This window comes from Nonomuraea pusilla (assembly GCF_900109355.1).
Lineage (GTDB): Bacteria > Actinomycetota > Actinomycetes > Streptosporangiales > Streptosporangiaceae > Nonomuraea > Nonomuraea pusilla.
In genome coordinates, this window is record NZ_FOBF01000009.1 from 1 (window position 1) to 113,782 (window position 113,782).

Below are 113,782 nucleotides of genomic sequence, written 5' to 3' on the forward strand. Positions count from 1 at the left end.
CCACGCGCCACCGGCGGCAGATACCGCGACTTGAGCTCCTCCGACGCCGACAGCAGCAACGGCACCGTACCCAGCTTGTTCACCGCCGGGATCAGCGAGGACGACGCGCAGGCCCGCGCCACCTCCTCGATCACGATGACCGCCGCGAGCGCGTCGGCCCCCGCGCCGCCGTACTGCTCCGGGACATGGACAGCATGCAGGTCGGCCGCGACCAGCGCCTTGTACACGTCCCACGGGAACTCGCCCGTCTCGTCGGCCTCCGCGGCACGCGGAGCGATCTTGTCGTCGGCCAGGGCCCGGACCGTCTCCCTGAGCATGTCGTGCTCTTCGGCGGGCGCGTACAGAGGAAAGCTCATACGCCGATACTAGGACGTCCGAGCATCTTGTTACCAGCCGGTACGGTTTGCGACCAGGAGGAGGTGGCACGAAGGGGATAGCTGCGGGCCGGTAGCATGCCTGGCGATCGAAAGGAGCTCACTCGTGCCATATCGCCTCACGGTGATCGGGACCGGATACCTGGGCATCACCCATGCGGCTTGCATGGCGGATCTCGGATTCGACGTCCTGGGCCTTGACATCGACGCCGACAAGATCCGCCGCCTCAACGCCGGGGAGCTCCCGATCCACGAGCCCGGCCTGGAACCTGTGCTCCGCCGCGGCCTCGAATCCGGCAAGCTCCGCTTCACCACCTCCTACGAGGAGGTCGCGGCGTTCGGCGACGTGCACTTCGTCTGCGTCGGCACCCCGCAGAAGCGCGGCGAGTACGCCGCGGACGTGTCGTACATGGACGGCGCCATCGAGGCGCTCGGGCCGCTGCTCGACCGGGCCTGCCTCGTCGTCGGCAAGTCCACCGTGCCCGTGGGCACCGCCGAGCGCCTCGCCGACAAGCTCGCCAGGCTCGCCCCCGCCGGAGCCGAGGCCGAGCTCGCCTGGAACCCCGAGTTCCTGCGCGAGGGCTTCGCCGTGGAGGACACGCTCAAGCCCGACAGGATCGTCCTCGGCGTACGCACCGAGCGCGCGGAGAAGGTGCTGCGCGAGGTGTACGAACCCCTCGGCGACGTCCCCTTCGTCGTCACCGACTACGCCACCGCCGAGCTGGTCAAGACCGCGGCGAACGCCTTCCTCGCCACGAAGATCTCGTTCATCAACGCCATGGCGGAGGTGTGCGAGGCCGCGCACGCCGACGTCAAGCAGCTGTCCGAGGCCCTCTCGTACGACGACAGGATCGGCGGGCGGTTCCTCAACGCCGGCCTCGGCTTCGGCGGCGGCTGCCTGCCGAAGGACATCAGGGCGTTCATGGCGCGGGCCGGCGAGCTGGGCGCGGACCAGGCGCTGACGTTCCTGCGCGAGGTCGACGCCATCAACATGCGCCGCAGGGCCCGCATGGTGGACCTGGCCAGGGAGCTGGCGGGCGGCTCGTTCCACGGCTGCACGGTGGGTGTGCTGGGGGCCGCGTTCAAGCCGAACTCGGACGACATCCGCGACTCCCCCGCCCTGGACGTCGCCGTGACGATCGGCCACCAGGGCGGACAGGTCACCGTCTACGACCCGATCGCGCTCGGCAACGCCCGTAAGGCTCACCCCGAGCTGAACTACGGCGAATCAGCCGTCGAGGCCGTGCGGGGCGCGCACGTCGTGCTGCTGCTGACGGAGTGGCAGGAGTTCGTGGCGCTCGACCCCGAGGAGCTGGGCGCGGTGGTCGCCACCCGGCGCATCGTGGACGGCCGCAACGCCCTCGACGCCGAGGCGTGGCGCTCGGCGGGCTGGCACTACCGGGCCCTCGGCCGCCCCTGACGCGCCCCGGCGCCGTCCTCCACCCGAACCCTCCGCGCGAAGCAGGCAGGACGGAAGGCCGCCCCGGCTCCGCAGCCGGGGCGGCCTTCCGTCCTGCCTGTTGGAGCCCGGTGAGCACACCTGGGCAGGCCACCGCCGGGCCCGCGCCGGCGTCTCCCGCCCGTGTTCGGTGTTCCTGCCGGGCCGCCGGTCAGATCCGCGCCGTCTCGCCGCGCAGCTGCGCAGCCTCGGCGCGCAGCCGCTCACCCTTCGCGTACGCCTGCTCCTTCAGCTCCGCCTGGAACTCCTGCATCTGGAAGCGCAGCCGCTCGTCCGAGGTCGCGAGGATGCGCACGGCCAGCAGGCCCGCGTTCCTGGCCCCGCCGATCGCGACCGTCGCCACCGGCACCCCGGCCGGCATCTGGACGATCGACAGCAGGGAGTCCATGCCGTCGAGGTACTTCAGCGGCACCGGCACGCCGATCACCGGCAGCGGCGTCACGGACGCCAGCATGCCGGGCAGGTGCGCCGCGCCGCCCGCCCCCGCGATGATCACCTTGATGCCGCGTTCGGCGGCCCGCCGCCCGTAGTCGATCATCTCGGTGGGCATGCGGTGCGCGGAGACGACGTCCGCCTCGAACGGCACGCCGAACTCGGCGACGGCCTCGGCGGCGGCCTTCATCACGGGCCAGTCGGAGTCGCTGCCCATGACGATGCCGACGGCGCCCACGCCGGTGCCCGTGGCGTCGGCGGTGGTGTTGGAGCCGGTGCTCACGTGTACTCCCCGGTGGTCAGGTAGACGGCGGCGTGGCGGGCGCGGGCGCGGACGGTCTCCAGGTCGGCGCCCAGCGCCGTGACGTGGCCGATCTTCCGGCCCGGTCGCACCTGCTTGCCGTAGAAGTGGAGCCTGATGCCGGGGTCGTGCGCCATGACGTGCTCGTACCGGCTGAACAGGTCGGGGTCGTCGCCGCCCAGCAGGTTGGCCATGACGACCACCGGCGCGGTCATCGACGGCGAGCCCAGCGGCAGGTCGAGCACCGCCCGCAGGTGCTGCTCGAACTGGGAGGTGGTGGCGCCCTCGATCGTCCAGTGGCCGCTGTTGTGCGGGCGCATGGCCAGTTCGTTCACGACGAGGCCGTCGGCCGTCTGGAACATCTCCACCGCGAGCAGCCCCGTGACGCCCAGCTCGTTCGCGATCTGCAGGGCGACGCGCTGCGCCTCGGCGGCCTGCTCGGGGTCGAGCCCGGGTGCGGGTGCGAGCACCTCGACGCAGATGCCGTCGCGCTGGACGGTCTCGACGACCGGGTAGCTGACGCCCTGCCCGTGCGGCGACCTGGCGACCAGCACCGCGAGCTCGCGCTCGAACGGCACGAACGCCTCTGCCATCAGCGGGGCCCCGGACGCGAACGCCTCGGCGGCCTCCTCCTGGGTGCGGCACACCCACACGCCGCGGCCGTCGTAGCCGCCGCGGACCGCCTTCAGCACCACGGGCCAGCCGTGCTCGGCGGCGAACGCCGCCACGTCCTCGGCGGACGACACGCGCCGCCAGGCGGGGCAGGGCGCGCCGATCGCGGTCAGGCGCTCGCGCATGACCGCCTTGTCCTGGGCGTGGACCAGCGCCTCGGCGCCGGGGTGAACGGCGTGGCCCTCGGCGGTCAGCGCGGCGATGTGCTCGGTGGGCACGTGCTCGTGGTCGAAGGTGATCGCGTCGCATCCCTTGGCGAACGACCGCAGGTCGGCGAGGTCGCGGTAGTCGCCGATGCGGGTGTCGACGATCACCCGGGCGGCGCTCTCGTCGGGGGCGTTGGCCAGCACCCGCAGCTCGACGCCGAGCGCGATGGCGGGCTGCTGCGACATCCTGGCGAGCTGACCGGCACCGACGATGCCGACGACCGGCCCGATGGGGCTGTAGGAACTCACGTGAGGTGAGCTTACCGGGACGGATCGACTTCCCTGCCAGGTCACCCGCCCAATGCCGCCCCCTGGACGGGGCTGGGGTGGGCCGGGCGGCCGTTCCGGGTCGCCTCGCAGGCCACGACCGCCCGGCGGCTCCTCCACGCGCACGCCGTCCCGTTCTCCACGGTGACGGCGGGCGGTTCGTCAGCGGGCTCCTCCGCGCGCACGCGTGCCGCCCGGCTCCCGCCGGCCGGAGGTTTGTGCGCGTTCGCACCGCAGCGTAGTGCCCGCCATCCCCACATGCCGGTCATAAGCCGATATTTCTGGAAGTGTTCTTTGCGCGGCTTGTCCGCTGCTCTGACACCGACCCGCGACCCCGACCGGTACGCTGAGAAGGTCACCACCCGCGCAGGGAAAGGACCTAACAGAGACGTGAAGGTCGTCAGGCGCCTCTACCAGCGGTTCCGCTCCCTGCTGCACGAGCTCACCAAGTTCGGCACCATCGGCGCCGCCGCCTTCCTCCTCGACACGGGCCTGTACAACGCCTTCCTGCTCGGGATCGGCTGGGGCCCGATGACGTCGAAGGTCATCGCCACCACGCTCTCGGCCACGTTCGCCTACCTCGGCAACAGGTACTGGACGTTCAGGCACCGCGAGCAGAGCGGCCTCGGGCGCGAGTACTTCCTGTTCTTCCTGCTCAACGGCATCGCCCTGCTGTTCGGCGTGCTGGTGATCGGTTTCACCGCCCGGACGCTCAACCTGACGGACGGCCTGAGCCTCAACATCGCCAACTTCGTCGGCGTCGGGCTCGGCACCCTCTTCCGCTACTGGTCGTACAAGAAGTGGGTGTTCCTGGAGGCCACCACGCCCATCCCGGCCGAGCTGCCCGAGATCGGCATCAGGCAGGACCGCTGACCACGCGGTTCCTGCTGTCGTCCTCGGCCGGACGCAGGAAGATCGCGAACGTGGCGGGGCGCCGGCGCACCAGCTCCAGCCGTCCGCCGTCCGCGGCGGCCAGCGCGCGGGCCAGCGTCAGCCCGAGGCCGGTGCCGCCGCCTCCGCTGACGTTCCTCTCGAAGATCCTCGGGGCGATCTCGTCGTCGATGCCGGGGCCCTCGTCCGACACCTCGATCACCACGTAGTTGTCGCCGCTGGTGGTGGTCACGGTGACGGCTCCGCCGCCGTGCCGCAGGGAGTTCTCCAGCAGCGAGGCCACGACCTGGCCGAAGCCGCCGGTGGTGGTCATCGCCTTCAGCCCGCGCGCCCCGTCGAGCAGCAGCAGGCGCCCGGCGTCGCGGAACACCGGCTCCCACTCGGTGATCTGCTGGGCGAGCACCTCGTCGATCGACACCGGCTCGGCCTGGGCGTGCCGCTGGCGGCGCGCCGCGGCCAGCAGTTCGTCGATGACCGCGGTGAGCCGTTCGGCCTGGACGATGGCCGCCTCGCCCTCCTCACGCACGACGGCCTCGTCGTCGGCGGAGGCGACGATCTCCTCCAGCCTCATGGTGAGGCCGGTCAGGGGGGTTCTGAGCTGGTGTGACGCGTCCGTGGCGAACTCGCGCTCGCGGGCCAGCAGGTCGGAGATGCGGGTGGCGCTGCGGTCGAGGACCTGGGCCACCCGATCGAGCTCGGGGATGCCGTACCGGTGTTTGCTGGGCCTGGCATCGCCTGAGCCCAGCCGGTCGGCGATCTTGGCCAGGTCCTGCAAGGGCAGCGTCAACCGGCGCGACTGCACCACCGCCAGGCTGACGGCGACCGCCAGGGCCGCGACGGCGAGGGCCACGATCAGCAGGAGGCGTGCGCGCACGTCCCGCTCGACCTGGTCGCGGTCGCGGCTGATCCGGACGTAGACGCCGGTGTTGGTCTGGGCGTCCTCGGTCATGAGGTGACCGGACGACGGCGCCGTGCCGACGACGGTCACCCGGAGCGGCGTGCCCCGTTCCCAGATCTGGATGTACCGGCCGGGATACTTCTGCTCCAACTGCTGGGGGTCGAGCGGCGTCTCCTGGACGCGGGCGTACTCGACCTCCCCGACGAGACGTCTCGCCTCCGCTCCGAGTTCCTGGGCCGCCTCGTCCACGATCAGGCGGCTGACCACGACTCCGAGGGGAACCCCCAGCAGCAGGACAGCGATGACCGCCACGACCAGGGTGGAGGTGAGCAGGCGACGGCGCATGCCTACTCGCGTTCGAAGCGGAAGCCGACTCCCCGGACGGTCGTGATGTAACGCGGCTTGGCGGCGTCGTCGCCCAGCTTCCGCCTCAGCCACGAAATGTGCATGTCGAGCGTCTTGGTCGAACCCCACCAGTTGGTGTCCCAGACTTCGCGCATGATCTGCTCGCGTGTGACCACCTTGCCGGCGTCGCGGACCAGCACGCGGAGCAGGTCGAATTCCTTGGTCGTCAGATGCAGCTCCTTGTCCCCCATCCAGGCGCGACGGGAGTCGGCGTCGATGCGGACGCCCTGCACCACGGGCGTCTCCGAGGTGCCTCGACGCAGCAGCGCCCGCACTCTGGCCAGCAGTTCGGCCAGGCGGAACGGCTTGGTGACGTAGTCGTCGGCCCCTGCGTCGAGACCCACGACGGTGTCGACCTCGTCGACGCGGGCGGTGAGTATGAGAACCGGGGTGCCGTGCCCTTCGGCGCGGATCCGGCGAGCGACCTCGAGACCGTCCATCTCTGGAAGTCCGAGGTCGAGAACTATGAGATCGATGCCGCCCGACAGGGCCCTCTCCAGGGCCTGCGGGCCGTCGGGTGACACTTCGACCTGGTAGCCCTCACGGCGCAGCGCACGCGCGAGAGGCTCCGAGATCGAGGTGTCATCCTCGGCGAGAAGTACGCAGGTCATGAAGCGATCGTAGGACCTTAAGCGATCGTTTCCCGGGCACAGCGCGCGGTTTGACTCGTCGTTGACCTATCCATTGACCTGGGCAAACGCGGCTAAATATCAGTTAGTCAGGATTAAATTACCGCGATTCGCGAGACGAAACCATTGAGGGTTCGTTTCCTGCTTCGGGTGTGCCTGGAGAAAGGAATTCCCGGCGGAGGAGCAGCGGGCGCGCGCCCCCGGACGGAGCCCCGGAGCGGACGGCGGTGAGAGCTGTGGGAGCCCGCGGAGCCTCACGCGGGTCTTGGGACGGACGACCGTGACAGCAGCGTACGCCCGCCCCGAGTGGCAGGCCAGAGCAGGTGCGTAAAGATATGGGGCGGGGACGACGGGCCCAGGGTGGTGGCCGCGCGGCGGCGTGGCGGGCCCGGCGGGGGGACCGGGCCGCGCGAGCTCAGGAGTCCGGCGACGACGGCCTGGCGTAGCGGGCCAGGTAGAGCTGGATGCCCAGGCTGCCGATCAGGCCGAGCTCGGTCTCCAGGTAGTCGATGTGCTCCTCCTCGTCCTCGAGGATCTCCTCGAAGATGCGCGCCGAGGTGATGTCGCCCTTCTCGCGCATGAGGTCGATCGCCGGACGCAGGCGCTGGACGACCGCGAGCTCAACCTCCAGGTCGGCGTGGAGCTGCTCCTCGACGGTCTGGCCGATGTGCAGGGTGCCGAGCCGCTGGTAGTTGGGCAGGCCCTCCAGGAAGAGGATGCGGTCGGTCAGCCGTTCGGCGTGCCGCATCTCCTCGAACGACTCCGCGCGAGTGTGCTCGGCGAGCCTGGTGTAGCCCCAGTTCTCCTGCATCTTGGAGTGCAGGAAGTACTGGTTGATCGCCGTGAGCTCCGCTGTGAGCTGCTCGTTCAGCAACTCGATGATCTGTTTGTCCCCCTGCATGAACGCGCCCCCGTCGCTATGCGGTCGTCAGTTCCTCCGACCTTTTCAGAATCGCACAGATCTTCCGGACACAAGAGGCACAGTCCCCACCGGCACCAGTGGTGTCGCGGATCTGCTTGGCGCTCCGGGCTCCCGCGGCGATGCAGTCGTGGACCTCGTTCTCGGTCACGGCATGACAAATGCAGACATACATCCCACAGGGCCTCTCGACGGGACAATTAGGTAAGGCACACCTAAGATAACCCACCCTGGCCAGGGTGCCTACGTTAGGTGTGCCACACCGACCTGCCCTTTCGCGCCCTCGCGGCGCCCGGCTCAGTGCCCCCGGGCGATCCACTCCTCCAGATGCGGCGCCTCTGCCCCGATGGACGTGGAGTCGCCGTGCCCCGTGTGCACCACCGTCTCGGCGGGCAGCGTCAGCAGCCGCTCCCTGATCGACGTGATGATGGTGTCGAACGAGGAGTACGAGCGGCCCGTCGCCCCGGGCCCGCCCCTGAACAGCGTGTCGCCGCTGAACACCACGCAAAGGTCGGGCGCGTACAGGCAGACCGCGCCCGGCGAGTGGCCCGGCGTGTGCAGCACCTCCAGCGCCGTGCCGCCCACCATGATCTTCTCGCCGTCGGCCAGCGGCTCGTACGCGGCGCCCGAGCCGTACACCTGCTCCCACAGCACCTGGTCGTCGGGGTGCAGCCGGATCGGCGCGCCGGTCAGGCGGGCGAGCTCCGCCGCGGCGTTGATGTGGTCGTTGTGCGCGTGCGTGCAGACGATCGCCTTGACGGCGCGCCCGCCCACCCGCCTGGCGACGGCTCCGGCGTCGTGCGCCGCGTCGATGACGACGACCTCGCGCGCGTCGCCCACCAGCCAGACGTTGTTGTCGACCTCCCAGGTGCCGCCGTCGAGGGAGAACGTGCCCGAGGTGATGACCCTGTCGATCACAGGACCACCACCGATCGCAGCACCTCTCCCCGGTGCATCTTCGCGAACGCGTCCTCGACCTGGTCGAGCCCGATGGTCTCGGTGACGAACCGGTCGAGCGGCAGCCGGTTCTGCAGGAACAGGTCGATGAGCATCGGGAAGTCGCGGCTCGGCAGGCAGTCGCCGTACCAGGACGACTTCAGCGCGCCGCCGCGGCCGAACACGTCGAGCAGCGGCAGGTCGAGCCGCATCTCGGGGGTCGGCACGCCGACCAGGACCACGGTGCCGGCCAGGTCGCGCGCGTAGAAGGCCTGCTTGTACGTCTCGGGCCTGCCCACCGCCTCGATGACCACGTCCGCGCCGAAGCCGCCGGTCAGGTCGCGGATCGCCTCCACCGGGTCGTTCTCGCGGGAGTTGACCGTGTGGGTGGCGCCGAAGCCGCGCGCCCACTCCAGCTTGCGGTCGTCGACGTCCACCGCGATGACCTTGGCCGCCCCGGCCAGCGACGCGCCGAGGATCGCGGCGTCGCCGACGCCGCCGCAGCCGATGACGGCCACGCTGTCGCCGCGCGTCACGCCTCCGGTGTTGACGGCCGCGCCGAGGCCCGCCATCACGCCGCAGCCGAGCAGCCCCGCGACCTCGGCGGGGGCCTCGGCCGAGACCTTGGTGCACTGCCCGGCCGCGACCAGGGTCTTGCCCAGGAACGCGCCGATGCCGAGCGCGGGCGACAGCTCGGTGCCGTCGGCGAGGGTCATCCGCTGCCGGGCGTTGTGGGTGTTGAAGCAGTACCAGGGCCGGCCGCGCAGGCAGGCGCGGCACTGGTGGCAGACCGCGCGCCAGTTGAGGATCACGAAGTCGCCCGGGGCGACCTCCGTGACGCCCTCGCCGACGGCCTCGACGACGCCCGCCGCCTCGTGGCCGAGGAGGAACGGGAACTCGTCGCTGATGCCGCCCTCCCGGTAGTGCAGGTCGGTGTGACAGACGCCGCAGGCCTGGACGGAGACCACCGCCTCGCCGGGCCCCGGGTCGGGCACGATGACCGTCTCCACCGACACTTCCTGGCCTTTACCTCGGGCGATGACGCCCTGCACTTCGTACGGCATGCGGCCATCCTGCGTCAGGCCGGTGATCTCCGCAAGACATGCGGCTGCACCACGCCGAGCCCTCTCGCGGGCCTGCGCCTGATCGTCCTCACCTCGATGCCGGGCTCGCCTTCGAGCCCTTCGGCCAGGGCGGCGTCGGCGACGGCCGTGCCGGGCCTGGCGATGGCGGTGAGCCTGGCGGCCAGGTTGACGGTGGTGCCGAAGACGTCCCCCATGATGGGCAGCACGGCGCCGTACGCGAGGCCGACGCGCAGCTCTCCCGCGTCGAGGAGGTCGAGCGCGATGCGAGCGGCCTGCACGGGCGTGGGCGCGGTGAACAGCACCTCGTCGCCGAGGGTCTTGACCAGCCTGGCGCCGTGGGCGGCGACGATGTCAGAGGCGCGCGACTCGAAGCCCTCGACGAGGTCGGCGAGCTCGTGCTCGTCCAGCTCGCGGGCGCGCCGCGTGAACGAGACGAGGTCGGCGAAGCCCACGGCGAGGGTCACGCGGGTGTGGGCGGGCTCCTCGCCGCCCTCGGCGGAGGCCGGCAGGGCCAGCAGCCGGGCGCCCGCGGCGGCGAGCTGGGCACGCCAGACGTGGACGAGGACGTGCTGCAGGTCGGGCAGCAGCCCCTCTGCGGCGTCGAACAGCGCGGTGAGGTCGGTGCCGGCCGGCTCGGGCGGCAGCACCGCCCCGATGAGGATCTCGGCCTGCCACTGGGCGAGCCTGGCCGTGGTCTGGCCGAGCGCCCTGGCCAGGCGGATCACGCCCGCCTCGTCGAGGACGCCGCCGTCGAGCATGGCGCGGACGCGGCGCAGCGCGTCGACGTCGGCGTCGGTGAACGCCACGGCGTCGTCGGCGAGCTGGGCGAAGCCGAGCGCGCGCCAGATGCGCCTGGCCAGTTCCTGTGACACCCCGGCCTCGGCGGCGACCTGCTCACGGGTGTGGCGGGGCGGCATGCCGGCCAGCAGGCGCTCGAACTCCTCGGCCGCGGGCCCGCCGCTCGGTGCTGGAGCGTTCACCCCAGCAGGCTATCTGCCGTCGATGTCGCCGTCGGAGGCGTCCTCCACCAGCCTGAACAGGTCGGTGCGCACGTCCTGGATCCTCGGGATGTCGCGCAGGACGATCTGGCCCCTGTCGCCCGCCGACTCGACGGTCAGCGTGCCGCAGGCGAACAGCCGCTCGCCGAACGTCTGGTCGGAGCTCACGGTGTTGACCTTGGCCATCGGGATCTCGTCGGTGGACTTGTTGAGCACCCCGGTGCTGATCGTGAACCGGTGGGTGGTGAGGGTGTACCCGGTGTTGCGCCACCGCAGGTACGGGACGAACGACCAGATCGTCAGCAGGGCGAGCGCGACGGCCGCGGCGGCGATCCTGGCGTAGGAGGCGTACTCCCAGCCGCCGGGGACGAGGTAGATCGCCACGCCGGCCGCGGCGACGATGAGCACCAGCGCGAGTGTCGGGCCGATCAGGCGCTTCCAGTGGGGACGGAAGGACCTGATGACCCGCTCACCCTGCGTCAGATGGTGGTCGGGAAGGGTCATGCGCCCATCGTGCCACCGTCGCCCGCGCCGGGGCTACGCCGCGGGACGGACGTGCACCACGTCGCCCGCGCTGAGCGTGTAGCGCTCGCCGCCCGACTCCACCTGCAGGTGCCCGCCCGGGTCGATGCCGGTGGCCAGGCCGGTCAGCGCCTGGTCGCCGGGCAGCTCCACCCGCACCGGGCGGCCGACCGTGGCGCTGGAGGCCAGGTACGCGGCGCGCAGCCCGCAGGCGTCGGCGTCGCCGCCCGCCGCCGCCCACTCGCGGTAGTGGGTCTCGACCTCCCTGAGCACGGCGCGCAGGAGAGGGTCCCTGTCGAGGCACGCGGCCTGCTCGACGGCGAGCGACGTGGCGGTGGGGACGGGCAACTCGGCGGGCGTGAGCGACACGTTGAGCCCCATGCCGATCACCACGGCGTCGTCGGCGCGCTCGGCCAGGATGCCGGCGATCTTGCGCTCGCCCACCAGGAGGTCGTTGGGCCACTTGAGCCGTACGTCCACCTCGGCCAGGCGGCGTACGGCGCTGGCGGCGGCGACGCCGTACAGGAGGGACAGCCACCCCTGGGCTGCCACCGGGACGGACGGCCTGAGCAGGATCGAGAACGTCAGGCCCGAGCGGGGCGGCGCCGACCAGGTGCGGCCCAGCCGGCCGCGGCCCGCCTCCTGCGACTCGGCGACCAGCACCGTGCCCTCGGGGGCGCCCTCGCGGGCGGCGCGCGCCAGGTCGGCGTTCGTGGAGCCGGTGCTCTGCACCACGGTGACGCCCGTCCACAGGGAGCCTGGGCGCACCAGGGCGCGGTTGAGCGCGGCCGCGGACAGCGGCGGCCGGTCGAGGTCGGAGTAGCGCGAGTCGGGCATCCTCCCATCTTGCCCAACCCGAGCTGTTCCCATGACCTGGGACTTGGGGAAGATGGAAGGGTGAAAAGACGTCTGGACCCCCGCAACTGGGCTTCGTTGCGCCCCTTCGGCCTCGGGTTGCGCAAGCCGAACAATTACCTGGAGCTGTGGAAGGCCTTCCGCTCGGTCAAGGGGAACAGGCGCTACGCCTGGCGCATCCTGAACGAGGGCACCTGCGACGGCTGCGCGCTCGGCACCCGCGGCATGCGCGACTGGACCATGCCGGAGATCCACCTGTGCAACATCAGGCTCCGGCTGCTGCCGCTGAACACGATGGGCCCGCTCGACGTCTCGCTGCTGCGTGACGTGTCGGGGCTGGCCGGCAGGAAGAGCGCCGAGCTGCGGTCGCTGGGGCGGCTGCCGTACCCGATGCTGCGGCGGGCGGGCGAGCCGGGCTTCAGGCGGGTGAGCTGGGACGAGGCGCTGCGCGTGGCCGCGGACGGGCTGCGCGACCGGCGGTTCGGCGTGTACCTGACCAGCAGGGGCGTGCCGAACGAGAACTACTACGCGGCGCAGAAGGCGGTGCGCGCGCTCGGCACGAACAACGTGGACAACGCCGCCCGCATCTGCCACTCGCCCTCGACGGTGGCGCTCAAGGAGACCATCGGCGCGGCGGCCACCACCTGCTCCTACACCGACTGGATCGGCTCCGACCTGATCGTCTTCATCGGGTCGAACCCGTCGAACAACCAGCCGGTGGCGATGAAGTACCTCTACCACGCCAAGAAGGCCGGGACCCGGATCGCGATGGTCAACGCGTACCGGGAGCCGGGCATGGACCGGTACTGGGTGCCGTCCAACGCGGAGTCCGCGGTGTTCGGCACGAAGATCACCGACGAGTTCTTCGGCGTGAACGTGGGCGGCGACATCGGCTTCCTCAACGGCGTGCTCAAGCACCTCGTCGAGAACGACTGGGTGGACAAGGCGTTCGTCGAGGAGCGCACCACCGGCTTCGACGAGGTCAGGCGCGCGGTGTCGGACCAGTCGTGGGAGGAGCTGGAGGCGCTGTCGGGGGCGTCCCGCCAGGACATGTTCCGCCTGGCCAGGCTGCTCGGCGAGGCCAGGTCGGCGGTGCTGGTGTGGTCGATGGGCATCACCCAGCACGCGTACGGCGAGGACAACGTCCGGGCGATCGTGAACCTGGCGCTGGCGCGCGGGTTCGTGGGGCGCGACAAGTGCGGGCTGATGCCGATCCGCGGCCACAGCGGCGTGCAGGGCGGCGCCGAGATGGGCGCGTACGCGACGGGCCTGCCGGGCGGCCTGCCGGTCACGGAGGAGAACGCGGCGCGGTTCGCCGAGCTGTGGGGGTTCGAGGTGCCGGCGACGCCGGGCCTCACCGCGACCGACATGATCGACGCGGCCCACGCCGGCGAGCTGGACGCCCTGGTGTCGTCCGGCGGGAACTTCCTGGAGGTGCTGCCCGACCCCGGCTACTGCCGTGAGGCGCTGGAGCGGCTGCGCCTGCGCGTCCACGTCGACATCGTGCTGTCGTCGCAGATGCTCGTGCCGTCGGAGGGCGACGTCCTGCTGCTGCCCGCGCAGACCCGCTACGAGATGGTGGGCGGCGTCACCGAGACCTCCACCGAGCGGCGCGTGATCTTCTCGCCGGAGGTGGAGGGGCCGCGCGTCGGCGAGGCGTGGCCCGAGTGGAAGATCTTCACCGAGCTGGCCGCGCGGACCCGGCCGGAGATCGCCGGCAGGGTGCGGTTCGCGGGGACGCCGCAGATCCGGGAGGAGATCGAGCGGGCGGTGCCGTTCTACGCGGGCATCGCGGGGCTGTCGCGGTTCGGCGACAACGTGCAGTACGGCGGCCGGCACCTCTGCCCCGGCGGGCGCTTCCAGACGCCCGACGGGCTCGGCAGGTTCTCGGTGGTGGAGCCGCCCGCGCTGGAGCGGCCCGACGGCGCGTTCATGGTGGCCACGCGGCGCGGCAAGCAGTTCAACAGCATGGTGCACGAGCGGCTCGACGCGTTCAACGGCGCCGCCAGGGAGGCGGTGCTGATGAGCCCGTACGACGCGGACCGGCTGGGCCTGCGTGACGGCGCGCCGGTCGAGCTGCGCTCGGGAGAGCGCTCCTACCGCGGCAGGGTGCTGCGGGCGCCGCTGGTGCCGGGCAACCTGCAGATCCACTGGCCGGAGGGCAACGTGCTGCTCGACGAGGCGCGGCGCTCGCCGCAGGCGCGCATCCCCGACTACAACGCGCTCGTCACGGTGCGCCCGCTATGACGGTCAGGCCGGGCCCGAGCACGCGCGTCCGGGTGAGGCGGCTGTCGGGACACTCCGCCCGGGACCGGCGCGACGACCTGGCCACGGAGGAGCCGCTGGAGATCCGCCTGGCCGCGCCCGACGGCTCGCGCAGGACCGTCGCGATCACCATGCGGACGCCGGGCCACGACTTCGAGCTGGCCGCGGGCTTCCTGCACGGCGAGGGGCTGGCGGCCGGTGACGGCATCGCGGCCATCGCGTACTGCACGGACGCCGACCTGCCGCCGGAGGCGCGCTACAACACGGTCACCGTGCACCTGAACGGCCCGATCCCCGAGCTGCCCGCGCTGGACCGGCACTTCGTCACCTCCAGCGCGTGCGGGGTGTGCGGCTCGGCGGGCCTGGACGCGCTGCGCCACCGCTGCGCGCCGGTGCCGGGCGGCACGCTGAAGCTCACCCCCGAGGTCCTGTACGCGCTCCCGGAGGCGCTGAGGGAGGCGCAGGGCGTGTTCGGCAAGACCGGGGGCCTGCACGCGGCGGGCCTGTTCACGGCCGACGGCACGCCGCTCGCGGTGCGCGAGGACGTCGGCCGGCACAACGCGGTGGACAAGCTCGTCGGCTGGGCGGCGCTGAACCGGCGGCTGCCGCTGGCCGAGCACGTCCTCATGGTCAGCGGCAGGGCCAGCTACGAGATCATGCAGAAGGCGCTGGCGGCGGGCGTTCCTGCGGTGTGCGCGGTGTCGGCGCCGTCGTCGCTGGCGGTGGATCTGGCCAGGTCGTTCGGGATGACGCTGGTGGGCTTCCTTCGGGGCGAGCGGTGCAACGTGTACGCGGGCGAGGAGCGCATCCTCATTATGGAATAAAGCATTCCGTTCTGATACTCTTGGAACAGAACGAGCCGTTCCGGCTTGCTGTTCGAGAGGACTCCCCCATGACCATCCGCCCCTTCCGCATCGAGATCCCGCAGGCCGACCTCGACGACCTCAGGGCCCGCCTGGCGATGACCCGCTTCGCCGGCGAGATCCCCGGCGCGGACCAGGGCGTGCCGGTCTCGCGCGTCAGGCGCCTGGTCGCCGCCTGGCGCGACGCCTTCGACTGGCGCGCCCAGGAGGCCAGGCTCAACGCCTACCCGCAGTTCACCACCGAGATCGACGGGCAGACCATCCACTTCGTGCACGTCCGCTCCGAGAACGAGGACGCCCTGCCGCTCGTCCTCACCCACGGCTGGCCCGGCACGTTCGTCGAGTACCTGAACGCGATCGAGCCGCTCTCGCGCCACTTCCACCTGGTCGTCCCGTCGCTGCCCGGCTTCGGCTTCTCCGGGCCGACCCACGAACTCGGCTGGGACAACCTCCGCATCGCCAGGGCGTGGGCCGAGCTCATGGCGAGGCTCGGCTACGAGCGCTACGGCGCCGTCGGCAACGACGCCGGCTCGATGATCTCGCCCGAGATCGGCAGGACCGACCCCGAGCACGTCGTCGGCGTGCACGTCACCCAGCTCTACTCCTTCCCGAGCGGCGACCCCGCCGAGTTCGAGGGGCTCACCGAGGAGGAGCAGGCCGCGCTGGCCGTGCTCGACTGGTTCTGGAAGGAGAAGGGCGCCTTCAACGTGCTGCACTCCCAGCAGCCGCAGACGCTCGCGCACGCCATCACCGACTCCCCCGCCGGGCTGCTCGGCTGGCTCGTCCAGCTCTTCGACGAGGACCTCGACGACGAGTTCGTGCTGACCAACGCCTCGATCCACTGGTTCACCGGCACCGCCGCCTCCGCGCTGCGGCTGTACTGGGAGAACGCCCGCGCCGAGCAGCCGAAGGAGCCCACCACCGCGCCGACCGCGCTGGCGATGGCCGAGGGCGACTTCGCCAGCATCCGGCGCTTCGCCGCACGCGACCACGCCGGCATCGTCTCCTGGCGGACGCTCCCGGCCCCGGCGCACGGCCACTACACCGCGCACACCGCGACCGGGGCGCTCACCTCCGACATCCGCGACTTCTTCGCCGGCCTGCGCTGATCACCGGCGGATGGCCGATCAGCCCGTGTTCTGCAGGCCCGCCGCGACGCCGTTGACCGACAGGAGCAGGAGCGTGGACAGCCGCTCGCGCTCCCGCTCCGACAGGTCCTCGGTCCGCAGCGAGCGCAGGGCGCGCAGCTGCAGGTGCGACAGCGCGTCCACGTACGGGTCGCGCAGCTGCACGGCCCGCGAGAGCACCTTGCGGTTCTCCAGGAGCCTGGAGTGCCCGGTCACCTGGAGCACCAGGTTCCGCGTCCTGTCGTACTCCTCCAGCACCTGCTGGGCGAAGTCGTCCCTGCCGCCGAGCGCCAGGTAGCGCTTGGCGATCGAGCGGTCGGTCTTGGCCAGCGACATCTCGGCGTTGTCGAGCATCGCGTTGAACAGCGGCCACTCGGCGTACGCGGCCCGCAGCTCGTCCAGCGACGACACCGCCGCCAGGCCCGTGCCGAGTCCGTACCAGCCGGGCAGGTTCACCCGGGTCTGCGCCCAGGCGAACACCCACGGGATCGCGCGCAGGTCGTCGAGCGAGCGCGGCGCGCCCAGGCCGCGCCTGGCCGGACGGGAGCCCAGCCGCAGCGACCCGATCTCCTCCAGCGGGCTGACCAGCGCGAACCACTCGGCGAACCCCGGCGCCTCCGTCAGCGCCCGGTACGCGCGCTCCGACGCCGACGCCACCTGCCTCGCCAGGTCGCGGAAGCGCTCCGCCGCGGCGGCCGTGCGCTCGCCCACCGTGGGCGACGAGGCCAGCAGCACCGCGTTGGTCACCTGCTCGATGTGGCGGCGGGCGATGGCCGTGTGACCGTACCGGGCGAAGATGACCTCGCCCTGCTCGGTCACCTTGAAGCGGCCCGCGACCGAGCCGGGCGCCTGCGCGAGCACCGCGCGGTTGGCGGGGCCGCCGCCCCGGCCCAGCGCGCCGCCCCGGCCGTGGAACAGCCGCAGGCGCACCCGGTGCTCGGCCGCCCACGCGGTCAGCGCCTCCTGGGCCTCGTACAGGCGGAGCGTGGCGGCGGCCGGGCCCAGCTCCTTCGCGGAGTCGGAGTAGCCGAGCATGACCTCCATGCGCCGGCCGGTGGCCTCCAGCCGCTCGCGCACCTGCGGGATCTCCAGCATGCCCGTGAGCACGCGCGGCGCGTTCTCCAGGTCCTGGCCCGACTCGAACAGCGGCACCACGTCCAGCACCGGCGCCCGGCCGCCGAGCGCGTGCCGGGCCAGCTCGTACACGGCGGCGACGTCGTCGGCCGAACGGGTGAAGGACACGACGTAGCGGGAGCAGGCGGCGGCGCCGAACCGCTCCTGGATCCAGGAGATCACCCGGATCGTGGCCAGCACCTCCTCCGTGCGCTCCGACAGCTCGCCGCCCGCCCGGCACTCCTCCAGCGCCGCCGCGTGCACCTGCGAGTGCTGGCGCACCTCCAGCTCCGCCAGGTGGAAGCCGAACGTCTCCACCTGCCAGACGAGGTGCTGCAGCTCGCCGTACGCCTGCCGCGGCGCGTGCGCGGCCAGGGACTCCTGCGTCAGGCGCAGGTCGGCGAGCAGCTCCTCGGGCGAGCGGTACGCGAGGTCGAGGTCGCGCCTGGCGGTCGCCGCGATGCGGTTGGCCACGAACAGCAGCCACTGGCGGTGCGGCTCCCTGGGCGAGCGGGTGGCCAGCTCGGAGACCACCTCGGGGTGCGCGTCGATGGCGACGGCCAGCGCCGTGCCCAGCTCCGGCGAGGCCGGGGCGAACTGGGCCGAGGCGGTCAGCGTGCGGGCGATGCGGGTGCAGGCCGCTTCCAGCGCGCTCAGGACGTGCTCCGACTGGATCTGGACGGCCTCGCGGGTGACGCGGGCGGTGACGTTCGGGTTGCCGTCGCGGTCGCCGCCGATCCAGCTTCCGTACCGGATGAAGGGCCTGGCGAGCGGCGGGCGGGTACCGGTGCCCGCGGCGAGGGCGGCGTCGAGCGAGCGGTAGATCTGCGGCACCATGCGGAACAGGGTCTCGTCGAAGGCCGCCATGGCGGTGCGCACCTCGTCGAGCGGGTCGAGCTTGGTCGAGCGGAGCTGGGCGGTGCGCCACAGCAGGTCGATCTCCTCCAGCAGGCGCCGCCTGCTCTCGGCGCGCTCCGAGGCGCCGCGGCCCGGCGCGTTGTACTCGGTGAGCTGGCCGCTGACGCGCTGGATGGCGGTGACCACGGCCCGCCTGCGCGCCTCCGTGGGGTGCGCGGTGAGCACGGGGTGCAGCTCCAGGCCCCGCAGCAGCTCCTCGACGCGTTCGCGGCCCAGCTCCTGCACGGCGTGCGCCAGCGACTCCCGCTGCACCCTGCCCTCGGTGTCGCGCTCGCGCAGCGTGCGGATGCGGTAGTGCTCCTCAGCCAGGTTGGCCAGGTGGAAGTAGCACGTGAAGGCACGCGCCACCTCGACGGCCCGCTCGATCTCCCAGCCGGCGACCATCTCGGTGATGACGTCGGCGGAGACCTCCCCCCTGCGGGCGGCGATGACGGCCTTGCGCAGCCGTTCGACGTCGGCGAGGAGGTCGTCCCCGCCCTGCTCGGCGATGACTTCGCCGAGCAGCTTGCCGAGCAGCCGCACATCGTGGCGCAGCTCGGGCGGCATCTCGGTGACAGCGGCGCTGCGGTGCTCAAGCCCCTGGTCAATCATGTTTCGAAGGGTAGCGAGTCGCTCAGAACGACCGTAGACCGGTCTCACCAAATGGACTAGACCACTGGTCACGCGGCCTTCGAGACGGCCGCCACCAGCTCGGGCAGGCGCGGGAAACCGATCTTCGCGGCGAGGCGCGTGCCGGCGATCTCGACCGCGAGCCCGTACACGGGGGCGAGGACGCACACCCAGACGAGACCAAGCACGATCGGCAGCACGAACGGCAGCGACAGCAGCACGACGGTGAGCATCGCGCCGAGCGACGACGCCAGCGCCTGCCCGCCCTGCCCGGGTGCGGCGCTGTTGAAGGCGTTCACGCGCTCGGGCACCGTGTACGGCATCAGGACACTGGTCACCGCGCCCACGCCGAGCCCGATGCCGAGCGCGCCGAGCCCCGCGAGCAGCGCCGGCACGATCATCGCCGGGCTGCGGGCGTACAGCCCGCCGCCGACGGCGACGACGGCCAGCAGCGGCCCGGCCAGCAGCAGGTTGGCCAGGTGCCGCCCGGCCAGGTCCACCCGCAGGTCGCGTTCCGCGCCGAACGCCACCGCGTTCATCCACAGCGACCGGCCATCGATGCCGAACGCGTTGCCCGACTGCAGGGCGATCATCAGCGCCGCCACGGAGGTCAGGACGATCGGCAGCCACGGCCCCGCGCCGTCCGGCGAGCCGTTGGTCAGCGAGAACACCAGCACGACCGTGACCACGACGGCCGAGAACCAGCCGACGCGGAACTTGGGCTCGCGCCTGATGTACTTCAGCTCCTTGGTCACCACCGCCGCGAGCGGCCCGTCGGGCAGGAGACGGTCGACCAGCCCGCCGCCCTTGCGCACCGAGGCGGCCTGGGTGGAGGCGTCGGGCGTGACGAGCGCCCGGCTCAGCGCCTTGATCCACAGCCAGCCCAGCGCCGCGACGACGAGCGCGAGCACCGCAAGCTCGGCCAGTCCTGTCAGGCCGCCGTCGGCGATGGCGTGCGCGGCCAGGCCAGGCGGCGTCCACCTGAGCGCGCCGGACAGGCCGCGCAGCATCGCGAGCGGGTCGCCGAGGCCGCGGTTGACGAGGAGGTTCGGCAGCTGCGCGAGCACCACGACGAACAGCGCTGCCACGGCGAGCACGTCCCTGCCGCGCCTGCTGCGCAGCGCGCTGGACAGCGAGGTGGTGATCAGCCTGGACGCGACCAGGCAGAGCGCGAACTGCAGCAGCACGGCGGGCACCCCGAGCAGCACCCCGCCGACGCTCCTGGCCAGGCCGACCAGCGCGCCGGACGTGACGATCAGCATGGCGACCGGCCAGACGCCGGTGGCCGACGCCGTGAACATGCCGACCGCCAGCTCGCGGGTGCGCAGCGGGAACAGCGACAGCCGCGCCGGGTCGAGCGTGTCGTCCAGGCCGAACGCCAGCAGCGGCACGATCATCCAGCTCACCAGGAACGACGCGAACGCCACGATCGTGATGTCGGCGGCGACGTCGGGCGGCGCCAGCCTGATCAGGCTCATCAGCGCGAACCCCAGCACCGCCAGGCCCGAGGCGACCAGCAGCGTGAAGACGAACCCCAGCTTGCGCTGGAGGTCGCCGCGCAGGTTGCCGCCGAGGAGCCGGATCTTGAGCTGGGCGAAGAGGAGCGCCGTCTTCACCGGCCCTCCTGCGGCCTCGCGCCGAGCCAGCTCAGGCCCGCCTGGTTGTGGTGGCCGCCGCCGACGAGGTCGAGGAACGCCTGGTTGAGGCTGCGGCCCGCGCGCACCTCGTCGATGGGGCCCTGCGCGACGATGGCGCCGCCGCTCATCACCGACACCCAGTCGCACAGGCGCTCGACCAGCTCCATGACGTGGCTGGAGAAGATCACCGTGGAGCCGGAGGCGGTGAACCCGCGCAGGACGTCGGTGAGGGTGTTCGCGCTGACCGGGTCGACGCCCTCGAACGGCTCGTCCAGGAAGAGGACGGACGGGTTGTGCAGCAGCGCGGCGGCGAGGCCGATCTTCTTGCGCATGCCGGTGGAGTAGTCGACGACGAGCTTGTCCGCGGAGCCGGTGAGATCCATCACGTCGAGCAGCTCGGCCGCCCGCTGCTCGACGTCGGCCTTGGGGATGCCGCGCAGCCGGCCGTTGTAGAGGAGGAGTTCGCGGCCCGACAGCCGCTCGAACAGCCGCAGGCCTTCGGGCAGGACGCCGATGCGGGCCTTGACCTGGACCGGGTCGCGCCACACGTCGAAGCCGTCGATCTCCGCGCGTCCGCCGTCGGGGCGCAGCAGCGCCGTGATCATGCTGAGGGTGGTGGTCTTGCCCGCCCCGTTGGGGCCCACGAGTCCGGCGAAACTGCCCGCGGGGACCACGAGGTCCACTCCCGCGACCGCTGTCTGCCTTCCGTACTGCTTGTACAGGCCGTGGGTACGAACCGCGTCCGTCATGGAACCACTCTATGAGGAGGGATTACCCTTGCGCGCATGACGACAGCCGCGGAGCCCATGCCAGAGATGCCGGACATCCACACCACCGCTGGGAAGATCGCCGATCTGGAGCGGCGGCTGGAGGAGGCCGTCCACGCCGGGTCCGCGGCGGCGGTGGAGAAGCAGCACGCCAAAGGCAAGATGACCGCCAGGGAGCGGGTGCTCGCACTGCTGGACGAGGGCTCCTTCGTCGAGTTCGACGAGTTCGCCAGGCACCGTTCGACGATGTTCGGGCTGGAGAGGAGGCGGCCCTACGGCGACGGCGTCATCACCGGGCACGGCACGATCGACGGCCGGCAGGTGTGCGTGTTCTCGCAGGACGTCACGGTCTTCGGCGGCTCGCTCGGCGAGGTGTACGGCGAGAAGATCGTCAAGGTGCTCGACATGGCGCTCAAGACCGGGTGCCCGATCATCGGCATCAACGAGGGCGGCGGCGCCCGCATCCAGGAGGGCGTGGTCGCGCTCGGCCTGTACGCCGAGATCTTCAAGCGCAACGTCCACGCCTCGGGCGTGATCCCGCAGATCTCGCTGATCATGGGTGCGGCGGCGGGCGGGCACGTCTACTCGCCCGCCCTGACCGACTTCGTCGTCATGGTCGACCAGACCTCGCACATGTTCATCACCGGACCCGACGTGATCAAGACCGTCACCGGCGAGGAGGTCACGTTCGAGGAGCTGGGCGGGGCCCACGCGCACGCCACGAAGTCAGGCGTGGCCCACTACCAGGCGGCCGACGAGAGCGACGCGCTCGACTACGTCAGGGCGCTGCTGTCGTACCTGCCGTCCAACAACCTCGACGAGGCCCCCTCCTTCGAGGCCGCCGCCGACCTGGAGCCCGACCCCGACCTCGACACGCTGATCCCCGACTCGGCGAACCAGCCGTACGACATGCACCGGGTGATCGAGCACGTCCTCGACGACGGGGAGTTCCTGGAGGTGCATGCGCTGTTCGCGCCCAACGTCGTCGTGGGCTTCGGCCGGGTGGACGGGCAGCCGGTGGGCGTCGTGGCCAACCAGCCCATGCATTTCGCCGGATGCCTGGATATCGACGCGTCGGAGAAGGCCGCCCGCTTTATTCGAACATGTGATGCCTTCAATATCCCGATCCTGACTTTTGTCGATGTACCGGGATTCCTCCCGGGGACCGACCAGGAATGGAACGGCATCATCCGCCGTGGGGCGAAGCTGCTCTACGCGTACGCCGAGGCCACGGTGCCCCTCATCACGGTGATCACCCGCAAGGCGTACGGCGGCGCGTACGACGTCATGGGCTCCAAGCACCTCGGGGCCGACATCAACCTGGCCTGGCCCACCGCCCAGATCGCGGTCATGGGCGCGCAGGGCGCCGTCAACATCCTCTACCGGCGCGAGCTGGCCGCCTCCGACGCCCCGGACGCCGAGCGCGCCCGGCTCGTCACCGAGTACGAGGACACCCTCGCCAACCCGTACATCGCGGCCGAGCGCGGCTACGTCGACGCCGTGATCCGCCCGTCCGAGACCAGGCCGCAGGTCGTCAGGGCACTGCGGGCCCTCAGGAACAAGCGCGCCTCGCTGCCGCCCAAGAAGCATGGGAACATCCCGCTATGAGCGCTCATCTGCGGATCGTCCGCGGCGACGCCACGCCCGAGGAGATCGCCGCCCTCGTGGCCGTGCTCGCCGCGCGACACGCCGAACCGGAACCCCTTCCGCCACGCCGACGCCAAACATGGCGAAACCCCGCCAGAGCGATGCGTAAGCCCGTCGCGCCAGGGAAGTCGGCTTGGCGGACGAGCGCACTGCCCTAGATAGATCCCGGGAAACGGGTGTCAAGTTCCCCGGGAGTTGGGACTATCTAGAGAAAGTAGGCGTATATAGTCAGCCGATCAACTAACACCGCGGCCTGGAGGACGACATGGCCATCCCAGACCTCATGCCGCATCCTGTGGCAGCGAAGTACGCCGTCCTAGTGGATGTCGGTTATCTGTACGCTGCCGCAGGCGAAGTGCTGCTCGGCGCGAAGGAACGCAAGGAATATCGGGTGGCCGCGGATGAGCTCATCCAGAGTCTACAGAAACATGCAGAGGAACGTATTTCCGGCGAACTCCTGCGGATCTATTGGTATGACGCCGCCCGTGACCGTGTGCCGACCGTCGACCAGCGGGTGATCGCCCAGCTTCCTTGGGTCAAGGTCCGTCTTGGCAACCTCAACGCCCGCGGCCAGCAGAAGGGCGTCGACGCGCAGATCAGGAGCGACCTGGAGGCGCTGGCCAGGCACCACGCCGTCACCGACACCATCCTGCTGGCCGGCGACGAGGACATGGTGCCCGCCGTGGAGGCCGCCCAGGCGTACGGCGTGCGCATCCACCTGTGGGGCGTCGAACCGCCGTACGGCACCAACCAGGCCGAGCGCCTGGTGTGGGAGTCCGACACCGTGGAAGTGATCTCCGCTGATTTCCTGAGGCCGTTTTTCAGCCGCGCTCCCCAGCCCGTCCCGGTCACGCCGCCCGCCGCCGCGCCCTCGCCCGCGCAGGTCTTCGCCGGACGCACGCCCGTCAAGCCGCACGCCAAGCCCGGCCAGGTCGCCAAGCTCGGTCCGAGCCGCCCCCGCGTCGAGGACGTCGGCGAGCACGTCGCCCAGAAGTGGATCCTCACCCGCGGCCGCGACAACATCCGCGACCTGCTGCCGGGGCCGATCCTGCCGACCGTGATCGACACCGAGCTGCTCATCGAGGCGGAGAAGGAGCTGGGCCACTCGCTCAGGCCGTTCCCCGAGGCCAGGGTGTGGCTGCGCGACGGGTTCTGGGCCCGCGTGTACCGCGAGTTCGACCTGGGGGTCGGGGTCTCGTCCAAGTAGGCGGGCGTCCAGGTCCGATTCCCGCCAGCCGTGCCCTGCGGCGTGCGCGTACTGTCGAAGGCATGTCACCCCTTCAGCTCGACTTCGACGCCTGCTACCGGGCGGTCTCCGCGCGGGACCCCCGGTTCGACGGGCGCTTCTACACCGCGGTGACGACGACACGCATCTACTGCCGCCCGATCTGCCCGGCCCGTACGCCGTCCTCCAGGAACGTACGGTTCTACCGGCACGCCGCCACGGCAGAGGCGGCCGGGTTCCGCCCCTGCAAACGCTGCCGTCCCGAGCTCTCCCCCGGCGACCCCGGCTGGGACCTGCGCGGCGACCTCGTCGGCCGGGCGCTGCGCCTGATCGACGACGGCGCGGCCGACGAGCAGGGCGTCGCCGGACTGGCCAGGCGGCTGCACATCACCGAACGCCACCTGCACCGGCTGTTCGTGGCCGAACTGGGCGTCGGGCCGCTCGCCGTGGCCAGGACGAAACGCCTGCTGCTCGCCAAGCAGCTCCTCACCGAGACCGCGCTGCCCGTGACGGAGGTGGCGTTCGCGGCGGGGTTCGGCAGCGTCAGGCAGTTCAACGCGACCATGCGCGAGACGTACGGGTTCACGCCGAGCGAGCTGCGCGCCACGGCCGGAGGTCCGCGGGCGCGCACGTCGCCCGACGCGGGGTCCGTGACGCTGCGGCTGCGCCTGCACCGGCGGGAGCCGTACGACGCCGAGGGCGTCTTCGCCTTCCTCGCCGCCCGCGCCGTCCCCGGCCTCGAACAGGCCGACACGACGTCCTACAGCAGGTCGGTCCAGGGCGGGACGATCACGCTCACCCCGCGCCCCGGCCACATCGCCCTGGACGTCGCCGTGGAGGACACCCGGCAGCTCGCCCGCGTCGTCGCCCGCTGCCGCCGCCTCCTCGACCTCGACGCCGACCCCGAGGCCATCTCCGACGTCCTCGGGCACACGTCGCTCGAACCGCTCGTACGGGCCCGGCCGGGGCTGCGGGTGCCGGGCGCGTTCGACGGGTTCGAGCTGGCCGTACGCGCCGTCGTCGGCCAGCAGATCTCCGTCGCGGGCGCGCGCACGCTCCTCGGCAGGATCGTCGCCAGGGCCGCCGCGCCCGGCGGGCTGTTCCCCACCCCGGAACGGCTCCTCGACACCGACCTCGGCGGACTCGGCCTGACCAACCGCAGGATCGCCACGCTCAAGGACCTCGCCGCCCACCTCGCCGACGGCCGCCTCGACCTCGACGGCGGCCAGGACCCGGCGGAGGCCGTGGCGGCCCTGCTCGACGTCCGCGGCATCGGCCCGTGGACCGCCGGCTACATCGCGCTGCGCGCGCTGCGCGACCCCGACGCCTGGCCCGCGGGCGACCTCGTGCTCAGGAAGCGCATGGCCTGCCTGGGCATCCCCGAACACCACACCGAGCGGTGGCGCCCCTGGCGGGCGTACGCCGCCCTGCACCTCTGGAGCTCTTCATGATCATCGCACAGGTCCTGCCGACCCCGGTCGGCCCGCTGTCCCTGCTGTCGCGCGAAGGCGTGCTGGTGGCCGCCGGATTCACCGGCGACGTCACCGGCATGTTCGCCAGGCTCACGCCGTCCCTCCAGGCGGAGGGCCTGGAGACGACCGACGACCTCGGGCCCGCCGCCGACGCCGTCCGCGCGTACCTCGGCGGCGACCTGGAGGCGCTCGACGCCGTCCCGGTCGAGCAGCCGGGCACGCCCACGCGCAAGCGCCTGCACCAGGCACTCCGCGAGGTCAAGCCGGGGACGACCATCTCGTACGGCGAACTGGCCGAGCGCGCCGGGCTCCCCAGGACGGCGGCCCGCGCGGCCGGCTCCGCCTGCGCCCAGAACCTGATCGCCCCCTTCGTCCCCTGCCACCGCATCCTTCCGGCGGGCGGCGGCTACGGCGGCTACCTCTACGGCGTCCCCGTCAAGGAATGGCTCCTGTCCCACGAATCTGGACAAGCCAGGTGGTGAGCTCCCGCAGGGCCGCTTCCCGGGCGCGACCAGATCGGCGGGAAGGCGCTGATCGCGAGGGCGAGCGGGGCGAGAGGCATAGAATACTCCTCGGACGACGTTAGTAAGCGAGAGCATTATTTGCACGCGCTAACCAACTGTCGATTCACCGACGTCGAGGAAGGTGTCACATGCCCATCGCCGATGACGCCGTCGAGGCGCGCGCCCAGGGCTGGCGCACACTCGCCGCACTGCACGCGAAGATCGAGGACAGGCTGGAGAAGGCGCTCCAGAAGGAGTTCGAGCTGAGCGTGAGCGAGTACACCGTCCTCGACGCCCTCGCCCGCCAGGACGGCTGGCACATGCGCATGCAGCAGCTCTCCCGCGCCGTGGTGCTCAGCCAGAGCGCCACCACCCGCCTGGTCACCCGCCTGGAGAACCGCGGGCTGCTCAGGCGGTACCTGTGCGAGGACGACAGGCGCGGCATCTACTCCGAAGTCACCCAGGCCGGACGTGAGCTGCTCGACCGCGCGGGCCCCACGCACGACGCGGTGCTTCAGGAGGTGCTGGCCGAGGCGGCGAAGCAGCCCGAACTGGCCCCGCTCGCCGCCGTCATCGCCTGAGCGCCCCGCCTCGGCGCACGCCTACGGCTTGACGTTGCTCTGGATCTCGCCCACCTGCACGTCCCGGGTGGTCTGGACGCGTACGGGAGCGAGCTGCGCCTGCGCCGCCTGGCCCGCGATCTCGACCGGCCACTCCGAGGTCACCGTGAGCCGGTAGGAGGTGCGCGGCTGGTCCAGCGACGCGCGCAGGTAACGCACGCCGCAGGTGAACTGCCCGCCCTTGACGTACGGCTTGCCGGAGGCGCCGCAGCCGTCCTGGCGCACCTCGGCCCGGTCGGAGCCGGCGCCGGGGTCGATCGTGATGCCCTTGAGCGTGGCGACGACGGTCACGCTCATCACGCCGGGGATCGTCGCCGTGACCGAGCGCCGCGGCCGGCCCACGCCCTCCAGCCAGACCCAGGTGGGCAGGTTCACGAAGCTCTTGTCCTCGGGATTGAGCTTGACCGTCGGCTCGGGCACGGTCAGCGCGGCCCTCGCGATCTCGGCCAGCCGCTGGACGGTGATGCCGGACGGCGGCGTGGTGTTCGGCGGCACGAACACGAACAGCTCCAGCCCGCCCCAGCAGGCCGGGCCCTGCGGGTCGCCCGCGTCGTAGGCCGGCACCCACCAGAGCCCGGGCTGCCCGACCTTGTCCTTGAACTGCTGGATGTACTCGAGGAAGCCCCTCTCGTCCGCGATGATCCTGGACGCGTTGCCCCTCGGGTCGCTCTTGAGCTTGAACATGTCCTCGGCGTTGAGGAACGGCTCGTACCAGCAGGGGCTCTTGATGCGGTAGCCGTCCCCGCGGCCGCCCTTCACGTCGCCGGAGAGCTTGATCTGCGAGAAGGTCAGGCGCACCGAGGTGGTCCTGCCCTTCTGCGAGGCGTCCACCTGCGTGCCGCCGCCGCCAGGGTCGTTCTGGAGGAGCAGCAGCCCGGCGGCCAACACGGACAGGAGCGGCCTGATCATCTGCAGCCTCCTTCGCCTGGGACGAACGCCCTGATCCGCCAGCCGCCCTCGGCGTCGCGGTGCGCGACCACGCTCAGCGGGTACGGCGTGCGGGTCCACGCGGGCTGCCGCGGCACCGGCTTCCCCGTGCGCGTGTCGGTCAGGCGCAGGCGTGACTCGTCCACGCACGCGCTGACCTGCGCACCGTTGCCCTGGCGGGACACGACGCGCAGGTCGTACAGCCGGCCCGTGCCGCGCAGCGACCGCTCCTGGTCGGCGAACTCGGTCACCCACGCCGTCGCCTTCAGCGCCGCGTCCAGCTCCAGGCCCTCGTTGTAGCGGGGCTGCCCCTCGACGACCGCCCGGCGCGTGCCGACGTAGTAGTCGGCGATCACCTTGAGCAGCGGGTCGGGGGCGTCGGGCCAGTCGATGCGCACCCGCAGGCCGTCGGCCACGTCGAGCGTCTGCGTGCCGGACGCCGGGGCGCTCGTCGGCGTCGCGGGCGACGTGTGCGGCGACGTCGCGCTCGCGGACGGCTCGGACGGCTCGGACGGCTCGGACCGGGAGCCGCTGGTGACGGGGGCGTCGGCCGCCTCCCTCGGTGTGAACGGTTTGTCCTGCTGGGCGCAGCCCGCGCCCAGCAGGACCGCCGCCAACGCCACGGCGAAGGCCCGCCCGCGAACGCCCGGCACCGGGCGCCGCCCAGGACCGGTCTCAGGACGCGGCGTCCTTTCCCGCGTGATCCCTCTCATGCCACCTCCCTGGCGGGGACTCCCCCCGCTCATGCCGACGACTGCCGCACCACGTGGATGCGCCACGTCGGCAGCAGCTCCTCGATCAGCGCCTCCGTCTCGGGCGCCATGCCGCCGCCGTACGGGTGCGAGGCCGCCCGGCGGGTCAACGCCTCGACCACGGCGCGCAGGCGGACCACGTCGCCGGTGGCGTGCGTCGCCCGCAACAGGTCGCGCCAGAGCCCCTCGTCGTCGGTGGCGAGCAGCAGCGCCGCCCGCACCGCCGCCACCGCCGCGTCGGGCTCCCCCTCCGCCAGCCTGATCTCGCACAGCCGGTGCGCCGTGTCGGCCACCTCGGCGGCCACGTCGTACTCAAGGGCCTCGGCCGCCAGCCAGGCGTAGCGGCCGGGCGGACGGCCGCTCAGCAGAGGGCCGCGCACCAGGGACAGCGCCCGCTCCAGCAGGACCGCCGCCGACGGGCCGGTGTGCGAGCGGCGCACCATCTCGCGGAACAGCATCCAGTCCGTACGCACCCGCGGCCCGAGCACGAGCCTGCCCGCCTCGTCGACGCGCAGGTGCTCGGGGCCGAGCCAGTCGGCGACCCTGCCGATGGTGGCGTCCCTGACCATGTCCTGGACGCCGCGCGGCCACAGCACCCCGCCCAGCACCACCGGGTGGACGCCTCCTGGATGCGTGGCCAGGTAGACGAGCAGCTCGGTGGCGAGCGCCATGCGCCCCTCCTCCAGCGGGGGCAGCCCGGCGATCTCGACGGGCCCGAGGATCCTGATCTCGACCGCGGGACGCTGGAGGGCCGTCAGCGGCTCGGGCGCGGTGACCGGCTCGCCGTCGAGCCGGTCGGCGGTGCGGAACAGGTCGACCAGCGCCCGGTAGTGGCGGCGCGGCAGGAGCTGCGCCTTCACCTCGAAGCCCAGCTCGGGGATCCTGGCGAGGCCGTCCTCGGTGATCTCCAGGGTCCAGGTGGCGTGGGGGACGTCGCCCGCCACCACGTACCCGGCGGTGTCGCGGCGGGCCAGCAGGGCCAGCCGCCTGGCCTCCTCCTGCGTGGGGGCGACGGCCGACAGCAGGTAGTGGGCGACCCGCGGGCTGCCGGAGACGCGCCCCGTCAGCACCTCGCCGCGTGGCGCGGCGCCCGCCTCCAGCTCGGGCAGCACCTCGGCCAGGCCGCCGACCGCCCTGATCCGCTCGGGCGCGATCGCGGTCAGCTCGTCGCCGAAGCCGACGAGGGTGACGCGCATGCGGTCGGACCAGCGGTTCGTCGCCAGCTCGACGGCGATGGCGGCGAGCGCCGCGGTGGTCCGCGGACCGCGTACGTTGATCAGGCCCTGCGCCGCCTCCAGGTCGACGAGCACCCTGCCGCTCGCGTCGGTGCCGATCGAGACCAGCCCCGGGTACGGCGCGCCGCCCGGCTGGTCCTCCAGCAGGCGGGCCTCGTGCGCGGGCAGCCGCCAGACCTGGCCGCCGTCCTGCGCGGTCCAGGGCGCGGGCGGGTCGGCGTCGGGCGGGTGGATCCACAGGTCGAGCGTGCGCGGCGACAGGTGGGCCGCGTAGACGGTGGGCGGCACCCGGCGCCTGGCGGCCAGCTCGGCCCCGAGCAGCCGGAGCCCGACGTCGAGCACGCGCGCGCCCGGCGCGTCGGCGCCCAGCCTGAGCGCCGCCTCGGCGCGGGCGGCGTCATCGGCCGGGGCCGCCAGCCTGCGCCCGAACACCCGCCGCCACAGCTGCTCGCGCCGCCTCCTCGCCAGGACCACGAGCAGCCCGGCCGCCGCCAGCGACGCCCCCGCCAGGTAGTCGGCCAGGTCGAACGTGGCGCCCTGCTCCTGCCCTGCCTGCCGCGACGCCGTGTCGCGCCGCTCGGTGCGCTGCTCGGTGCGCTGCTCCGGCATCCGGTGCTTGGCCTCGCGCTTCTGCGTGACGCTCTGCTCGGCGTTGCGCGCGACCGTGGCGTCGCCGCCGACGTGGGCGCGCCCCGGGTGCTCGCGCAGCGTCTGCCTGCGCGGCTGGTCCACCGGCACGACGTGGACGTTCTTCGCGTCGTCCGGCATGTCGAGCACCCAGCCCGGCCTGATCAGGTCGGCCATGCGCAGACGGCTGCCGTCGGGCTGCTCCTTGGCCTGGTTCAGGCGGTAGATCTCGGGGTAGCGCCGCCCGTCGCCCAGGCACTTCTCGGCGATCTCCCACAGGCTCTCGTGGTGGCGCCCGTGCGGCGGCTGCACCACGTACACCTTCTTCGTCCTGGGCGCCTCCTGGACGTGCTCGACGATCGGCGCGGCGTACGCGACGGTCGTGACGGCGGGCGTGGCGGGCGCGGGCGCCAGCCGGGCGATCGGCGCGACCATCGCCCCCGCCGTGAACAGCAGCAGCGCGGCCGAGACGAGCTTGTTGGCCAGCGCCTGGGTGCCGCCCGACAGCGGCACGCGCGCCGGCATGCCGACCCTGCGCACGCCCGCGTACACCTCGACGACCACGCACACGAGCAGCTGGAACCAGGCCAGCCACACCAGCAGGACGAGCACCGCGAGGATCGTGCTCGGCCCGACCTGGCTGGTCAGCACGCCGAGGTCGAGCAGTTCGGGCGAGACGGGCGGCCCGACGAAGGTCAGCAGCGCGTACGGCACGCCGCCCACGAGCGCCACCAGCGCGACCAGCGCCGCGAGCCCGGCGACGACGTCGCCGGGCGTGCGCCCGGGGCGCGCCCGCGAGGGCGTGCGCCGCCCGTGAGCGCGCGCCTGCTCGCGCGGAGGCTGTCGCGGGGGCATCGTCTCTCCCTTCTGCCGTCCAGCGTCATGCCTGCGACCGCCGCCCATCCACCGAGCAGACGGAATCGGTCTACCTGCCCTCGGGCGCGGCCGTGGCCTCGCCCCGCATCTCCGAACCGGGGAAGCCGAAGGCGCCCAGGAAGAACGCCGTCCACCGCACCGACACCTCGACCGTCACCTGCGTCGCCTCGACCTGGCAGCGGCCGAGCGCCACGCCGTCGCCGCCCTGCGCGGCCACGATCTCCCCCGCCCTGGCGCAGACCTGGTCCTCGCCGAGCAGCCGCACCTCGCCACCGGCCCGCAGGCTCTCGACGTCGACCTGGTCGGCCCCGGCCCGCGCCGCCTGCTCGGCCACGTCGGCGGCCCGCAGCCGGGCGTTGATCGCCGCGCCGCCGTCGACGAGCAGCCCGGCCAGCAGGAACACGACCACGGAGAACAGCACGGTGAACACCGACATCGAGCCCCGCTCGCGGGCCCTCACTCGACCCTCCTGAGCTGCTCGATCGGCACGACGGCCGTGCCCGTCATCCGCCTGGAGCCGCCGAGGCCGAGCACGGCGAGGTCGAGCTCGCAGGTCACCTCGGCCCGTACCTGCCCGCCCTGCTCCCAGCGGGAGCCGTCCAGGGAGACGGCGGGCGCGCGGCACTCACCCGTGAGCGCCGCGCGGACGCTCTCCTCGGCCGCCGCCGTGGCCGCGTCGAAGGTGCGCTGCACCGACGCCGCCCGCGCGGCGTCCCTCGCCGCGCCGTTGACCTCGCCCTGCGCCTCGACCAGCACTCCGGCCGCGGCCAGGAACATGATGAACAGGAGGAAGACGGGCGCGAGCATGACGGTCTCCACGGCCATCGAGCCCCGCTCGCCACGGCTTCCAGCCACGCGCGGCCGCGCTCCGGCTCCGGTCGTCCGCGGTCGTCGCCGCCGCTCTGGTTCCGTCATCCGCAGTCGCCGCCGCCGCTCTGGTTCCGTCATCCGCAGTCGTCGCCGCCGTCGTCGGGACGGAAGCACTCGACCGGCCCCCCGGACGTCGCCGTGATCGTGAACGACAGGTCGGGCAGCAGCGGGATGACCTGCACGGCGCTGCCCGTGACCGTCACCCAGCGCTGGTCGGGATCCCGCTCCGACGTCGTGGCCCGCGCCCCCGACAGCAGCCGCGGGCCGATCGCGTGGACGACGTCCTCGGCCTTCGCCCGCGCCGCGCCCTCCCAGTCGCCCGAGTCGAACGGCGCGGCGCGCGCCACCCTGGCGCCCTCCCTGGCCGCCGCCTCCGCCACCTGGCGCCCGTGGAACCAGAGCGCGACCTGCACGATGAGCAGCACGACCGCGAGGACGACCGGCATGAGCAGCGCCAGCTCGACCACCGTCGCGCCGCGCTCGCGCCCGGCCGGCCGCGGGCGTGCGCGTCCCGCCCGCCCGCGCGCCGTCACTGGTCGCCGCCACCGCCGCCGGTGCCCGTGCCGGTGCCGAAGCTGCCCTCGATGTCGCCCTGCTTCTGCTCGACCAGCGTCTTGATCAACGTGGCCAGGCCCAGGGCGACCCCGGCGATGATGGCGGTGATGATCACCCACTCGACGGCGGACGCGCCCCGGGTGGGGGCGGTACGCGCCCGGTGGATGCGTACGCCCAGGTACGCGGTGAGGTAAACGATCCACGGATGGTTCATCAGGCCCCCAACATCTTCATAGCGGCGGGAAAACTGAGAAAGATCACGAAACCGGCGCAGAGCAGGAGCTGGGCCACGAGCATCGACTGCGAGCGCTCGCCCGCCCGTCCCTCGATCTCGGCCAGCTCCCTGCGGCGCAGGGTGGCGGCCCGCGCGGTCAGCGACGAGCGCACCTTGGCGCCGTCGTCGGCGACCAGCCCGAGCGCGGCCGACAGGTCACGCAGCTCGTCGACGTTGATCTCCTCGCCGAGCCGGCCGAGCGCCTGCCAGGGGGTGATGCCGACGATCCGCGCGCCGCTGAGCGCGTCGCGGATGCGGCCCATCGCCCAGTTGGGGTGCTCGCCGCTGACCGAGACGGCCATCATCAGCGCCTCGGGCACGCCGCGCCCGCCCGCCAGGTTCATCGACACGAGGTCGAGGAACGCGCCGACGACATGGCGGAAGTCACGCCGCCTGGCGGCCGCGTCGCGGCGTACCTGGAGGTCGGGCAGGAGGAAGAACAGCAGCGCCGCGAGCACGGCCGACCAGAACGGCACCGTCAGCGAGGCGCCCCACCCCATGAGCACCAGCCAGCCCAACAGCAGGGGGAAGGCGAGCAGGCCGCTCGCGGCCAGCAGCACCTTGCCCGCCAGGAACGCCTCGAACGACCGGCCGAGCAGGGCCAGGTCCGACTTGATCGAGCGGGCCTCCCAGCCACGGGCCGCGTACAGGCGGGCCAGGCGCTCCCCCAGCAGGCGGCGGAACCTCCCGACCTCCTCCTCGGGCAGGAACAGGCTGACGCTGGGCGCGCCCGCGTCCTCGCGGACCGCGTCGAGCGCGAGCAGCCGCGCCACCAGCCCGGGACGGGCCGGGAACAGCGCCCGCAGCAGCAGGAACAGGCCGAGACCAGCGAAGGCGCCCGCCAGCGCGGTCTCCACCATGCCGTCACCCATGTCCACCTCCCATGAGCAGGCGCGTGGGCTTGTCGAACCTGGCCAGCCGCCGCATCCAGGCGAACCCGGCGCCGAACAGCCCCGCCACCACGACCAGCACCGCCTGGCCGAGCAGCGAGGTGTACTCGGCGACGTACGACGGGTTGAACAGCACGAGCAGCCCCGCGAACACCAGCGCGGTGACCACCACGATCTGGACGCTGCGCCTGGTCGAGCGGCGTTCCGCCTCGACCCTGCGGCGCATGTCGAGCTCCTCGCGGGCCGAGACCGCGAGCGCGCCCAGCACGTCCCGCAGGCCGGGACCGCGCAGCCGCGAGTTGAGCATCAGCGCGGCGACGACCAGGTCGGCGGAGGGGTCGTCGAGCTCGTCGGCGAACAGGGCGAGCGCCTCGGGCAGCGCCATCCTGGTGTGCAGCCGGTCGACCATGGCGCGCAGGTGCGGCCTGAGCGTGGGCGCCGCGGCCCTGATCGAGGCGGGGATGGCCTGTTCGAGACCGGCCGCCCCCGCGATGGTGTCGCGCAGCGACTCGGTCCAGGCGGCCAGGCCCTCCAGCCTGCGCATCGCCGCCCGCTCCTCGGCCGCGCCGCCGGACAGGCCGCGCCAGGCGAACACCAGCAGCACCGTGCCCGCGGCGACCACCGGCCAGCGCGTGACCAGCAGGACCAGGCCCGCCAGCACCGCCGCGACGGCGGTGCGGGTCGTGAGCATCTTGACGAGCGGGCGCTTCGGCTGGGGCGGGCGGGGCCGCATGCCGTACAGGGCGATGAGGAACAGGAACGCGCCGCCGCCGATCGCGGCGCCCGCGAGCAGCGCGAGCGGGTCGAAACCGGCCATCGTCACCAGCCTCCCGGGGTGTAGCCGTGGGCCATCAGCTCGTCCAGGCAGGAGACGGGCGCGTGCGGCACCGCGGGGCCGTCGGGCCCCGGGACGAAGACCTCGCTGGACAGCACCCGCCCGTCGCAGCCGTTGACCTCGCGCACGCTGGAGACGAACCTGCGCAGCCTGCCGCCGCGGTGGTAGTCGTTGCGCTTCTCGACGAAGACCACGAAGTCGATGGCGCCCGCGATGAGCATGTGCGTGGCGTCGATCGGCAGCCGCTCGCTCGCCTGCAGCGCGTACGTGGCGATGCGGTTGAAGACCTCCATGCTGGAGTTGGCGTGGATCGTCGAGAGCGAGCCGTCGTTGCCCTGCGTCATCGCGTTCAGCATGGTGACGATCTCGTCGCCGAGCACCTCGCCGACGATGACGCGGCTCGGGTTCATGCGCAGCGAGCGGCGTACCAGCTCGGCCATGGTGATCTCGCCCTGCCCCTCGGAGTTGGGCAGGCGCTGCTCGAAGGCCACCACGTTCGGATGCAGCTCGGGGAACTGGTCGAGGCCCAGCTCCAGGGCGCGTTCGACGGTGATGAGCCGCTCGTTCGGCGGGATCTCGTTGGCCAGGGCGCGCAGCAGCGTCGTCTTGCCGGCGTTCGTGGAGCCGGCGATCATGATGTTCTTGCGGGCCGCGACGGCGGCCGTGAGGAACCTGCCCAGCTCGGGCGTGAGCGTGCCGTTGCCCGCGAGGTCCGACAGGAACACCTTGCCCAGCCGGGCGCGGCGGATGGACACGGCCGGCCTGACCGTGACGTCCATGACCGCGCTGAGCCTGGAACCGTCGGGCAGCCGCAGGTCGAGCTGCGGGTTCGCGGTGTCGAACGGCCTGCTCGACAGCCCCGAGTAGGCGGCGAGGATCTGGATCAGCTCGACGAGCTCGTCGTCGGAGTCGGCGACGGGCTCGTGCATGAGCTCCTGGCCGTCGGCGTAGCCGACGAACACCCGGTCGCAGCCGTTGATGTCGATGTTCTCGACCTCGGTGTCGTCGAGCAGCGGCTGGAGCCTGCCCACGCCGAACAGCGCCGCGTGGATGCCCGCCGCCAGCGCCTCCTCCTCCTCGACGGTGGGCGGGGTGCGGCCGAGCCCGATCTCGCTGCGCGCGTGCTCCTCCAGCACCTGCGCGATCAGCGCCCTGGCGAACTGGCGCTCGTCCTCGCCGGTCATCGGAGGCAGGCCGCCCGCCTGGTCGAGCCGGCGCTGGTGGGCCAGCCGGTCGCCGACCTCCTGGCGGAACCGCTTGACGAGGGCGTGGTCGATCATCGGTGGCTCACCAGCCTCGCCGCGAGGTCGCGCGCCGTGCGGACGAGGAGGGAGCGGTCGAGCCTGCCACCCCACTGGCCGCGCAGCAGCTCGGCGCCCTTGGGGTCGTGGGCCAGGCCGTGGACGAACTCGACGCTCCCGCCGACGATGCTGCGCACGTCCTCGATGGACGATCGGTAGCTGCGCCAGTCGGCGATGACGACGACGCCGTTCGCCTTGCTGATGGCGAGGCGCTCGCGCAGGTGGGCGACGTGGTCGAGGCTGGCCCTGGTGAGCAGGACGACCTGCTCGGCCTCGGCGATGAGGTCGCCGAGCTGCGGATGGGCGCCCAGCCTGCCGCAGTCGGCGATCACGTCGCCGTCGGGCAGCGCGGCGAGCGTGCGGCCGAGCGGGCCCCACAGCCAGGTGAGCCCGGCGGCCTGCTCGCCGTGGGTGAGCCCGAGGAGGACGTCCAGCCCGCCGATGATCTTCTGCGTGTGCTGGTGGAGCTGGGCGGGTTCCAGGCCGCGGCGGGCGGTGGCCCCCAGCGTGATGAGTCCCCTGGCCGGGTTCAGCACGCCGCCGTCGGCGGCGGGCAGCCGGTAGGCGAGGTCGCCGCCCGCGGGGTCGCACTCGGCGAGCAGCACCGGGCGCGGCCAGACGGCGGCCAGGGCCGTGGCGGCGGTGGTGACGCCGGGCGCCCCCTTGTCGGCGGCCAGCACGATGAGCGCCACGGTCAGCGTCCCCCCGGCAGCTCGGCCACCGCGATCTCACCGCTGGAGGCGAACGCCACGATCTCCGGCGACGCGGACGAATCCACGATGACGGTGATCTGGGCGGAAGTACCGGTTCTGCCGGACTGGTTCACGCTGAAGACGAGGGCGCTCTCCGCGAGGACGCGGCTTTCACCCTGAGCCGACCTGTTGGGGACGTGAATGAGCTGGACGCGGTCGCCTTCCTTCACGCCCGCGGGGATCTGGCCGGGTTTCAGGGAGAGCCCCACGGTGGCCTTTCCCGCACCCAGCTCGGAGCTCGTCCTGACGCCCATCTGGCTGGTGAGCAGCGTGCCGGGCAAGATGGTGACCGCCGCGAAGCTGTCGAGCACCTCGGCCCTGTGCGACCAGCCGACGTAGTCGACGCCCGTGTCGGCGGCGACCTTCACTTCCTCTATCGACTTCTCCGTGAAGCGCTGGCCCGCGCCGACCTGCTGGCTGACGCGGATGGCGGACACCCGGTCGCCGCTGCGCAGCACCAGCAGCGTCGTGGCCAGCGCGCCGCCGAGGACGAGCAGCACGGCGAGCGCCGCGAGGGCCGGCTTGCGCTCTCGGGGTGGGACGGGGAGCTTGCGCGAGGCAGGGCCGGACAACCCCGCCGCGTTGACGGCAGGCTTTTCACTGGTCCTCATGGGTGGGGGGCTCCCGATGTGAATTGTGGAATTCACGCCATTATGTAAGCCGCTTGCTGATGGCGGGGGCGGAATGCGAGGAACCATGCTCGTTTCGCAGGTGGCGCCGTGTCAACCGCGATTCATCGATGCCTGTTGTTTCTACCAAGTTGACTAATACCGATTTTTCATGACCTGGGAGAGATTGAGGTGGCGGCGGGCGCGGGGTGCTGGGGGTGCTGGGGGGTGCTGCGCTGCGACGGGTGGACTTGACTTAATACCATCAGTCCCTTTATTCACAGCTTTTTCAGCGCTTCACATAAACGCAGGTGGCAGGGTCGCGGAGTTATCCACAGATCGCGATTGTCATGCCCGTGCCGTCAACCGGCGGGCCTAACCTCGCTGCGGGCGTTACCTTGGCGCCCGGAGTCGAGCGAGGAGACGGCACATGCGCATCATGCTCACCGTCCTCGGCGAGCAGGGCGGCCGAGACGTCGTGATCGACGGCGCCGACGACGCCACCGTGGCCGCCGTCAGCGCGGCGGTCAGCGACCAGGGCCCGCTGGCCGACGTCGTCAGCCTGCCGCGCACCAGGGCGCCGTACGCGCCGGTCGGCGCCGGCAGTGAGCCGCGGGTGCCGAGGCCGCGCCGCCCCGAGCGGGCCGCCCCCGAGCCCGAGCCGCCCACCCTGTGGCGCGACGGCCGTCCGCTCGACCCGCGCGCCCGCGTGCTGTCCGTCCTGCGCGACGGCGACAAGGTGGCGCTCGACCCCCGGCACGCCCTCGCCACGCTCGTCGCGGAGCCCGGTGGCGTGGCCGAGATCAGGGTCGTGGGCGGCCCCGCCGCGGGCGCCGTGCACAGGCTCGCGCTCGGGGCGCACGTCATCGGCTCCGACCCGGCCTGCGCCGTCTGCGTGGCCGACCCCGCGCTCGCCGCCGAGGCCGTGCTCGTCCGCGTCACGCCCGAGGCCGTCACCGTCGAGCCCGCGCCGCGCAGGCGTCCGGGGCAGGCGCCGCCGCCCAAGCTCAAGGGCCGGTGGGCGGGCGAGGTGGCCGAGCTGAGCGCCCGCACCGCCGAGCGCGAGGCGGCCGAGCTGGCCGCCGAGAGCGGCGACGTGCCCGAGCTCGGCGGCGGCCCGCTCGCCGAGCCCGCGGAATGGCCCGGCGAGACGCTGCTGACCTGCGGCTCCTCGGTCTTCGTGCTGAGCCGGGTCGAACCGGGCGACGCCCACCTGACGCCGCGCCCCGAGGGCGGCCTCGCCTACAACCGGCCGCCCAGGCTGCGCCGTCCAGAGCCGCGGCGCGCGTTCGTCAGGCCGAAGGAGCCCAGCAGGAACGAGGGGCTGCGGCTGCAGCTGCTCGCCGCGTTCCTGCCCGCCGTGCTCGGCCTGACGCTCGCCCTGGCGCTCCAGCAGTGGTACTACCTGCTCGTCGCCCTGATGACGCCGATCATCATGATCGGCCAGTGGTGGAGCGACCGCCGCCACGGCAAGAAGCAGCACAGGAAGGCGATGAAGGAGTACACCGAGCGGCTGCGGGCGTACGAGGAGGAGGTCGAGGCGGCCAGGGCGGCCGACGAGGCCGTGCGCAGGGACGACGCGCCCGACCCCGCGCAGGTCCTGCTCACCGCCACCGGCCCCAGGCGGCGGCTGTGGGAGCGGCGCGTCCACGACCCCGACGCGCTGCGGCTCCGCGTCGGGCTCGCCGACCTGCCCGCCGACCTGGAGCTGTCCGAGGAGCAGGGCGAGCGGCTGCCCCCGCCCGTGTGCCGCGCGGTGCCGGTGGCGCTGCCCATGCGCAGGCTGGGCGTCGCCGGCGTCACCGGCCCCCGCACGGCGGCGATCGGGCTGGCGAGCTGGCTCGTCGCCCAGGCCGCAGCCCTGCACAGCCCGCGCGACCTGGCGATCGTCGTGGTGTCCGCGCACCCCGACGCCGAACGCCGCTGGGGATGGGCCCGCTGGCTGCCGCACTGCGCCCCCCGGGCGGGCGAGGAGTGCGTGGCGCTCGTCGGCGCCGACCCCGAGTCGGCCGCGCGCCGCGTCTCCGAGCTGGCCTCCCTCATCGACGAACGGCAGAACGCCCAGGCCCCCGAGCTGGGCAAGACCCCCACGGGCTGGGACGACCTGGGCGGCCGCGACCGGCCCGCCTTCTCGTACGACACCAGGCCCTACGACGTGCTCGTGGTCCTCGACGGCGCGCAGGTGCTGCGCGGCCTGCCCAGCATGCCGCAGGTGCTGCGGCAGGGGCCGCCCCACGGCGTGTTCACCCTGGCCGTCGACGACGACCAGCGCCTGCTGCCCGAAGAGTGCCAGACGGTGGCCGAGTGCGGCGACGACAACCTCGTCCGGCTGCGCGGCGGCGGCCTCGACGTCCTCGGCCCCGTCCTCGCCGACCTGGTGTCGCCCGCCTGGTGCGACAGGGTCGCCAGGGCCCTCGCACCCATCCGCGACGTCAGCAGGGACGACCCCGCCGGCAACCTGCCGGGCGCCGTCCGGCTGCTCGACCTGCTCGGCATGCCCGCGCCCGACGGCAAGGAGCTGGCCGCGCGCTGGGGCGACCACGGCAGCACCCGCGCCGTCATCGGCGTCGGCCCCGACGGGCCGTTCTCCGTCGACCTGCGGCTCGACGGGCCCCACGGCCTGATCGCGGGCACCACCGGCGCGGGCAAGTCCGAGCTGCTGCAGACCCTCATCTCCGCGCTCGCCGTCGCCAACCGGCCCGACCAGCTCACGTTCGTGCTCATCGACTACAAGGGCGGCGCGGCCTTCAAGGAGTGCGTACGCCTGCCGCACACCGTCGGCATGGTCACCGACCTCGACGGCCACCTCACGCAGCGGGCGCTCGACTCGCTCGCGGCGGAGATCCGGCGCAGGGAACGCCTGCTGGCGGCCGCCGGGGCGAAGGACATCGACGACTACACCGGGCCCGCGCTGCCGCGGCTCGTCCTGATCATCGACGAGTTCGCGGCGCTCGTGGCCGAACTGCCCGACTTCGTCGCCGGGCTCGTCGACATCGCCAGGCGCGGACGGTCGCTGGGCATCCACCTGATCCTGGCGACGCAGCGTCCCGCGGGGGTGGTGACCGCCGACATCCAGGCCAACACGTCGCTGCGCATCGCGCTCAGGGTGACCGAACCGGCCGAGTCCGCCGACGTCATCGACACGCCCGAGGCCGCCCACATCTCCAAGTCCACTCCGGGCCGCTGCTACGTCCGCTCAGGGGTGGGCACGGCCACAGCCGTGCAGACGGCCCGCGTAGGCGGCCGCGCCCCCCTGCCCCGACTCGCAGGCTCCCCACCACCCGCTACGGGCACCGGGCTCGGGGGTGACCTGCTGGCCGGCCTCGGCAGCCCGCTCGGGGCCGGGGCGCAGTCCGCCCCGAGCCGCCCGCTCGCGGGCTCTCCGCCGTCCCGTCCCGGCGCGCCGCCCGGCGGTGGCGCGGGGCCTGGAGGGCGGGGCGGGGGAAGCGTGCGTGCCGTCGAGGTGAAGTGGCGCGCTCTCGGCAGGCCGCTGCCCAAGGCGCCCGAGCCCGAGGAGGCGTCCGGGGTCACCGACCTCAGCCTGCTCGCCGACGCCCTCATCGAGGCGGCCCGCGTCGCCGGGGTGCCCGATCAGCCCAGACCCTGGCTGGAGCCCCTTCCCACCCACCTCGTGCTCGACCTCCCCTCCGCTCCCGGCCACCTGCCGGAGGAGGTCCCGCCGCTGCCGTTCGGCACGACCGACCGGCCGTGGGCGCAGGACCGCCGCCCCCTCACGCTCGACCTGGCGCACGGCGGCCACCTCCTCATCGCGGGCGCCGCCCGCAGCGGCCGGTCCACCGCCCTGCGCACCCTCGCCGGCTCCATCGCCGCGTACGCGTCGCCGGGCGACGTCCACGTCCACGCCGTCGACTGCGGCTCCGGGGCGCTCCTGCCGCTGGTCGCCATGCCGCACTGCGGCGCGGTCGTCACCCGCGACCAGCTCGACCGGGTCGAACGCCTCCTCACCCGGCTGCGTGCCGAGGTGGCCCGCCGCCAGCAGCTCCTGGCCGAGGCGGGGCACGCCTCGCTGGCCGAGTACCGCCAGGCCGGCCACCGCCTCCCCTGGCTGGTGCTGATGCTCGACCGGTGGGAGGGGTTCGTCGCCGCGTTCGAGAGCTACGACTACGGCCGCCTCATCGAGTCGCTGCTCCACCTCCTGCAGGAGGGGCCCGCGGTGGGGTTGCGGGCGGTGGTCACCAGCGACAGGTCGGGGCTGCTCGGGCAGGTGTCCACCGTGTTCGACGACCGCCTGCTGCTCCGCCTCACCGACCAGAGCGACTTCGCGCTCGCCGGCTTCCCCCTCAAGGGGCTGCCCACGTCCATGCCGCCGGGGCGGGCGCTGTCGATGGGCGAGCACGGCATCGTCGAGCACCAGATCGCCCTGCTCTCCTCCGACCCCTCCGGCCCGGCCCAGGTGGCCGCCCTCCAGTCCCTGGCCCGCACCGCCACCATGCCGGGGCCGTACGAGGAGGGGCACGAAGCGGTTCCGGCCGGGCAGGGGGCGTGGCGGTGGGCAGGCGAGCCGCCGCTGCGGGTCGACACCCTCCCCATGCGCATCACCGCCTCCCAGGCCATGGCGCTCGCTCCCGGGTTCCTGCCGCCGTCGCCGCTCTGGGCGCTGGTCGGGGTGGGCGGCGACGCGCTGTCCCCGCTCGGGCTCGACCTGCTGGCCCACGGTCCTGGCGCCGTCATCGCGGGTCCCGCGCGTTCGGGGCGCTCGTCCGTCCTGCTGACGGCCGCCCACTCGCTGCTCGCGCGCGGCACGCCGGTCATCGCGGTGGCCCCGCGGCGCAGCCCCCTGCGCGACCTGGCCGGCGCGGTGGCCGTCCTCGACGGCAACGCCACCGACCTGGCCGACCTGGTGGCGAGCCACCGGCAGTACGTCGTACTCGTGGACGACGCCGAACTCGTCAACCCGGACAGCCCGCTGGGCACGGCGCTGGAAGAGGTGCTCCGGTCCGGGAGAGACGGCGATCACGGCCTGCTGATCGCCGGCTCCACGGGTGACCTGGCGGTGGCGTACCGGGGGTTCGTGGCGGAGGCGCGCAAGTCGCGTACGGGCGTGCTGCTGGCGGTGCAGGGCCAGACGGACGGCGACCTCTTCACGATCCGGCTTCCCCGAGGGGCATCCGGCGGCCCCCCGGGCCGCGGCCTCCTGGTCACCACCGGCACCGTCACCCCCATCCAGTCGGCCCTCCCCGACCCCACCTGACCCCGCCCCAGGAACAACCCGAGGGGAGGAAGAAGAAGCCACGAGCGAGCCGACCACCCCGATGCGTCCGCCACACGGCCCCGCCACAAGCCCTTCCGCCGACGCAGAGGGCAGACCAGCAACGCAGCCGGACTGCCGCCGGGTAAGGAGCTAGGCCACCAGCCGAACCACCACCTGGCAGACACCCCAGGCAACCAGCCGAACCACCGCCGGGCAGGCACCCGGTCCACCAGCCGAACCACCGCCTGGTGAGGAGCAGGGCCACTGGGAAACACCTGGTCGGGGGCCACACCTTGCCGTGGTTCCACCGCCCGGTAGGCGCGAGGGCATCCAGCCTTCCACCGCCCGGTAGGCGCGAGGGCATCCAGCCTTCCACCGCCCCTGAGGAGATGGGGCACCTGGCGGATCCGGTGTCCGGCCGCGTCTTAGCGCTCCTGACAGAAGCGTCCGAACGGAGCGACAGCCAGTTTCAGGTTCATGCGGCGGATACGAAAGTGAAGGTGTCGCGGAAGCTGACGCCCGGGTGGGCACACCGCACCGCCACCAGCACCGGCTCGGGATGGGTGTCGTGGTCGTTCCATAGATGGAAGCAGATGAGCGGGTCCTGCGGCCGCTCACTGGCGTAGCCCAGTGTCTTGGGGTAGCGGGGGTTGGTGCCGCCGAACAGGATGGACGGCGCACCGAAGCGCTCGCGCAGTCGGCTCCAAGAGGAGCCGGTGCGACAGGTGGAGGCGATGCCGTTGCGCAGCTCGTCGTAGACATCAGCAGGCATGCGGTGGTCCAGCTGCAGCCAGGTGCGGCTGCAGGCCAGCGCCGCACAGACCGAGGCCATGGCGTCCTCGGTACCGTAGCCGAAGAGCGAGGCCAGGGCACCGGTCACGCCGGCGGCGTTGAATCCGCCGCGTTCGCGCAGGTCGTCCAGGTCTTCGACCCAAGCCTGCTTGGTACCGCAGGCCACGGCCACCGCGTCCAGGTAGAGGCGGACGGCGATCTCGCCGCCGTACATGCCCGGGCGCCGCAGAGCGGAGTTCGCCTGGTCAACCAGGTAGGCGCGTACGGTCTCCAGCGTGGGCTCGCTCACGCTCACAGCGCTCAGCCTTGGTTCTCGTCGGCGGGGAGGGTGAAGAGGCGGATGTAGAGGGGGCGGGCGTCGGGTGGGGCTTCGTCCTGAGGGTGGCTGTATCTGAGCAGCAGCGCGATGTACGCCTCGTAGAACTCGTCCAGTTCCGCCTTGGTCATCCGGGCGAGGCCGCGGGAGCCTTTGGCCCAGCCGGGGTCGGCGCGGTAGGCGGCGGGGAAGCGGTCGAGCAGGGCGCGGTCCTCCTCCAGGCCGATCCGCTGGAACTCCTCCAGCACCGCGCGGTCGTCGGGGGCGAGCTGGTCCGGCGTGGGGGAACGCAGGTCTCTGGGGAACCGGGCGCGGCGCCACCAGCGTTCGCGGCCGGTGGAGCGTTCGGGGATCTCCTCGATGAAGCCGTGCTTCTCCAGTTGCCGCAGGTGGTAGCTGGTGGTGCCGGTCTTGGCGCCGAGCAGCTCCGCGAGGGTGGTGGAGGTGGCGGCGCCGTGGACGCCCAGGTGGGTCAGCATGCGGCGGCGCATGGGGTGGGCGAGGGCCTTGAGCCGCTCGGGGTCGTGGAAGGAGGTCTGCTCGTCGTCCCTCATGGGGAGCAGGCTAGTCCTTCAGACGGATGTTTGCCGAGAAACCTTTGCCGAGATTTCTCTGCAGACTATCGTCGGCGATATGAGGATGATCAGTGTTACCAGCACGGTGCTGCTCGCCGGGCTCGTCGCTCCCCTGTCGGCGCTGGGTACGAGCGCGGCGACCGCCTCCGCCGGCGCTCCCCCGCGCCTGGTGGTTCAGGACCCGGCAGACGCCCGGCATGGCGCTTCACCGCCCGTCCTGGCCCCGGACGCCACGGATGACCGGCGTGGGGCTTCCCCACCCCTCCTAGCCCTGGACGCCACGGATGACCGGCGTGGGGCTTCCCCACCCCTCCTGGCCCCGGACGCCACGGATGTCCGGCGTGGGGCTTCCCCACCTCTCCTGGCCCCGGACGCCACGGATGTCCCTCGTGGGGCTTCTCCATCCCTCCTGGCCCAGGACGTCGTGGGCGTTCGGCATGGGGGTTCCGCGCGGCTCCGGGAGGCGGGGGTGCCTCTGCCTGCCGGGCTGCGGGAAGTGGGCGTGAGCTTCAGGGGGGCCGGTGGGCTGGCGTTGCAGGGGAGCGTGATCTCGGCGGCCGACGCGCCGCCGGGGCGGCCTGGGGTAGTGCTGGTGCACGGCGCCGGGACGGGGACGCCTCGGGAGAAGCTGCTCGGCGAGGCGGTGGAGTTCGCGCGGCAGGGCCTGTCGGCGCTGATCTACGACAAGCGCAGCGAGGGGTATTCGCGGTACTCGCGGTCGTACGTCCAGCTGGCGGACGACGCGGCCGGGGCCGTCGAGGTGCTGCGCAGGCAGCCAGGGGTGGACCCGGCGAAGGTGGGCGTGTGGGGGCTCAGCGAGGGCGGCTGGGTGGCGCCGCTCGCGGCCACCCGTTCGGACGGCGTGGCGTTCGTCGTCGTGGTGGGCGGCAACGCGCTGCAGCCGCTGCGGCAGCAGACGTGGGCGGTCGCCGCCGGCCTGCGCAAGGCCGGTGTCGGCGGGTCGCTGGTGGAGCGGGCGGAGCCGACGATGTACCGGGTGATCGCCGACGGCGGGCTGTTCCCCGAGCCGTACTACGACGCGGAGGCGACGCTGGCGAAGGTGCGGCAGCCGGTGCTCGCGATCTGGGGGGTGCACGACCTGCTGACCCCGCCCGTGGAGACCCCGCCGATCTTCGCGAGGGCGCTGGAGAGCGGCGGCAACCGCCGGTACACGTTCAGGTTCTTCGACGGCGACCACGCGGCGCACCGGACGCCGGACGGCGGTGTCACCCGGCTGCCGGAGCTGGCGTCCGGCTACCCGGAGCTGGTGGGCTCCTGGGTGCGGGACGCGACCGCGGGGCGGGCCCCGGTGGCGCGGGTGTCGGGCCCCGATCCGGTGCAGGCGGACGATTCGGTGGGGGTGCCGCCGACGGCCTGGTGGGAGTCGGCGCCGGTCCAGGCGATCGTGCTGGTGCTGCTGGTGGCGGGGTTCCTGAGCTGTCCGGCGGTCGCGGTGGCGCGGAGGCTTCGGCGTCGGCGCCCAGGGGCGGGCGCGCGTGTCGGGGGGGCTGCCGTGGTCAGTGGGGCCGGTCTGGTCGTGACGGTCGGCGGGCTGGCGTATGCGTTCACCGTGTTCATGCAAGGGGGCAAGCTGGCCTCTCCCGGGCCGATGCTGGGCGATCGGCCGGTGCTGTGGCTGCTGCTGCAGGTGCTCGCCGTGGTGACGGCCGTCGCGACGGTGCTGACGGCGCTGGCCCGCCGCCGCGTCACCGACCGGGGCGCGCGCCTGCGGGCGGCGGTGCTGGTCGCGACCGGTGCGCTGTTCGTGCCCTGGGCGTTCTACTGGGGTCTGCTGATGCCGTAGGGGGTTTCTGACATCCGTCGCCCGACTGAGGTCCAGGGACCGGCGGCGTGTGGGGTTTGCTGTTGCCGTAGGGGTTCCTGACATTTGGTGGTTCTATGCTGATCCCTCCAGGTTCGGGAGAGGTGAGATGCAGACCCGGAAGGACCTCTACCAGGCGCACCGGCTCATGCAGCAGCGTCTCGGGATGGCGTTGCTGCAGGCGGAGCCGGACGTCCCGGAGTCCCCGATGCGGCGGCACAACGTCGCGATGTTCTCCGGCATCCTCATCGGCGTGCTGATCACGGCGGCGTTCGGCGTCTGGGGCCTGGTGCGTCCGGGCGGGGCGACGAAGCTGGCCGACCCCGGCCAGGTCCTGGTCGAGGAGGAGACGGGCGCGACGTACGTCTACAGCCAGGAGCAGGGGCGGCTGCTGCCGGTGGCGAACTACGTGTCGGCGCGGCTGCTGCTGGACGCCTCGGACGTGAAGGTCCGCAACGTGTCGGCGGCGTCGCTGGCGGAGCTGCCGCGCGGGCCGCTGGTCGGCATCGCGGGCGCGCCCGACTCGCTGCCTGCGCGGGAGAGGCTGGTCAAGGGCCCCTGGTCGGTGTGCGTCACGGAGGCTCCCGGCCCCGCGGGGACCCCGGTCCCGTACGTGACGCTGGTGGCGGGGAGCGACGTCGGCGGGACGCCGCTCGGCGGACAGGCGCTGGTGGTGGCCGACGACCAGCAGTCGTGGGTGGTGTGGAACGACCGGCGGATGAGGGCCGGCACGACGGCCCTGCGGGCGATGAACGCGCGGCCGAGGAAGGTGCCGTCCACCTGGATCAACGCGATCCCGCCGGGCCCTGACCTGGCGGCGCCGAAGATCCGGGGGCTGGGCGCCAGGACACGCGGGCCCGACGGGCGCGCGGCGGCGGTGGGCCAGGTCTTCACGGTGCCTGGCGTGGGCGGCGCCCCGGCCCGCTGGTACGTGCTGCTCTCCGACGGGCTCGCCCCGGTCAACCTCACGCAGGCGACGCTGCTGCTGGAGGACCCGGCCACGAAGCGCGCGTACGGCAAGCGCCGGGCCGTGCCGATCGAGATCGACGCGGCGACGGCGAACGCCAGGCCGTCGGCGGTGACACTCACGGTCGGCGGCATGCCGACGAGCCTGCCGAGGGCGGCCGGTTCGTCCGGCCCGCTCTGCTCGGTGTACGGGGGCACGCAGAACGGCTCGGCCGCGGCGCGGGTCACGGTGGGCAGCACGATGCAGATCCCGGTGCCGGCGACCCGCGGCGACCAGGAGCATTTCGACCAGGTGCTGCTGCCGCCGGGCTCGGCGGTGCTGGGCGGGCTGCTGCCGGGCGACGGCCAGAAGGAGTTCGTGCAGACCTACTTTCTGCTGACGGACCAGGGCAGGAAGTACCCGCTGCTGTCGGGCCAGCAGATCAACACGCTGGGGTACGGCGCGGAGGACGTGGCGCCGATGCCGGACAATCTCGTCCACCTGCTGCCCGAGGGGCCGACGCTGGACCCGGCGGCGGCGCGGGCGCCGGTGCAGATGACCGGCAGATGACATCGGGCTTCCCTGGAGCGGAACTTCCCGTAAAGGATAAAGTGATCCTTTGACTCGGGAGGGATGCCTGTGGGTAATGGCACCAGTGAGGGCTACGAGGTCCTGCCCCTGGACCTGCGCCGCGCGATGGGCGAGTGCGCCGACCAGGCGCCGTACGTGGCCGCCGCCATCAGGGGGTTCGCTCCCGCGGAGCTGACGGTCGGCGACTTCGGCCTGGCCCCGGGCGCCTCGGACATCGGCGAGGCGTACGTGAAGGGCACCGCCGAGATGGACCACCGCGACCGCCGCTTCCACTCGATGAACCAGTACCTGAACGACCTGCACACGGCGCTGCTGGTGATCGGCGAGAAGCTGGACGGCTCCGGGGCCGCCTACGTCAAGGCCGAAGACGACTCCACGCTGAGGGGGACCCGGTGAGCGAGGCGGTGACGCACCAGCCGACGATGAACCCGCTCGGCTGGAACTGGAACCCCGGCACCTGGGGCTGGGGCTTCGACCTCGGCAACGTGCTCAACCCGATGCCGCTGCTCCACACGATCCAGGCGATGTACCGCGCGATCCCGTCGCTGTTCGGCAGCGACGAGACCGAGGGCAGACTGCGGAGCGCCGCCGAGGCGCACCTGCGGCTGGAGCGCGACCTGGACCGCATCTACGACGCGCTCGACGCGCAGGGCCAGGGCCACACCGACGGCTACCTGAACAAGGTGGTCAAGGAGTGGAAGGGCTCGGCGGGCGACGAGTTCCGCCGGGTGTGGCGCACGATCGTGGACCAGGAGACGCGTTACGCGGCCAAGAAGAGCTGCAAGGGCGTCGCCGAGGTGCTGACGGCGGTGGCCGACTCGGCGCACATGACGAAGAAGGCCTTGTTCGAGCTGCTGCGCACGGCCCTGATCTGGGTGGGCATCTTCTTCGCGCTGCGCGCCTTCGCCTTCGTGTGGACGACGTACGTGGCGCAGATGATGGCGTACGTGAAGGCGACGCGGATCGTCGCGATGGCCGTGCAGCTGATCGCCAAGGTCCAGTCGCTGTTCAAGATGTTCGCCGGCATCATGCGGGCGCTGCCGCTGATCGGCAAGCTGCGGGTGCCGGCCGGGCTGGCGAGCATGGCGACCCGGCTCGCCGGGGCGCTCAGGACGGGCCTGGCCAAGTCGTTCGACCCGGCGGTGTGGGAGAGCTACTTCGCGAAGAAGACGTTCGGCGCGTACGCGAAGACGTCGGCGTACACGTTCGGCGGGGTGCTGGCGACGCACGGCCTGGCGCAGGGCATGAAGGGCGAGAGCATCTTCAACTTCGACCCCGCGTCGATCTCGCAGGCGGCCCGCATCACGACGGCGGCGACGTTCATCGGCACGCACGCCCCGGTCGGCGGCCCCTTCACGAAGGGCCTCTTCCAGGGCGGCGGGGCGGCGACGTGGGCGGCGAGCCTCACCAAGTCGGGCGCGGCGGTCGGCGAGGGCGGCATGTCGTTCGCGGCGTTCGTGGCCACCCGCAACTGGGCGAACAAGTTCTGGGCGAAGCCCGCGTGGATGGGCGCCGACCTGCACAAGCAGCTGTGGGGGCTGCCGTTCACGTCGGTGTTCCGCGTCTGGCGGCCCCTGCACACCACCGACCAGGACATGGAGCTGCCGTCCTGGCAGCGCCCCCAGCCTGGCCAGGCCGGCTAGGTGTAGGCGCCGCCCGTTCCCGGCGTGATCCCACCCATGTCGAACGGGTTGTTCTTCTGCTTGAGCGTCCCGAGGCCCGACTTGTCCTGCGGCGACACGTACGTGATGTCGGCCACCGCGAAGTCGGGCTTCGGCCGCTTCTGCTCCATCATCTGAGCCATCATGGCCCAGAGGCCGTTGACGGTCGCCACGATCATCGCCAGGCCGGCGACGACCTTGAGCTGCTTGGTCAGCAGGTTCTGCAGGATCTTGGCCACGCCGGTGAGCACGGCGAGGATCGCCGCCTTCTTCCCGAACTCGAAAGCGCCGAGGAAGGTGGCGCGGTTGAAGATGGCGATGCCCATCATGAGGGGCGCCAGCGCGCTGATGAACAGCGAGATGACGTGGGAGGCGGTGGCGGTCTGGACGAGGCCGTGGCTCACGCCGCCGTGGTAGTTCTTCGCCTTGAGCATTTCCTGGGCCAGGTCGTCGATGGACGAGCTGAAGACGGCCCAGGCGCTGTCGGCGTCCCCCTTCCACCAGCCCTTCTCCCTGGCGGTGTCCCGCAGCTTCAGCACCTGCTCGCGCACGCCGTCGAAGTCGACGCCCTCTCCCCCCGGCTCGAGCCACTGCCTGGCGGCCCCCTGGATGCCCCCGGGGTTGGTGACGAGGATGCCGACCATGACGGCGATGTTCCTGGCGATGGGGAACTCGTAGAGCATCACCGCGGCGGCGGTGATGGTGGAGGCGGCCGTCAGGTTGCGCCAGCGGTCGCTTTCGTAGTCGAGGAAGAGCACCACGCCGCGATCCTTCCTATTCGCCGAGCACCGCGGGGGTGATGTCGATGTCGCTGTCGAGCCAGTCGCTCTCGTCGCCGGACACGATGCTCTTCTTGTCGCGTTCGCGTTCCTGCTCGCCCGCGCCCGCGCCGCCCATCATCGGCGCGTACGGCATGCCTCCGAACCCGCCGGCCCCGTTCTGGCCGCGCAGGCCGGCCGCCTGTCCCGCGGGGTAGCCGGACGCGGGGCCGCCGCCCGGGGTGAGGCCGGTGGAGGGGCTCGCGCCGGGCGGGATCGAGGTGGCGGCGTCGGGCACGGTGATCTTCGGCGGGTCCACCGACGACAGCTTGGTCTTGGACGGGTCGTAGGAGGACGCGTTCGGGTCGGGGATCCCGTTGAGCTTGTCGGCGATGGACGGCGTCTGCGGCAGGTCGGTCTTCGGCAGATCCGTCTTCGGGAGGTCAGTGGACGGCAGGTCCGTCTTGGGCAGGTCGGTCTTGGGGAGGTCGGTCTTCGGCAGGTCCGTGGACGGCAGGTCGGTCTTCGGCAGATCCGTCTGCGGCAGGTCAGTGGACGGCAGGTCCGTCTTGGGCAGGTCCGTCTTGGGGAGGTCGGTCTTCGGCAGGTCCGTGGACGGCAGGTCGGTCTTGGGGCCGCCCATCGGGGGCAGCCCGCCGCCGCCTCCTCCCGGGAAGTCCCCCGGCTTCAGCCCGCCGCCGCCCCCGCCCCCGCCCATGGTGGCCTGGATCACGCCGTCGTTGTCCTTGTCGGCGTCGGTGTAGTTCTTGTCGAGCTTGGCGAGGGCGGTCTGGTAGTCCTCCAGCACGGTCCTGGCCGTCTCCAGGGCCTTGCCGGCGCTCTCCTTGGCCTGGGCGTGGACGTACGCGAGGCTGAGCCCGATCACCCCGAACCCGGGGAACTCGATGTCGATGCCCTTGGTGTTGGCCGCCATCGTGCCGAAGTTCGGCGCGTGCTCACCGAGCTGGACGCCCAGGTCCTTGATCTTGCCGTGGGCGAACTCGATGCTCCTCGTCTGCCCGAGGCCGCCGGCCTGGTACTGCTGCAGGCCGGCGAGGGCGTCCTGACCGCCGCTCATCGCACTCTCCAACCCAAAACGGGGTTATGTCCCAACCTGCCTACGGTATCCACAAATATCAACTTTTCGGGTGAACTCTTCGCGAACGATCTAGACGTGTCAAGGATCCCGGTGGCAGCCTTGCTCCCATGCGGATCAAGACCCTGATTGCGGGGATATGCGGGCTGTCCGTAATCCCCCTCGCCGGGGCGGGCGTGGCCAGTGCCGCGACGCGTTCGGCCGGCCCCACCTTCCAGCTCCCGTTCCCGTGCGGGGAGACCTGGGTAGGCAGCAGCAAGAGCTACGCGCACACGGGCAACGAGATCGACTTCAACGGCAGCGCGAACGACGGCAACGCCGACATCGGCAGGACCGTCGTGGCGTCGGCCGCGGGCACCGTCGTCATGTCCGAGTACCGGACCGCGGACGGCTACGGCAACGTGGTCAAGATCCGCCACTCCGACGGCAGCGTGACCCTCTACGCCCACCTGAACTCCCGTACGGTGTCGAAGGGCGCGAACGTCGCGCAGGGTCAGAAGATCGGCACTGTGGGCAAGTCCTCGGCGAAGTACAACATCATCGCCCACCTGCACTACGAGCAGCGCTCGTCCTCCGGGTCGATCCTCCCCGCGACGTTCAACGGCGCCAGGTACCAGTACCCGAACCAGACCCTGACCTCGAAGAACTGCGGCGGCGGCAGCGCGCCGTCGAACGGCGGCGGCACGAGCTCGGGCAGCTCGTCCAACCCGTACTCGGCCGAGCAGGTCTGCGGCGCCGGCTTCAAGGCGATCGACTCCGCGCCGCTCGGCTCCCAGGGCAAGGTGGTGCTGCTCTACTCGACGTCCACCGGCGAGAACTGCGTCGTGACGCTGCGCAACAGCGCGTCCGGCAAGGCCGCGATGCGCGCGTACCTGGAGGTCAAGGGCCAGGCCAGGAAGACCGACGCGGGCAGCTTCCAGTACTACGCGGGCCCCGTGCGCGCCAAGGCGCCGCGCACCTGCGTGAAGTGGGGCGGCGCCATCGGCTCCGCCGTCTACGACAGCCCGTTCGAGCACTGCGACTGAGCTCAGGCGATCGTGTGGGGGGTGGTGTCCTCGGGCCCGCCCCACACGTCGTCGTCCTCGTACAGCTGGGTGTCGTACTCCGACTCCGAGCTCTGGCCGGAGGGGACGCCGCCCCCGCCGAGCGGGACGACCGGGAAGCCCGTGCCGCCCGCCGCCCTGACCGCGCCCGCCGCCCCTGCCGGGCCGCCCCCCGCCGACGACGGACCGCCGCCGGGGTTCGTGACCGTCGCCGTCGCGCCGTTCGGGCCGCTGCCCGGGTAGCCGGCGTTCGGCACCGTCCCGGGCGGTGAGTGGTCGTAGCCCGCCAGCGTCGTGCGCCCTCCGTCGCCCGGGTACTGCCCGGTAGGTGCCGCCCCGGCGAACGCCGAGGGGTCCTGGGTCCCGTACGAGCCGGTCCCGCCGTCGCCCGGCGTGCCGCTGCCCGAGCCGTACGAGCCGTCGCCCGGGAACCTGCCGTCCGGCTGACGGCCGTCGGGATACTGGCCGGACGGGTTCTGGCCCGAGGGGTACTGCCCCGACGGGTACGCGCCGCCCGCCCCGGGCCCCGTCAGGTCCGGCCCGGAGCCGGGCCCGTACCCCGTCGGATAGGTGAAGTCCTGGTCACCGCCCCCGCCCGGCCCGCCCGACGGGAACTGCACGCCGGGCGGAGTCGGCATCCTCGTCGTGAACGTCGGAGGGTCGGGGATCGTCGGGTCGGGCAGCGCCTGCCTGATGTCGTCGGGCAGCTTCCCGTACGCCTCGACGATCTTCTCGTTGACCCGCTTCAGGTGCTCCACGGCACGCTTGTCGCCCCGGTAGAGCCGGTAGAAGGGGACCTGGCCGGCCCAGTCGATGTCCTGGTCGGAGCGCGAGTCCCGGCCGTGCGACTCCACCACGTTCGCCTGCGCCCAGGCGAGTGTGTCGGCGTACTCCTCCAGCGGCCTGCCCACCGCGCCCAGCTTGCCGCCGAGCTCCCTGGCGCTCGCGTACAGCGCGCGCAGCTGCTTCTGCGTCTCCACCGCGGGCGCGCCCTTGAAGTGCTTGTTCAGCTCCGCCGCCTTGCCCCGCAGATCCTGCGCGAACGACTCCAGCAGCCGCTCGGCCGCCTGGTAGTAGCGCGCCGTCAGCCGGACGGAGGCTGGATCGGTGCCGTCGATCCACTTCTTCACCTGGCCCAGGGTGTCCTGCACCATGCTGCCCCAGAACGAGACGCTGGGCGTGGAGGTGTCGAGACTGTTCAGGTACTTGAGCTTCGTGGTTGAGATCTGGGGTTCCGGCATGGTGAGTCTCCGTTCAGACCGTACGCCCGGAGGCGACGTCCTCGTTGGCGGAGTCGGCGTCCTTCGAGGTCTTCGTCATGTCGAACACGGCGTCGACCGCCGCCTGCGCCTGGCTGACCAGGCTCGCGTACAGGCCGCCCGACGACCCCGTCTCGCCGATCAGCACGCCGTACGCGCTGCTCACGCTCATGGCGAACTGCAGCGCGGTGATCCACTGGCCGAGCTGCGCCTCGCTGAGCGCGCCGTAGCGCTGCAGGTCCGGCAGGGTGCCCGCGCCCTCGGGCAGGATCGGGACGTTCGGCGGCGAGTGGTCGTCCGGCGCGCGGAGCTCGTCCGTCACCGGCACGCCGCTGGTGACCGTCAGCTTCTTCACCAGCTCGCTGATCTCGTCCGCGACGCGCTTCATCTCGGTGCGGTCGGCGTAGCTGCCGCCGTCGCCTGCGGCGTCGTCCTCCTCGCCCAGGCCGGGCCAGTCGGAGGTGATGTCGTCCTGGAGTGCCATGCGCCTTCCTAGCCGCTGATGACCGGTTTCCCAGCCGATGACTGGTTTCTTAGCCGATGACGGGCTTCCTAGCCGGTGATGACCGGCGAGGTGGCGTCCTCGGGCGAGTGCCACATGTCGGGCTCTCCCCTCAGCAGGGAGGAGCCCTCCTGCCCCTGCTCCTGCTCACCGGCCGCGCCGCCCATCGGCATGAACGGCGTCCCCACGCCGCCCGCGCCTGACCTGGACACCGCCGCCGCCGCGGGCGCGCCCGCCGGGCCGAGCGACCCAGAGCCGCCGATGACGGCGGGCGTCCCGCCGGGCGCGGCGACGTAGCCGGGATGGCCCGGCTGGGACGGGTGACCCGGGTACCCCGTCGTCGGGGCGGGCTGGCCGGTGCTCGGCACCGGAGCCGTGGGGGCCGGGGTGGGGGCGCCCGCCGACTCGGTGCCGCGCGGGTCCGTCCCCTGCGTCTGCGTCTGGCGGTCGCCGCCGTCCGCAGCGCCGCCGTCGATGACCGGCGGCGCCGTGCCGTCCGAACCCGAACCGCCCGGCCGCGAACCGCCCTGGCCCGGATCCTGGCCTCCCGCCTGGCCCGGGTCCTGGCCGCCCGCCTGGCCCGCGCCGCCGTCGCTCCCCGTCCCGCCCGGCGGCGTGTCGCCGCCGCCCTGGGCCGGGCCGTCGTGACCGTCCTGGCCGCCGCCGGAACCTCCGGAGCCGCCCGAGCCCTGCGCCGAGCCGGTGCCGCCCGAACCGCCTGAACCGCCTGAACCGCCGGAACCCGCCGAACCGGAACCCCCGCCCTGCCAGTACGAGCCGTCCTCGTACGGCGGCGGGGTCATCGGCGGCAGCTTGCGCTTCCTGCCGGACGACCCGGGCAGGTTCAGCTCGGGCAGGTCGATGGTGACCGACTCCGGCACCACGTTCTCGTACAGGTAGAGGATCTGGTTGTTCAGCCGTTTCAGCGCGTACCTGGCACGCTGGTCGTCCACCTCCGACGCCTGCGGCATCAGGCCCGACGACGGCTCCTCCGGGCCGATCGTCGGCGGCGTCGTCGGCTCGTCCGAACCGCTGCCGCTCGGGCCCGGGCTCGGGGAGGGCGTGGCCGTCGAGCCGCCGCTTGCCTGGAGGTGCTCCAGCGCGTCCGGCAGGTAGTCGCGCCCGTACAGGACGAGCGCGTCACCCATCTTGTCCATCGTGTCGGCCAGCTGCAGGCCGGTGGCGTGGAGCCGTTCCAGCGCGCGCTGCGTCCTGGCCGAGCTGGTGGACTTCCAGGCGTGCGAGAGATCCCTGGCGAGGCCCGGCAGCGCCTCCGTGGCGCTCCTGATGACCGACGCGACGCCCTTGAAGGACATCCCGCGGTCATGCACCTCCAGCGCGGAGGTGGCCTTCAGCCACCCCTCGATCTGCTCCTTCGATGCGGTGACGGCGCCGTTCTCCGGCTTGTGCTGGGAGTCCCTGATGGGGACCGTCCGCTCTGCCACAGCACCCCTCTCCCCGGTCTAGACGGGGTTCGTCCTCTCGTACTCGTCGGCGCTGGTGCGGATCGCCTCGATCACGTCCTCGAAGCGCTCGACGAACTCCGTGTACAGCTCGCCCAGCAGCCTGCCCCGGTCGTCGGGGCCGGTGCCGACGCTGCGCGTCAGCGCCGCCGCCTCCGGCCAGCGGCCGATGTGCTCCTCACTCAGGGAGAAGTACCTGGTGAGCGTCTCCACCGTCCCGGTGATGCCGTTCCTGTTGCCGCCCGGCCCCTGCATGGTGCTGAGCTGGACCAGCAGCTTCTCGGCCACCGTCCGCATGTCCGACACGTCGTAGTAGAGGTCGGCGTCGCTGTCGTCCAGGCCGGGCCACGCCGGCCGCCTGTCGTCGTCGTCCCGGCTCATGGTCCTCCGTTACGGGCTCGGCCACCGGACCCGGTGGCCGAGGGGAAGCGCGAAGGGCCCGATCAGCGCGCGTCCATCCAGATGGCGGTGTTGCGGCGCTCGGCCGCCCGGTAGTTCTCGTTGGCGATCTGGATCGCCTTCTGCAGCTCGTCGAGCTGGCCGCGCATCTTCGCGGCAGCCTCGTCCCAGTCCTTCTGATGCTTGCGGAAGAACCCCTCGGCACCCTCCGGACCCTCCCAGCGGCCCCGAAGATCCTGCTCCAGTTGGGTCATCAGGTCGGAGGTGGCCTTCTCGAAGAGGCCCATGATCTTTACGAGGTCGGCCTGGGCGAGCTCCATGTGCCCGAAGTTGACCTTGGTGAAGTCGAGCTCTGCGGACATCTGCGCGACACTCCTCTACCTGATGTCGACGTTGATGAGGGATTCGACGCGACCAACGGCGTCCTGGACGTCCTGGTCGGCGGCGCTGTAGGTGATCGCGTTGATGCCCATGCGCTCCGCGATGCCCTCCAGGTCCTGGCGCACCGAGCGCATGGACTGGTCCCAGACGGTCATCGCGCGCTGGAACTTGCTGGCGGCCGGGCCCAGCCAGCCGGTGTGGAGCAGACCGTTCGCGGTGGACTCAACCGCCTCGCGTAGACCCTCGACGTACTGGGCCGTGTCCACCACATGTCCCGAGGCCGCCTTGATCTGAGTGGGGTTGGCCCCAAAGAAATCGGTCACTTGTCACCTCCGTGACTCGACGCCTGCTTTTCGGTCGTCCGTCCATGTAAGCACCATGGGTCTCCTCAATAACAGGCGCCCCTATGGCCAGGATGTAACAACTTTCCGACGTAACGGCAAATTTGCTGGTCAAGGGCTCAAGGCCCGGTGAGACCAGCGATGTCGCAGCAGTGACGGATGTTACCCCTGCACCGGAACATAACACTTTCTCCTGTTCTATACGTGCTTGATCCCCTGGGACTAGTGTGAACGTCGGTGCACGGCCAGGAAGGAGCAGCGGGGTTGGCCACGCGCGGAGACATCGATCGCCTGCTCAACTGGGGTGCCGCCGACGAGCCCGCTGCTCCGGCGGCCGCCGGGCCTGGGCCCGGGATCCGGATTTCCGGTCCTGACTCGGGACGGGATGGAGGCGTCCACGTCGCCCTGCCACCCACCGGCGCCTCAGCCCCTCCGATCGGCTCCATCCCGGACGGGACGCCCACGCAAGGAGCGCCCCCCGCGGGGGAGACGCCCTCCGCTGGGGAGGCGCCCTCCGGCGGGGAGACGCCCTCCGTTGGGGAGGGCGCGGTGCTGCAGGGCGACACGATCCGGCACTCCGGCACCCACCCGGACGACACCGGCACCCCCACCACCCCGAACCCAAACGAAACGGGCTCCAACGGGACAGGCCCGGACGGCACTGCGTCAGACGACGCTGGGCCGGACGGCGGTGGGCCGGACGGCGCTGCGTCGGACGGTGGCGATTCCGGCGAGCCGGGCCAGATCGATGGGCAGCAGCCAGCGGCCGACTCCCCCGCCTCGGCCGACTCGGCCGAGGCGATCCCCGACCAGGCGGGCCCCGCGGACGGCCAGGACGGCGTGGACACAGGTACCGCCCTGAACACCCAGCCCGCCGCCGACCCGACGGAGGACACCCAGCCGTCAACCAACGAGCCAACGGACAACCAGCAGACAGACGGCCAACCGACAGACAGCCAACCCTCCGACGGCCAGTCCTCGAACGGTCAGCAGCCCGACCCGGCCACTCCCGGAACAGACCAGCCCTCGGCCGACCATCCCTCGGCCGACCAACCCTCCGGGGACCAGCCCTCCGAAGACCAGCCCCCAGGTGAGGAGCCCACCGCCCCGGCTGACCCCGGCGGCTCGGATCCCGGCGCCCCCGACCCGGGCTCCTCAGGCGACGGCACCGGCACCGGCAACCCGAGTGACGGCGACCCCTCGCAGGGCACCCCCTCAGAAGACGGCTCCGGCACCGGCACCGATCCAGGCACAGGAACTCCCGGCGGAGACGGCTCAAGCACCGGGGGCGCTCCCTCTGGGGAAGGCTCAGGCACAGGGGGCTCTCCTTCCGGAGACAACTCAGGCACAGGGGGCGCTTCTTCGGGAGACGGCACGGGCACAGGAAACGGGACAGGCACGGGAGACGGCTCGGGCACGGACGACAGCGGCCCTGGCACTGGCACTGGAGACGGCTCCAGCGCGGGTAATGGCGCTGGCAACGGTGACGGCTCCGGGACCGGCGGCGGTCCAGGCACCGGCGATGGTTCCGGAGCCGGCGGCGGTCCAGCCACCGGCGACGGTTCCGGAGCCGGCGATGGCTCTGGTGCCGGCGAGGGCGGCCAGCCCGGGGTTGAGGTGCCTGCCGGAGGTGGCCCCTCGGGTGGCGGGGGCTCCGGTGGTGGGGTCTCTGGTGGCGGCCCTGGTGGCGGCCCTGGTGGGGCGGCCGGGGATGGCGCTGGTGGGGGTGCCGGGTCCGGGGGTGGGTCCTCCAGGGGGCGGCAGGGTTCCGGTGGTGGGGCCGGGGATGGGAAGGGCAGGGAGGTCCGGCCCGGTGGTATCGAGGACATCGCCAGGATCGTCTCCGAGAACGCCCTCCCCGCCCTGGAGCGCGCTTTCCACAAGACCAGCGGCAACCGGGCGAACCTGCTCGTCTTCGGCGTCGTCGGCATGCCGGTGAGCACCGCCCAGGAGCAGGCCCGCTCGGACGCCGCAGGCTACCTGGTGGAGGGCGTCAGCCTGCTGGGACGCTGGGACGTCGGCCTGCGCAGTTCCTCGGGCAACTGGCGACGGGCGGAGCAGGTCAACGCGGGGGAGGAACGGTGAAACTGGGCCTGTCGGCGTACATGGGCGCGGTGGCGGCGTCGACGGCGGCGGCGTACCTGATCCAGGGGCCGGCCGCCTGGGCGGTGCCGGTGACGATCGGCGCGATGGCGTGCGACCCGGAGGGCATCGACAAGGTGGCGAAGGCGTGGCTGGACTCCGCGTCGGACCTGCGGGACGCGCACGCGGACCTCGGTCGCGCCGCGAAGGGCGCCCCGCCGGAGACGTGGGACGCCGAGGACGGGAAGGCGTTCGAGACGCACGCGACGGCGTTCCAGGCGACGGTGTTGAAGTCGTGCGAGATCAACCAGGGCGCGGGCCAGGGGCTGACGCAGATACGCACGCTGGGTCAGGCGGGCGCGCTGCTGGCGGCGACGACGAGCACGGCGCTGCTGACGACCGGCTGGGCGGTGGCCGCGTCGCAGGGCGCGTTGCTGGGCAGTCTCCCGGTGCGGGTGGCGGCGATGCGCTTCGCCGCGACGATCAACAGGGTGCTGGCGGGGTCGATGCGCAGGCAGATCCTGGTGACGGCGGCGCTGGCGGGCATCCTGACCGCGTCGGCGGCGTGGACCGCGGGCAGGCGTCAGGAGCTGCTGACCATGGTGCGCGACCCGGCGGGCGGCCGCCCGGACTTCCGGCCGGTGGCGAAGCTCAGCACGGAGCAGGCCTGACCGGGCCCGCCGGGGTGACGCGCGGCCTCCGACGCCTTGGGCCCGGCCGGGCCTGCGACGTCTCTGGCCTGGCGGCGGTCAGAGGTCGAGGCGGCGGCGGATGCGGTCGAGCTCGCCCATCACGTCCTCGAAGGTGCGCTCGTAGGTCGCCTCGGCCTGCCTGACCTGGGACAGCGCGCCTTCCGGGTCGTTGAGGAAGCGCATGGGGTTGTGCTCCTCGCCGTAGATCTCGCTCATCAGCTCGTTGACGCCGCGCTGGAGGTCCGCGGTGGCGGCCTCGATGGTCGCCTTGATCTTCTCGGCCAGCTCGGCGGCGCCGAGCCGCATCGCCTTCGGGTGCAGGTCGAGGGTCCGCAGGCCTTCCTGGGCGTATTCGACGGTGACGAGGCCGTCGGGGTCCTCGGCGCGGCCGACGACTTTGGCCATCTCCTGCTGGAGCTGCTCGGCCTTGGCGAACTGCTCGTCGGTGCCGCGCAAGAGCTTGTCGATATCGATGTTGGCGAAGTCCCCGAACTCCGTCATTCGCCCCAACCCCTTCTTATGCCGACATGTGACAAGCGAGTCAACCGCACCCTTACCAGACGCGCAATCCCGCTACGGCTGGGCCATCTGGACGTCGGGTTCGACCCACTGGAAGTTCTGGTGTCCGGGGGGCAGCGCGCCCTTGGCGGGCGGCTCGTTGTACGACGGGAAGCCCTTGAGGTCGATGGTAGCCTGGCTGAAGTCGATGGCGGCGTCCCCGCTCGGCATGACGTAGCCGAACTGGTGGTCCTTCTTCAGCAGCGTGGACAGGACGTCCATGGCCTCCTTGAGCATGGAGGCCAGCATGCCGGTGAAGACCGCCACCGTGCCGATGGCCAGGGAACCGACCAGCTTCTCCAGGATCATCCCGGTGACCCACACACCGGGCACGGGCACGGCCTTCATCCGCATCGCCGCGATCAGCAGGGTGGTCGCCGTGGCCGCCGTCGTGGCCATCTGCACCCAGTAGCTGCGGTACCCGGCGGCGATCTCGTCGATCACGCCGCCGATCTCGCTCAGCGTGTTGCGCAGCACGCCGATCTCCCGGTGGAAGACCGCGATGACCCGCTCCAGCTCCTGCTGGTCGAGCGCGATCCAGCCGCTGCGGGACGTGGCGATGATCTGCGGCAGGAGCTGCTTGACGCCGTCGTCGAGCCGGGCGGCCATGCCGAACTTCCAGTTGCTCGCGGCCTGCGCCATGCCGGGCTCGTTCGCGATGGCGGTGCCGGCGATGACCGCGACCGGCACCAGGTAGACGGAGAACCGGGCCAGGCTCCTCCAGCTCATGAGCACCCGGGGGCCGAGCGGCTCGGCCTCGGCGGCGAGGGGCGCGAACTTTCCGGTGCCGGGGTTCATGGGCAGCATGGGCGACCGCGGCGAGCGGAGGGAGCCGCCCTTGTTGATCGCGTCCAGGTACGGGTCGCTCATGCTTTGTACCGCACGATGCCGGCGTCCTCGGCGGCGCGCCAGTTGCGCTGACAGACGCCCAAGCTGTGCACCCAGCTGTCCACCGCGCCCTCGGCCTCCCCGAGGAGCTGCTCGGCCCGCTGCTGGATGCCCTCGTACGCGCCGCCGAGGATCATTCCGCCGAGCACGCCGAACCCGAGGCCCCCCACGGCCGTGGTCGGGACGAGTCCCTTGACGAAGGAGATGAGGCCGTCGCGCAGTTCCTCCTGGAGGCGGTCCTGCGTGCGGGAGATCGTCTTGGAGGTGATGTGGATCTCACGGTTGCTTCCCACAAGGGCCGATTCTGTCCGCTGGACGGCGGCGTTCTGCGGTGTTTCATCGTGTATCGCGGGATTTTCTTGATCGCTTCAGCGTCCGGCCAGCCGCCGCTCCCCGGCCGTTAACCCGCGCCCGGTGGCGTGCCCCCATGACCTCCACGGACACCCACTTCGACCCCGACGACCTCGACCGCGTGCTCGGCGACAGCGAGAAGGCGGTCAGAGAGCTGGCCTCCGCGCTGGGCGGCCTCGCCGAGGTGACCGGCACGGGCGAGAGCCGGGGCGGCGCCGTCACCGCCCGCGTGGACGCGTCGGGCCGCCTCGACCACCTGCGGCTGAGCCCGAGGGCGTCCAGGATGGAGCTGGACGAGCTGACCGAGGAGATCGTCGAGGCCGTGCGGGCGGCGCAGGACGACCACCAGCGCCGGGCGACGGCCGTGATCCCGCGGGCCCCGATCGGCGGGGTGTCGGCGCAGGAGGTCCAGCGGCAGTTCGAGGCGCTGCAGGACGCGTTCGCCAGGGACATGCACGAGCGCATGGCCCGCCTCGACGAGATCCGCCGCCGCGCCAGGGACCTGTAGCGCCGGGAGCCGTCAGCCGGCCAGGCCGCGCACCCAGGCGTAGACGTCCAGGGCGCCGAGCGCCAGCGGCACCAGGGCGGCGATGAGCAGCCACTCGACGATGTCGGCCGCCCGCCCCCAGAACGGCGACGGCCTGCCCGTGGGCAGCCACACGCCCAGCCCCACCACGATCATCGCGGTCCACAGCAGCCCGAGCACGACCGCGACGGACGTCACGCCGCCGACCGCCACGCCGACGGCCACCGCGAGCGCGCCCAGGCCGCCGAGCCCGGTCAGCAGCAGCCAGAGCCGCTGCCCGACCCCCTGGAACACGCGGGCCCGCATGAGCTGGGCGAACGCCAGCACGGCCGACATGACGGCGGCGATCCACCGGCCGTCCGCGATGAGCAGGGCGTGGGCGGTGACGCCGACCAGGCACATCGCGACGACCATGCCGGTGGCGTAGCGGCGGGCCGCCTCCGTGCGCTCCAGCACCGAGACGCTGTCGAGCTGCTGGTTGTCGCCCCGCAGCTCCTCCGCGGTGGTCGGCATGCTCGGCAGCGGCACCCTGGCCAGCCGGAACGACAGCACCGGCACCACCGGCCCGAACGCCATCACGAGCGCGACCGCGGCGGCGGCGACCCCGGCGGGCGGCGCGCCCGTGACCATGACGACGGCCGCGGAGACGGCGCCGGCCATCGAGGCGATGGCGGCGCCGAGGAACCCGGGCACGCCGTCGGCGACGGCCGTGCCGCCGAGCGTGGCCACGAGCGCCGTGCAGGCGAGCGCGCCGAGGAGCTGCGGCGCGCCGACAGCGGCGGAGCCGCCGCCCGCGGCGGGGGCGAGCAGCCCGGCCAGGAACGCGTACGGCATGGCGGCGTAGCCGATCAGGGCGCCCGTGCCGGAGTCGCCGACGGCCCTGGACAGGGCGGCGCCGACGCCGACGAGCAGCAGCGCGAGCGCGGCGGCGACGACGGCGGTGACGACGGGCGTGAGGCCGCCGAAGGCGAGCGCGGCGGCGCCCGCGACGAGCAGCCCGCAGGCCGCTCCCCCGCCGACGGCCCTCGTGTGCCTGCCCTCCCACTTGCCGTTGCCTTCGCGCACGCCGGTGGCGACGACGTCGGCGACGTCGTCGAACCTGGCGGGCGGCAGCTCCACGCCGCGCGGCCGCAGGTAGAGGATCTCGCCGTCGAGCACGCCCAGCGCCCCGAGGCTCTGCCCCAGGTCGAACGGCTCGCCGCCGAGCCGCTGCAGCGTCCAGCCCGGCTGGGCGGCCGCCTCGCCGCCGACCTCGCCCATGGCGCGCAGCAGCCCGGGCAGGACGTGCGGCAGCGGGATGTCGGCGGGCAGCGCGAGGTCCGCCTTCCTGCGCGGCCCGACCACGGTGACGTGGCAGAGCGGCGGCAGCGCGGCGGGCGCCTGGGCGAGCGCGCCCTGCTGCGGCGGCGGGATTTCGGCCAGCGAAGTCACATGGACAACATAGCGAGGCAGAGTTAACAATCTCCTCAACTTGGGCGTAAGGCGCATCTGGTAAGAAGGGTCTTCCCAAGCACCAGAAGGGCCGACCAGAGGGTGAGCATCGTCGTCGTACGGCGCCCGGAGCGCCGTCCCAGCCCGAAACCGCCGCGCGGCGAGATCCTGCTGGAGTCGCCTCCGGAGATCCCTGAGGTCCAGTCCCAGGGCATGATGGCGGTGCTCACGTACCTGCCGATGGTGGCGGGCGCGGCGGCGATGGGCCTGATGTTCACGGCGGGCGGCACCAACACCAGCCCCCTCATGTACGTGGCGAGCGGCCTGTTCGCCTTCTCCATGGTCGGCATGACGATCGGCCAGATGGGCCGCCAGGCGGGCGAGCGCAGGCACCGGCTCAACGGCGCCCGCCGCGACTACTTCCGCTACCTGGCGCAGATCCGCAAGCGGGTGCGCCGCGCCGCCGTCCAGCAGCGCGAGGCGCTGGAGTGGAGCGGGCCCCCGCCCGAGACCCTGTGGTGGACCGCCATGGGCCCGCGCCTGTGGGAGCGCCGCCCCCGCGACGAGGACTTCAGCACCGTACGACTCGGCACCGGCGTGCAGAAGCTCGCCGTGCAGCTCATCCCGCCCGACTCCAAGCCGGTCGAGGACCTCGACGCGCTCACGGCCGGGGCGCTGCGCAGGTTCATCCGCACCCACTCGACCGTGTCCAGGCTGCCGGTGGCCGTCGCGCTGCACTCGTTCGCGCGGATCAAGGTGTCCGGCGACCCGGCGCTCGCGCGCGCCATGGTCAGGGCGATGCTGGCGCAGATCGCGGTCTTCCACTCCCCCGACGACATGCGGATCATGGTCTGCGCGGGCCGCGAGTGGATGAGCCACTGGGAGTGGGTCAAGTGGCTGCCGCACGCCCTGCACCCGGAGGAGACCGACGGCGCCGGGCAGGTCAGGCTCATGGCCGAGAACCTGAGCGAGCTCGACCGGCTCGTCGGCGGCGAACTGAAGGAGCGGGCCAGGTTCAAGCCGGGCGCGTCGGCCGACGCGCTGCCGTACCACGTGCTCATCCTCGACGGCGGCCACGTCCCGCAGGAGTCCCAGCTCGGCCACGACGCGATCCAGGGCGTCACCGTCATCGACCTGTCGGACTCCGCCGGCGCCGTGGAGGAACGCAGCATGCTGCGGCTGCGCGTGGACCACCGCGGCTTCCACATGGTCAAGCTCGACCACGCCGGCAAGGAGACCGTCAACCGGCTCGGCGACCCCGACGCGCTCGACTACCTCAGGGCCGAGGGCCTGGCCCGCCAGCTCGCGCCGCTGCGCGCCTCCACCGCCAAGGGCGGCGAGTCGCAGGACGTGCTGTCGATGAACACCACGCTGACCGAGTTGCTCGGCGTCGGCGACCCGATGCGGCTCGACCCCGCGCAGGTCTGGCGGCCCAGGGCGGGCAGGAACCGGCTGCGCGTCCCCATCGGGCTCGGCGCCGACGGACGGCTCGTCGAGCTCGACATCAAGGAGTCCGCGCAGGGCGGCATGGGCCCGCACGGCCTCGTCATCGGCGCCACCGGATCCGGCAAGAGCGAACTGCTGCGCACGCTCGTGCTCGGCCTGGCGATCACCCACTCGTCGGAGATCCTGAACTTCGTCCTCGTCGACTTCAAGGGCGGCGCGACCTTCCTCGGCCTGGAAGGGCTCTCCCACGTCTCGGCCGTCATCACCAACCTGGAAGACGAGCTGCCGCTGGTCGACCGCATGCACGACGCCCTGCACGGCGAGATGGTGCGCCGCCAGGAGCTGCTGCGCGCCGCCGGCAACTACGCCTCGCTGCGCGACTACGAGCGCGCCCGCGAGCAGGGCGCCAACCTGCGGCCCCTGCCCACGCTGTTCGTGGTGCTGGACGAGTTCAGCGAGCTGCTGACCGCCAAACCCGAGTTCATCGACCTGTTCGTCATGATCGGCCGGCTCGGCCGCTCGCTCGGCGTCCACCTCCTGCTCGCCTCCCAGCGGCTGGAGGAGGGCCGGCTGCGCGGCCTGGACACCCACCTGTCGTACCGGATCGGCCTGCGGACCTTCTCGGCGATGGAGAGCCGGGTGGTGCTGGGCGTCGCCGACGCGTACGAGCTGCCCTCCGCCCCCGGCAACGGCTACCTGAAGTACGAGACGACCGGCATGACGCGGTTCAAGGCGGCGTACGTGTCGGGCCCGTACCAGGCGGACCCGCGGCACGTCGCCGCGCCCGACGGCTCGATCGTCGTCAGGGAGGTCGTCGAGTACGGCACCGACTTCGTGCCCGTCCCCATCCTGGAGGAGCCACTGGAGCAGGAGGAGGCCGAGGAGGAGAGCCCTTCGCAGCAGCAGAGCCTGCTCGACATCGTGGTCACCCGCCTCGCCGGGCAGGGCCCCGCCGCGCACCCCATCTGGCTGCCGCCGCTGGCCGAGCCGCCCACGCTCGCCCACCTGCTGCCGCCGCTGTCGGTCACGCCCGAGCTGGGGCTGTCCACGCCCGGCTGGCCGGGCAGGGGACGCCTCCAGGCCGTGGCCGGCATCATCGACCGGCCGTTCGAGCAGCGGCGCGACCCGTACTGGCTGGACCTGTCCGGCGCGGCCGGGCACGTCGGCGTGGCGGGCGGCCCGCAGAGCGGCAAGAGCACGATCCTGCGCACGCTGATCACCAGCATGGCGCTCACCCACACGCCTCGCGAGGTGCAGTTCTACTGCCTCGACTTCGGCGGCGGCGCGCTCGCCTCGCTGGACGGCCTGCCGCACGTCGGCGGCGTCGCCAGCAGGCTCGACGCCGAACGGGTGCGCAGGACCGTCGCCGAGATCGCGACCGTGCTGCAGCAGCGTGAGCGCGAGTTCGCCGAGAACGGCGTCGACTCCGTCGCCACCTACCGCAGGCGGCTGGCCGACGGCTCGCTGCGCGGTGACGGCTGGGGCGACATCTTCCTCGTCGTGGACGGCTGGCTGACCGTCAGGCAGGACTTCGAGGCGCTGGAGCCCGTCATCACCGACCTCGCGGCGCGCGGCCTCGGCTACGGCATCCACGTCGTGGCGGCCACGAACAAGTGGTCGGAGTTCCGTCCCGGCATCCGCGACCTGTTCGGCACGCGGATCGAGCTGAAGCTCGGCGACGCGTACGAGTCGGAGGTCAACAGGAAGAAGTCGCTGGCCGTGCCCGAAGGGGTGCCGGGCCGCGGCCTGACCAAGGACGGCCTGCACTTCCTCGGCGCGCTGCCCAGGATCGACGGGGTGCAGGACTCCGAGGACCTCGCCACGGGCGTCCAGGGGCTCGTGCACGCCGTCAGGGACGCCTGGCAGGGCCCCGCCGCCAAGCCGGTGCGGCTGCTGCCGTCGGTGCTCCCCGCCGCGTCGCTGCCCACCGCCGAGGAGACCGGCAGGAGCCGCGTCGCCCTCGGCGTGGACGAGGCCGCGCTCGCCCCCGTGCTCATCGACTTCGAGGCCGACCCGCACTTCATCGTCGTGGGCGACACCGAGAGCGGCAAGTCGAACCTGCTCAAGGTCATCGCCGAGAACATCGTGACCAGGTACGAGCCGCGTGAAGCCATGATGATCGTCATCGACTACCGCAGGTCGCTGCTCGACACGGCGGTGAGCGAGCACCGCATCGGCTACGCCGCGTCCGGCCCCGCCGCGCTCGAACTCGTCGCCGACGCGCGCAACGCGCTGCTCAAGCGCCTGCCGCCGGCCGACCTCACCCCCGAGCAGCTGCGCGCCCGCGACTGGTGGAAGGGGTCGGACCTGTACATCGTCGTGGACGACTACGACCTGGTGGCGACCGGCAACAACCCGCTGCTTCCGCTGGTCGAGCTGCTGCCGCAGGCCCGCGACATCGGCCTGCACCTGGTGATGTCGCGCGCCATGGGCGGCCTCGGCCGCGCCATGTTCGACCCGGTGATCCAGCGGCTGAAGGACATGGCGAGCCCGGCGGTGATCCTGTCGGGCAGCAAGGACGAGGGCTTCCTCTTCGGCAACGTCCGGGCGCAGCCGCTGCCGCCCGGCCGCGGCTTCGTCGTGGACAGGCGGTTCGGGGCGCGGATGGCGCAGACCGCGCTCTGGCCCGCGCCCGAGCGTGACGAGTAGCGCCTGAGGAGATAAGGGGGAAGCGCGTGGCGACGGGGCTCGACATCCACTTCAGCGCGCTCGACGACTGCAGGATCGTGGCACGCACCGTACGGGGCAAGTTCGGCGACCTCGCCGACGGCTACCCGGCCAGGTCGCCGGACTCGTCCATCTTCGGCAGACTGGACGACTCCGGCGCGCTGGCGGACGCGGTGCACCTGGTGGAGACCACGGCCGACAGCGAGTTCGGCAAGGCCAAGAGCCTGATCGAGGGCGTCGAGACGGCCCTCGGCCAGGTGCAGGACAACGTGAGGCGGGCGAACGACCCCCGATGAGCGCACCCGAGGAGATCTACGACCTGCCGGACGGGGCCACGCTCGCCGCGCTGGCCGGCAAGGTCACCGGAGACCCCGCCGCCGTGCGCGCCATCGCCGAGCGGTGGCGCTCCGCCGCGGGAAGGGTCCTCAGCCACACCGGCGAACTCGGCAAGGCCGTCACCACCGTGGATCTCGCCTGGGAGGGCGACTCGGCCAACGCGTTCGTCGACTACATGGGCGACTACGGCAGGGCCGGGCAGGACCTGCACGACGCGCTGATGAACTGCGCCTCGTCGCTCGACCACGCCGCCGCCGCGCTGGAGAGCGCCCAGGGCCGCGTGGCGGGCGTCTGCGACCGGCTGCTCACCCGCGTCCGCGCCTACCGCGACGCCAACCCCGACGCGAAGGACGCGGACCTGGAGCCGGGGATCAGGACGATGGTGCAGGAGGAGATCGGGTACGCCCGCACGCCGGTACGCGAGGCCGGGGAGGCCGTCACCGCCGCCAAGGACGCGATCGGCAGGTTCCTCAAGGAGCGCAAGACCCGGTTCGCGAAGATCGCGGCGGCGTCGGACCAGGAGTTCGTCCCCGGGTCGGGGCACAGGTTCGACTGGCGGCGCACCCCGAGCTACACCGCGCACTCCGCCACGACCGGGGTCGGCGGCAGCCCGCGCGTGGGCGGCTACGGCGCGAGCGGCCTGCCCCCGGCGGGCGGCGGGCCCGCTCCCACCGGCAAGGTCAAGGAGTGGATCGAGGAGGCGATCGCCATCCTCCAGGAGAACGGCGTGCCGGCCGCCAAGATGAACCCGAACGACATCTGGCTGATCATCCAGCACGAGTCGGGCGGCAACCCCCACGCGATCAACCTGTGGGACGTCAACGCCACCGCCGGCCACCCGTCGAAGGGGCTGATGCAGACCATCGACCCCGTCTTCGACGCGCACGCGCTCGACGGCCACAGGAACATCTACCACCCGATCGACAACATCATCGCCGGGGTGCGGTACGCCATCGATCTCTACGGCTCGGTGTCGGCGGTGCCGGGAGTCGTGAGCACCAAGACCGGCTCGGGCTACCGCCCCTACTGACCGGCGCGACGCCACACGCCGAAGTCCTGGCCGTCCGGGCGCGTACCCCGGAACCGGCCGCCGCGCGGGGCACGGCGACCGCCCCGAGCCCGCCGGCCCCGGCCGTCACGGTCGCTAGCCGCAGTTGCCCCACGCGGCGCTGGTGCTGCCGGAGCCCGCGCTGCCCGAGTAGCGGACGCACTTGCCCTTGGCGGGCAGCTTCACCGGGCCCGCGTAGTAGTCGTAGCTGCCGGAGTCGGTGCGCGTGCCGCCGCCCTGGACCTCCAGGGTGGCGCGGACCGGCGTCCTCCTGCCCACATCAGGGCCGTTCTTCATGGTGACGACGCAGTTCTCCCCCGTGCCGCTGTTGTACAGCTGGTACGTCGTCCCGCCGGTGAAGGAGCTCTGCCGCTGGACGTAGAAGCCCGGCCCGCACACCTGGGTCGGCGTGTACGGGTTCTTCTTCGGCGCGGCCGACGCCGTGGTCTTCGTGGGCGTGGGCTCCGGCTGGGGCTGCTGCGTGGTCGGCCGGCTCGTCGGCGTCCGGGTGGGCGTCGGGGTCGGCGTGGGCCGCTTGGTGGTCTTCGTCGGCGTCGGCGTGGCGCTCGGCGTCGGTTTGACCGTCTTGGTCACCGTGGCCTTCGGGCTGGCCTTCCTCGTCGGCCGGGTCACCGTCCTGGTCGGCCGGGGGTGGCGGGTGGGCACCACCACCGGCTGGGTCGGCAGCGCCGACGGCGTCGGCACCGACGTCAGCACGGGCACCGACGGCGGGTCGGTGTCCGCGTCCAGCACGAGCGGGCCGACGCCGGTGTCGTCCGGGGTGGGCGTCGCCCACGGCGCGGTCACCTCGGCCTGCGGCTGCGTGCCCTGCGGCGCGGCCGTCGGCACGGCGGCCTGCCCGGTGGGCCCGGTGGCGGCCGGCGAGGCGGAGGAGCCGGCCGCCGCGGCGGCGGGCTCGAACTGCACGCGGGACGAGTACGTGCTCGCGCCCCACAGCCCGAGCCCGGACAGCAGCACGACCGCCGTCACGCCGGCGGCCAGCCCGATGGGGAACGGCCTGCGCGCGGGAGCGGCGGCGGCGTGCCCCTGAGCGGCCTGCGCGGGGACACCCTGATGCGGCACCTGCGCACCGGGCGGACCCCACTGCTGCTGCGGAACCTGACCACCGTCCGGACCCCACTGCTGCTGCGGCGCCTGGCCACCGTCGGGGCCCCACTGCTGGTGCGCTCCCTCGGGGCCCTGGGGCGGACCCCACTGCTGCCGCGGCACGGGCGGCAGGTCGGGGCCTCCCTCGACCGGCACGCCGGCGGGCGGCCCGGCCACCGGCACCCCTTCCAGCGGCGGACCTGGAACCCCACCCTGCCCCATGGGAACAAGCCCGCCAGAAGGCGGAGCGACCGCCCCGCCCTGAGCAGGGGGAACAGGCCCGCCCTGAGGCGGAAGCCCTGAGCCTGGGGACTGAGGCGGAGGCAGAGGAGCGCCCGGGGCCGGGAAGGGCGCGCCGGGCGGCGGCGCCGCCGCGCCCGGAGACAAGGGCAGGTCGGCGCCGGGCGGTGGCGGCACGGGCGCGCCCACAGGCGGGGGCAGGGGGGCGCCGGGCGGTGGCGGCGGGAGGGGGACGCCGTCCAGGGGCAGCACGATGGGCGCGATCAACGACGACCCGCCCCCCTGACCACCCTGCCCGCCGGAGGGCTGGGCACCAGGCGTCTGCGGCTCCGCCGGCTCGGCGGTCGGGGCCGCCGGGGCGTTCTGGTGGGGCGTCGCGTTCGCCGGTGGCGGGGTGGCGGCGCTCGGGGGGATGGGGGCGTTGGCGTCGCCGAGCAGGCGCAGCAGGGCCGTGTACGTCGTCGGACGGCCCGCCACGTCCTTGGCCAGGCCCGCGAGCACGACCTGCCGCAGCGGCTCGGGCAGGTCGCCCACCTCCGGCTCGGCGTGCAGCACCGCGTCCGCGTCGTGGGCGAACGGCGCCGACCCGGTGGCGGCGAACACCATGGTGGCCGCCCAGGCGAACACGTCGGCGTACGGCCCGTACCGCAGGCCGTTGAGCTGCTCGGGGGCGCGGTAGCCGAGCTCGCCCGCCGGGTCGCCGATCTCGATGTCGGTGATCTTCAGCGTCTCGCCGGTCATGATCACGTTCGCCGGGGTGAGCCCACGGTGGGCGAACCCGGCGAGGTGGACGGCGGTGAGCGCGGTCAGCGTGCCCACGGCCAGCCGCTCCAGCGCCTCGCCCGCCAGCGGCCCGTCGGCGGCGACGGCCTCGGCCAGCGAGCGGCCCTCCACGTACTCCCTGACGACGTAGACGCGCCCGTCGGCGACCCCGGCGTCGAGGGTGCGAGCGACGTACGAGCTGGACACGCGGCCGACGCCCCTGAGCCGTCCCACGAAGTCGCCGTCGCCGGGCGACTCGGCGGAGGCCCCGGGACCGTCGGAGGGTCCGGCGTCCAAGGTCTTGACGGCGACGGCCTCCAGGACACCGGCGGCGTCGGTGGCGGCGGCGGCGTCCGCGTCGTCACCGGCGGCGACGCCGAGGTAGACGGGACCGCGTGGCCCCTCGCCGAGGAGGCGGGTGATGCGGTAGATGCCGATCCGCTGGGGGATGTCCGGCTGGGACGCGTCCGACTCCGCCATGACAGGACCTTTCAGGAGTGCGTCATGATCGGGGGACATTTAACCAAATAAGCCCCACCCATATCTGCCGTAGCACTTACGACGGCTGACAATTAACCGTCAATTAAGCATTTCCGGCGCGCCACCCTCTTCTCCGCCCCATCGGGACGAAGACGCGGAGCGCGAGCGCCACCCCCGCGAGGCCCAGGCCGCCGGCCGCCACGGCGCCCGCCACCTGCGCCGACCGCTCGTCAGGAGGCGTGGCCTTGCGCACGGCGGAGGCGGGCAGCGGCGACGGCGCCGGCGGCGCGACGGCCACCTGCTCCGACGGCAGCACCATGGTGACGGCCAGCAGCGGGTTCACCATGCCGGCGCCGGTGCCTGAGCCGTTCGCGCCGTCGGCCGTGAGCATGATCCGGCGTCGTACGCGGAGCTGGTCGAGGTGGGGGAAGCGGGACCGGACGAGCGCCGCGACGCCCGCCACGTACGGCGCGGCGTAGCTGGTGCCCTCCAGCTTGCCCTGGAAGCCGCCGCCGGGCCAGGTGGAGCTGACGCCCTGCCCGGGGCCGAGCACGGAGACGGCGTTGGGGTTGGAGAAGGTGGAGCGCGAGCCGTCGGGCCCGGCCGCGCCGACCGACAGCACGCCGTCGTAGGCCGCCGGGTACGACGGGGTGACGGTGCCGTCGTCCTTCTCCTGGTTGCCCGCGGCGGCGACGATGACGACGTCCTTGCCCAGCGCGTAGTCGACGGCCGCCTTGAGGTCGGGCTGGTCGTGCGCCTCGATCGAGACGTTGATGACGTCGGCGTTCTCGTCGGCGGCGGCCCTGATGGCCTTCGCCAGCAGTCCGACGTCGCCGGTGCCGTCCTTGGACTGCTTGAACGACAGCAGCCTGACGCCGGGCGCGACGCCGTGGAAGGGGACGTCCTTGTTGTACTGGGCGGCGATGATGCCGGCGACCGCGGTGCCGTGACCCATGCAGTCGCGGTAGCCGGTGCCGGTCAGGTCGGCCTTGCCGGCCAGGCGGATCTGCGGGTGCCTCTCGTCGACGCCGCTGTCGATGACGGCGACGGTGACGCCCTCGCCCGTGGTGAGCGGCCAGACCCGCTGGACGTTCAGCCGCCGCTGCGCCCACGTCTCGCCGATGGTCACGCTCGCCCTGGGCGGCCTGCACTCCTCCGGCGCGGACCGGGCCGCCACCGGGGCGATCACCGGCTGCAGGGCGAGCAGGCTCGCCACCAGGGCGTGACCGATCATGGTGGAGAAGCGTAGCCTCCCCGTTTCGCCGGGCAGAAGCCCCGGGGGTCACACCAGGGCCTCCGCCTCTCGCTCACCTCGTCGCGGACTCGATGTTCTGCCGGTACGTGCCGATGACGCGCGACGCCTCCTGCAGCTCCTCCGACATCCGCTGGAAGGCGGTGCGGTAGTTCTGCCAGGCCTGCTGGAACTTCTGGGCGCCGGGGCCGGTCCAGGCGGTGCCGACCTTGGAGGCCTCGCGGTCGAGCACGGCCATGGTGTTGCGCACCGCCTCGGACTGCTGGCCGAACTGGGTGGCCATCTGCTGCATCTCTGCGAGATCGCCACCGAACATGCTCTGGCTCATGCCTGCCTCCTGGAACGGGGGGAACACGGTGAAAGCGCCCTCACCCTAAGCGGGGGCACCGGCCATCGCCGCCGTTATGCCGAGCGGCTATGGTCTTCCAGAGGAACATTCGGACTTGAGGAGCTCTCAGCGCCGTCCTGGCACCCCTGCCGACGTGGCGGACACCGCTTTCTTCCCGGCCCGAGCGAGGGCAGGGCGTCTGACGGGGCAGGGGCTGACGTGGACGGCGGGCCCGGAGACCGGGGCGACCCGGGCCGTTGGGAACCACTGCGAGGAAGGACGAAGGTCGGTGCGGAAGGTACTGATCGCCAACCGTGGCGAGATCGCGGTGCGGGTGGCGCGCGCCTGCCAAGACGCGGGGATCGGCAGCGTCGCCGTCTACGCCGACCAGGACCTCGACGCGCTGCACGTCAGGGTCGCCGACGAGGCGTACGCGCTGGGCGGGCAGTCCCCGGCGGAGACGTACCTCGACATCGACAAGCTGCTGGACGTCGCCAGGAGGTCGGGCGCCGACGCGGTGCACCCGGGCTACGGCTTCCTCGCCGAGAACGCCCACTTCGCGCAGGCCGTCATCGACGCGGGGCTGATCTGGATCGGCCCGCCGCCGTCGGCCATCGCCGCGCTGGGCGACAAGGTGCGGGCCAGGCACATCGCCCAGAAGGTGGGCGCGCCGCTCGTCGCCGGCACCCCCGACCCGGTGTCCGGCGTCGACGAGGTGGTGGCGTTCGCCGAGGAGCACGGCCTGCCGATCGCGATCAAGGCGGCGTACGGGGGCGGCGGGCGCGGCATCAAGGTGGCCCGCAGGCTGGAGGAGGTCGCCGAGCTGTACGAGTCGGCGGTGCGCGAGGCCGTCGCCGCGTTCGGGCGCGGCGAGTGCTTCGTCGAGCGCTACCTCGACCGGCCGCGGCACGTCGAGACGCAGTGCCTGGCCGACGCGCACGGCGACGTGGTCGTCGTCAGCACCCGCGACTGCTCGCTGCAGCGCCGCCACCAGAAGCTCGTCGAGGAGGCCCCGGCGCCCTTCCTGTCGCAGGAGCAGCTCGACGTCCTCTACACCAGCTCGAAGGCCATTCTGAAGGAGGCCGGGTACGTCGGCGCCGGCACCTGCGAGTTCCTCGTCGGGCAGGACGGCACGATCTCGTTCCTGGAGGTCAACACCCGGCTCCAGGTCGAGCACCCGGTCACCGAGGAGGTGGCGGGCGTCGACCTGGTCCGTGAGATGTTCAGGATCGCCGACGGCGAGCCGCTGGGCTACGGCGACCCGGTGCTGCGCGGCCACTCCATCGAGTTCCGGATCAACGCCGAGGACGCCGGGCGCAACTTCCTGCCCGCCCCCGGCACGCTGACGGCGATGCGCCCGCCCGCGGGCCCCGGCGTCCGCCTCGACTCGGGGTACGAGGCGGGCATGACGGTGCCCGGCACGTTCGACTCGCTGATCGCCAAGCTGGTCGTGACGGGCGCGAACCGCGGGGAGGCGCTGGAGCGCGCCCGCCGCGCGCTGGCCGAGTTCCGGATCGACGGCATGCCGACGGTGCTGCCGTTCCACCGTGCGGTCGTGACCGACCCCGCGTTCACGTCCGAGCCGTTCTCGGTGCACACGCGGTGGATCGAGACCGAGTGGCACAACACGATCGAGCCGTGGTCGGGCGAGGTCGCCGGCGGTGAGGCCCCGGCGCGCGAGACGGTGACGGTCGAGGTCGGCGGCAAGCGGCTGGAGGTCGTCCTGCCCGCCGGTCTCGGCGCCACGAGTGCTACGCCCACCGCGAACAGGGCGCCGAAGCGGGCCAGGAGCGGCGTCAAGCAGGCGGCGGCCGGTGGCGACGCCCTCGTCAGCCCCATGCAGGGCACGATCGTCAAGATCGTGGCCGCCGACGGCGACACCGTGGCCGAGGGCGACACCGTCGTGGTGCTGGAGGCCATGAAGATGGAGCAGCCGCTCACCGCGCACAAGTCCGGCACGGTCACGGGCCTGACCGCGGCCGTCGGGCAGACCGTCACCTCGGGCGCGACCATCTGCGAGATCAAGCAGACCTGACCGCCCGGGGCCCCGGGATCTCCATGGGGCGGTCCTTCCGCACCGCCCCGTACGGGTAACGTGCCCCTTGAGGAACTTTGCCGATCGCCCGTTCGTCCTCATGGGCGAAGGAGGCTTGCTGCCAATGACCCACTCGCTGCGCCGGGCAGGGGCCGCGATCGCGGCTCTGATCGCCGGCCTCGTCGTCGTTCTCGCGCTGTCCCCCGCCGCCAACGCGGCGGCGCCGCCCGACGCCCAGTCGGTGGTGTCCTACTGGAAGGACAAGAAGGATCCGCTGTACGTGCAGTCGGGCACCCCGCTCAGCTCCGACCAGCAGGACGAGATCCGCGACGCGCTGAAGGGGGCCGACAGCAAGATCTACGCTGTGGCGCTCCCCGACGGCACGTACGACAACTCCACCATCGCCCCGTACATCACCTCACTCGGCAAGGGCCTGGCCGCGGCGGGCCGTCCCCGTGCCACGGTCGTCGTTCTCGACGGCCAGACCCTCTTCGCCGCGTCCAGCGCGCTGAAGCCCGGTGTGGCGGGCAAGCTGTCCGACCTCTCCGTCAACGCCAACTCCGGTGACGTCGTGGCCGGCATGAAGGACTTCGTCAACCGCATAGACATGGCCGTCAAGGGCGACCGCTCCGCGCTCGACTCCGGCAGCCAGTCCAACCCCGGCGCCGGCGGCACCGCGGCGCTCGTCGGCCTCGGCGCCATCGCGGTCGTCGGCGGCGGCGGCTACTTCCTTTACTCCCGCAACAGGAAGAAGCAGCGCGCCATCCAGGAGGCCAAGGACCTCGCGGCCGTCAAGCAGACCGTCGACGAGGACGTCACGAAGTTCGGCGAGGAGATCACCTCCCTCGACACCGACGTCACGCTCGCGGGCGAGGGCGGCCGGCACATCGGCGAGTGGCAGCAGGCGCTCGACTCGTACGAGAAGGCCAAGACGCAGCTCGCCGCCGTCCAGCGGGCCGACCAGGTCCGCGAGGTCACCCAGACCCTGGAGGACGGCCGGTACGCGCTGGCCGTGGTGAAGGCCAAGGTCAACAACCAGCCGGTGCCCGAGCGGCGCGCCCCCTGCTTCTTCAACCCGCAGCACGGCCCGTCCGTGCGTGACGTGCGCTGGGCCCCGCCCGGCGGCGCCGTCCGCGACGTGCCCGCCTGCGCCGGCGACGCCGAGGCCGTGGAGCGCGGCTTCGACCCGCAGATGCGTGAGGTCATGGTCGACGGCCACCGCCGTCCGTACTACGACGCGGGCCCGGCGTACCAGCCGTACGCCTACGGCTACTACGGCGGCTTCGGCGACGTCATGACCGGCATGTTCATCGGCACCATGATGGGCAGCATGCTCAGCGGCGGCTGGGGCTACGGCGGCTACGGCGCCGGCTACGCGGAGGGCTACCAGGACGCCGGCGGCGACTTCGGCGGTGGCGGTGACTTCGGCGGCGGTGGCGGCGGCTGGGGCGACTTCGGCGGAGGCGGCGGCGACTTCGGCGGAGGCGACTTCGGCGGAGGCGACTGGTAACCACCCGCCCATCGCGCGTACGGGCGCGTCCCCTTCGGGGGGCGCGCCCGTCCCTTTCCGGCCGAAAAAGTTCCCCAAGGAGTGGCGGCCCGAATTGACGGCCGTTTGGCAGACCGAATCCGGTTCAGTGGGTAGCGTGACAGCTGACCAGGGGAAACACAGGAAATCCGGAGGTGTCGTCATGACCATCCTCACCTTCCTGCCCTTCCCCTCGCAGGCGGGGTATCTGACCGGTCACGGCCATCGCAGGAGCGCCGGCCACCGGCAGAACCAGAAGCACAAGCACCATCCGTAGCTGCGAGGAGCTGCCCAGGGCAGGGCATGCACGCGCCCGGCGGCGCGTTCGGACCATCCGAGCGCAGGCGCCGGGCGCCTCACCATGAGAGCCACCGCCCCCCGCGTCGTTCGTCTCGACGCCGCGTCGAAGGTCTCCCCGCACGGCAGGGCGGCACCGCGCAGCTCGACGTCCAAGAGGACGAGCGCGGGCTCGGGAGGCTTCGAAACGCCCGTTGACCTGCGCTTACGCCATACCTACGCTGACAGGTGAACCAAGGGGGCACGGGAGATGCGACAGACGGGCCTCGCGCTCGACCCCGTGATGAAGACGTCGCTCATCACCCTCTACGGCAAGGCGCTCGACGCCCGCCGCAGCCCGTCCCTGCTGCACGACACCATGGCGGCCGAGGCGTTCGACAAGCTCGGCGCCGACGTGGCCGCCCTCGGGGTGTCGCCGCGCATGGCGCTGAGCGCCGCCGCCCGCGCCCGCCACTTCGACGACTGGGCGGCCGAGTTCCTCTCCCGGCACGAGCGCGCCACCGTGCTGCACCTCGGCGCCGGACTCGACACCCGCGTCTGGCGTCTCGACCCCGGCCCCGGCGTCGCCTGGTACGACGTGGACCAGCCGGAGGTCGCCGAGGTGCGCAGGAGGCTCTACCCCGAGCGGCCCGGCTACCGGTTGGTCGCCTCCTCGGTGACGGCGAACGCCTGGCTGCAGGAGGTGCGCGACGACCTGCCCGCGCTGGTCATCGCCGAGGGGCTGACGATGTACCTCCTCCCGGAGGAGGGACGAGCGTTGTTCCGGCGCGTCACCGGGCACTTCCCCAGCGGCGTGATCATGTTCGACACGCACAACCGGCTGGCCGCGTGGGCGCTGAACCGGCGGCTGCGCCGGATCTCGCGTACCCCGATGCTGCGCTGGGCGATCTCCGACCCGGGCGAGCTGGAGCGCGCGATCCCGCGGCTGCGCTGCACCGCCGCCGTGAGCGCGCTGGCCGCGCCGAGCACGGCCGGGCTGTCGCGCGCCCTGCGCGCCGTCGAGCTGCTCACGCGCCCCGTGCCCGTCCTGCACGACGCGGGGCTGTACCTGCGTTACGCCTTCGACGGCACGGCGCGCTGACGGTCGCGCCCCTCCTCCCGGACGCGCGGGGCCTGGACCGCGACCCAGAGTGCGACGGCGATGAAGAGCAGCTGCTCGGGCACCCTGATGAGCAGCGGCGTCGCCGGCTCCCCCGCGAACGGCACGTCCGCGACGGCGGCGTGGACGTTGGCGGGCAGCAACGCGACGAAGAGCGCGGCCAGGCAGAACCCGGCGGCGCGCCGGGTGGCGGGGAGCACGAGCCCGGCCGCCCCGGCCAGTTCGAGCACGCCCGTCAGGTACACGACCGCGCCGGGGAACGGCACGAACGGCGGCACCATGCGGACGAGGTCGGCGTGGGTGGGCATGACGGTGACGCCCTCGGGGACGAAGTGGGCGCTCGCGGTGACGACCAGCATCACGGCGAGGCCGTGCGCCGCGCTCGCCCGCCAACCGGCCAGGCGCCGCACCCCGAGCGCCCCCAGCAGCCGGAACGCGAGCGTGGCGACCACGAGCACGATCAACGAGATCACGATGCCTCCTTATTGGATAGCTACACTATCGGATAGTAGAACTATCTAATGCCGGGCGGCCCTCCTCGAATGGACGTCGCCCGGCATGTCGGTGGCCGCGGATCACCGCCGAGGGCTGTCACGCGCACGGGACGGCAGGTGCCCGATGGGCAGGCGCATGAGACGGCGAGCGCACAATGGGCGGGCGCACGGGGCGGCAGGCGTGCGACGCTCAGGCGCCCGACGGGCATGCGATGGCGAGCGCAAAATGGGCGAGCGCGCGCGGGACGGCAGGCGTCGACAGGTGAGCGCCCGATGGGCGGGCGTGCGCGGGACGGCGGGCGTCCGGCAGGTGGGCGCCCGATGGGCAGGCGGCTGGGCGTCGCCTTTCAGCCAGGACCGGTCAGCCCTGGGCGAGCGGGGCCACCCGTCAGGCGACAGCCCCGAGACGGGGGCGGCGCGTCAGATGGTGACCGACCGCCCGGCGGCGGACCCCAGGCGGGGGCCGCGTGTCAGATGGTGGCCGGCTGCATGAGGCGGCGGGCCGCCTCCGTGATCGAGCCCGACAGCGACGGGTACACCGCGAACGTGTGGGCGAGCTGGTCGACGGTGAGGCGCTGCTGCACCGCCACCGACACGGCGAGGATCAGCTCGGACGCCCGCGGCGCCACCACCACGCCGCCCAGCACGATGCCGGTGTGCGGGCGGCAGAACAGCTTGACGAAGCCGTCGTTGAAGCCCTGCATCTTGGCGCGGGCGTTGGTGGCGAGCGGCAGCTTGACCACGTTCGCCTCGATCTCGCCGGCTTCGATCGCCCGCTGCGCCACGCCCACCGCGGCGATCTCGGGGTCGGTGAAGATGTTGGACGCGACCGTGGCCAGCCGCAGCGGCTGCACGGCCTCGCCCAGCGCGTGCCACACGGCGATGCGGCCCTGCATGGCGGCCACCGAGGCGAGCATGAGCACGCCGGTGCAGTCGCCCGCGGCGTACACGCCGGGCGCGGACGTGCGCGACACCTTGTCGACCTTGACGAAGCCGTTCCTGTCGAGCTGGACGCCCGCCTCCTCCAGCCCGATGCCGGACGTGTTGGGCACCATGCCGACGGTCATCAGCGCGTGGGACCCTTCGGCGGTGCGGCCGTCCTCCAGCGTCACCACGACGCCGTCGGCGGTGCGCTTGACGGAGGCGGCCCGCGAGCGGCCCATGACGTTCATGCCGCGGCGCCGGTAGACCTCTTCGAGCACCTCGGCGGCGTCGGCGTCCTCGTTGGGCATCATGCGGTCGCGGCTGGAGACGAGCGTCACCTCGGCCCCCAGCGACCGGTACGCGCCCGCGAACTCGGCCCCGGTCACGCCGGACCCGATCACGATGAGGTGCTCGGGCAGCTCCTCCAGGTCGTAGAGGTCGCGCCAGGTGAGGATGCGCTCGCCGTCGGGCTCGGCGCCGGGCAGGATGCGGGGTGTCGCCCCGGTGGCGACGAGCACCACGTCGGCCCTGATCGTACGGTCGCCCGCCCGCACCACCTGCGGGTCGACGAGCCGCCCCCGCGCTCTGACGATCTCGACGCCCTCGGCCTCGACCCGCGCGGCGATGTCGGCCGACTGCGCCTGCGCCAGCTCCTTGACCCGCTTGTTGACGAGGGGCAGGTCGACGGTCGCCAGGCCGACCTCGCCGTCGCCGCCGCCGTCGAAGCGCACGCCCAGGGACGGCGCGTCGAGCAGCGCCTGTTTGCGGACCGAGGTCGCGATCAGCGTCTTGGACGGCACGCAGTCGGTGAGCACGCAGGCCCCGCCGGGGCCCTCCTGCTCGACCATCGTGACCTGTGCGCCTAGCTGAGCAGCCACCAGGGCCGCCTCGTAGCCGCCGGGCCCGCCACCGATGATCACGATCCTCGTCACGTGTCCCATTCTCCCGCATGCCGCGCGCCGAGGTCGAACGGGGCCGGGTCTCAGGCGCTACTCTTTTCAGCTGTGCCTGTCTACGCCGCCTACGGCAGCAACATGGACCCGGAGCAGATGGCCATGCGGGCCCCGCACTCCCCCATGCGGGGTGTCGGGTGGCTGCCCGGCTGGCGCCTGACCTTCGGCGGGGAGGGCGCGCTCAGCACCATCGTCGAGGACCCTGGCGAGCACGTCTTCGTCGTGCTCTACGACGTTCCCGAGTGGGAGGAGCAGTCGCTCGACCAGTGGGAGGGCGCCGTGCGCGGCGCGTACCACAAGGTGCGGCTGCGGGTGCAGACGCTCGACGGCGAGGTCGTCGCCTGGTTCTACGTGCTCGACGGCTACGAGGGCGGCCTGCCCTCGGCCCGCTACCTGGGCCTGCTGGCCGACGCCGCCGAGCGGGCGGGCGCCCCCGACGACTACGTCAAGGAGTTGCGGGAGCGCCCCTGCACCTCGGTCGGTTAACGCAGCGGCTCGTCCTTGGTCTCGCGCAGCGCGAAGACGTAGACGAGGGTGGAGATCAGCGCGAGCGCCGACATGTACCACGGGAACAGGTGGGAGACGCCGTCCTCCTTCAGCCAGGTGCCGATGAGCGGCGCGGTGCCGCCGAAGATCGCCACGGTGAGCGAGTACGGGAAGCCCGCGCCCGAGGCCCGCACCCGGGTCGGGAAGAGCTCCGAGTTCACCGCGGCCGAGATCGACGTGAAGCAGCCGAGGAAGACCATGCCGACGCACTGGATGAGCAGCAGGCTGGCGAACGAGTTGGTCAGCAGCCCGAGCAGGGGCACGGGCAGCAGGGTGAACGCCACGCCGAAGGCGATGAGCATGGGCTTGCGGCCGACCCGGTCCGACAGCATGCCGAGCAGCGGCTGCAGCACCATGAAGAACACCAGCGAGATCGTGCCGACGAGCAGCGAGGTGGCCTTGTCGAAGTTGACGTTCTGCTGGGCGTAGGTGGGCAGGAATGTCGTCCAGGTGTAGTAGGCGACGGTGCCGGCGAGCGTGATGCCGACGATCAGCGCGGCCTTGGTGGGGTAGTGCAGCAGGAACTCCCACATGCGGGGCCGCTCCACCTTGCCCTCCTGGATGTCCTTGGCGACCGAGCTGGTCTCCTCGGCGCCCTTGCGGATCCACAGGCCCACCAGGCTGATGACGGCGCCGACGACGAACGGGATGCGCCAGCCGTAGGAGCCCATGTCGGCCTCGTCCAGGCTGGAGGCGAGCACGGCGGCCAGGCCCGAGGCGAGGAGCTGGCCGATGGTGGTGCTCACGTACTGGAAGCTGGAGAACAGGCCGCGCCGGCCGGGAGGGGCCGACTCCACCAGGAAGGTGGTGGCGGCGGCGAACTCGCCGCCCACGGACAGGCCCTGGATGAGGCGGGCGGCCGTCAGGATGATCGGCGCGATCACGCCCGCGGCCTCGTAGGTGGGGGTGATGGCGAGCAGCAGCGAGCCGCCGCCCATGAGGATGATCGTGAACGTCATCGCCGCCTTGCGGCCGAACCGGTCGGCGAAGGCGCCCACGAGCAGACCGCCCAGCGGGCGCATGAAGAAGCCGACGGCGAACACGGCGAACGCGCTCAGCACGGGGACGAGGCTGCTGCCCCCGGACTTGGGGAAGATCTGGTCGGCGAAGTAGACCGTGAGGAAGCTGTAGGTGTACCAGTCGAACCACTCGACGACGTTGCCGACGCTGGCTGCCAAGAGCTGCCGGACGCGGCTTCGGGGGATGCCGATGGGCGCCGATGTTACGGGGGTGGTCGCCACGGGGGCTCCTTTGCTGCATGTGCGGTGATGGCCTACTGTGCAGTGGAACGACCGAAACAGTCAAATGTCTGGGAATAGATTTACAAAGCCGACACGGAAACGGTTACAGGTGGATATTCTCGACCGGCGCCTGGTCGCCGCCCTCCAGGTGAGTCCCCGCGCCTCCTGGGGTGAGATCGGCAGAGCCGTGGGCGAGCACGAGCGCACGGTCGCACGCCGCCTCCAGAAGCTCATGGCCGAAGGCGTCGTACGCGTCACCGCCATCTACGACGACCTGCGCACCGGCCACGGCCGCCCGGCCCACCTGCACGCGCAGGTGCGCCCGGGAGCCATCGCCAAGGTCGCGCGGGCGCTCGCCGACCGTCCCGACACGCGGTCGGTCTACTCCCTCACCGGGGCCGCCGACCTGGGCTGCGAGCTGGTCTCGCCGTCGCGCGAGGAGCTGCACCGCATCGTCTTCGACGAGATCAGCCACATCGACGGCGTGGCGCAGACGCTCACCAACGTCGTCCTCCACACGTTCAGGACCGTCGCCGAGTGGCACGCCCCGTTCCTCGCCGACGAGGAGGTGGCCGAGCTGCGCCCCGAGCCGCCGCCCGCCTGCCTGCCCGACGAGGACGGCCTGTCCCCCCTGGAGCAGGAGATCGCCACCCTGCTCACCACGGACGGCAGGATCGCGTTCACCGCGATCGCCGAGCGGCTCGACCTGTCGGTGCCGACGGCGCGCAGGAGGGTGTCGTCGCTGCTCGACCGCCGGCTCCTGCTGCTGCGGGCCGAGGTCGAGCCGGCGCTGCTCGGCCTGGAGGTCGAGGCGCAGCTCTGGCTGAAGGCCCGCCCGCACGGCCTCGACCTGGTCGGCCAGCGCCTGGCCGCGCACCCGAACGTCCGCTACTGCGCGGCCACCACCGGCACCCACTCGCTGATCGTCCAGGTGGCGGTGCCGCACGAGGCCGACCTCTACCGTTTCATCACGGGAGTCGTCGGCTCGCTCGACGACGTCACCGACGTGAACTCGACCCTCATCACCCGCGCCTACAAGCGCGGGCACCTCCGCAAGTCCGGACTCCTCACCCTGGAGAGAACGCCATGACACCCGCCGAGAACGAAGTCGCCGACCTCTGCGCCGAGCTGATCCGCGTCGACAGCAGCAACTACGGGGACGACAGCGGCCCAGGCGAGCGGGCCGCCGCCGAGGTCGTCATGGCCAGGCTGGCCGAGGTCGGCATCGAGCCGGCCTACATCGAGAGCGCCCCGGGGCGCGGCAACGTGGTCACCCGCGTCGAGGGCAGCGACCCGTCCCTGCCCGCGCTGCTCGTCCACGGCCACCTCGACGTGGTGCCCGCCAACGCGGCGGACTGGTCGGTCGACCCGTTCGCGGGCGAGGTGCGCGACGGCTACATCTGGGGCCGCGGCGCGGTGGACATGAAGGACATGGACGCCATGATGCTGGCGGTGCTGCGCCAGATGACCCGCGAGGGCCGCAGGCCGCGCCGCGACATCGTGTTCGCCTGGGTCGCCGACGAGGAGGCGGGCGGCGTGTACGGCGCCAAGCACCTCACCGCGCACCACCCCGACCTGTTCGAGGGGGTCACGGAGTCGATCAGCGAGGTCGGCGGCTACTCGCTGGAGGTCGACCCGTCGCTGCGGCTCTACCTCATCGAGACCGCCCAGAAGGGGCTGGCCTGGATGCGGCTCACCGCCGACGGCACCGCCGGCCACGGCTCGATGCTCAACTCCGACAACGCCGTCACCGAGATCGCCCAGGCGGTCGCCAGGATCGGCGGCCACGACTGGCCGATCACGCTCACCCCCACCGTGCGGCAGTTCCTCACCGAGGTGGCCGACGCGTTCGGCATCCCGTTCGACGAGCAGGACCCGGCGCCCGTCCTGGACAAGATCGGGCCGCTCGTCCGGTTCGTCGGCGCGACGCTGAGCCACACCGCCAACCCCACCCAGCTGGACGCCGGCTACAAGTCGAACGTCATCCCGGGCCAGGCCACGGCCGTCGTCGACGGGCGGTTCCTGCCGGGGCACGAGGAGGAGTTCTTCAAGACGATCGACTCGCTGCTCGGGCCGAAGGTGCGCAGGGAGTTCGTGCACCACGACATCGCGCTGGAGACCACGTTCGACGGCGCCCTCGTCGAGTCCATGATCGCGGCGCTGAAGGCGGAGGACCCGACGGCGCGCGCGGTGCCGTACTGCATGTCGGGCGGCACCGACAACAAGACGTTCTTCGCCGACCTCGGCGTGCGCGGCTTCGGGTTCGTGCCGCTGCGCCTGCCCGGCGACATGGACTTCGCCTCGATGTTCCACGGCGTGGACGAGCGGGTGCCGGTGGACGCGCTCCAGTTCGGCGTCCGGGTACTGGACAGGCTGCTCCTAAACTACTGAGATGTGACCAACGACCCGTACGCCCTGGCCAGCGAGGCCGCCGCCGAGCTCAAGCGAGCCGCCGGCCTCGACACCTTCGACGTCGCTCTCGTCATGGGGTCGGGGTGGGTGCCCGCCGCTGACGCGATCGGCGAGACAGCGGCGGAGATCCCCTTCACCGAGCTGCCCGGCTTCCGCGCCCCCGCCGTCGCCGGGCACGGCGGGAAGATCCGCGTCATCCGCACGCCGGGCGGCAGGCACGCCCTCGTCCTCCTCGGCCGCACCCACCTGTACGAGGGGCTCGGCATCGACGCGGTCGTCCACGGCGTGCGGACGGCCGCCGCGGCCGGCGTCCGCACGCTCGTGCTGACCAACGCCGCCGGCGGCCTGCGCCCCGAGACGCAGCAGGTCGGCGAGCCCGTCCTGATCAGCGACCACATCAACCTGACCGGCGCGAACCCCATCACCGGCACGACGTTCATCGACCTGTCCGAGGTCTACTCGTCGCGGCTGCGCGCCCTCGTCCGCGAGATCGACCCGACGCTGGCCGAAGGCGTGTACGTCGCCTTCCGCGGCCCGACGTACGAGACGCCGGCCGAGATCCGCATGCTGCGCACCCTCGGCGGCGACATGATCGGCATGTCCACCGTGCTGGAGGCCATCGCCGCCCGCGAGGCCAACCTCGACGTGCTCGGCATCTCCCTCGTCACCAACCCGGGCGCCGGGCTGTCGGGCGAGCCGCTCAACCACGAGGAGGTCCTGGAGGTGGGCCGGGCCACGGCCGCCCGCATGGGCATCCTGCTGTCGAAGGTGGTGGACCGGCTGTGAGCCTCGCCGAGCAGGCTCGCGACTGGCTGTCCCAGGACCCCGACCCCGAGACCAGGGCCGAGCTGTCCGCGCTCCTGGAGCGCGGCGACCTCGACGCGCTGCGCGACCGCTTCGGCGCGAAGCTGGAGTTCGGCACGGCGGGCCTGCGCGGCGAGCTGGGCGCCGGCCCCAACCGGATGAACCGGGTCACGGTGATGCGCGCCGCCGCCGGGCTGGCCGCCGTGCTGGGTCCTGGCAGGCACGTCGTCATCGGGTACGACGCCCGCCACAACTCCGACGTGTTCGCCCGCGACACCGCCGCCGTGCTGACCGGCGCGGGGGTGCACGCGTCGCTGCTGCCGCGTCCGCTGCCCACCCCGCTGCTGGCCTTCGCCGTACGCCGCCTCGGCGCCGACGCCGGCGTCATGGTCACCGCCAGCCACAACCCGCCGAGGGACAACGGCTACAAGGTCTACTGGGGCGACGGCTCCCAGATCGTGCCGCCGGTCGACCGGGAGATCTCGGCCGCCATCGACGCCGTCGGCCGGGTGGACGAGCTGCCGCTGAACGGCCCCGGCACCCGCACCGAGCTGGGCGAGGACGTCCTCGACGACTACCTGGCCGCGCTGACGGCTCTGCCGCTGGGCGAGGCGCGCGACCTGAGCGTGGCGTACACGCCGCTGCACGGCGTCGGCGGCGCCGTCCTGCGCAGGGCCTTCCACGCCGCGGGCTTCCCCGCGCCTGCGGAGGTCGAGGAGCAGGCCGCGCCCGACCCCGACTTCCCCACGGTCACCTTCCCCAACCCCGAGGAGCCGGGCGCGATGGACCTCGCCGTCGCCCTCGCCGCCAAGCACGGGTCCGACCTGGTGATCGCCAACGATCCCGACGCCGACCGGTGCGCGGTGGGCGTCCCCCTGCCGGACGGCGGCTGCCGCATGCTCACCGGCGACGAGCTCGGCGGGCTGCTGGCCGAGCACGTCATCGCCCACACCACGGGCGACCGCATGGTGGCCACCACCATCGTGTCGTCCACGCTGCTCGGCAGCATCGCGCGGGCGCACGGCGTGCGCCACGGCGAGACGCTGACCGGGTTCAAGTGGATCATGAAGGCGGGCGACGGGCTGGTCTTCGGCTACGAGGAGGCCATCGGCTACAGCGTGGGCTCCGACGCCGGGCTGCCCGTCCAGGACAAGGACGGCATCGGCGCCGCGCTGACCGTCGCCGCCATCGCCGCCGAGGCCAAGCGGTCCGGCCGCACCCTGCTCGACCTGCTCGACGACCAGGCCAGACGGTACGGGCTGCACGCGACGTCCCAGCTGTCGTTCCGCGTGGCCGACCTGTCGCTGATCCGCGACGCCATGGCGCGGCTGCGGGCCACGCCGCCGCGCCTGCTAGGCGGCCGGGCGGTGACCGGCGCCGACGACCTCAGCAGGGGTGACGGCGGCCTGCCCCCCACCGACGGCCTGCGTTACCACCTGGCCGGCGGGGCCCGCGTGGTCGTGCGCCCGTCGGGCACCGAGCCCAAGCTCAAGTGCTACCTGGAGGTGGTGACCCCGGTGGACGGCGAGCCTTCCGAAGCGCGCGCCGCCGCCGCCCGCGACCTCGACGCCGTCAAGGCCGACCTCACGGCCGCCCTCGGCTTCCCGCCCCCGGCCGCGTAGCCGCCGGAGGTCACCCGCGCAGGGCCCCGCGTGGAGGGGCCCTGCGCGGAGGCCCGGGGTCAGGCCAGGCGGAACTCCAGGTCGATGTCCCAGGTGGCCGGGTCGGGGTGGTCCCGGGGGTCCGACAGGTAGCGCTCCAGGCGGCAGCCCCAGTGCTCGGCGCCGTCCTTCTCGGTCAGGTCCCAGGCCAGCCCCTCCTGCGCGGCCCACGCCAGCAGCGACTCGATCGTCCCTGCCAGCCGGTCGGGGTGGCCGTGGTGGTGGGCGACCGCGTACCGGCCCGCGGGGAGCGTCGCGGCGTGGACGTCGCCCGCGCCCTCGACCGGGTGCGGCACCGGCACGCCCGCCTCCACCACGAGGCGGTCCGCCGCCAGGTCGATGGAGTCGTACCTGAGGAACGGCGCGCCCGCGAGGGCGACGCCGCGCTCCCCCAGCCAGGCGATCAGCTCGCCGATGCGGTCGGCGACCAGGCCGAAGCTGGTCATGGTGATGGTTCTGCGCACCCCGACGTACGGGCGGTCGGGGAACTCGATGATGTCCGGCATGATGTCCTCCTTCACCCTTCAGTACGGAGCGGGCCCGCCGAACTCATCGGGCAGCCCGAACAGCCGGAACAGGCGCGGGTCCAGGTAGGTGGTGACGTGCGCGACGGCGTCGCCGGCCGTCTCCAGCACCACCAGGGCGAACGCCGTGCCGTCGCGGTACTGCGCGAACGCGGGCGACCCGCTGGCGCGCGCCGGCACCGCGCGCGAGCCCCCGCAGGGCGGCCCCGACGCGGCGGCGGCCGTCAGCACGGCGCGCACGGCCTCGCGGCCGGACAGCCACCAGGCGAACGGCGGCATCGACAGGGTGGCGTCCTCGCGCAGCAGCGCCACCAGGGCGTCCACGTCGTACCGCTCGAACGCCTCGACGTAGCGGGCGAGCAGCCGCTCGTCCACGTCCTCGCCGGGCGCGGGCGGCAGCGCCGGGAGCCGCGACCTGGCCCGCTGCAACGCGCTGTTGACGGACGCCGCGCTCGTGCCGAGCAGGGCGGCCACCTCGGCGGCGCTCCAGGCGAGCACGTCGCGCAGGATCAGCACCGCGCGCTGCCTGGGCGGCAGGAGCTGCAGCGCCGCCACGAACGCCAGCCGGACCGTCTCCCTGGCCACCGCCGCCTCGGCGGGGTCGCCGGCCGAGGCGAGCACGCGGCCGTCCGGCACGGGCTGCACCCAGACCCGGTCGGGCAGCGGCTCGCCGAGCGGCGCGCCGGGGACCGCCGCCGGGCCGAGGTCCATCGCGCGGGCTCGGCGCTGGGGGCCGCGCAGCATGTCGAAGCAGACGTTCGCCGCCACGCGGAACAGCCAGGGGCGCAGCGGGCCGCGGCCCGCGTCGTAGCGGCGCCAGGCCCGCACCAGCGTCTCCTGGACGGCGTCCTCGGCCTCGAAGCCGGAGCCGAGCATGCGGTAGCAGAACCCGGTCAGCTCGCCCCGGTACCGCTCCAGCTCGTCCGCACCGGCCCCGAGCCCCGTCACGGGCGCGGCTCCTGGCTCAGGGGCGCGGGGGTGACGGGTTCGGGCGGCGACACCTCCATCTGCAGCTCGGTGACCCAGTCGTCCCGGTTCTCCGGGGAGTGCAGGTACACCTCCCTGGCCAGCCCGCACCCCCGGTGTCCGTGCGCCTCGATCCAGTGCGCCAGGGCCTGGAAGCTGCCGCCCGCCTCGTCCATGGAGCCGTGGTGGATGACGGTGGCGGCGTGCTCCAGCACGGGCAGGTCCGTGACGAGGAAGTCCTGCCCGGGGCGGGGCTCGGCGGAGACCTGCATCGCGGCGTGCACCAGCACCGAGCCGTCCTCCCGCGCCTCGTAGTACGCGATGCCGGGCCCCGTGACGGCGACCCCGGCGACGTCCAGCCGGGAGCAGAGCTCGTCGTAGAGCGGCCCGATCACCGGCGTGATGTCCTCGGGTTCGTAGCTCTTGGCCCGGGCGGCGAGCTCGGCGACCCGCACCCGGGGCACCTTCTTGACCACGACCTCGGCGGCCCCCATGTGTCCCTCCGTCTCGATGGCGCGCAGCCTCGCCTCCACGCCGCGCAGCCTGGCGAGGTCGGCGGAGATCCGCGCCTCGATCTGGGCGCGGCGCAGGCGGACCATGCCGTGCAGCTCCTCGGTGCCCACCTTCTCGTCCAGGATGGCCCTGACCTGTTCCAGGGTGAAACCGAGGTCCTTGATCGCGACGATCCGGTTGAGCCTGGACAGTTGCGCGGCCTGGTACGAGCGGTAGCCGGTGACCGGATCGACGTACGCGGGACGCAGCAGCCCGACGGCGTCGTAGTGCCGCAGCATGCGGACGGACACGAGCCCCAGCCTGGCGAACTCTCCGATGCTGAACATGTCCTCCCCAGGTGTAGGGCCTCACACGGTGTCAGGGTCAAGCTATGGCGTTCCCCATCGGTTTGAGGTAGTTTCCGAGGCAGCATCGACCGAACGTTCGGTAGGAACCTTTGGACCTCCAGGACCGCGACCTCGACCCGAGCCTTCGCATCCGCACCGCGGCAGTGCTGCTCTTCGCCCGGCAGGGCTATGCCGCGACCGGCGTGCGCGACCTGGCCAGGGCCGTCAACATGACCAACGCCGGGATCTACCACCACGTGTCCAGCAAGGAGGCGCTGCTGGCCGACCTGATGCGCGACGGTCACGGGCGGCTGCTCGACTCCACCGCGCGCGTGCTGCGCGACGCCGCGCGGCCCGCCGAGCGGCTCGCCCTGCTCATCGGCTCGCTCACGGCCGTCCACGCGCTCAACCCCCTGATCACCCGGGTCATGGACGGCGAGCTCCGCTCCCTGACCCCCGGCTCCCCCGCCCACGACGAGATCATCGCCCTGCGCGACGCCTACGAGGACCACTGGCGCGCCGCCCTGTCCGACGGGGTGGCCGAGGGCTCCTTCCACGTCGCCGACCAGAGGCTGACCAGGCTCGCCCTGATGTCCATGTGCACCGGCACCAGCGAGTGGTACCGCCCCGACGGCGACTCCACCCTGGAGCAGGTGTGCGCCGAGTTCGTCGCGATCGGCCTGGCCGCCGTCCGCGCGCCGGGCGACGCCTCCGCCCGGGTGCCCGCGACCCCCGACTTCTCGCTGCTGCCTCACTTCCCCTGGGAGCCGCCGGATGACCGACACGATCCCCGACCTGTTACGGCACGCCGCTAGAACCCACGGCGACCACGAGTTCCTCCGCTTCCCCGCGCCCCCGCCCTCTCCTGAGCCCTCTCCCGGGCCCTCTGCCGGGCCCTCTGCCGGGCCCTTCCCCGCCTCGCTGAGCTTCGCCGATGCCGACGCGCTGTCGGACCGGCTGGCCGCCGCCCTCGCCGCCGAGGGCGTACGGCCCGGCGACCGGGTGGCGATCATGCTGGACAACGTGCCGGGCTGGCCGCTGACCTGGTTCGCCGTGCTCAAGGCAGGGGCGATCGCCGTCCCGGTGAACGTCCGCTACCGCGCGGCCGACCTTGAGCACGTCCTGACCGACTCCGGCGCCGTCGCCACCGTCACCACGCCCGAGCACGCCGCCGCCGTGCCCGGCAGGGTGCTCACGCTGACCGGCCTGCTGTCGCGGCCCGCCGCGGGGCCGCCGCCCGAGGTCGAGGTCCGCCCGGACGACCTCGCCAACTTCCAGTACACGTCGGGGACGACCGGCTTCCCGAAGGCCTGCATGCTCACCCACAACTACTGGCTCGCGACCGCCGCGGCCGTCGCCGACCTGGTACGCCTGCGCCCCGACGACGTCGTGCTGATCGCCCAGACGTACTCGTACATGGACCCCCAGTGGACCACCGTGCTCTGCCTCCTCGGCGGCGTCCCGCAGGTGGTGCTCCCCCGCTTCTCCGCCTCCGGCTTCTGGGCGTCCGCGAGGGAGCACGGCGCCACCCTCACGTACGTGCTCGGCACCATGCCCCTGCTCATGCACAAGCAGCCGCCCCACCCGCTCGACCGGGAGAACAGGATGCGGCTCGTGCTCTGCTCCGGCATCGCCCCCGACCTGCACCGAGCCTTCGAGCAGCGCTGGGGCGCCCCCTGGCGCGAGCTGTACGGCTCCACCGAGAGCGGCGCCGACCTGCTGGCCGCGCCCGAGGCGGACGACACCGTCGGCACCGGCGCCATGGGCCTCCCGCCACCCGGCAAGGAGGTCGTGATCGACGAGGAGACCGGCGAGATCCTCGTCCGCGGCGCGCCGATGATGAAGGGCTACTGGAACCACCCGGAAGCCACCGCCCACGCCTTCCGCGGCGGCTGGTACCACACCGGCGACCTCGGCCGGCGCGACGAGAAGGGCTACGTCCACCATGCCGGGCGGCTGAAGGACATGGTCCGCAGGGGCGGCGAGAACATCTCCTGCGCCGAGGTCGAGAGCGTGCTCACCCGCCACCCGGCCGTGCTCGCCGCCGCTCTCGTGCCCATCCCCGACGAGCTGTTCGGGGAGCTGCCGAAGGCGTTCGTCCAGCTCAGGCCCGGCCATCTCGCGGACGCCTCGACGGCCGCGAGCATCGTCGCGCACGCCAGGGAGCGCCTGGCCCGCTTCAAGGTCCCCGCGTACGTGGAGTTCGTGCCCGGCTTCACGCTGACGCCGTCCGCCCGGATCGAGAAGCGCCACCTGCTGCGCCCGGAACGGGACCAGCGCGCCGCCCCCGCCTTCGCCGCCGACCCCGAGGAGCCCCGATGATCGACGTGACCGTGCGCGACGAGGTGGCCGTGATCACCCTGACGCGTCCCGAGAAGCTGAACGCGCTGACCGCCGGCATGCGCAGGCGGCTGGCCGAGGAGGTGCGCGCCCACGGCGACGGCAAGGCCGCCCGCGGGATCGTCGTCACCGGCACGGGCCGGGCGTTCTCCGCGGGCGAGGACCTCCACGAGGCCGCGGGGCGCTCCCTGGTGGAGGAGGTGGAGCTGTTCCACGACATGACGAGGGCCGTGCTGGAGACCAGGGTGCCAGTGGCCGCCGCCGTGAACGGCCTGGCCGTGGGCGGCGCCGCCGAGTGGACGATGTGCTTCGACACCCGCATCGGCACGCCGGCGGCGGAGTACTTCCTGCCCGAGAACCACATCGGCCTGTCGGTCTCGAACGCGGCCAGCTACCTGCTGCCCCGGCTCGTCGGGGCGAGGGCGCTGCCCCTGGTGCTGGAGTCGTCCAGGCTGAGCGCCGAGGAGGCGCTGGCCGCAGGGCTGCTCGACGAGATCGTGCCGCAGGACGAGCTGGTGCGGGCCGCGATCGCCCGCATCCATCGCTGGACGCTCCCCGGCACCGCCACCGCCACCCACCTGGAGCTGCTGCGCCCGCCCCGCTCGGAGGTGGAGCGGGCCTTCGTCGCCGAGACGGAGGCCGCGCGCCACGTCGAGCAGAGCGGCATCGCGAGAGCCGGCATCGAACGCTTCGCCAACCGCCCCAGACCGTGACCGGGGCGGGGGCGGGTCAGGAGACCACGATCGCGATGACCACCAGGGCGACCGCGAGCACCAGCACGGCGACGGCGTCGAGCGACCAGGTCACCCGGACGGCCTCCGCCTCGGCGCCCCGCCGTCTCGCCTTGTCGGCGCGCTCCCTGATCTGCTCGCCCACCCAGTCGGCGTGCGTCTTCCCGGTGAACGCCTCGGCCGCCGCCTGCTCGGCCTTCGTGAGCGTGGGCTCGGTGGTGAAGCGCCCGCGCCGCTCCACCGGCCGGCCGCGGCGCTGCGCCCTGGCCCGCTCGCGGGCGCTGCTCATCGGCGTCCACAGCCGCAGCACCTGCTCGTCGTACGCGACGTTCACCGAGTGCGACACGGTCACGTCGGCGACGGCGGCCCACGGCACGAACGTCGTGCGCAGCGGGTTGCGCCCGAGCAGGCCGTGCTCGGTGAAGACGGTGGCGGGCCTGAGCGCGATGACGTAGACGAGCGCGGTGATGGCGCCCAGCACCGCCAGCGCCACCAGCGACGGCTTGCCGTTGTAGTGGGCCGTCAGGTCCCAGACGTTGAACGCGACGAAGGCCAGCCAGACCCAGCCGAGCACGTAGGCGGTCTTCGACCGGTAGACCTGTTTCACGGCTGCCACTTGAGCTGGGCGAACCCCGGCTTGATGACGCCGTTGATCAGCGCGAGCCGCTCGTCGAACGGGATGAAAGCGGACTTCATCGCGTTCACCGTGAACCACTGCAGGTCATCCCAGCCGTAGCCGAACGCCTCGACCAGCTTGGCGAACTCCTGCGACACGCTGGTGGAGCTCATGAGCCGGTTGTCGGTGTTGACCGTGACCCTGAAGTACAGGCGGCGCAGCAGCCCGATGGGGTGTTCGGCGATGGAGGCGGCGGCGCCCGTCTGCAGGTTGGACGTGGGGCACATCTCGAGCGGGATGCGCTTGTCGCGCACGTACGCGGCCAGCCGGCCCAGCTTGGCGGAGCCGTCGTCGGTGACCACGATGTCGTCGATGATGCGCACGCCGTGGCCGAGCCGGTCGGCGCCGCACCACTGGATGGCCTGCCAGATGGACGGCAGCCCGAACGCCTCGCCGGCGTGGATGGTGAAGTGCGCGTTCTCCCTCTGGAGGTACTCGAACGCGTCGAGGTGGCGGGTGGGCGGGTAGCCCGCCTCCGCCCCGGCGATGTCGAACCCGACCACGCCGACGTCGCGGTAGCGCACGGCCAGCTCGGCGATCTCCCTGGACCTGGCCTGGTGGCGCATGGCCGTCAGCAGCGTGCCGACGCGGATGCCCCGCCCCTGCGAGCCCAGCCTGAACCCGTCGAGCACCGCCTCGACGACCTCGTCGAGGCTCAGGCCCGTGGTGGTGTGCTGCTCGGGGGCGAACCGCACCTCGGCGTAGACGACGCCGTCGGCCGCGAGGTCCTCGGCGCACTCGGCCGCCACCCTGACCAGCGACTCGCGGGTCTGCATCACGCCGACCGTGTGGTCGAACGTCTCCAGGTAGCGTTCGAGCGACCCCGAGTCGGAGGCCTCCTCGAACCACTGGCGGAGGTGGCCGGGGTCGGTGGTGGGCAGCCGGTCGTACCCGGACTCCCGTGCCAGCTCGACGATCGTCTCGGCGCGCAGGCCGCCGTCTAGGTGATCGTGGAGCAGCACCTTGGGAGCCCGGCGGATCTCGTCAAGCGTGGGACTCATCTGGCCATGATACGAGCCCCCGGCCCTGCCCTTCACGACCCGCCGGCCGCCCGCGCGGTGGCTCCGCCGTCACTCGTCGCGGCGGGCGGACTCCGGGGAGAAGGCCGGCAGGCAGACGGCGACGTACTCGGCGCCCTCGGGCCCGGAGCTGTAGCGGATCCGCTCGCCCGGGGACGTCACCACCGACTGCCCCGCGCCCACCTCGACGACGCCGCCGTCGTGCTCGACCAGCACCGACCCGCGCAGCACCACGGTGTACTCGGCGAACTCGGGGGTCTGGAACGGCTCGGTCCAGCCGGGCGGCGCGGTCATGTGGGCGATGGACACCGCCTCGTCGCCGCTGTTGACGCGGCCGACGTGCTCGTCGATGACTTTGCCGCCGGGGACGGGGACGCGGGTCGGGCCCTCGATCTTTCTCACCACGCAGGTCAGTGTGCCACGTCGAGGACGAGCCTGGTCGGGGTGGTCTGCTCGCGTACCTGGAAGGGCGCCTGGCGGGCGAGGACGAGGCCGATGCCGACGTGGCCCTCGAAGTCGCTCGTCCTGATGATCCTGGTGACGTTGGGCAGGTCGGAGGCGTAGACGGGCCCGCCCGCCCAGGCCTGGCCCTGCTCGGTGTGGGCGTTGGCGGGGCTGAGCGTCAGTTCGAGGAACGCCTTGCCCTTCTCGTGGAGGGGCTTGCCCGAACCGTCTTGGATGAGCTCGTTCACCCATTTCACGGTGTATCCCGGCATTTCGCCTTGGAGGTCCACGACCACCCGGTCGTACGACTCCTCGGCCTTGTACGTGACGGCCGACACGATGGCGGGCGTGCCGCCCTCGCGCAGGACCTCCACCTCGGCGGTGCTCGTGGGAGCGGGCTGCGCGGCCTCGGCGGGCGCCTGGCCGGCGCCGGGCGCCGCGGTGGACTGGCCGGCGGTGCCGCACCCGCCCAGGGCGGCGACGCAGGCGGACAGGACGAGTGCGGCCAGCGCGCGGGGCGGCCGGCCGGACACGGATGACGGGCGCATGACCCGATGATGCCCCAGGTCACAGCCCCGGGACGGGCATAGACGCGAACCCGCTCGCCCTTTCGCCGCGCGGGGCCGTCCCGTGGGGGTGATCCGCCACATACATGAGGAGATAGACGGGCTTATCGGCCTTTACCAGGAATCAAGGGCTTTCTGCATGACATGACGAGAGGGCCCCGGCGGCACCGCCGGGGCCCTTCCACCGTGGAGCGGTCAGACGGTTTCGAGGACCTTCGCGTCCTCCTGCCCGGCGACGCCCTCGGCCCTGCGCCCGCGCAGGCCGGTGGCGGAGATCGCCAGGCCGACGACGGCCAGCACCAGCGACACCACGATCGCGGAGCGCAGCGTGCCGATGGACAGCGCGCCGCCGGCGCCCGAGGTGAGCACCGCGGTCACGACCGCCAGCACGATGGCGCCGCCGACCTGGCCCGAGGTGTTGAGCAGGCCGGAGGCGAGGCCCTGCTCGTCGTCGTCCACGCCGTTGGTGGCCTGGATGTTGAGCGACGGGAAGGACAGCGCGAACGCGATGCCGAGCAGGACCATGCCGGGGATGACGAGGCCGCCGAGGCTGGGGGTCTCGTCGATGCCGAGGAAAACGGCGTAGCCTCCGGCGAGCGCGGCGGCGCCGACGACGATCAGCTTGCCGGTGCCGAACCTGTCGGCGAAGTCGCCCATCTTGGTCGAGGTGACGGCGACGAGCAGCCCGGCGGGCAGGAACGCGAGCGCGGTGCCGAGCGGGCTCCAGTGCAGCAGGTTCTGGAAGTACTGCATGGCCACGAACTGGAAGGCGACGTACGAGCCCATCAGGATGAGCAGCCCGAGGTTGGCGCGGACGATCGAGCCCGAGCGCAGGATGCCGAGCCGCACCAGGGGGTGCTTCACGCGCAGTTCGGTGAGGACGAACAGGGTGAGCAGCGCGACCACGGCCACGAGGGAGCCGATGGTGCGGACGGACTCCCAGCCGGCCTCGGGGGCCTGCACGACGGTGAACACGAGCAGCAGCATCGACACGGTGATCAGCACGGCGCCCACGAGGTCGTGCCCGCCCTCGGCGCGCTCCTCGGCGCCGCGCGGCAGCGCCTTGAGCGCGGCGACCAGCGCGATGATCGCGACCGGCACCGGCATCAGCAGCGTCCAGCGCCAGCCGAGCTGCGTCAGCAGGCCGGACAGCACGAGGCCGAGCGAGTAGCCGCTCGCGCCGCAGGCGGTGAACACGCTGAGCGCCCGGTTGCGCTCCGGCCCCTCGGGAAACGTGGTCGTGATGATCGACAAGGCGGCGGGGGCGGTGAACGCGGCGGCCACGCCCTTCACGAAGCGCGCGACGATCAACAGCGTGCCGTCGTTCACGAGCCCGCCGAGCAGCGAGGCCACGGCGAAGACGCCCAGCGCGACCAGGAACACCCTGCGTCGCCCGAGCAGGTCGGCGGTCCTGCCTCCGAGCAGGAGGAGTCCGCCGTAGCCGAGGACGTAGCCGCTCACCACCCACTGGAGGGACGACGGCGTCAATCCGAGGTCGTGCTCGATGGAGGGCAGTGCGACGCCGACCATCGACACGTCAAGAGCGTCAAGGAAGATCACTGCACAGAGCACGGCGAGCGCGCCCCAACGGGAGGAGAAAGAGGACATGGCTCCGTAGACTACATGCAAACGCATCTAATGCAAGTGCATTTAATTCCGTTGCATAAGTTTTTGGGAGATGGTAACCTCCGGGTCATGGACCAGGAGTTCGCGGTCGGGACCTGGCATTACGTCCTCGCCAAGCACGCGAAGGCCATGTGCGCGCTGGAACGCGCGCTCGGCGAGCGGCACGGTCTCGGCCCGAGCGAGTTCGAGGTGCTCGACCGGATCGTCCACCACGACAAGAACCTGCGCATCCAGGAGTTGTGCGAGGAGGTCCACCTCAGCCAGAGCGCGCTGTCGCGCGTGGTGGCCCGCCTGGAGAAGGCCGCGCTGGTGACGCGCGGCGTGTGCGCCGACGACCGCAGGGGCGTCTTCGTGTGCATCACCGACGAGGGCCGCGCGAGGCACGCCGAGGCGCTGCCCACGCAGCGCGCGGTGCTGGCCGAGATCTTCGCCGACGGCCCCGCGGCCTGCCCGCTGCAGCGCGCCGACGCAGCCGCCGCCCACTGACCACCGCCGAGCGCGGGCAGACGCGGAACACGCGGCCGCCCCACTGACCACCGCCGAGCGGCCCCGGAGACGGCGAGGGCCGGCGCCGCGGACGCGGGCCGACCCCATCCGGAGCGGGAGGCTACGGCGTGACGCGGTCGATCACCAGGGGCAGGAGCTCCTGCGCGGACGCGCCCACGGCGTAGCCGCCCTCCAGCGCCTCCAGCGCCCGCTCGAACCTCTCGGGCTCGTCCGTGTGCAGCGTGAGCAGCGGCTGCCCCTCCCGTACGGCGTCGCCCGGCTTGGCGTGCAGCGTGACGGCCGCCCCCGGCGACACCGGGTCCTCCTTGCGGGCCCGCCCGGCGCCAAGCCGCCAGGCCGCCAGGCCCACCGCGTACGCGTCGAGCGCGGCCAGCACGCCGGACGCGGGGGCCGCGACCGTCATGGTCTCGGCCGCCCTCGGCAGGGTCGCGTCGGGGTCGCCGCCCTGCGCCGTGATCATGCGCCGCCAGGCGTCCATCGCGGAGCCGTCGCGCAGCGCGTCCTCGGGGTCCTTGCCGGAGACGCCCGCCGCCTCCAGCATCTCCCTGGCCAGCCGTACGGTCAGCTCGACCACGTCCGCGGGGCCGCCGCCGGCGAGCACCTCGACCGACTCCTCGACCTCCAGGGCGTTGCCCACGGCAAGCCCGAGCGGGCGGTCCATGGCGGTCAGCAGCGCCACCGTGCGCACGCCCGCGTCGGTGCCGAGCGCGACCATGGTCTCGGCCAGCTCGCGCGCGCTCTCCGGCGTCTTCATGAACGCGCCCGAGCCCACCTTCACGTCGAGCACGAGCGAGCCCGTGCCCTCGGCGATCTTCTTGGACATGATCGACGAGGCGATCAGCGGGATCGACTCGACGGTGCCCGTGACGTCGCGCAGCGCGTAGAGCTTCCTGTCGGCCGGGGCCAGGCCGGAGCCCGCCGCGCAGATGACCGCGCCTGCCGCGCGCAGCACGTGCAGCATCTGCTCGTTCGACAGCGACTCGCGCCAGCCGGGGATGGACTCCAGCTTGTCGAGCGTGCCGCCGGTGTGCCCGAGCCCGCGGCCCGACAGCTGCGGCACGTACGCGCCGCACGCCGCGACCAGCGGCGCGAGCGGCAGAGTGATCTTGTCGCCGACGCCGCCGGTGGAGTGCTTGTCGGCGGTGGGGCGGTCGAGCCCCGACCAGTCCATGCGCTCGCCCGAGCGGATCATGGCCTGCGTCCAGTCGGCGATCTCGCGCCGGTTCATGCCGTTCAGCAGGATCGCCATGGCGAGCGCCGACATCTGCTCGTCGGCCACGTCGCCGCGGGTGTAGGCGGCGATCACCCAGTCGATCTGGGCGGTGGTCAGCTCGGACCCGTCGCGCTTGGCGCGGATGACCTCGATGGCGTCCACGTCAGGCACCCCTGCTCAGGTCGTGCGGGCCGAACGCGTACGGCAGGATCTCGGCCATCCGCTTCGGGCCGTCGACGGTCTCGATCAGCAGGTCGTCACCGCCGAACTCGTACAGGAGCTGGCGGCAGCGGCCGCACGGCATGAGCAGCTCGCCGTGGCCGTCGACGCAGGTGAAGGCCACGAGCCTGCCGCCGCCCGAGAGCTGCAGCGCCGAGACCAGGCCGCACTCGGCGCACAGCCCGATGCCGTAGGAGGCGTTCTCCACGTTGCAGCCGGTGACGACGCGGCCGTCGTCGACGACCGCCGCCGCCCCCACAGGGAACTTGGAGTACGGCGCGTAGGCGTGGCGCATGGCGGCCGCGGCCTCGTCGCGCAGGCCGTCCCAGTCGATGTTCAATGCTGTTCCCCCCGGCGATAGCGCACGCCGTCGGCCGTGGGCATCCGCAGCCGCTGCGAGGCGACCAGGAGCACGAGCAGCGTGAGCACGTGTGGCGTGATGAAGACGAACTCGTTCGGCAGTTTGTCTACCGTCAGCCAGAGCCAGACCAGGATAGCCGCGCCCACGGCGGAGGCCGCGAGCGTGGTGTAGTCCTTGGCCGTCCTCGCGGCCAGCTCGGCCGGCCGGCCGGGCGCCAGCATGCCGCGCAGCCTCGCCGCGACGTACAGCACCAGCAGCAGGGCGCCGAACAGGAAGAACGAGGTGACGGCGCCGGAGCTGCGCAGCTGCAGGCCGTCGGCGTAGCCGAACAGCGCCGCGCCCGCCGCGAGCCCGCCGGGCCGCCAGTTGCCGAAGATCATGGCGGCCAGGCCGATGAAGCCGCGGCCCGCCGTCTGCCCCTCGACGTACTTGGTGCTGACGAAGACGAGGAACACGCCGCCGAGGCCGGCGAAGGCGCCCGAGATGACGACGGCGACGTACTTGATCAGGTAGACGTTGACGCCCAGCGACTCGGCGGCCCACGGGTTCTCGCCCGCGGAGCGCAGCCGCAGGCCGAAGGCGGTGTGCCAGAGGACGAAGAACGTCAGCGGCAGCATCAGCACGGCGAGGATCACCAGGATGTTGACCTCGTGGGTGAGCCCGCGCAGGATGCCCGCGACGTCGGAGAGCAGGAAGACGTGCGTGTTCTCCAGGCTGCCCAGCCAGTCCGGCCCGGTCGAGAGCAGCGGCAGGCTGACCTCGGGCGCCTGCGACGACAGGGCGGGCGAGGTGGTGATGCCGGCGCCGCGCGCGGCGGCCCCGGTGCCCTCCTTGTAGAGCACCTCCGACAGGAAGCGGGTGATGCCCGGCCCGAGGAGGTTGATCGCCACGCCGCTGATGATGTGGTCGACGCCGAACGACACGGTGGCCACGGCGTGCAGCAGGCCGCCGACGGCGCCCGCGACGAGGCCGGCGACGAGCGCCGCCATGAAGCCCCACTGGTACCCGGCCCAGCCGGCGAACCAGGTGCCGAGCACCATCATGCCTTCGAGGCCGATGTTGGTGACGCCGGCCCGCTCGGCCCACAGGCCGCCGAGGCCGGCCAGGCCGATCGGCACCGCCAGCAGCAGCGCCGCGGAGAACGTGCCCGACGAGGTGATGTCGTTCTGGCCGGACAGCGTGCGCACCAGCGACAGCATCAGGATCAGGACGGCCGCGCCGATCAGCGCCAGGTGGTACTTGCCGACCCGGGTCATGCTGTCACCTCTACGGGAGTGTTGGCGCCCAGGTGCCGGGCGGCTCGCCGTTCCTCGCGCCGCAGCGCGATCCTTCTCGTGACCTCGTTGGCGATGACCACGAGGAGGACGATCGTGCCCTGCATGATCGTGATGACCGAGGGCGGCACGTCCGCGAACTGCAGCGGGCCCTGCGCGCGGTCGAGGAAGCCGAACAGCAGCGCCGCGATGGCGATGCCGCCGGGCTTGTTGCGGCCGAGCAGCGCCACGGCGATGCCGAGGAAGCCGAGGCCGGGGGTGAAGTTCGAGCCGAACGAGTGCTTGTCGCCGAGGATCTCGGGCAGGCCGATGAGCCCGGCGATCGCGCCCGACAGCACCATGGCGCTGATGACCATCTTCTTGGGCTTGACGCCGGAGGCGAGGGCGGCGGAGGCGTTCAGGCCGCTGGCCTTGACGTCGAAGCCGAACCTGGTGCGCTCCAGCAGCAGCCACAGGCCGACCCCCAGCAGCACGGCCACGAGGAGGAAGCCCCACAGGCCGCCGCCGCGCGGCGCCGGCATGCCGAACATCTCGAAGATCCAGTTGAGGTTCGGGAACCAGCCGGACTCGGGGATCTGCGGGGTGGAGGTGGTGAGCTGGCCCGCGGCGCGCTCCCCGGTGAACGGGCCGCGCACGAGGAACGCCGCCAGGTTGATCGCGATGTAGTTCAGCATGATCGTGGCGATGACCTCGTTCACCCCCCGGGTCACCTTCATGACGGCCGGGATCAGCGCGTACAGGCCGCCGACGGCCGCCGCCACGACGATGATGACGAGGATCTGGATCAGCGGGGGCGCCGTGAACTGCGCGCCGACCCACGCCGCGCAGATCGCGGCCAGCCGGTACTGGCCCTCCACGCCGATGTTGAAGAGGTTCATCCGGAAGCCGACGGCCACGGCCAGGCCCGCGATGAACAGCGGCACCGACCGGTTGACCATCGTGGTGATGCCGTTGACGACCTGGCGTTCCGTCTCGCCGAAGTTGAACAGGGCGGCGAACGCGTCGAGCGGGCTCGCGCCCGCCGCGCTGATCGCCACGCTGGAGATGACGACCGCCAGCACGATGGCGACCGCGGCGCCCGCGACGGTGAGCAGCGCCCGGTAGAGTCCCGCGGGCATCACTTCTCCTCAGCGCCGGTGATCGCACCGGTCATGTAACCGCCCAGCCGCTGTGGCGTGACGTCGGAAGGGTCGAGCTTGGCCACGAGCCGCCCGCGGTACATGACGTGCAGCGTGTCCGAGAGGCCGATCAGCTCGTCGAGGTCGGCGGAGATGAGCAGCACGGCGAGCCCGGCGGCGCGGGCGTTGCGCAGGTGGTCCCAGATGGCGGCCTGCGCGCCCACGTCGACGCCGCGGGTGGGGTGCGCGGCGATGAGGAACGTCGGCTCGCCGCTCATCTCGCGGCCCACGATCAGCTTCTGCTGGTTGCCGCCCGACAGGGCCAGGGCCAGCGTCTCCACGCTGGGGGTGCGCACGTCGTACTCCTCGACGATGCGCCTGGTGTCGGCCTTGGCGGCCCGCCTGCGCAGCCAGAAGCCGGGGCCCGCGGGCGGCCTGGTCTGGTGGCCGAGCACGCGGTTCTCCCACAGGGACGCCTCCAGCAGCAGGCCCTGCCGGTGGCGGTCCTCGGGGATGTAGCCGATGCCCGACTCCCTGCGCTTGAGGGTGGACCAGGCGCTGATGTCGGCGCCGTCCAGCTCGACCCGGCCGAGCGACGGGCGCGTGCCCATGATGGCCTCGATGAGCTCGCTCTGGCCGTTGCCCTCGACGCCGGCGATGCCCAGGATCTCGCCCCGGTGGATCTCGAACGACACGTCGTCGAGGAGCAGGCGCCTGCCCTCGCTGCGCAGCTTGTCCACGTACGCGGGGAGGTCCACGCCCTTGGGGAGCGGGCGGTGGCCATCGGCCTCGATCGTCAGGTGCGAGACGCTGAGGGCGACGTGCTCGGTGACGGTGGACTCGCGGGTCTCCGGGGTGGGCAGCTCGCTGCCGACCATCAGCTCGGCGAGCTGGCGGGCGGTCACGTCCTGGGGGTTCACGCTGGCGACCGTGGTGCCGCGCCTGATCACCGTGATGGCGTCGGCGATGCTCAGCACCTCGTCGAGCTTGTGGGAGATGAAGATGACGGTCAGGCCGTCGGCCTTGAGCCGGCGCAGGTTGTCGAAGAGCTCCTCGACCTCCTGCGGCACGAGCACGGCGGTCGGCTCGTCGAGGATCAGGATGCGGGCGCCCCGGTAGAGGACCTTAAGGATCTCCACCCGCTGCCGGTCGCCGACGCCGAGGTCCTCGACCAGCCGGTCGGGGTCGACGTGCAGGCCGTGGCTGCCTCCGAGCTCGCGGATGCGGGCCCTGGCCGCCTCGAAGTCGAGCCTGCCGGCCTTCTTCGGCTCGGCGCCGAGGACGATGTTCTCCAGCACCGTGAAGTTGTCGGCGAGCATGAAGTGCTGGTGGACCATGCCGATGCCGACGGCGATGGCGTCGCTGGGGGTACGGAAGCTGACGGCCTCGCCGTTGACCCTGATGGTGCCCTCGTCCGGCCGTTGCATGCCGTAGAGGATCTTCATCAGCGTCGACTTGCCCGCGCCGTTCTCCCCGACGATGGCGTGCACCGTCCCGGGTTCCACGGTGATGCGGATGTCACGGTTGGCGACGACGCCGGGGAACCGCTTGGTGATGCCCTCCAGCTCGACGGCGGGTCGCGCCGCGGCGAGGGTGTCGGAGCTCATTCGCCTCTCCTAGAGCGGGGCGGATAGCCCGAAGGCCCGAAGTTACCGACTCCGGGCCCTCAGGCGACGTTCCTGCCCAGATTACGGCTTGGCCGGAACGGTGATCTTGCCGTCGACGATGTCCTTCTTGGCAGCGTCGAGCTTGTCCTTGATGTCGTCGATCTCCCCACCGGTGGTGGACAGGCCGACGCCGTCGACCTTGAGGTCGTAGACGGTGTTGCTGCCGCCCTTCGCGCCGCCCTGGAAGGCCTTGACGAACTCGAACACCGCGACGTCCACGCGCTTGAGCATGGAGGTCATGATGACCGACTGCAGGTCGGCTTCCTTGACGGTCTGGCGCTGGTCGGAGTCGACGCCGATCGCCTTCTTGCCGGCGGCGGCCGCCGCCTGGAACACGCCGAGGCCGGAGTCGCCGGCGGCGTGGTAGACGATCTCCGCGCCGTCCTGGAACATCTTCTCGGCCGCGACCTTGCCCTTGTCGGGGGCCTTGAAGCCGCTGAAGTCGCCGTCGGGGGTGAGGTACTTCACGTCGATCTTGGCGTCCGCCTTGACCGACTTCACGCCGGCCACGAAGCCCGCCTCGAACTTCTTGATCAGGTCGTTCTCGACGCCGCCGACGAAGCCGACGTGGCCGCTCTTCGCCTTGGTGGCGGCCGCGACGCCGGCCAGGTACGAGCCCTGCTCCTCGGCGAACAGCAGGCCGGTGACGTTCGGGGCGTTGGAGGCGGAGTCCACGACCGCGAACTGGATGTCGGGGTACTCCTCGGCGGCCTTCTTGATGTCCTCGCCGTAGGCGAAGCCGACGCCGATGATCGGGTTGTAGCCGGCGTCCGCGAGCTGGCGCAGCAGCTCACCGCGGTTGGAACCGTCGGCGGCGGGGCTCAGCTCCTTGATGTCGGCCTTCAGCTCGCTCTTGGCCTTCTCCAGGCCGGCGTACGCGGCATCGTTGAACGACTTGTCGCCGCGGCCGCCCACGTCGAAGGCGAGGCCGACCTTCAGACCGCTCTTCGACGCCTCGCTGCTCGTGCCGCCGCTCGACGCCGTGCTGGCCGAGGTGTCCCCACCGTTGCCGCTGCCACCGCAGGCCGCGGCCGCCATGAGCAGGACACCGGCCACGGAACCGACCGCAATCCTGCTGAATCGCTTGCCGAGCAAGTCGACTCCCTCCCATTTCACTCGCCGTCGGACTTCATCGCAGGCGCGAAGGAACGTACGGCATCTGCACGGAAGATAGTTGCTTGACCAGGGCACACCAAACCGGCACACAGGGTCGAAACCGCTCCGTTATCGACATCAGTCGCGTCCGTGACCTGAACACCTCGAAGCGGACCCTGGCGCAGGGGTTCCAAGTTTTACCCAATTTTGGGACATCGGGAGCTCTTGCCGTGGAGGCGATCATGGCAGAGATTCCGCTTGTCGGTGGAAATTTCGTCACGGAGTCCCGTATGCGCCCTTGGAAGGCCCTGGCGGTTCCCGCCGCGGTCGCGACGCTGGTCGCGGCCACGGCGGGAACCGCGCCGGCGACGGCCCAGCCCGTCCCGGCCGTCTCGATCGAGGACAACGCCACCCAGCCCGTCTTCTCCCGCGCCGACGCCGTCAAGCAGACGGTGTACGTCGAGGTGGAGGGGACCGACAGCGACCACGACGGCAGGCCCGACCGGGTCGCCGTGGACATCCTGCGGCCCAAGGAGACCGAGCAGGGGCTGAAGGTCCCAGTGATCATGGAGGCCAGCCCGTACTACGCGGGCGGCAACGACGTCCCCAACCACCCGGTGGACGTGGACGAGAACGGCGACCCGCTCCCCGCGCTGCTCGCCGAGCAGAACAAGCTCGCCGCCGAACCGTTCGACGGCTACTACGACAACTACTTCCTGCCCCGCGGGTACGCCGTCGCGCTGGTGGAGAACCTCGGCAGCGGACGCGCCACCGGCTGCCCCACCTCGGGCGACGCCAACGAGACCGCCGGCCCCAAGGCCGCCATCGACTGGCTGAACGGCCGCGCGAAGGGCTTCGACGCGGACGGCCGCCCCGTCGAGGCGACCTGGTCCACGGGGAACGTCGGCATGATCGGCGTCTCCTACAACGGCACGCTGCCCAACGCCGTCGCCGCCACCGGCGTCGAGGGCCTCAAGACGATCGTCCCGATCGCCGCCATCTCCAGCTGGTACGACTACTACCGCGCCAACGGCGGCGTCGTCGCCCCGGGCGGCTACCAGGGCGAGGACCTCGACGTGCTGGCCAAGTACGTCCTGACCAGGGAGAACGGCCAGGAGGTCTGCGGCGGCGTCATCGACGCCATCACGGCGGGCCAGGACCGCGTCACCGGCGACCACAGCCCGCTGTGGGCGGCGCGCGACTACCTCAAGGACGTCCGCAACGTGAAGGCCAGCGTCTTCCTCGTGCACGGGCTCAACGACTGGAACGTCAAGACCAAGCAGTTCGCCCAGTGGTGGTACGCGCTGAGCCGCCAGAACGTCCCGCGCAAGATCTGGCTGCACCAGGGCACCCACATGAACCCCTTCAACCTGCGCACCGCCGAGTGGCTGCGCCAGCTCCACGGCTGGTTCGACCACTGGCTGTACGGCATCGACTCGGGCGTCACGCGCGAGCCGCAGGCCGACGTGGAGATCGCGCCCGGCCGGTGGGAGCGGCACGCCTCGTGGCCGCTGCCCGGCACCAGGCAGGTGCGGCTGCGCCCTGGCCCCGGCGGCACGCTCGGCACGCACCCGCGGCCGGCCGCGTCCAAGGAGTCGTTCACCGACCAGAAGACCCGCACCGCGGAGCAGCTCGCGGGCACCGCGCCGGCGGCCGACCCGAACCGGCTGGCCTACCTGACCGAGGAACTGCCCGCCGACCTGCGGATCTCCGGCACGCCGACGGTGAACGTCCGGGCGTCGCTGCGCGACGGGGCCTCGCCGTACCTGACGGCGCTGCTGGTCGACTACGGCACGGACGTCCGCCCGAACGGCACGCTGGTGCCGACCGGGGAGACGTACTGCTACGGCCAGGGGGTGCCGGGTGACACCGGCTGCACGGCGCTGCGGCGGCTGGGCACGAGCGAGACGCCGTTCACGATCGTCACGAGGGGCTGGCTGGACGTGCGCAACCGGCACGCGGCCGACCGGACCGAGCCGCTGCGCCCGGGCAAGGAGTACTCCTTCACCTGGGACCTCCAGCCGAAGGAGTACGTGGTCAAGCGGGGCCACCGGCTGGGCCTGGTGATCATCTCGACCGATCGCGACTTCACCCTGCGCTACCCGCCGGGCACGACGGTGACCGTCGCACCCGGCCGCTCGTCGCTGACGCTGCCGGTGGCGGGCGACCCGCTGACGTGACCGCCGCCCGCGTCAGGCGACGACGGTGGAGACGGCGTCGAGCGGCGTGACCTCCCACAGCGCGGTCAGCGCCGTGGTGGCCATGACGCGGACGCCCATGGCGATCGACCGCTCGTCGACGTCGAAGCTGCCCTGGTGGATGTCGTAGGTGAGGCCGCCGGGCGTGCGCGTGCCCAGCCGGGCCAGGGCGCCGGGGACAGACTCGAGGTACCAGGCGAAGTCCTCGCCGCCGAGCGACTGCGGCGTGGGCACGGCGGAGCCCGCGCCCAGCGCCCGCTCGGCGGCCTCGCCCAGCATCTCGACGCTGACCTCGTCGTTCACCACGGGCGGGACGCCGCGGGTGTACTCCATGGCCGCCTCGATGCCGTACGCGCTCGCCACGGACTCCAGCAGCGACTTGATGAGGTCGGGGGCGGCGTGCCAGGCCTCCTCGTCGAGGCAGCGGATGGTGCCCTCGGCGATGCCGTCGTTCGGGATGGCGTTGGCCGCGGAGCCGGCCTCGACCCGGCCCCAGACGAGGCTGAGCGAGGAGCGCGGGTCGACGCGGCGCGACAGCGCGGCGGGCAGCTCGGTGAGGATCTTGGCGAGGGCGAAGACGAGGTCGGCCGTCAGGTGCGGGCGGGAGGTGTGGCCGCCGGGCCCGGACACCCTGACGACGACCCGGTCGCAGGCGGCCGTGATGGGGCCGGAGCGGATGCCGAGCTGGCCGACGTCGACGCGCGGGTCGCAGTGCAGCGCGAAGACACGGTCGACGCCGCTGATGCCGCCGTGCGCCATGACCTCGAGGGCGCCGCCCGGCAGCTCCTCCGCGGGCTGGAAGAGCAGGCGGACCCGGCCGGGCAGCAGCCCCGCCGCCGCCTGCTGGGCGAGGAAGAGGCCGGTGCCGAGGAGGGCGGTGGTGTGGACGTCGTGGCCGCACGCGTGGCACACGCCGGGGACGGTCGAGCGGTAGGAGACGTCCTTCTCATCCTGGAGGGGGAGCGCGTCGATGTCCGCGCGCAGCGCCACCGTCGGGCCGTCGCCGCTGCCCACGTCGCAGATGAGCCCGGTGCCGCGTGGCAGCACCGAGGGCGTGAGGCCGGCGGCGGTGAGCCGTTCGGCGATCTTCTGCGTCGTGCGGTATTCCGCGAAGGCCAGTTCAGGGTGCATGTGAAGGTCGCGGCGGAACGCCACGAGGTCCCTTTCGGTCTCCGTCAGGAACGCGTCTAGTTCCCCCAGGAGCTCACGTCCCCGCATCAGTCACCATCCCGTTCATGCCGCCTCTACACCTGCCCGCCGAGCGCGGCTTTAGCACTGTCATTTACGATGTGTCCCGCTGCAGCCACCCGGTGGAGCAGCCGCTCGGCGAAATCACATGCCACAACCGTCTGGTGTCGGTGCGCGAGAGATCGTCAGCACGGGCTTGCGTTCATCGGTCGCCGGTACTGCTGCAGCCCAGGTACGCGACGATCAGCCGCGAGCCCGATGGCGATGGTTCGACTTTATCGCTCTCGCCTGGCTGCTCGCCGACAAGTACACCAAAAGTTAGCCGATTGCACGACCGTAACCGCAGGTCATCACCGTACGTAACCACTTTCCTGACTACGACGTAGTCACAAGGGATCATTAGATGGTGACCCAATGTCGCCACTCCCAAACGTGGTCACGGATTTCGAATCCTGTCACCTTCCGTCATGGTCATCACACTTCGGCGATGGCTGATTTCGGGAAGAATGCGTGTTTCACTCGCCATATGATCACTAAAATCCCGTTCGGGGAGAAGTATGCCGGGTTGAGCATCTTCGAGCCGAGTGAGGGGACCCTGGTGGTCGTGCCCTCGCTCACTCTCCCCCAGGACGAGCTGCGCCGCATCAAGGCGGTCAGGTCGTACGAGGAGCGCCTGCTCTTCCTGCTGATGACCCTCCGCGAACCCCGGGTGAAGGTGGTCTACGTCTCCTCCGTCCCGATCGACCCCGACATCGTCGACTACTACCTCAGTTTCCTGCCCGACCCCGACGGCGCCGCCGAGCGCCTGGAGATGGTCAGCCTCGACGAGCCGTGGTCCCAGCCGCTGACGACGACCCTGCTGAGGCGTCCCGACGTGATCGAGCGCCTCAGGGAGGCCGTCGACGGCGACGCCTGCCTCGTGCCGTTCGTGCTCGGGGAGCCGGAGGAGGAGCTCGCCGCGCTGCTCGGCATCCCGATCTACGGCCCCGCCACGGCGCTCGCCTCCTACGGCTCCAAGAGCGGCGCGCGCGAGGTGGGCCTGACCGCCGGCGTGCCCATGGCGCGCGGCTTCGGCGACCTGCGCTCGGCCGCCCAGATCGAGGAGGCCGTCGAGGCGCTGCCCGGCGAGCGGGTCATCGTCAAGCTGAACGACGGCTACTCCGGGCTCGGCAACGCCATCGTGCTCAAGGCCGACAGGTCGCTCACCAGGTTCTCCGCCGAGGGCGAGACCTGGGAGACGTTCACCGCCAAGATCGCCCAGCGGGGGGCCGTGGCCGAGGAGTTCATCGAGCACCAGCCGCTCCACCACCCCAGCGCCCTCGCCCGCGTCACGCCCGGCGGCCACGCCGAGGTGCTCGCCACCCACGACCAGGTGCTCGGCGGCCCGAACAACGACGTCTACCAGGGCTGCACGTTCCCCGCCGCGCCCGAGTACCGCTCGCTCGTGGGAGAGTCCGCCGCCAGGATCGCCAAGGTCCTCGCCGAGCGGGGCGTCGTGGGCGTCTTCGGGATGGACTTCTTCGCGCTCAAGACCGACGCCGGCTACGCCGCGCTGCTGTGCGAGATCAACCTGCGGATCGGCGGCACCACCCACCCGTACGGGGCGGCCCTGATGACCACCGGCGCGACCTACGACCCCGCCACGGGCCTGCTCATGGCCGGGGACCGGCCGAAGTACTACCAGGCGACGGACAACTGCTCGGCCGCCGGCCTGCGCGGACGCACGCCGCGCGACATCGTGAAGACCGCCGAGCGGCTCGGGATCGGCTTCGACCCGGTGACCCGGACGGGGAACGTGTTCCACCTGCTGGGAGCGGTGCCCGAGTACGGGAAACTGGGCTTCACCTCGATCGGCGACTCCCGCGAGGAGGCCGACGAGCTGCACCGGCTCACGAGAGACCTGCTCTGCGGCTCCTGAGCCCGTGCCAGCCGATCACCGCCAGCACCACCGCCAGGAGGATGTTCACCGCGATCAGGATGCCGTGCACCACGTAGAAGCCGGTCGGATGACCGTCGGCCAGGTTGAACCCCAGGTTCACCCATTCGAAGACCATGAACGCGGCGAGCGCGACGAGGAATCCGGCGATCTTTCGTGACATGACCATCTCTCTAGTATCGAGGGCGGATCTTCGGGGGAAGTGTCGCCACATGGACATTCGAGCGAAGCTACGCTGAGACCGCCATGTGGACCAAAATCGTGCCTGTTACGGCACTTCTCACCGCTGTCACGTTCACGGTCGTACCGGACGCGACAGCGCACGCCACACCGAACACGCCGGTGGGCGGAGAGGCGCTGGGCAGCCACGGCCTGGTGCGGCCGGCGGGCGTGGACGCGCCTCCCAAGACCAAGGCTACGTCCTACGTGATAGCGGACCTCGACACCGGCGACGTGCTCGCGGCCAAGGACCCACACGGCCGTTACCTCCCGGCCAGCACGCAGAAGATGCTGACCGCCGTCACCCTCCTGCCCAAACTGGACAAGAACCGCAAGGTGCGGCCCAGCGCCAACGCCTGCAACCAGGAGGGCACCGCCGTCGGGCTCACGCCCAAGATGACGTACAAGGTGGACGACCTGTTCCGGGCGCTCATGATGTCGTCCGGCAACGACGCCGCCATGGCGCTGGCCGAGACGAACGGCGGCGTCGCCAAGACCATGCGCGACATGAACGCCGAGGCGCACCGGCTGCAGGCGTACGACACGGTGGCCAAGACGCCGAGCGGCCTCGACCAGCCCGGCCAGAGCAGCTCGGCGTACGACCTGGCGCTGATCGCCCGCGCCGGGCTCGCCAACCCCGACTTCCGCCGCTACGTCAGCACGAAGACCGCCAAGTTCCCCGCGCCCAAGAACTACTACGAGATCAGCAACCACAACAAGCTGCTGTGGCGCTACCAGGGCACGATCGGCGTCAAGAACGGCTGGACGTCCAAGGCGCAGGGCAGCTTCGTCGGCGCCGCCACCCGCGGCGGCCACACCGTCCTCGTCGCGATCATGCGCCACGAGGGCTACTTCTGGGAGGAAGTGGCCAAGCTGCTCGACTGGGGCTTCGCCGTGCGGGGCAAGGCGCAGCCGGTCGGACGGCTCGTCGACCCGCTGCCCGACACCCCGCCGCAGGCGCAGCGGGCCCCGCAGGCGGCGGCCCCCACCGGCCAGGCCACCCCGGCCGCCCGGCCCTCGCTGCTCGACGCCTCCGCGTCCAGGCAGAACGGCTCCACGTACACGATCGGCGCGATCGTCATCGGCGGCGGCCTGCTGTTCGGCCTGGTCTGGCTCGGGTACGGGATCAGGCGCCGCAGGAGGCTATGACACGCTCTCCGACGGGATCGGCGTGGGCGACGGCGGCGGGCACAGCCCCGAGGTCGCCGTCCACGCCGCCACGAGGAGCACCAGCCTGGCCGAGAAGTTGATCCAGATCAGCAGCCCCACGATGACCGCGAACGTGCCGTAGACCGGATTGCTCAGCGTGTGCCCGAGCAGCAGCGTCGCGAGCTGCTTGAGCACCCCGAAGCCGATCGCGCCGAGCAGCGCGCCCTTGGCGATGGCGTGGAACGGCGCCGTCGGCCTGGCCACCCAGCCCAGCAGGATGACGAACAGCAGCCAGTCCGCGCCGACCCCGGCGAGCACCGCGGCCACCCTGAGCAGGACCGTCGCGAACGTCGAGTCCGCGCCGAACAGGGCGTGCACCACCTTGTCCGTGGCGGTCGTGGCGAAGCCCGCCACCAGCACCGACACGATCAGCGTCACGCCGATGAGGACGAGCGAGACCAGGTCGCGCAGCTTGCCGAGGAACCAGTTCAGCGGGGGCGTCGTCGTCATCGACATCTCGCGCAGCGCGCCCCTGAGCGCGTCGAGCGCCCCGAGCCCCGCGTACAGGAGGCCGAGCAGGCCGATGATCCCGGCCGTCGCCCTGGCGCTGCCGATGGCCTGCAGGTCGAGCTGGGTGGCGAGGCCGGGCAGCCGCTCCTCGATGGCCTGGGCGAGCGCCCGTCTGGTCGTCTCGCTCGTCGAGACCACGAACCCGAGCACGGCGTACGCCAGCGCCACCAGCGGGAAGAACGACAGGAACGCGAAGTACGTCACCGCGCCCGCCAGCCGGTCGCCCGACTGGACCTGGTACCGCTGGACCGCCCTGATCGCGTGGTCGAGCGAGAGCCTGCGCACCCGCCAGTAGTCCACCCTGCGGCGGCCCCAGGCCCGCGCCGCCGCGATCCGCTCGGTCAGTCTCCGCATCATGCCCTCTCCCAGGGAAGTTCCCTACCCCGGTGAAAGGGTGGCGATCAGGTCATACCAGGGCAGCCGCCGACTCCGCCAGTGCGCCGAGCACCGCGGGCACGTCGTGGTGCAGCAGCCGCCCGTCGCGCTTGACGACCCGCCCGGCGACGAGGACGGTCTCGACGCAGGAGGTGTCGGCGTTCAGCACGACCGCGCCGATCGGGTCCTGCGCGGCGGCCATGCCGAGCGTGGCGGTGCTCAGCAGCACCACGTCGGCCTGCGCGCCGGGCCGCAGCGACCCGGCGACCCCGGCGAGCCCGGCCACCCGCGCCCCCTCCGAGGTGGCCATGCGCAGCACGTCGCGGGTGGTGATCGCGCCGCCGCCCGGCCTGCCCCGCTCCAGCACGTACGCCGTCCGCATGACGCTGAACATGTCGCCGGGGGCGCAGGTCACCGTGTCGATGCCGAAGGCCGTCGGGATGCCCGCCGCCCTGGCCCGGCCGGTGACGGGGTAGCCCATGCCGAGCGTCATCTCGTCGAGGGGCGAGACCGACACGGCGCCGCCGCTGCCGGCGATGCGCTTGAGGTCCTCGTCGTCGTAGGAGGTCGCGTGGATGTAGGTGACGTCCTCGTTCAGCCAGCCGCGCGCCTCCAGGAACGCCAGCCCGCGCGCGGCGCTCTCCGCGCCGCTCACGCCCAGGTGGGCGGTGACGGGCAGGCCCAGCTCGCGCGCCAGGCGCAGCTCCTCGTCGGCGTGCTCCTCGGGGGCGATCTCGGGGCCGAACGCGGCCATGGCCATGGTGAGCAGGCCGCCTTCGGGGATGGCCGCGCGCACCCTGCGGGTCTCGGCGGCGAACGCGCCGGGCTCGCCGCCGTGGCAGTAGCCGAACACCGCCCTGACGCCGGAGTCGCGCAGGGCCTGCAGGGCCGCGTCGGTGTGGCCGGGCGTGAGCTGGATGTGGGACCAGTCGAGCAGCGTCGTGATGCCGGCGTCGAGGCATTCCAGCGCTCCCGCCAGGTTGCCCACGTAGACGTCCTCGTGGCGGTAGCGGGGCGCCAGCTCGCCCAGCACGCGGCCCAGGTAGCCATCGAAGCCGACGTCGGGCACGGCGGCCCTGATGGCGGCCTGCCAGGTGTGGCGGTGGGTGTCGACGAAGCCGGGCAGGACGAGGCGGCCGGCGGCGTCGATGACCTCGGCGCCGGGAGGCGCGTCCAGCTCGGGGCCGACCTCGGCGACGCGGCCGCCCTCGATGCGGACGTCCACGCGGCCGAGCACCACGGGCTCGGGCTCGGTGTCGATGACGGTGCCGTTCTTGATGAGCGTTTGCATGAGCCGGAAGCTTAGAGAAAAGCTTTTAGGAAAGCAATCTGCGTCGTGAGTATCCTCGGAGACGTGCCGCATGACGAGATCGACGCCCTGGTCCCCCGCTGGGAGCAGTCAGGGATGCCGTCGGCCCTCATCGCCGGCATCGAGCTCGGCAAGCGGGTGTCCCGGCTCAACCTGCTCTTCGAACAGGCGCTCAAGACGGAACTGGCCGACCTCGGGCTGACGTACGCGGAGTTCGACGTGCTGGCCGCGCTCACCCGCGCCGCTCCCCCGCACCGCATGAAGCCGAGCGAGCTGTCGAAGTCGCTCTTCCTGACCTCCGGCGGCACCAGCAACGTGCTGCAGCGCCTCGCGGCGGCCGGCTACGTCGAACGCGCCGACGACCCGGGCGACGCCCGCAGCCGGTGGGTGCGGCTCACCCCCGAGGGCGAGCGGGTGGCGAACGCCGCGCTGGAGGCGTCGTCACGGGCCCACGAGGAGGTCATGGCCGGGGTGCCCGAGCAGACCGTCCGTCAGGCCGCCGACGCCCTGCGCGAGGTCCTCCTCGTGGTGGGCCGCCGCCGCTTCCGCTGACGCGCCGCTGGCAACGTCGGGTTCCGCTGACGCGCCGCATGCCGCATGGTGCGCGAAAGCCGGCGCACGTGCTCATGCGAAGGGCCGTCCGGGCGGGTGCCCGGACGGCCCTTCGCGACGCCTGACGCGGCTACGGCTTCGGGAGGAAGCCCACGCGGTCGCGGACCAGCTCCATGGTCTGGCGGGCCACCGCCGACGCGCGCTCCGCGCCGATGGCGAGCATGCGGTCGAGCTCGGCCTCGTCGGACAGGAGCTTCTCCGTACGCTCCCGGATCGGGGCGAACGCGTCGACCACGGCCTCCGCCACCTCCTTCTTGAAGGCGCCGTACCCCTGCCCCTCGAAGCGGGTGACCAGCTCGGGGATCGGCGTGCCGGTGAGGGCGGAGTGGATGCGCAGCAGGTTGGAGACGCCCGGCTTGTTCACCTCGTCGAAGAGCACCTCGGAGCCCGTGTCGGTGACGGCGCGCATCACCTTCTTGCGCAGCGGACCGGGCTGCTCCAGCACCTCCAGGATGCCCGCGGGGCTCGACGACGACTTCGACATCTTCGCGCTAGGGTCCTGGAGGTCGGTGATCTTCTCGACCTCCTTCGGGATGTACGGCTCCGGCAGGACGAACGTGTCGCCGAAGCGGTGGTTGA

At 72.3% G+C, this 113,782-nt stretch carries 105 protein-coding genes (1 of these 105 cut by a window edge); 39 read left to right on the plus strand and 66 right to left on the minus strand.

Annotation, left to right across the window (positions count from 1 at the left end; genetic code table 11):
- Positions 1–356: acyl-CoA dehydrogenase family protein (locus BMX74_RS19805; RefSeq protein ID WP_143078699.1), on the minus strand; the 356-nt coding region annotated here is incomplete at its 3' end.
- Positions 357–480: 124 nt separating this feature from the next.
- Here BMX74_RS19805 and BMX74_RS19810 point away from each other — a divergent pair.
- Positions 481–1,794: a UDP-glucose dehydrogenase family protein gene (locus BMX74_RS19810; protein WP_091102054.1), complete on the plus strand. Its 1,314-nt coding sequence runs from the start codon at positions 481–483 to the stop codon at positions 1,792–1,794.
- Positions 1,795–1,984: 190 nt separating this feature from the next.
- Here the strand turns inward: BMX74_RS19810 and purE are convergent, their stop codons facing one another.
- Together purE and BMX74_RS19820 are read right to left on the minus strand one after the other, a co-directional pair.
- Entirely contained in the window at positions 1,985–2,482 is a 498-nt protein-coding gene (purE, locus tag BMX74_RS19815; protein ID WP_055507432.1) for a 5-(carboxyamino)imidazole ribonucleotide mutase, read from the minus strand.
- A gap of 62 nt (positions 2,483–2,544) precedes the next feature.
- Entirely contained in the window at positions 2,545–3,693 is a 1,149-nt protein-coding gene (locus BMX74_RS19820) for a 5-(carboxyamino)imidazole ribonucleotide synthase (RefSeq protein WP_091102055.1), read from the minus strand.
- 408 nt (positions 3,694–4,101) lie between these two features.
- Between BMX74_RS19820 and BMX74_RS19825 the strand changes: the two genes are divergently transcribed.
- A complete protein-coding gene (locus BMX74_RS19825; RefSeq protein WP_055506612.1) occupies positions 4,102–4,584 on the plus strand; it encodes a GtrA family protein in 483 nt (160 codons plus the stop codon).
- Here the strand turns inward: BMX74_RS19825 and BMX74_RS19830 are convergent.
- From BMX74_RS19830 to BMX74_RS19870, 9 genes are all read right to left on the minus strand, one after another.
- Positions 4,568–5,845, minus strand: coding sequence for an ATP-binding protein (locus tag BMX74_RS19830; protein ID WP_055506611.1), 1,278 nt, complete (start codon positions 5,843–5,845; stop codon positions 4,568–4,570). The genes BMX74_RS19825 and BMX74_RS19830 overlap by 17 nt on opposite strands.
- A gap of 2 nt (positions 5,846–5,847) precedes the next feature.
- Positions 5,848–6,516 carry a response regulator transcription factor gene (locus BMX74_RS19835; RefSeq protein ID WP_012888073.1) on the minus strand — a complete coding sequence of 223 codons (669 nt, stop codon included), beginning with the start codon at positions 6,514–6,516 and terminating at the stop codon, positions 5,848–5,850.
- Positions 6,517–6,949: 433 nt separating this feature from the next.
- On the minus strand, positions 6,950–7,435 hold the full coding sequence (gene bfr / locus BMX74_RS19840; RefSeq protein ID WP_091102058.1) for a bacterioferritin: 486 nt from the start codon (positions 7,433–7,435) through the stop codon (positions 6,950–6,952).
- 16 nt (positions 7,436–7,451) lie between these two features.
- A complete protein-coding gene (locus BMX74_RS19845) occupies positions 7,452–7,628 on the minus strand; it encodes a (2Fe-2S)-binding protein (protein ID WP_082535402.1) in 177 nt (58 codons plus the stop codon).
- Between the two features lie 122 nt (positions 7,629–7,750).
- The gene (locus tag BMX74_RS19850; protein ID WP_201784715.1) at positions 7,751–8,371 is read right to left on the minus strand and encodes an MBL fold metallo-hydrolase; all 621 of its coding nucleotides are present in this window, start codon (positions 8,369–8,371) and stop codon (positions 7,751–7,753) included.
- Entirely contained in the window at positions 8,368–9,453 is a 1,086-nt protein-coding gene (locus BMX74_RS19855) for an S-(hydroxymethyl)mycothiol dehydrogenase (protein ID WP_055506609.1), read from the minus strand. Before BMX74_RS19855 ends, BMX74_RS19850 begins: the two co-directional genes overlap by 4 nt.
- A 14-nt stretch (positions 9,454–9,467) precedes the next feature.
- Positions 9,468–10,391: an adenylate/guanylate cyclase domain-containing protein gene (locus BMX74_RS19860; protein ID WP_055507428.1), complete on the minus strand. Its 924-nt coding sequence runs from the start codon at positions 10,389–10,391 to the stop codon at positions 9,468–9,470.
- 72 nt (positions 10,392–10,463) lie between these two features.
- Positions 10,464–10,976: a PH domain-containing protein gene (locus BMX74_RS19865; protein WP_055506608.1), complete on the minus strand. Its 513-nt coding sequence runs from the start codon at positions 10,974–10,976 to the stop codon at positions 10,464–10,466.
- Between the two features lie 33 nt (positions 10,977–11,009).
- Complete coding sequence (locus BMX74_RS19870; protein WP_091102060.1) at positions 11,010–11,831, minus strand: biotin--[acetyl-CoA-carboxylase] ligase; 822 nt, start codon at positions 11,829–11,831, stop codon at positions 11,010–11,012.
- Positions 11,832–11,891: 60 nt separating this feature from the next.
- Here BMX74_RS19870 and BMX74_RS19875 point away from each other — a divergent pair, with 60 nt between their 5' ends.
- The 3 genes from BMX74_RS19875 to BMX74_RS19885 all read left to right on the plus strand — a co-directional run bounded on the left by BMX74_RS19875 (position 11,892) and on the right by BMX74_RS19885 (position 16,086).
- On the plus strand, positions 11,892–14,096 hold the full coding sequence (locus BMX74_RS19875; protein ID WP_091102062.1) for an FdhF/YdeP family oxidoreductase: 2,205 nt from the start codon (positions 11,892–11,894) through the stop codon (positions 14,094–14,096).
- Positions 14,093–14,938: a formate dehydrogenase accessory sulfurtransferase FdhD gene (gene fdhD / locus BMX74_RS19880; protein WP_091102065.1), complete on the plus strand. Its 846-nt coding sequence runs from the start codon at positions 14,093–14,095 to the stop codon at positions 14,936–14,938. The genes BMX74_RS19875 and fdhD overlap by 4 nt, the downstream gene beginning before the upstream one ends.
- Positions 14,939–15,006: 68 nt before the next feature.
- Positions 15,007–16,086, plus strand: a complete 1,080-nt coding sequence (locus tag BMX74_RS19885) for an epoxide hydrolase family protein (RefSeq protein ID WP_091102067.1) — start codon at positions 15,007–15,009, stop codon at positions 16,084–16,086.
- A gap of 18 nt (positions 16,087–16,104) precedes the next feature.
- Here BMX74_RS19885 and BMX74_RS19890 read toward each other — a convergent pair whose 3' ends face one another.
- From BMX74_RS19890 to BMX74_RS19900, 3 genes are all read right to left on the minus strand, one after another.
- Positions 16,105–18,726, minus strand: coding sequence for a phosphoenolpyruvate carboxylase (locus tag BMX74_RS19890; RefSeq protein WP_091102069.1), 2,622 nt, complete (start codon positions 18,724–18,726; stop codon positions 16,105–16,107).
- 68 nt (positions 18,727–18,794) lie between these two features.
- The gene (locus tag BMX74_RS19895) at positions 18,795–20,360 is read right to left on the minus strand and encodes a hypothetical protein (protein ID WP_055506603.1); all 1,566 of its coding nucleotides are present in this window, start codon (positions 20,358–20,360) and stop codon (positions 18,795–18,797) included.
- Complete coding sequence (locus BMX74_RS19900; RefSeq protein WP_091102072.1) at positions 20,357–21,130, minus strand: ABC transporter ATP-binding protein; 774 nt, start codon at positions 21,128–21,130, stop codon at positions 20,357–20,359. The genes BMX74_RS19895 and BMX74_RS19900 overlap by 4 nt, the downstream gene beginning before the upstream one ends.
- A gap of 36 nt (positions 21,131–21,166) precedes the next feature.
- Here BMX74_RS19900 and BMX74_RS19905 point away from each other — a divergent pair, with 36 nt between their 5' ends.
- The 6 genes from BMX74_RS19905 to BMX74_RS19930 all read left to right on the plus strand — a co-directional run bounded on the left by BMX74_RS19905 (position 21,167) and on the right by BMX74_RS19930 (position 26,576).
- Entirely contained in the window at positions 21,167–22,756 is a 1,590-nt protein-coding gene (locus tag BMX74_RS19905) for an acyl-CoA carboxylase subunit beta (RefSeq protein WP_055506601.1), read from the plus strand.
- Positions 22,753–22,953 (plus strand): acyl-CoA carboxylase subunit epsilon, encoded by a 201-nt coding sequence (locus BMX74_RS19910; protein ID WP_082535400.1) that lies wholly within the window; start codon positions 22,753–22,755, stop codon positions 22,951–22,953. The genes BMX74_RS19905 and BMX74_RS19910 overlap by 4 nt, the downstream gene beginning before the upstream one ends.
- A gap of 125 nt (positions 22,954–23,078) precedes the next feature.
- Positions 23,079–24,002, plus strand: coding sequence for an NYN domain-containing protein (locus BMX74_RS19915; protein ID WP_236715044.1), 924 nt, complete (start codon positions 23,079–23,081; stop codon positions 24,000–24,002).
- Positions 24,003–24,064: 62 nt separating this feature from the next.
- Positions 24,065–25,471 (plus strand): DNA-3-methyladenine glycosylase 2 family protein, encoded by a 1,407-nt coding sequence (locus BMX74_RS19920; protein WP_091102073.1) that lies wholly within the window; start codon positions 24,065–24,067, stop codon positions 25,469–25,471.
- Positions 25,468–25,974: a methylated-DNA--[protein]-cysteine S-methyltransferase gene (locus tag BMX74_RS19925; RefSeq protein ID WP_091102076.1), complete on the plus strand. Its 507-nt coding sequence runs from the start codon at positions 25,468–25,470 to the stop codon at positions 25,972–25,974. Before BMX74_RS19920 ends, BMX74_RS19925 begins: the two co-directional genes overlap by 4 nt.
- Positions 25,975–26,144: 170 nt before the next feature.
- Positions 26,145–26,576, plus strand: a complete 432-nt coding sequence (locus BMX74_RS19930; RefSeq protein WP_055506597.1) for a MarR family winged helix-turn-helix transcriptional regulator — start codon at positions 26,145–26,147, stop codon at positions 26,574–26,576.
- Positions 26,577–26,597: 21 nt separating this feature from the next.
- Here BMX74_RS19930 and BMX74_RS19935 read toward each other — a convergent pair whose 3' ends face one another.
- The 12 genes from BMX74_RS19935 to BMX74_RS19990 form a co-directional block, all read right to left on the minus strand.
- The gene (locus BMX74_RS19935; RefSeq protein ID WP_177227435.1) at positions 26,598–27,524 is read right to left on the minus strand and encodes a hypothetical protein; all 927 of its coding nucleotides are present in this window, start codon (positions 27,522–27,524) and stop codon (positions 26,598–26,600) included.
- Entirely contained in the window at positions 27,521–28,255 is a 735-nt protein-coding gene (locus BMX74_RS19940) for a hypothetical protein (RefSeq protein ID WP_143078700.1), read from the minus strand. The genes BMX74_RS19935 and BMX74_RS19940 overlap by 4 nt, the downstream gene beginning before the upstream one ends.
- A gap of 29 nt (positions 28,256–28,284) precedes the next feature.
- Positions 28,285–31,011, minus strand: a complete 2,727-nt coding sequence (locus BMX74_RS19945; protein WP_091102079.1) for a BTAD domain-containing putative transcriptional regulator — start codon at positions 31,009–31,011, stop codon at positions 28,285–28,287.
- A 70-nt stretch (positions 31,012–31,081) separates the two neighbouring features.
- On the minus strand, positions 31,082–31,492 hold the full coding sequence (locus BMX74_RS19950) for a TadE/TadG family type IV pilus assembly protein (RefSeq protein ID WP_256257040.1): 411 nt from the start codon (positions 31,490–31,492) through the stop codon (positions 31,082–31,084).
- Positions 31,489–31,887, minus strand: a complete 399-nt coding sequence (locus tag BMX74_RS19955; RefSeq protein WP_177227436.1) for a TadE/TadG family type IV pilus assembly protein — start codon at positions 31,885–31,887, stop codon at positions 31,489–31,491. The genes BMX74_RS19950 and BMX74_RS19955 overlap by 4 nt, the downstream gene beginning before the upstream one ends.
- 89 nt (positions 31,888–31,976) lie before the next feature.
- Complete coding sequence (locus tag BMX74_RS19960; protein WP_091102085.1) at positions 31,977–32,435, minus strand: TadE/TadG family type IV pilus assembly protein; 459 nt, start codon at positions 32,433–32,435, stop codon at positions 31,977–31,979.
- On the minus strand, positions 32,432–32,671 hold the full coding sequence (locus BMX74_RS44220) for a hypothetical protein (protein WP_055506593.1): 240 nt from the start codon (positions 32,669–32,671) through the stop codon (positions 32,432–32,434). Before BMX74_RS44220 ends, BMX74_RS19960 begins: the two co-directional genes overlap by 4 nt.
- Positions 32,671–33,603, minus strand: a complete 933-nt coding sequence (locus BMX74_RS19970; protein ID WP_055506592.1) for a hypothetical protein — start codon at positions 33,601–33,603, stop codon at positions 32,671–32,673. The genes BMX74_RS44220 and BMX74_RS19970 overlap by 1 nt, the downstream gene beginning before the upstream one ends.
- The gene (locus BMX74_RS19975) at positions 33,596–34,438 is read right to left on the minus strand and encodes a type II secretion system F family protein (RefSeq protein WP_055506591.1); all 843 of its coding nucleotides are present in this window, start codon (positions 34,436–34,438) and stop codon (positions 33,596–33,598) included. The genes BMX74_RS19970 and BMX74_RS19975 overlap by 8 nt, the downstream gene beginning before the upstream one ends.
- A 2-nt stretch (positions 34,439–34,440) precedes the next feature.
- Entirely contained in the window at positions 34,441–35,736 is a 1,296-nt protein-coding gene (locus tag BMX74_RS19980) for a TadA family conjugal transfer-associated ATPase (RefSeq protein WP_055506590.1), read from the minus strand.
- The gene (locus BMX74_RS19985) at positions 35,733–36,449 is read right to left on the minus strand and encodes a hypothetical protein (protein ID WP_055506589.1); all 717 of its coding nucleotides are present in this window, start codon (positions 36,447–36,449) and stop codon (positions 35,733–35,735) included. The genes BMX74_RS19980 and BMX74_RS19985 overlap by 4 nt, the downstream gene beginning before the upstream one ends.
- A gap of 2 nt (positions 36,450–36,451) precedes the next feature.
- The gene (locus BMX74_RS19990; protein ID WP_055506588.1) at positions 36,452–37,120 is read right to left on the minus strand and encodes a hypothetical protein; all 669 of its coding nucleotides are present in this window, start codon (positions 37,118–37,120) and stop codon (positions 36,452–36,454) included.
- Positions 37,121–37,547: 427 nt separating this feature from the next.
- Between BMX74_RS19990 and BMX74_RS19995 the strand changes: the two genes are divergently transcribed.
- Entirely contained in the window at positions 37,548–42,329 is a 4,782-nt protein-coding gene (locus BMX74_RS19995) for an FtsK/SpoIIIE domain-containing protein (RefSeq protein ID WP_091102088.1), read from the plus strand.
- Between the two features lie 475 nt (positions 42,330–42,804).
- On the opposite strand, the gene BMX74_RS20000 is transcribed toward BMX74_RS19995, so the two are convergent.
- Together BMX74_RS20000 and BMX74_RS20005 are read right to left on the minus strand one after the other, a co-directional pair.
- The gene (locus tag BMX74_RS20000; protein ID WP_091102089.1) at positions 42,805–43,416 is read right to left on the minus strand and encodes a hypothetical protein; all 612 of its coding nucleotides are present in this window, start codon (positions 43,414–43,416) and stop codon (positions 42,805–42,807) included.
- A gap of 5 nt (positions 43,417–43,421) precedes the next feature.
- Positions 43,422–43,991: an ArsR/SmtB family transcription factor gene (locus BMX74_RS20005; protein ID WP_055506585.1), complete on the minus strand. Its 570-nt coding sequence runs from the start codon at positions 43,989–43,991 to the stop codon at positions 43,422–43,424.
- Between the two features lie 523 nt (positions 43,992–44,514).
- Here BMX74_RS20005 and BMX74_RS46315 point away from each other — a divergent pair.
- The 4 genes from BMX74_RS46315 to BMX74_RS44225 all read left to right on the plus strand — a co-directional run bounded on the left by BMX74_RS46315 (position 44,515) and on the right by BMX74_RS44225 (position 49,014).
- The gene (locus BMX74_RS46315; RefSeq protein WP_218154005.1) at positions 44,515–45,816 is read left to right on the plus strand and encodes an alpha/beta hydrolase family protein; all 1,302 of its coding nucleotides are present in this window, start codon (positions 44,515–44,517) and stop codon (positions 45,814–45,816) included.
- 127 nt (positions 45,817–45,943) lie between these two features.
- Positions 45,944–47,350 (plus strand): type VII secretion protein EccB, encoded by a 1,407-nt coding sequence (gene eccB / locus BMX74_RS20015; RefSeq protein WP_091102094.1) that lies wholly within the window; start codon positions 45,944–45,946, stop codon positions 47,348–47,350.
- Positions 47,351–47,413: 63 nt separating this feature from the next.
- Entirely contained in the window at positions 47,414–47,767 is a 354-nt protein-coding gene (locus BMX74_RS20020) for a hypothetical protein (RefSeq protein ID WP_143078702.1), read from the plus strand.
- Complete coding sequence (locus BMX74_RS44225; RefSeq protein WP_055506582.1) at positions 47,764–49,014, plus strand: hypothetical protein; 1,251 nt, start codon at positions 47,764–47,766, stop codon at positions 49,012–49,014. The genes BMX74_RS20020 and BMX74_RS44225 overlap by 4 nt, the downstream gene beginning before the upstream one ends.
- Here the strand turns inward: BMX74_RS44225 and BMX74_RS20030 are convergent.
- Together BMX74_RS20030 and BMX74_RS20035 are read right to left on the minus strand one after the other, a co-directional pair.
- Positions 49,011–49,793, minus strand: coding sequence for a hypothetical protein (locus tag BMX74_RS20030; RefSeq protein WP_055506581.1), 783 nt, complete (start codon positions 49,791–49,793; stop codon positions 49,011–49,013). The two genes, BMX74_RS44225 and BMX74_RS20030, sit on opposite strands and share 4 nt — an antisense overlap.
- 13 nt (positions 49,794–49,806) lie before the next feature.
- Positions 49,807–50,868 carry a hypothetical protein gene (locus BMX74_RS20035; protein WP_091102098.1) on the minus strand — a complete coding sequence of 354 codons (1,062 nt, stop codon included), beginning with the start codon at positions 50,866–50,868 and terminating at the stop codon, positions 49,807–49,809.
- 128 nt (positions 50,869–50,996) lie between these two features.
- Here BMX74_RS20035 and BMX74_RS20040 point away from each other — a divergent pair, with 128 nt between their 5' ends.
- Entirely contained in the window at positions 50,997–51,911 is a 915-nt protein-coding gene (locus tag BMX74_RS20040; RefSeq protein ID WP_055506579.1) for a M23 family metallopeptidase, read from the plus strand.
- A 2-nt stretch (positions 51,912–51,913) separates the two neighbouring features.
- On the opposite strand, the gene BMX74_RS44230 is transcribed toward BMX74_RS20040, so the two are convergent.
- The 6 genes from BMX74_RS44230 to BMX74_RS20090 form a co-directional block, all read right to left on the minus strand.
- Positions 51,914–53,170: a hypothetical protein gene (locus tag BMX74_RS44230; protein WP_091102100.1), complete on the minus strand. Its 1,257-nt coding sequence runs from the start codon at positions 53,168–53,170 to the stop codon at positions 51,914–51,916.
- Positions 53,171–53,183: 13 nt separating this feature from the next.
- Entirely contained in the window at positions 53,184–53,672 is a 489-nt protein-coding gene (locus BMX74_RS20050) for a hypothetical protein (protein WP_091102102.1), read from the minus strand.
- 68 nt (positions 53,673–53,740) lie between these two features.
- The gene (locus BMX74_RS44235) at positions 53,741–55,135 is read right to left on the minus strand and encodes a hypothetical protein (protein WP_177227438.1); all 1,395 of its coding nucleotides are present in this window, start codon (positions 55,133–55,135) and stop codon (positions 53,741–53,743) included.
- Positions 55,136–55,153: 18 nt separating this feature from the next.
- A complete protein-coding gene (locus BMX74_RS20080; RefSeq protein ID WP_055506575.1) occupies positions 55,154–55,534 on the minus strand; it encodes a hypothetical protein in 381 nt (126 codons plus the stop codon).
- Between the two features lie 62 nt (positions 55,535–55,596).
- Positions 55,597–55,914, minus strand: coding sequence for a WXG100 family type VII secretion target (locus BMX74_RS20085; protein WP_091102117.1), 318 nt, complete (start codon positions 55,912–55,914; stop codon positions 55,597–55,599).
- A 15-nt stretch (positions 55,915–55,929) separates the two neighbouring features.
- On the minus strand, positions 55,930–56,256 hold the full coding sequence (locus tag BMX74_RS20090) for a WXG100 family type VII secretion target (RefSeq protein ID WP_091102118.1): 327 nt from the start codon (positions 56,254–56,256) through the stop codon (positions 55,930–55,932).
- A 1,947-nt stretch (positions 56,257–58,203) separates the two neighbouring features.
- Between BMX74_RS20090 and BMX74_RS44240 the strand changes: the two genes are divergently transcribed.
- Positions 58,204–58,359: a hypothetical protein gene (locus BMX74_RS44240; protein WP_176573500.1), complete on the plus strand. Its 156-nt coding sequence runs from the start codon at positions 58,204–58,206 to the stop codon at positions 58,357–58,359.
- Positions 58,356–59,027, plus strand: a complete 672-nt coding sequence (locus tag BMX74_RS20095) for a hypothetical protein (protein WP_055506572.1) — start codon at positions 58,356–58,358, stop codon at positions 59,025–59,027. Before BMX74_RS44240 ends, BMX74_RS20095 begins: the two co-directional genes overlap by 4 nt.
- A gap of 78 nt (positions 59,028–59,105) precedes the next feature.
- Here BMX74_RS20095 and BMX74_RS20100 read toward each other — a convergent pair whose 3' ends face one another.
- The 3 genes from BMX74_RS20100 to BMX74_RS20110 form a co-directional block, all read right to left on the minus strand.
- Positions 59,106–59,549, minus strand: a complete 444-nt coding sequence (locus BMX74_RS20100; RefSeq protein WP_055506571.1) for a YbaB/EbfC family nucleoid-associated protein — start codon at positions 59,547–59,549, stop codon at positions 59,106–59,108.
- Between the two features lie 72 nt (positions 59,550–59,621).
- Positions 59,622–60,476 carry a hypothetical protein gene (locus BMX74_RS20105; RefSeq protein WP_055506570.1) on the minus strand — a complete coding sequence of 285 codons (855 nt, stop codon included), beginning with the start codon at positions 60,474–60,476 and terminating at the stop codon, positions 59,622–59,624.
- On the minus strand, positions 60,473–60,787 hold the full coding sequence (locus BMX74_RS20110; RefSeq protein ID WP_091102120.1) for a hypothetical protein: 315 nt from the start codon (positions 60,785–60,787) through the stop codon (positions 60,473–60,475). The genes BMX74_RS20105 and BMX74_RS20110 overlap by 4 nt, the downstream gene beginning before the upstream one ends.
- Before the next feature lie 134 nt (positions 60,788–60,921).
- Between BMX74_RS20110 and BMX74_RS20115 the strand changes: the two genes are divergently transcribed.
- Entirely contained in the window at positions 60,922–61,353 is a 432-nt protein-coding gene (locus BMX74_RS20115) for a YbaB/EbfC family nucleoid-associated protein (RefSeq protein ID WP_055506568.1), read from the plus strand.
- A gap of 12 nt (positions 61,354–61,365) precedes the next feature.
- On the opposite strand, the gene eccD is transcribed toward BMX74_RS20115, so the two are convergent.
- Complete coding sequence (eccD, locus tag BMX74_RS20120) at positions 61,366–62,802, minus strand: type VII secretion integral membrane protein EccD (RefSeq protein ID WP_091102122.1); 1,437 nt, start codon at positions 62,800–62,802, stop codon at positions 61,366–61,368.
- Between the two features lie 102 nt (positions 62,803–62,904).
- On the opposite strand from eccD, the gene eccCa reads away from it, so the two are divergent.
- The 3 genes from eccCa to BMX74_RS20135 are packed head-to-tail and all read left to right on the plus strand — an operon-like array spanning position 62,905 to position 68,281.
- Positions 62,905–66,897, plus strand: a complete 3,993-nt coding sequence (gene eccCa / locus BMX74_RS20125; RefSeq protein ID WP_055506566.1) for a type VII secretion protein EccCa — start codon at positions 62,905–62,907, stop codon at positions 66,895–66,897.
- Positions 66,898–66,923: 26 nt separating this feature from the next.
- Positions 66,924–67,211 carry a hypothetical protein gene (locus BMX74_RS20130; protein WP_055506565.1) on the plus strand — a complete coding sequence of 96 codons (288 nt, stop codon included), beginning with the start codon at positions 66,924–66,926 and terminating at the stop codon, positions 67,209–67,211.
- Positions 67,208–68,281 carry a transglycosylase SLT domain-containing protein gene (locus BMX74_RS20135; RefSeq protein ID WP_055506564.1) on the plus strand — a complete coding sequence of 358 codons (1,074 nt, stop codon included), beginning with the start codon at positions 67,208–67,210 and terminating at the stop codon, positions 68,279–68,281. The genes BMX74_RS20130 and BMX74_RS20135 overlap by 4 nt, the downstream gene beginning before the upstream one ends.
- A gap of 114 nt (positions 68,282–68,395) precedes the next feature.
- Here the strand turns inward: BMX74_RS20135 and BMX74_RS20140 are convergent, their stop codons facing one another.
- The 3 genes from BMX74_RS20140 to BMX74_RS20150 form a co-directional block, all read right to left on the minus strand.
- The gene (locus tag BMX74_RS20140; RefSeq protein WP_177227440.1) at positions 68,396–70,888 is read right to left on the minus strand and encodes a serine/threonine protein kinase; all 2,493 of its coding nucleotides are present in this window, start codon (positions 70,886–70,888) and stop codon (positions 68,396–68,398) included.
- A 103-nt stretch (positions 70,889–70,991) separates the two neighbouring features.
- Positions 70,992–72,122 carry a type VII secretion-associated serine protease mycosin gene (gene mycP / locus BMX74_RS20145; RefSeq protein WP_091102126.1) on the minus strand — a complete coding sequence of 377 codons (1,131 nt, stop codon included), beginning with the start codon at positions 72,120–72,122 and terminating at the stop codon, positions 70,992–70,994.
- Between the two features lie 73 nt (positions 72,123–72,195).
- On the minus strand, positions 72,196–72,468 hold the full coding sequence (locus BMX74_RS20150; protein ID WP_055506561.1) for a WXG100 family type VII secretion target: 273 nt from the start codon (positions 72,466–72,468) through the stop codon (positions 72,196–72,198).
- Between the two features lie 289 nt (positions 72,469–72,757).
- On the opposite strand from BMX74_RS20150, the gene BMX74_RS20155 reads away from it, so the two are divergent.
- From BMX74_RS20155 to BMX74_RS20165, 3 genes are all read left to right on the plus strand, one after another.
- A complete protein-coding gene (locus BMX74_RS20155; RefSeq protein ID WP_055506560.1) occupies positions 72,758–74,503 on the plus strand; it encodes an acetyl-CoA carboxylase biotin carboxylase subunit in 1,746 nt (581 codons plus the stop codon).
- Between the two features lie 124 nt (positions 74,504–74,627).
- On the plus strand, positions 74,628–76,013 hold the full coding sequence (locus BMX74_RS44245; protein WP_063792253.1) for a hypothetical protein: 1,386 nt from the start codon (positions 74,628–74,630) through the stop codon (positions 76,011–76,013).
- 565 nt (positions 76,014–76,578) lie between these two features.
- Positions 76,579–77,409, plus strand: coding sequence for a class I SAM-dependent methyltransferase (locus tag BMX74_RS20165; RefSeq protein ID WP_055506559.1), 831 nt, complete (start codon positions 76,579–76,581; stop codon positions 77,407–77,409).
- On the opposite strand, the gene BMX74_RS20170 is transcribed toward BMX74_RS20165, so the two are convergent.
- Positions 77,382–77,900 carry a DoxX family protein gene (locus tag BMX74_RS20170; RefSeq protein WP_256257041.1) on the minus strand — a complete coding sequence of 173 codons (519 nt, stop codon included), beginning with the start codon at positions 77,898–77,900 and terminating at the stop codon, positions 77,382–77,384. The genes BMX74_RS20165 and BMX74_RS20170 overlap by 28 nt on opposite strands.
- A 491-nt stretch (positions 77,901–78,391) precedes the next feature.
- A complete protein-coding gene (locus tag BMX74_RS20175) occupies positions 78,392–79,777 on the minus strand; it encodes an NAD(P)H-quinone dehydrogenase (protein ID WP_091102129.1) in 1,386 nt (461 codons plus the stop codon).
- Positions 79,778–79,849: 72 nt separating this feature from the next.
- Here BMX74_RS20175 and BMX74_RS20180 point away from each other — a divergent pair, with 72 nt between their 5' ends.
- Complete coding sequence (locus tag BMX74_RS20180) at positions 79,850–80,284, plus strand: gamma-glutamylcyclotransferase family protein (RefSeq protein ID WP_055506557.1); 435 nt, start codon at positions 79,850–79,852, stop codon at positions 80,282–80,284.
- Here BMX74_RS20180 and BMX74_RS20185 read toward each other — a convergent pair.
- Entirely contained in the window at positions 80,281–81,585 is a 1,305-nt protein-coding gene (locus BMX74_RS20185; protein ID WP_055506556.1) for an MFS transporter, read from the minus strand. The genes BMX74_RS20180 and BMX74_RS20185 overlap by 4 nt on opposite strands.
- 109 nt (positions 81,586–81,694) lie before the next feature.
- On the opposite strand from BMX74_RS20185, the gene BMX74_RS20190 reads away from it, so the two are divergent.
- From BMX74_RS20190 to BMX74_RS20205, 4 genes are read left to right on the plus strand one after another with little or no spacing between them, the layout of a single operon-like run.
- A complete protein-coding gene (locus tag BMX74_RS20190) occupies positions 81,695–82,675 on the plus strand; it encodes an Lrp/AsnC family transcriptional regulator (protein WP_055506555.1) in 981 nt (326 codons plus the stop codon).
- A complete protein-coding gene (locus tag BMX74_RS20195; RefSeq protein ID WP_055506554.1) occupies positions 82,672–83,976 on the plus strand; it encodes a M20/M25/M40 family metallo-hydrolase in 1,305 nt (434 codons plus the stop codon). Before BMX74_RS20190 ends, BMX74_RS20195 begins: the two co-directional genes overlap by 4 nt.
- Before the next feature lie 3 nt (positions 83,977–83,979).
- Complete coding sequence (locus tag BMX74_RS20200; protein ID WP_091102131.1) at positions 83,980–84,783, plus strand: purine-nucleoside phosphorylase; 804 nt, start codon at positions 83,980–83,982, stop codon at positions 84,781–84,783.
- Positions 84,780–86,423, plus strand: coding sequence for a phospho-sugar mutase (locus BMX74_RS20205; protein WP_091102133.1), 1,644 nt, complete (start codon positions 84,780–84,782; stop codon positions 86,421–86,423). The genes BMX74_RS20200 and BMX74_RS20205 overlap by 4 nt, the downstream gene beginning before the upstream one ends.
- A 59-nt stretch (positions 86,424–86,482) precedes the next feature.
- On the opposite strand, the gene BMX74_RS20210 is transcribed toward BMX74_RS20205, so the two are convergent.
- The 3 genes from BMX74_RS20210 to BMX74_RS20220 form a co-directional block, all read right to left on the minus strand.
- Positions 86,483–86,968 carry a GyrI-like domain-containing protein gene (locus BMX74_RS20210; protein WP_091102315.1) on the minus strand — a complete coding sequence of 162 codons (486 nt, stop codon included), beginning with the start codon at positions 86,966–86,968 and terminating at the stop codon, positions 86,483–86,485.
- A gap of 18 nt (positions 86,969–86,986) precedes the next feature.
- Complete coding sequence (locus tag BMX74_RS20215) at positions 86,987–87,862, minus strand: RNA polymerase subunit sigma-70 (RefSeq protein ID WP_236715043.1); 876 nt, start codon at positions 87,860–87,862, stop codon at positions 86,987–86,989.
- A gap of 68 nt (positions 87,863–87,930) precedes the next feature.
- Positions 87,931–88,791, minus strand: coding sequence for a MerR family transcriptional regulator (locus BMX74_RS20220; RefSeq protein WP_091102135.1), 861 nt, complete (start codon positions 88,789–88,791; stop codon positions 87,931–87,933).
- A gap of 110 nt (positions 88,792–88,901) precedes the next feature.
- On the opposite strand from BMX74_RS20220, the gene BMX74_RS20225 reads away from it, so the two are divergent.
- From BMX74_RS20225 to BMX74_RS20235, 3 genes are read left to right on the plus strand one after another with little or no spacing between them, the layout of a single operon-like run.
- The gene (locus BMX74_RS20225; RefSeq protein ID WP_055506549.1) at positions 88,902–89,606 is read left to right on the plus strand and encodes a TetR/AcrR family transcriptional regulator; all 705 of its coding nucleotides are present in this window, start codon (positions 88,902–88,904) and stop codon (positions 89,604–89,606) included.
- Positions 89,566–91,113, plus strand: a complete 1,548-nt coding sequence (locus tag BMX74_RS20230; protein ID WP_091102137.1) for an AMP-binding protein — start codon at positions 89,566–89,568, stop codon at positions 91,111–91,113. The genes BMX74_RS20225 and BMX74_RS20230 overlap by 41 nt, the downstream gene beginning before the upstream one ends.
- Complete coding sequence (locus BMX74_RS20235) at positions 91,110–91,844, plus strand: enoyl-CoA hydratase/isomerase family protein (protein WP_091102140.1); 735 nt, start codon at positions 91,110–91,112, stop codon at positions 91,842–91,844. Before BMX74_RS20230 ends, BMX74_RS20235 begins: the two co-directional genes overlap by 4 nt.
- 16 nt (positions 91,845–91,860) lie before the next feature.
- Here BMX74_RS20235 and BMX74_RS20240 read toward each other — a convergent pair whose 3' ends face one another.
- The 5 genes from BMX74_RS20240 to BMX74_RS20260 form a co-directional block, all read right to left on the minus strand.
- Positions 91,861–92,469, minus strand: coding sequence for a PH domain-containing protein (locus tag BMX74_RS20240; protein ID WP_177227442.1), 609 nt, complete (start codon positions 92,467–92,469; stop codon positions 91,861–91,863).
- Positions 92,466–93,539 (minus strand): adenosine deaminase, encoded by a 1,074-nt coding sequence (locus BMX74_RS20245; protein ID WP_055506546.1) that lies wholly within the window; start codon positions 93,537–93,539, stop codon positions 92,466–92,468. Before BMX74_RS20245 ends, BMX74_RS20240 begins: the two co-directional genes overlap by 4 nt.
- 69 nt (positions 93,540–93,608) lie before the next feature.
- A complete protein-coding gene (locus tag BMX74_RS20250; RefSeq protein WP_091102144.1) occupies positions 93,609–93,962 on the minus strand; it encodes a cupin domain-containing protein in 354 nt (117 codons plus the stop codon).
- Between the two features lie 5 nt (positions 93,963–93,967).
- A complete protein-coding gene (locus tag BMX74_RS20255; protein ID WP_055506544.1) occupies positions 93,968–94,549 on the minus strand; it encodes an AMIN-like domain-containing (lipo)protein in 582 nt (193 codons plus the stop codon).
- 213 nt (positions 94,550–94,762) lie between these two features.
- On the minus strand, positions 94,763–96,202 hold the full coding sequence (locus BMX74_RS20260) for an MFS transporter (RefSeq protein WP_091102146.1): 1,440 nt from the start codon (positions 96,200–96,202) through the stop codon (positions 94,763–94,765).
- Positions 96,203–96,262: 60 nt separating this feature from the next.
- Between BMX74_RS20260 and BMX74_RS20265 the strand changes: the two genes are divergently transcribed.
- Positions 96,263–96,679, plus strand: coding sequence for a MarR family winged helix-turn-helix transcriptional regulator (locus BMX74_RS20265; protein WP_055506542.1), 417 nt, complete (start codon positions 96,263–96,265; stop codon positions 96,677–96,679).
- A gap of 121 nt (positions 96,680–96,800) precedes the next feature.
- Here the strand turns inward: BMX74_RS20265 and BMX74_RS20270 are convergent, their stop codons facing one another.
- From BMX74_RS20270 to BMX74_RS20295, 6 genes are all read right to left on the minus strand, one after another.
- Positions 96,801–98,075, minus strand: coding sequence for a thymidine phosphorylase (locus tag BMX74_RS20270; protein ID WP_091102149.1), 1,275 nt, complete (start codon positions 98,073–98,075; stop codon positions 96,801–96,803).
- A gap of 1 nt (position 98,076) precedes the next feature.
- Positions 98,077–98,472 (minus strand): cytidine deaminase, encoded by a 396-nt coding sequence (locus BMX74_RS20275; protein ID WP_055506540.1) that lies wholly within the window; start codon positions 98,470–98,472, stop codon positions 98,077–98,079.
- A complete protein-coding gene (locus tag BMX74_RS20280; protein ID WP_055506539.1) occupies positions 98,469–99,749 on the minus strand; it encodes an ABC transporter permease in 1,281 nt (426 codons plus the stop codon). The genes BMX74_RS20275 and BMX74_RS20280 overlap by 4 nt, the downstream gene beginning before the upstream one ends.
- Entirely contained in the window at positions 99,746–100,885 is a 1,140-nt protein-coding gene (locus BMX74_RS20285) for an ABC transporter permease (RefSeq protein WP_091102152.1), read from the minus strand. The genes BMX74_RS20280 and BMX74_RS20285 overlap by 4 nt, the downstream gene beginning before the upstream one ends.
- The gene (locus BMX74_RS20290) at positions 100,885–102,492 is read right to left on the minus strand and encodes an ABC transporter ATP-binding protein (protein ID WP_055506537.1); all 1,608 of its coding nucleotides are present in this window, start codon (positions 102,490–102,492) and stop codon (positions 100,885–100,887) included. The genes BMX74_RS20285 and BMX74_RS20290 overlap by 1 nt, the downstream gene beginning before the upstream one ends.
- 81 nt (positions 102,493–102,573) lie before the next feature.
- Positions 102,574–103,608 carry a BMP family lipoprotein gene (locus BMX74_RS20295; RefSeq protein ID WP_256257042.1) on the minus strand — a complete coding sequence of 345 codons (1,035 nt, stop codon included), beginning with the start codon at positions 103,606–103,608 and terminating at the stop codon, positions 102,574–102,576.
- Positions 103,609–103,937: 329 nt separating this feature from the next.
- Between BMX74_RS20295 and BMX74_RS20300 the strand changes: the two genes are divergently transcribed.
- Entirely contained in the window at positions 103,938–105,827 is a 1,890-nt protein-coding gene (locus BMX74_RS20300) for a Xaa-Pro dipeptidyl-peptidase (protein ID WP_055506536.1), read from the plus strand.
- Positions 105,828–105,839: 12 nt separating this feature from the next.
- On the opposite strand, the gene BMX74_RS20305 is transcribed toward BMX74_RS20300, so the two are convergent.
- Entirely contained in the window at positions 105,840–107,063 is a 1,224-nt protein-coding gene (locus BMX74_RS20305) for a M20 family metallopeptidase (RefSeq protein ID WP_055506535.1), read from the minus strand.
- Between the two features lie 496 nt (positions 107,064–107,559).
- Here BMX74_RS20305 and BMX74_RS20310 point away from each other — a divergent pair, with 496 nt between their 5' ends.
- The gene (locus BMX74_RS20310; protein ID WP_055506534.1) at positions 107,560–108,951 is read left to right on the plus strand and encodes a peptide ligase PGM1-related protein; all 1,392 of its coding nucleotides are present in this window, start codon (positions 107,560–107,562) and stop codon (positions 108,949–108,951) included.
- Here the strand turns inward: BMX74_RS20310 and BMX74_RS20315 are convergent.
- Positions 108,923–109,132 carry an SCO4848 family membrane protein gene (locus BMX74_RS20315; RefSeq protein ID WP_256257043.1) on the minus strand — a complete coding sequence of 70 codons (210 nt, stop codon included), beginning with the start codon at positions 109,130–109,132 and terminating at the stop codon, positions 108,923–108,925. The two genes, BMX74_RS20310 and BMX74_RS20315, sit on opposite strands and share 29 nt — an antisense overlap.
- A gap of 98 nt (positions 109,133–109,230) precedes the next feature.
- Here BMX74_RS20315 and BMX74_RS20320 point away from each other — a divergent pair, with 98 nt between their 5' ends.
- The gene (locus BMX74_RS20320) at positions 109,231–110,337 is read left to right on the plus strand and encodes a D-alanyl-D-alanine carboxypeptidase family protein (protein WP_256257044.1); all 1,107 of its coding nucleotides are present in this window, start codon (positions 109,231–109,233) and stop codon (positions 110,335–110,337) included.
- Here the strand turns inward: BMX74_RS20320 and BMX74_RS20325 are convergent.
- Together BMX74_RS20325 and BMX74_RS20330 are read right to left on the minus strand one after the other, a co-directional pair.
- The gene (locus BMX74_RS20325) at positions 110,332–111,264 is read right to left on the minus strand and encodes a YihY/virulence factor BrkB family protein (RefSeq protein ID WP_236715000.1); all 933 of its coding nucleotides are present in this window, start codon (positions 111,262–111,264) and stop codon (positions 110,332–110,334) included. The two genes, BMX74_RS20320 and BMX74_RS20325, sit on opposite strands and share 6 nt — an antisense overlap.
- A gap of 49 nt (positions 111,265–111,313) precedes the next feature.
- A complete protein-coding gene (locus BMX74_RS20330; RefSeq protein ID WP_055506531.1) occupies positions 111,314–112,573 on the minus strand; it encodes an amidohydrolase family protein in 1,260 nt (419 codons plus the stop codon).
- A gap of 63 nt (positions 112,574–112,636) precedes the next feature.
- Here BMX74_RS20330 and BMX74_RS20335 point away from each other — a divergent pair, with 63 nt between their 5' ends.
- Positions 112,637–113,143, plus strand: coding sequence for a MarR family winged helix-turn-helix transcriptional regulator (locus tag BMX74_RS20335; RefSeq protein WP_091102158.1), 507 nt, complete (start codon positions 112,637–112,639; stop codon positions 113,141–113,143).
- Positions 113,144–113,273: 130 nt separating this feature from the next.
- On the opposite strand, the gene trpS is transcribed toward BMX74_RS20335, so the two are convergent.
- Positions 113,274–113,782: the 3' portion of a tryptophan--tRNA ligase gene (trpS, locus tag BMX74_RS20340; protein ID WP_091102160.1), read on the minus strand. The gene runs 496 nt beyond the window's last position; 509 of the gene's 1,005 nt are visible here — the last part of the coding sequence; the start codon falls outside the window, past its right edge; it ends in the stop codon at positions 113,274–113,276.

Bases quoted from the DNA above. Each gene is read 5' to 3' on its own strand.
- BMX74_RS19980 (WP_055506590.1), bottom strand. From the start codon at position 35,736: ATGATCGACCACGCCCTCGTCAAGCGGTTCCGCCAGGAGGTCGGCGAC.
- BMX74_RS20140 (WP_177227440.1), bottom strand. From the start codon at position 70,888: ATGGCGGAGTCGGACGCGTCCCAGCCGGACATCCCCCAGCGGATCGGC.
- BMX74_RS19970 (WP_055506592.1), bottom strand. From the start codon at position 33,603: ATGGGTGACGGCATGGTGGAGACCGCGCTGGCGGGCGCCTTCGCTGGT.
- BMX74_RS20035 (WP_091102098.1), bottom strand. From the start codon at position 50,868: ATGAGCGGCGGTCAGGACGCCCTCGCCGGCCTGCAGCAGTACCAGGCC.
- BMX74_RS20080 (WP_055506575.1), bottom strand. From the start codon at position 55,534: ATGAGCCGGGACGACGACGACAGGCGGCCGGCGTGGCCCGGCCTGGAC.
- BMX74_RS19905 (WP_055506601.1), top strand. From the start codon at position 21,167: ATGACGACAGCCGCGGAGCCCATGCCAGAGATGCCGGACATCCACACC.
- BMX74_RS20165 (WP_055506559.1), top strand. From the start codon at position 76,579: ATGCGACAGACGGGCCTCGCGCTCGACCCCGTGATGAAGACGTCGCTC.
- BMX74_RS20245 (WP_055506546.1), bottom strand. From the start codon at position 93,539: ATGAGTCCCACGCTTGACGAGATCCGCCGGGCTCCCAAGGTGCTGCTC.
- BMX74_RS20265 (WP_055506542.1), top strand. From the start codon at position 96,263: ATGGACCAGGAGTTCGCGGTCGGGACCTGGCATTACGTCCTCGCCAAG.
- BMX74_RS20300 (WP_055506536.1), top strand. From the start codon at position 103,938: ATGCGCCCTTGGAAGGCCCTGGCGGTTCCCGCCGCGGTCGCGACGCTG.
- BMX74_RS19835 (WP_012888073.1), bottom strand. From the start codon at position 6,516: ATGACCTGCGTACTTCTCGCCGAGGATGACACCTCGATCTCGGAGCCT.
- BMX74_RS20255 (WP_055506544.1), bottom strand. From the start codon at position 94,549: ATGCGCCCGTCATCCGTGTCCGGCCGGCCGCCCCGCGCGCTGGCCGCA.
- BMX74_RS19910 (WP_082535400.1), top strand. From the start codon at position 22,753: ATGAGCGCTCATCTGCGGATCGTCCGCGGCGACGCCACGCCCGAGGAG.
- BMX74_RS20050 (WP_091102102.1), bottom strand. From the start codon at position 53,672: ATGGCACTCCAGGACGACATCACCTCCGACTGGCCCGGCCTGGGCGAG.
- BMX74_RS20220 (WP_091102135.1), bottom strand. From the start codon at position 88,791: ATGTTCAGCATCGGAGAGTTCGCCAGGCTGGGGCTCGTGTCCGTCCGC.
- BMX74_RS19900 (WP_091102072.1), bottom strand. From the start codon at position 21,130: ATGACGGACGCGGTTCGTACCCACGGCCTGTACAAGCAGTACGGAAGG.
- BMX74_RS20260 (WP_091102146.1), bottom strand. From the start codon at position 96,202: ATGCGTTTGCATGTAGTCTACGGAGCCATGTCCTCTTTCTCCTCCCGT.
- BMX74_RS20115 (WP_055506568.1), top strand. From the start codon at position 60,922: ATGACCTCCACGGACACCCACTTCGACCCCGACGACCTCGACCGCGTG.
- fdhD (WP_091102065.1), top strand. From the start codon at position 14,093: ATGACGGTCAGGCCGGGCCCGAGCACGCGCGTCCGGGTGAGGCGGCTG.
- BMX74_RS19915 (WP_236715044.1), top strand. From the start codon at position 23,079: ATGCCGCATCCTGTGGCAGCGAAGTACGCCGTCCTAGTGGATGTCGGT.
- BMX74_RS20040 (WP_055506579.1), top strand. From the start codon at position 50,997: ATGCGGATCAAGACCCTGATTGCGGGGATATGCGGGCTGTCCGTAATC.
- BMX74_RS20135 (WP_055506564.1), top strand. From the start codon at position 67,208: ATGAGCGCACCCGAGGAGATCTACGACCTGCCGGACGGGGCCACGCTC.
- purE (WP_055507432.1), bottom strand. From the start codon at position 2,482: ATGGGCAGCGACTCCGACTGGCCCGTGATGAAGGCCGCCGCCGAGGCC.
- BMX74_RS19925 (WP_091102076.1), top strand. From the start codon at position 25,468: ATGATCATCGCACAGGTCCTGCCGACCCCGGTCGGCCCGCTGTCCCTG.
- BMX74_RS19945 (WP_091102079.1), bottom strand. From the start codon at position 31,011: ATGCCCCCGCGACAGCCTCCGCGCGAGCAGGCGCGCGCTCACGGGCGG.
- BMX74_RS20325 (WP_236715000.1), bottom strand. From the start codon at position 111,264: ATGATGCGGAGACTGACCGAGCGGATCGCGGCGGCGCGGGCCTGGGGC.
- BMX74_RS44245 (WP_063792253.1), top strand. From the start codon at position 74,628: ATGACCCACTCGCTGCGCCGGGCAGGGGCCGCGATCGCGGCTCTGATC.
- BMX74_RS19990 (WP_055506588.1), bottom strand. From the start codon at position 37,120: ATGAGGACCAGTGAAAAGCCTGCCGTCAACGCGGCGGGGTTGTCCGGC.
- BMX74_RS44220 (WP_055506593.1), bottom strand. From the start codon at position 32,671: ATGAACCATCCGTGGATCGTTTACCTCACCGCGTACCTGGGCGTACGC.
- BMX74_RS44240 (WP_176573500.1), top strand. From the start codon at position 58,204: ATGCCGGTGAGCACCGCCCAGGAGCAGGCCCGCTCGGACGCCGCAGGC.
- bfr (WP_091102058.1), bottom strand. From the start codon at position 7,435: ATGCAGGGGGACAAACAGATCATCGAGTTGCTGAACGAGCAGCTCACA.
- BMX74_RS20005 (WP_055506585.1), bottom strand. From the start codon at position 43,991: ATGAGGGACGACGAGCAGACCTCCTTCCACGACCCCGAGCGGCTCAAG.
- BMX74_RS20280 (WP_055506539.1), bottom strand. From the start codon at position 99,749: ATGACCCGGGTCGGCAAGTACCACCTGGCGCTGATCGGCGCGGCCGTC.
- BMX74_RS20305 (WP_055506535.1), bottom strand. From the start codon at position 107,063: ATGCGGGGACGTGAGCTCCTGGGGGAACTAGACGCGTTCCTGACGGAG.
- BMX74_RS20150 (WP_055506561.1), bottom strand. From the start codon at position 72,468: ATGAGCCAGAGCATGTTCGGTGGCGATCTCGCAGAGATGCAGCAGATG.
- eccB (WP_091102094.1), top strand. From the start codon at position 45,944: ATGCAGACCCGGAAGGACCTCTACCAGGCGCACCGGCTCATGCAGCAG.
- BMX74_RS20330 (WP_055506531.1), bottom strand. From the start codon at position 112,573: ATGCAAACGCTCATCAAGAACGGCACCGTCATCGACACCGAGCCCGAG.
- BMX74_RS20285 (WP_091102152.1), bottom strand. From the start codon at position 100,885: ATGCCCGCGGGACTCTACCGGGCGCTGCTCACCGTCGCGGGCGCCGCG.
- mycP (WP_091102126.1), bottom strand. From the start codon at position 72,122: ATGATCGGTCACGCCCTGGTGGCGAGCCTGCTCGCCCTGCAGCCGGTG.
- BMX74_RS20105 (WP_055506570.1), bottom strand. From the start codon at position 60,476: ATGAGCGACCCGTACCTGGACGCGATCAACAAGGGCGGCTCCCTCCGC.
- BMX74_RS19845 (WP_082535402.1), bottom strand. From the start codon at position 7,628: ATGTATGTCTGCATTTGTCATGCCGTGACCGAGAACGAGGTCCACGAC.
- BMX74_RS20310 (WP_055506534.1), top strand. From the start codon at position 107,560: ATGATCACTAAAATCCCGTTCGGGGAGAAGTATGCCGGGTTGAGCATC.
- BMX74_RS20100 (WP_055506571.1), bottom strand. From the start codon at position 59,549: ATGACGGAGTTCGGGGACTTCGCCAACATCGATATCGACAAGCTCTTG.
- BMX74_RS19855 (WP_055506609.1), bottom strand. From the start codon at position 9,453: ATGCCGTACGAAGTGCAGGGCGTCATCGCCCGAGGTAAAGGCCAGGAA.
- BMX74_RS19935 (WP_177227435.1), bottom strand. From the start codon at position 27,524: ATGATCAGGCCGCTCCTGTCCGTGTTGGCCGCCGGGCTGCTGCTCCTC.
- BMX74_RS20215 (WP_236715043.1), bottom strand. From the start codon at position 87,862: ATGCTCGGCTCCGGCTTCGAGGCCGAGGACGCCGTCCAGGAGACGCTG.
- BMX74_RS20195 (WP_055506554.1), top strand. From the start codon at position 82,672: ATGACACCCGCCGAGAACGAAGTCGCCGACCTCTGCGCCGAGCTGATC.
- BMX74_RS19940 (WP_143078700.1), bottom strand. From the start codon at position 28,255: ATGAGAGGGATCACGCGGGAAAGGACGCCGCGTCCTGAGACCGGTCCT.
- BMX74_RS19930 (WP_055506597.1), top strand. From the start codon at position 26,145: ATGCCCATCGCCGATGACGCCGTCGAGGCGCGCGCCCAGGGCTGGCGC.
- BMX74_RS19995 (WP_091102088.1), top strand. From the start codon at position 37,548: ATGCGCATCATGCTCACCGTCCTCGGCGAGCAGGGCGGCCGAGACGTC.
- BMX74_RS20020 (WP_143078702.1), top strand. From the start codon at position 47,414: ATGCCTGTGGGTAATGGCACCAGTGAGGGCTACGAGGTCCTGCCCCTG.
- BMX74_RS20235 (WP_091102140.1), top strand. From the start codon at position 91,110: ATGATCGACGTGACCGTGCGCGACGAGGTGGCCGTGATCACCCTGACG.
- BMX74_RS19920 (WP_091102073.1), top strand. From the start codon at position 24,065: ATGTCACCCCTTCAGCTCGACTTCGACGCCTGCTACCGGGCGGTCTCC.
- BMX74_RS19830 (WP_055506611.1), bottom strand. From the start codon at position 5,845: ATGCGCCGTCGCCTGCTCACCTCCACCCTGGTCGTGGCGGTCATCGCT.
- BMX74_RS19885 (WP_091102067.1), top strand. From the start codon at position 15,007: ATGACCATCCGCCCCTTCCGCATCGAGATCCCGCAGGCCGACCTCGAC.
- BMX74_RS20290 (WP_055506537.1), bottom strand. From the start codon at position 102,492: ATGAGCTCCGACACCCTCGCCGCGGCGCGACCCGCCGTCGAGCTGGAG.
- BMX74_RS19975 (WP_055506591.1), bottom strand. From the start codon at position 34,438: ATGGCCGGTTTCGACCCGCTCGCGCTGCTCGCGGGCGCCGCGATCGGC.
- BMX74_RS20315 (WP_256257043.1), bottom strand. From the start codon at position 109,132: ATGTCACGAAAGATCGCCGGATTCCTCGTCGCGCTCGCCGCGTTCATG.
- BMX74_RS19860 (WP_055507428.1), bottom strand. From the start codon at position 10,391: ATGCCGCCCCGCCACACCCGTGAGCAGGTCGCCGCCGAGGCCGGGGTG.
- BMX74_RS19865 (WP_055506608.1), bottom strand. From the start codon at position 10,976: ATGACCCTTCCCGACCACCATCTGACGCAGGGTGAGCGGGTCATCAGG.
- BMX74_RS20230 (WP_091102137.1), top strand. From the start codon at position 89,566: ATGACCGACACGATCCCCGACCTGTTACGGCACGCCGCTAGAACCCAC.
- BMX74_RS19890 (WP_091102069.1), bottom strand. From the start codon at position 18,726: ATGATTGACCAGGGGCTTGAGCACCGCAGCGCCGCTGTCACCGAGATG.
- BMX74_RS20210 (WP_091102315.1), bottom strand. From the start codon at position 86,968: ATGCCGGACATCATCGAGTTCCCCGACCGCCCGTACGTCGGGGTGCGC.
- BMX74_RS44230 (WP_091102100.1), bottom strand. From the start codon at position 53,170: ATGCCGGAACCCCAGATCTCAACCACGAAGCTCAAGTACCTGAACAGT.
- BMX74_RS20085 (WP_091102117.1), bottom strand. From the start codon at position 55,914: ATGTCCGCAGAGCTCGACTTCACCAAGGTCAACTTCGGGCACATGGAG.
- BMX74_RS19870 (WP_091102060.1), bottom strand. From the start codon at position 11,831: ATGCCCGACTCGCGCTACTCCGACCTCGACCGGCCGCCGCTGTCCGCG.